This window comes from Hydrocarboniphaga sp. FW305-C-57, assembly GCF_058783045.1.
In genome coordinates this window covers 110,593-207,592 of the sequence record NZ_JBYSYG010000010.1, presented here as the reverse complement: position 1 = coordinate 207,592, position 97,000 = coordinate 110,593, and the positions used below count along the sequence as shown (strand labels likewise).

The 97,000-nt window shown below is 59.6% G+C and carries 70 protein-coding genes, 1 tRNA gene and 3 pseudogenes (1 of these 74 cut by a window edge); 28 read left to right on the top strand and 46 right to left on the bottom strand.

Annotated features, from left to right (window positions below):
• The coding region (locus AC3WUM_RS19265) for an SPM autocatalytic domain-containing protein (RefSeq protein ID WP_492412271.1) at positions 1-5,616 on the bottom strand (5,616 nt) is incomplete at its 3' end.
• Positions 5,617-6,851: 1,235 nt separating this feature from the next.
• On the opposite strand from AC3WUM_RS19265, the gene AC3WUM_RS19260 reads away from it, so the two are divergent.
• From AC3WUM_RS19260 to AC3WUM_RS19245, 4 genes and pseudogenes are all read left to right on the top strand, one after another.
• The gene (locus AC3WUM_RS19260) at positions 6,852-9,011 is read left to right on the top strand and encodes a type I secretion system permease/ATPase (protein WP_492412269.1); all 2,160 of its coding nucleotides are present in this window, start codon (positions 6,852-6,854) and stop codon (positions 9,009-9,011) included.
• Between the two features lie 2 nt (positions 9,012-9,013).
• On the top strand, positions 9,014-10,447 hold the full coding sequence (locus tag AC3WUM_RS19255; protein WP_492412267.1) for an HlyD family type I secretion periplasmic adaptor subunit: 1,434 nt from the start codon (positions 9,014-9,016) through the stop codon (positions 10,445-10,447).
• A gap of 25 nt (positions 10,448-10,472) precedes the next feature.
• Complete coding sequence (locus AC3WUM_RS19250) at positions 10,473-10,925, top strand: hypothetical protein (protein ID WP_492412266.1); 453 nt, start codon at positions 10,473-10,475, stop codon at positions 10,923-10,925.
• A 315-nt stretch (positions 10,926-11,240) separates the two neighbouring features.
• Positions 11,241-12,325 (top strand): annotated as a pseudogene (locus tag AC3WUM_RS19245) (IS3 family transposase); the annotation flags it as partial.
• Positions 12,326-12,507: 182 nt separating this feature from the next.
• On the opposite strand, the gene AC3WUM_RS19240 reads toward AC3WUM_RS19245, so the two are convergent.
• Positions 12,508-13,539, bottom strand: coding sequence for a DNA-binding protein (locus AC3WUM_RS19240; protein WP_492412264.1), 1,032 nt, complete (start codon positions 13,537-13,539; stop codon positions 12,508-12,510).
• Positions 13,540-13,661: 122 nt separating this feature from the next.
• Between AC3WUM_RS19240 and AC3WUM_RS19235 the strand changes: the two genes are divergently transcribed.
• The 5 genes from AC3WUM_RS19235 (at position 13,662) to AC3WUM_RS19215 (ending at position 17,292) form a co-directional block, all read left to right on the top strand.
• Positions 13,662-14,768: a site-specific integrase gene (locus AC3WUM_RS19235; RefSeq protein WP_492412263.1), complete on the top strand. Its 1,107-nt coding sequence runs from the start codon at positions 13,662-13,664 to the stop codon at positions 14,766-14,768.
• Between the two features lie 265 nt (positions 14,769-15,033).
• Entirely contained in the window at positions 15,034-15,336 is a 303-nt protein-coding gene (locus AC3WUM_RS19230; RefSeq protein ID WP_492412262.1) for a type II toxin-antitoxin system HigB family toxin, read from the top strand.
• 9 nt (positions 15,337-15,345) lie between these two features.
• Positions 15,346-15,720: a helix-turn-helix domain-containing protein gene (locus AC3WUM_RS19225; protein WP_492412260.1), complete on the top strand. Its 375-nt coding sequence runs from the start codon at positions 15,346-15,348 to the stop codon at positions 15,718-15,720.
• Between the two features lie 303 nt (positions 15,721-16,023).
• The gene (locus AC3WUM_RS19220) at positions 16,024-16,653 is read left to right on the top strand and encodes a hypothetical protein (protein ID WP_492412258.1); all 630 of its coding nucleotides are present in this window, start codon (positions 16,024-16,026) and stop codon (positions 16,651-16,653) included.
• Positions 16,654-16,656: 3 nt separating this feature from the next.
• Complete coding sequence (locus AC3WUM_RS19215; RefSeq protein ID WP_492412256.1) at positions 16,657-17,292, top strand: RES family NAD+ phosphorylase; 636 nt, start codon at positions 16,657-16,659, stop codon at positions 17,290-17,292.
• A gap of 618 nt (positions 17,293-17,910) precedes the next feature.
• On the opposite strand, the gene AC3WUM_RS19210 is transcribed toward AC3WUM_RS19215, so the two are convergent.
• Positions 17,911-18,231 (bottom strand): helix-turn-helix domain-containing protein, encoded by a 321-nt coding sequence (locus AC3WUM_RS19210; RefSeq protein WP_492412254.1) that lies wholly within the window; start codon positions 18,229-18,231, stop codon positions 17,911-17,913.
• Positions 18,232-18,422: 191 nt separating this feature from the next.
• Between AC3WUM_RS19210 and AC3WUM_RS19205 the strand changes: the two genes are divergently transcribed.
• Entirely contained in the window at positions 18,423-20,486 is a 2,064-nt protein-coding gene (locus AC3WUM_RS19205) for a hypothetical protein (RefSeq protein WP_492412252.1), read from the top strand.
• A gap of 281 nt (positions 20,487-20,767) precedes the next feature.
• Here the strand turns inward: AC3WUM_RS19205 and AC3WUM_RS19200 are convergent, their stop codons facing one another.
• Entirely contained in the window at positions 20,768-21,190 is a 423-nt protein-coding gene (locus tag AC3WUM_RS19200) for a helix-turn-helix domain-containing protein (protein ID WP_492412250.1), read from the bottom strand.
• 426 nt (positions 21,191-21,616) lie between these two features.
• Here AC3WUM_RS19200 and AC3WUM_RS19195 point away from each other — a divergent pair, with 426 nt between their 5' ends.
• Together AC3WUM_RS19195 and AC3WUM_RS19190 are read left to right on the top strand one after the other, a co-directional pair.
• Positions 21,617-22,195, top strand: coding sequence for a tetratricopeptide repeat protein (locus AC3WUM_RS19195; RefSeq protein ID WP_492412248.1), 579 nt, complete (start codon positions 21,617-21,619; stop codon positions 22,193-22,195).
• Between the two features lie 11 nt (positions 22,196-22,206).
• Complete coding sequence (locus AC3WUM_RS19190) at positions 22,207-22,587, top strand: hypothetical protein (protein WP_492412246.1); 381 nt, start codon at positions 22,207-22,209, stop codon at positions 22,585-22,587.
• Between the two features lie 17 nt (positions 22,588-22,604).
• Here AC3WUM_RS19190 and AC3WUM_RS19185 read toward each other — a convergent pair whose 3' ends face one another.
• From AC3WUM_RS19185 to AC3WUM_RS19055, 27 genes are read right to left on the bottom strand one after another with little or no spacing between them, the layout of a single operon-like run.
• The gene (locus AC3WUM_RS19185) at positions 22,605-23,354 is read right to left on the bottom strand and encodes a sigma-70 family RNA polymerase sigma factor (RefSeq protein ID WP_492412244.1); all 750 of its coding nucleotides are present in this window, start codon (positions 23,352-23,354) and stop codon (positions 22,605-22,607) included.
• On the bottom strand, positions 23,351-24,133 hold the full coding sequence (fliP, locus tag AC3WUM_RS19180) for a flagellar type III secretion system pore protein FliP (protein ID WP_492412243.1): 783 nt from the start codon (positions 24,131-24,133) through the stop codon (positions 23,351-23,353). Before fliP ends, AC3WUM_RS19185 begins: the two co-directional genes overlap by 4 nt.
• On the bottom strand, positions 24,117-24,518 hold the full coding sequence (locus AC3WUM_RS19175; protein ID WP_492412241.1) for a hypothetical protein: 402 nt from the start codon (positions 24,516-24,518) through the stop codon (positions 24,117-24,119). The genes fliP and AC3WUM_RS19175 overlap by 17 nt, the downstream gene beginning before the upstream one ends.
• Entirely contained in the window at positions 24,515-24,862 is a 348-nt protein-coding gene (locus AC3WUM_RS19170; RefSeq protein ID WP_492412240.1) for a FliM/FliN family flagellar motor switch protein, read from the bottom strand. The genes AC3WUM_RS19175 and AC3WUM_RS19170 overlap by 4 nt, the downstream gene beginning before the upstream one ends.
• A 6-nt stretch (positions 24,863-24,868) precedes the next feature.
• Entirely contained in the window at positions 24,869-25,639 is a 771-nt protein-coding gene (locus AC3WUM_RS19165) for a FliM/FliN family flagellar motor C-terminal domain-containing protein (protein WP_492412239.1), read from the bottom strand.
• Entirely contained in the window at positions 25,636-26,823 is a 1,188-nt protein-coding gene (locus AC3WUM_RS19160; RefSeq protein ID WP_492412238.1) for a flagellar hook-basal body complex protein, read from the bottom strand. The genes AC3WUM_RS19165 and AC3WUM_RS19160 overlap by 4 nt, the downstream gene beginning before the upstream one ends.
• Positions 26,824-26,827: 4 nt before the next feature.
• Complete coding sequence (locus AC3WUM_RS19155) at positions 26,828-27,244, bottom strand: flagellar hook assembly protein FlgD (RefSeq protein WP_492412236.1); 417 nt, start codon at positions 27,242-27,244, stop codon at positions 26,828-26,830.
• 13 nt (positions 27,245-27,257) lie between these two features.
• On the bottom strand, positions 27,258-27,860 hold the full coding sequence (locus AC3WUM_RS19150; protein ID WP_492412235.1) for a hypothetical protein: 603 nt from the start codon (positions 27,858-27,860) through the stop codon (positions 27,258-27,260).
• A complete protein-coding gene (locus AC3WUM_RS19145; RefSeq protein ID WP_492412233.1) occupies positions 27,857-28,297 on the bottom strand; it encodes a hypothetical protein in 441 nt (146 codons plus the stop codon). The genes AC3WUM_RS19150 and AC3WUM_RS19145 overlap by 4 nt, the downstream gene beginning before the upstream one ends.
• The gene (locus AC3WUM_RS19140; RefSeq protein WP_492412231.1) at positions 28,294-29,643 is read right to left on the bottom strand and encodes a FliI/YscN family ATPase; all 1,350 of its coding nucleotides are present in this window, start codon (positions 29,641-29,643) and stop codon (positions 28,294-28,296) included. The genes AC3WUM_RS19145 and AC3WUM_RS19140 overlap by 4 nt, the downstream gene beginning before the upstream one ends.
• Positions 29,618-30,361 (bottom strand): FliH/SctL family protein, encoded by a 744-nt coding sequence (locus AC3WUM_RS19135; RefSeq protein WP_492412230.1) that lies wholly within the window; start codon positions 30,359-30,361, stop codon positions 29,618-29,620. Before AC3WUM_RS19135 ends, AC3WUM_RS19140 begins: the two co-directional genes overlap by 26 nt.
• Before the next feature lie 43 nt (positions 30,362-30,404).
• Positions 30,405-30,896: a hypothetical protein gene (locus AC3WUM_RS19130; protein WP_492412228.1), complete on the bottom strand. Its 492-nt coding sequence runs from the start codon at positions 30,894-30,896 to the stop codon at positions 30,405-30,407.
• Positions 30,893-32,290, bottom strand: coding sequence for a flagellar basal-body MS-ring/collar protein FliF (gene fliF, locus AC3WUM_RS19125; protein WP_492412226.1), 1,398 nt, complete (start codon positions 32,288-32,290; stop codon positions 30,893-30,895). Before fliF ends, AC3WUM_RS19130 begins: the two co-directional genes overlap by 4 nt.
• 15 nt (positions 32,291-32,305) lie before the next feature.
• Complete coding sequence (fliE, locus tag AC3WUM_RS19120) at positions 32,306-32,614, bottom strand: flagellar hook-basal body complex protein FliE (protein WP_492412225.1); 309 nt, start codon at positions 32,612-32,614, stop codon at positions 32,306-32,308.
• A complete protein-coding gene (flgC, locus tag AC3WUM_RS19115) occupies positions 32,611-33,039 on the bottom strand; it encodes a flagellar basal body rod protein FlgC (protein ID WP_492412223.1) in 429 nt (142 codons plus the stop codon). Before flgC ends, fliE begins: the two co-directional genes overlap by 4 nt.
• Positions 33,039-33,416 (bottom strand): flagellar basal body rod protein FlgB, encoded by a 378-nt coding sequence (locus AC3WUM_RS19110; protein ID WP_492412221.1) that lies wholly within the window; start codon positions 33,414-33,416, stop codon positions 33,039-33,041. Before AC3WUM_RS19110 ends, flgC begins: the two co-directional genes overlap by 1 nt.
• Before the next feature lie 31 nt (positions 33,417-33,447).
• Positions 33,448-34,593 carry a flagellar basal body P-ring protein FlgI gene (locus AC3WUM_RS19105; protein ID WP_492412220.1) on the bottom strand — a complete coding sequence of 382 codons (1,146 nt, stop codon included), beginning with the start codon at positions 34,591-34,593 and terminating at the stop codon, positions 33,448-33,450.
• 2 nt (positions 34,594-34,595) lie between these two features.
• Positions 34,596-35,168, bottom strand: a complete 573-nt coding sequence (locus AC3WUM_RS19100; protein ID WP_492412218.1) for a flagellar basal body L-ring protein FlgH — start codon at positions 35,166-35,168, stop codon at positions 34,596-34,598.
• Positions 35,165-35,905, bottom strand: a complete 741-nt coding sequence (gene flgA / locus AC3WUM_RS19095; RefSeq protein WP_492412216.1) for a flagellar basal body P-ring formation chaperone FlgA — start codon at positions 35,903-35,905, stop codon at positions 35,165-35,167. The genes AC3WUM_RS19100 and flgA overlap by 4 nt, the downstream gene beginning before the upstream one ends.
• A 3-nt stretch (positions 35,906-35,908) precedes the next feature.
• Positions 35,909-36,691: a flagellar basal-body rod protein FlgG gene (gene flgG, locus AC3WUM_RS19090; RefSeq protein ID WP_492412214.1), complete on the bottom strand. Its 783-nt coding sequence runs from the start codon at positions 36,689-36,691 to the stop codon at positions 35,909-35,911.
• A gap of 11 nt (positions 36,692-36,702) precedes the next feature.
• Positions 36,703-37,416: a flagellar hook-basal body protein gene (locus AC3WUM_RS19085; RefSeq protein WP_492412212.1), complete on the bottom strand. Its 714-nt coding sequence runs from the start codon at positions 37,414-37,416 to the stop codon at positions 36,703-36,705.
• Between the two features lie 18 nt (positions 37,417-37,434).
• Positions 37,435-39,486, bottom strand: coding sequence for a flagellar biosynthesis protein FlhA (locus AC3WUM_RS19080; protein WP_492412211.1), 2,052 nt, complete (start codon positions 39,484-39,486; stop codon positions 37,435-37,437).
• Entirely contained in the window at positions 39,483-40,562 is a 1,080-nt protein-coding gene (locus tag AC3WUM_RS19075) for an EscU/YscU/HrcU family type III secretion system export apparatus switch protein (protein WP_492412209.1), read from the bottom strand. The genes AC3WUM_RS19080 and AC3WUM_RS19075 overlap by 4 nt, the downstream gene beginning before the upstream one ends.
• Before the next feature lies 1 nt (position 40,563).
• Entirely contained in the window at positions 40,564-41,337 is a 774-nt protein-coding gene (locus AC3WUM_RS19070) for a flagellar biosynthetic protein FliR (RefSeq protein WP_492412208.1), read from the bottom strand.
• Positions 41,338-41,341: 4 nt separating this feature from the next.
• Positions 41,342-41,611, bottom strand: a complete 270-nt coding sequence (fliQ, locus tag AC3WUM_RS19065; RefSeq protein WP_492412206.1) for a flagellar biosynthesis protein FliQ — start codon at positions 41,609-41,611, stop codon at positions 41,342-41,344.
• Between the two features lie 20 nt (positions 41,612-41,631).
• On the bottom strand, positions 41,632-42,792 hold the full coding sequence (locus AC3WUM_RS19060; protein ID WP_492412205.1) for a tetratricopeptide repeat protein: 1,161 nt from the start codon (positions 42,790-42,792) through the stop codon (positions 41,632-41,634).
• Between the two features lie 12 nt (positions 42,793-42,804).
• A complete protein-coding gene (locus AC3WUM_RS19055; protein ID WP_492412203.1) occupies positions 42,805-43,335 on the bottom strand; it encodes a tetratricopeptide repeat protein in 531 nt (176 codons plus the stop codon).
• A 332-nt stretch (positions 43,336-43,667) separates the two neighbouring features.
• Here AC3WUM_RS19055 and AC3WUM_RS19050 point away from each other — a divergent pair, with 332 nt between their 5' ends.
• Both AC3WUM_RS19050 and AC3WUM_RS19045 read left to right on the top strand, forming a co-directional pair.
• Positions 43,668-44,441, top strand: a complete 774-nt coding sequence (locus AC3WUM_RS19050) for a hypothetical protein (RefSeq protein WP_492412201.1) — start codon at positions 43,668-43,670, stop codon at positions 44,439-44,441.
• A gap of 31 nt (positions 44,442-44,472) precedes the next feature.
• A complete protein-coding gene (locus tag AC3WUM_RS19045; protein WP_492412200.1) occupies positions 44,473-47,778 on the top strand; it encodes a hypothetical protein in 3,306 nt (1,101 codons plus the stop codon).
• 424 nt (positions 47,779-48,202) lie between these two features.
• On the opposite strand, the gene AC3WUM_RS19040 is transcribed toward AC3WUM_RS19045, so the two are convergent.
• Positions 48,203-49,045: a hypothetical protein gene (locus tag AC3WUM_RS19040; protein ID WP_492412199.1), complete on the bottom strand. Its 843-nt coding sequence runs from the start codon at positions 49,043-49,045 to the stop codon at positions 48,203-48,205.
• Between the two features lie 192 nt (positions 49,046-49,237).
• Positions 49,238-49,963, bottom strand: a complete 726-nt coding sequence (locus AC3WUM_RS19035; RefSeq protein ID WP_492412197.1) for a prepilin peptidase — start codon at positions 49,961-49,963, stop codon at positions 49,238-49,240.
• Between the two features lie 158 nt (positions 49,964-50,121).
• Here AC3WUM_RS19035 and AC3WUM_RS19030 point away from each other — a divergent pair, with 158 nt between their 5' ends.
• From AC3WUM_RS19030 to AC3WUM_RS19020, 3 genes are all read left to right on the top strand, one after another.
• Positions 50,122-50,550: a hypothetical protein gene (locus tag AC3WUM_RS19030; RefSeq protein WP_492412196.1), complete on the top strand. Its 429-nt coding sequence runs from the start codon at positions 50,122-50,124 to the stop codon at positions 50,548-50,550.
• A gap of 113 nt (positions 50,551-50,663) precedes the next feature.
• Positions 50,664-52,367 carry an Hsp70 family protein gene (locus AC3WUM_RS19025; protein WP_492412194.1) on the top strand — a complete coding sequence of 568 codons (1,704 nt, stop codon included), beginning with the start codon at positions 50,664-50,666 and terminating at the stop codon, positions 52,365-52,367.
• Entirely contained in the window at positions 52,364-53,530 is a 1,167-nt protein-coding gene (locus AC3WUM_RS19020; protein WP_492412192.1) for a hypothetical protein, read from the top strand. The genes AC3WUM_RS19025 and AC3WUM_RS19020 overlap by 4 nt, the downstream gene beginning before the upstream one ends.
• A 66-nt stretch (positions 53,531-53,596) precedes the next feature.
• On the opposite strand, the gene AC3WUM_RS19015 is transcribed toward AC3WUM_RS19020, so the two are convergent.
• From AC3WUM_RS19015 to AC3WUM_RS19005, 3 genes are all read right to left on the bottom strand, one after another.
• A complete protein-coding gene (locus tag AC3WUM_RS19015) occupies positions 53,597-55,489 on the bottom strand; it encodes a tetratricopeptide repeat protein (protein ID WP_492412191.1) in 1,893 nt (630 codons plus the stop codon).
• A gap of 386 nt (positions 55,490-55,875) precedes the next feature.
• Positions 55,876-56,565 carry a hypothetical protein gene (locus AC3WUM_RS19010; RefSeq protein ID WP_492412189.1) on the bottom strand — a complete coding sequence of 230 codons (690 nt, stop codon included), beginning with the start codon at positions 56,563-56,565 and terminating at the stop codon, positions 55,876-55,878.
• Between the two features lie 9 nt (positions 56,566-56,574).
• Positions 56,575-70,908, bottom strand: a complete 14,334-nt coding sequence (locus AC3WUM_RS19005; RefSeq protein WP_492412188.1) for a LysM peptidoglycan-binding domain-containing protein — start codon at positions 70,906-70,908, stop codon at positions 56,575-56,577.
• 249 nt (positions 70,909-71,157) lie between these two features.
• On the opposite strand from AC3WUM_RS19005, the gene AC3WUM_RS19000 reads away from it, so the two are divergent.
• On the top strand, positions 71,158-71,643 hold the full coding sequence (locus tag AC3WUM_RS19000) for a hypothetical protein (protein WP_492412186.1): 486 nt from the start codon (positions 71,158-71,160) through the stop codon (positions 71,641-71,643).
• Between the two features lie 671 nt (positions 71,644-72,314).
• Here AC3WUM_RS19000 and AC3WUM_RS18995 read toward each other — a convergent pair.
• The 4 genes and pseudogenes from AC3WUM_RS18995 to AC3WUM_RS18980 all read right to left on the bottom strand — a co-directional run.
• Positions 72,315-72,491 (bottom strand): annotated as a pseudogene (locus AC3WUM_RS18995) (IS3 family transposase); the annotation flags it as partial.
• Between the two features lie 357 nt (positions 72,492-72,848).
• Positions 72,849-74,075: a hypothetical protein gene (locus tag AC3WUM_RS18990; RefSeq protein WP_492412184.1), complete on the bottom strand. Its 1,227-nt coding sequence runs from the start codon at positions 74,073-74,075 to the stop codon at positions 72,849-72,851.
• Between the two features lie 596 nt (positions 74,076-74,671).
• Positions 74,672-75,103, bottom strand: coding sequence for a hypothetical protein (locus AC3WUM_RS18985; RefSeq protein WP_492412183.1), 432 nt, complete (start codon positions 75,101-75,103; stop codon positions 74,672-74,674).
• A 332-nt stretch (positions 75,104-75,435) separates the two neighbouring features.
• Positions 75,436-75,684, bottom strand: coding sequence for a helix-turn-helix domain-containing protein (locus tag AC3WUM_RS18980; RefSeq protein WP_492412181.1), 249 nt, complete (start codon positions 75,682-75,684; stop codon positions 75,436-75,438).
• Between the two features lie 188 nt (positions 75,685-75,872).
• Here AC3WUM_RS18980 and AC3WUM_RS18975 point away from each other — a divergent pair, with 188 nt between their 5' ends.
• The 7 genes from AC3WUM_RS18975 (at position 75,873) to AC3WUM_RS18945 (ending at position 79,868) form a co-directional block, all read left to right on the top strand.
• Positions 75,873-76,220, top strand: coding sequence for a hypothetical protein (locus AC3WUM_RS18975; RefSeq protein WP_492412180.1), 348 nt, complete (start codon positions 75,873-75,875; stop codon positions 76,218-76,220).
• Positions 76,217-76,576, top strand: a complete 360-nt coding sequence (locus AC3WUM_RS18970; RefSeq protein ID WP_492412178.1) for a hypothetical protein — start codon at positions 76,217-76,219, stop codon at positions 76,574-76,576. The genes AC3WUM_RS18975 and AC3WUM_RS18970 overlap by 4 nt, the downstream gene beginning before the upstream one ends.
• A 223-nt stretch (positions 76,577-76,799) precedes the next feature.
• Positions 76,800-76,911: transfer RNA gene (locus AC3WUM_RS18965), tRNA-Ile, on the top strand.
• A 21-nt stretch (positions 76,912-76,932) separates the two neighbouring features.
• The gene (locus tag AC3WUM_RS18960) at positions 76,933-77,601 is read left to right on the top strand and encodes an HAD family hydrolase (RefSeq protein ID WP_492412176.1); all 669 of its coding nucleotides are present in this window, start codon (positions 76,933-76,935) and stop codon (positions 77,599-77,601) included.
• Positions 77,598-78,467 (top strand): metallophosphoesterase, encoded by an 870-nt coding sequence (locus AC3WUM_RS18955; protein WP_492412174.1) that lies wholly within the window; start codon positions 77,598-77,600, stop codon positions 78,465-78,467. Before AC3WUM_RS18960 ends, AC3WUM_RS18955 begins: the two co-directional genes overlap by 4 nt.
• 38 nt (positions 78,468-78,505) lie before the next feature.
• Complete coding sequence (locus AC3WUM_RS18950; RefSeq protein ID WP_492412172.1) at positions 78,506-79,042, top strand: hypothetical protein; 537 nt, start codon at positions 78,506-78,508, stop codon at positions 79,040-79,042.
• 43 nt (positions 79,043-79,085) lie between these two features.
• Entirely contained in the window at positions 79,086-79,868 is a 783-nt protein-coding gene (locus AC3WUM_RS18945) for a metallophosphoesterase (RefSeq protein ID WP_492412170.1), read from the top strand.
• Between the two features lie 1,447 nt (positions 79,869-81,315).
• Here the strand turns inward: AC3WUM_RS18945 and AC3WUM_RS18940 are convergent.
• Both AC3WUM_RS18940 and AC3WUM_RS18935 read right to left on the bottom strand, forming a co-directional pair.
• Positions 81,316-82,218: a TniB family NTP-binding protein gene (locus tag AC3WUM_RS18940; RefSeq protein ID WP_492412168.1), complete on the bottom strand. Its 903-nt coding sequence runs from the start codon at positions 82,216-82,218 to the stop codon at positions 81,316-81,318.
• Positions 82,219-82,358: 140 nt separating this feature from the next.
• A complete protein-coding gene (locus AC3WUM_RS18935) occupies positions 82,359-84,212 on the bottom strand; it encodes a TnsB C-terminal domain-containing protein (RefSeq protein ID WP_492412166.1) in 1,854 nt (617 codons plus the stop codon).
• A 2,767-nt stretch (positions 84,213-86,979) separates the two neighbouring features.
• On the opposite strand from AC3WUM_RS18935, the gene AC3WUM_RS18930 reads away from it, so the two are divergent.
• Complete coding sequence (locus tag AC3WUM_RS18930) at positions 86,980-87,993, top strand: NAD-dependent epimerase/dehydratase family protein (protein ID WP_492412164.1); 1,014 nt, start codon at positions 86,980-86,982, stop codon at positions 87,991-87,993.
• Positions 87,994-88,075: 82 nt separating this feature from the next.
• Here the strand turns inward: AC3WUM_RS18930 and AC3WUM_RS18925 are convergent, their stop codons facing one another.
• Positions 88,076-90,283, bottom strand: a complete 2,208-nt coding sequence (locus AC3WUM_RS18925) for an acyl-CoA dehydrogenase family protein (protein WP_492412163.1) — start codon at positions 90,281-90,283, stop codon at positions 88,076-88,078.
• A 381-nt stretch (positions 90,284-90,664) separates the two neighbouring features.
• On the opposite strand from AC3WUM_RS18925, the pseudogene AC3WUM_RS18920 reads away from it, so the two are divergent.
• Together AC3WUM_RS18920 and AC3WUM_RS18915 are read left to right on the top strand one after the other, a co-directional pair.
• Positions 90,665-91,864 (top strand): annotated as a pseudogene (locus tag AC3WUM_RS18920) (cytochrome P450); the annotation flags it as partial.
• 379 nt (positions 91,865-92,243) lie between these two features.
• A complete protein-coding gene (locus tag AC3WUM_RS18915) occupies positions 92,244-92,567 on the top strand; it encodes a 2Fe-2S iron-sulfur cluster-binding protein (protein WP_492412161.1) in 324 nt (107 codons plus the stop codon).
• A gap of 66 nt (positions 92,568-92,633) precedes the next feature.
• Here AC3WUM_RS18915 and AC3WUM_RS18910 read toward each other — a convergent pair whose 3' ends face one another.
• The 3 genes from AC3WUM_RS18910 to AC3WUM_RS18900 form a co-directional block, all read right to left on the bottom strand.
• A complete protein-coding gene (locus AC3WUM_RS18910) occupies positions 92,634-95,351 on the bottom strand; it encodes a winged helix-turn-helix domain-containing protein (protein ID WP_492412159.1) in 2,718 nt (905 codons plus the stop codon).
• Between the two features lie 25 nt (positions 95,352-95,376).
• A complete protein-coding gene (locus AC3WUM_RS18905; protein WP_492412157.1) occupies positions 95,377-96,393 on the bottom strand; it encodes an NADP-dependent oxidoreductase in 1,017 nt (338 codons plus the stop codon).
• 121 nt (positions 96,394-96,514) lie between these two features.
• Positions 96,515-97,000, bottom strand: partial view of a TonB-dependent siderophore receptor gene (locus tag AC3WUM_RS18900; RefSeq protein WP_492412155.1) — the 3' portion only. The gene runs 1,980 nt beyond the window's last position; 486 of the gene's 2,466 nt are visible here — the last part of the coding sequence; the start codon falls outside the window, past its right edge; it ends in the stop codon at positions 96,515-96,517.

Sequence of the window (97,000 nt, the reverse complement as noted above, 5' to 3'; positions counted from 1 at the left end):
GCCGAACTCATCAGGCGCTACAACCAAACAGCGATTGGCTGCATGACTGAGGCGACAACTATCTTGACGCGCGCCGTTACCCACGTCCCTGACGCGATCAGTCCCATAGCCCCGTCCATAAACGTAGCGATCGCCGCCGTAACCACCCTCGAGTAGATCGTCGCCAGCACCACCGTCGAGCACATCGTCGCCTGTGAAGCCCACGATGACATCGGCACCGGCGGTACCCTCTGCCTCCAGAATGCGACTCCGCAGCGCACTGGCTGTCCAAATGGTTCCGTCAGCGAATCTCAGCTCTTCGATTTGACTGGTCCCACCGAGCGCAGGGTTCTGGCCGAGGATGGTCAAGACCTCACCAGTCGCGAATTCAAGCTGGACATCAATCGATGAGGGGCCACGACTCACGGTGACCTGGTCCGGGGAAAATCCCACACCCAGTGAGACAACATCACGTGCACCACTCGAGTCTGAGATAGTGTCATTCCCTTGGCCCGGACGGAAAATGTAGATGTCACTCCCCGCGCCGCCTTGCAGCAGATCGTTTCCGGCCCCGCCATCCAGCGAATCTGCCGTGTAAAATCCTCTTATGTGATCGTTTCCTGTCGTGCGAGCCTCCGCGAGCAGCCGCTGCTGAATTTGATCCAGACGCAGCGAGACATTCGGCCCCTCGAAGTAGATTTCCTCGACCTGGGTCAAGTCGAACGAGATTGACTCAACGAATGCATCTCGCACCAGGAGAGTCGAGCCGTCCGCCAGCGTCAGAAGCAGATCTTTGCCATCCTCCGATCTCGAAAAATCGACATCGTCCGGCGCCAAACTCCCCTTGATACGAATCGTGTCGTAGTTCTTTGCAATCGGATGCGTGCCACGCTCCTCGATAACGTCGTGGCCGTAACCCAGACCAAAAACATAGACGTCATCACCGTCACCGCCGCTCAAGAAGTCATCTCCGGCGCCACCGTCCAACACGTCGTTGCGCCCGGAAATTCCGTAGATCAAATCGTTCCCAGAGGTCCCCGCACCCTCAACAACCTGCTCGGAGATCTGCTGATAGGTAATGACTGTTCCATTGGCAAACTCGAATCGTTCGATTCGATCGACGAAGTAGACTCCGAAGACTCCCGTCTGCAGCGGTTTGAAGTGGTCATCGACCGTGATAACCGTGCCATCCGAAAGAGTGATCAGCAGGTCATCAGACCCACCTTCCCTGGAGAAGGTCACATCTTCTGGCCTCACCGCTGAGGTGAAGCGAACCGTATCAGTCATCCCGGACAAAAGCCGGTCCGTGTTGTCCTTGATAACGTCGTTACCAAGCCCGAAGCCGACGATATAGGTATCGTTGTCATTGCCACCTGACAAGAAATCGTCGCCCTTTCCGCCATCGATGATGTCGTCGCGATCGAATCCGATAACACTGTCCGCGCTATCTGTACGGGCTGCAGAAAGCACTCGCTCGGCCACCTCATCGGCTGAAAGGTAGGTTCCGTCCTGAAAGACGAAAGCCTCGACCTGATCGAATCGTTGAGTGCCGAACACCCCCGTGTAGGAGGCTGCGAACTGCCCCTGAACCGTTAACAGATCATCGGTTCCGTTGATCCTGATCCTGATGTCCCCGTTGCCGACGCCTCTCTCGAACGACAAGTCATCCAGCTCAACTCCGTCTCCGAACTGGACAATGTCAAAGCTCGGAATCATCAAGTTGTTCTGCGCTTCCTTGATGGTATCGCTGCCGTAACCTCGACCGAACAGGTAGATGTCCGAACCATCTTTGCCGCTGAGAAAATCGGTCCCCGCCCCTCCGTCCAGAACATCCATCACCCCAGTTCCGATGACGGAGTCATCCGTGCCAAGCGGATGCGATACCGCATAGGCTATCTCGTGCATTCCCCAGACAACGCCATCGGCAAAGATGATTTCGCTTATCCCGGTCTCATCGGAGACGTCGTTGCCAAGTAACGAGGGAATGATGCCCTCGAACTGGCGAGTAATTCGGAGCTCGTTGGTGGTTCCGTTTACGGTGATAATGAGATCATTGCCGTCGCGGGTTGCGGTTACGTCAGTGGATGCCACCGAGGCGAAACGAACGTAGTCTGGGCGGTGTCCAGCGGTCATCGCGGGTTCCACGTCGTCGATGACATCATGACCAAAGTTGGCGCCGATCACATAGGTGTCACCGCCGCGACCACCACGCGCGACTTGATCACCGACGCCCAAGTAGATGATGTCATCTTCATTGGAGCCCGTGATCGTCGCGCCGCCCATCACGATGAGCTCATCCGGAACGCCCAATGCATCAGCCGCTTGGGCTAGGTCAATGGGCAGTCCCGTGCTTTCGTACGCAGCGACGATGTTCGCGAAAATGAATCCGTAGGTGGGCTTCAGAAAGTCGCCGCCTCGGTCATAGTCGCCCAGCACTACTTTGAGAAACGGGGTCCATTCTTGGAGACGTTCGTATACGTTCCCCCCGCTAGCTCCGATGTCCTCAAAAATCGCTTCGTATACGGGGACCAATCCACGATCTGTATTGGGAACGAACTTATCCGACTCAGCATCGTAGTCCACGCCCTGAAAGAACTCGGATAGCGGACCCTGAACCGCTAGTCGAACCGTCAGCAGATTTGTGGTCGCCCAAATCGTATCGAGCAATTCCGTCATCGACGAAATCGCTCCTGTTGCGTTGCTCGGGGCGAGATCAAGCGGCAGCGACTCACCCAAGTAACGTTCCATGAAGGAGAGCAGCCCTCCAGGAAGTGCCGTCCAAGACTCTCCACTCGCCGATAGCTGGTTCATCACATCGCTGTAGCTGGGATGTGCGATGACATTCCCGGCTGCGTCCTTCACGGGACTGCTGCTGGCGAGCACCCAATCCCCGCCAGCATCGCGATAAGCGTAGTCAACAACACGCGTCTCGCCATTCAGTTCTCGAAGCAATAGCGGGACATCATTGTGCGGGTTCAGCGCGAGCTGCCCGGATGCTGTTGGAGAGGCCGAAGCCCATGCCTCCAACAGCGGGAGCGCGTGCGCTCGTAGCTGCTCAAGATCCAGCGTGTCGAGCGATTGAATGCCCGCTGTGATGACTGGATGCAGGCTGTTTTCGAGGGCCATCGCTACGTGGAGATCAACTAACGTGCCATAGCCCTTCAAGTTAGGGGCAGCTTGCAGCGCGGTTGGAATATCGACCGAGCCCACCCACTCCGTTCGAATGTTGTCGATCGCAAAAGTGACATCGGCCATCGAGCCCGTCGATCCATCGAGGCGCGTGAATGTGCCCGTCGCAGTGATCTGATTTCCATGATTACTAGAAGTCGGGTTCGTCTGATTCGCTATCGCGATTGACGCGATATTCGCCTGTTCAAGCGTCAGCAACTCACCCGCATCGGTGACGGCGTCACCATCAACATCGCGCCAAACACGCAGCAACGCAAAGTTCTGATCATCAGCACTGATGATCCCGTCGCCGTTTGTATCCCATTGCGCCAACTCCGCGAAACCGGATGCACCAGGGCCACCAAACATCTCTGCGACTCCATCGACAGAACCGTTGCCGTTCACATCGTGGATAAGGAAACCGTCCCCTCCGTAAACCCAGCCCGTACGTTCCAGGTAACCGTCGCCATCCATGTCAAACATTGGCGATGTCGATGACTGGTCTTGGAGCTCGATTCCATCACCATCTAGATCGAGCACAAGCGGATCAACACTGTTCCAGTACGACACCCCGAAGTTGGCTTTCATGAGATCCCCTAGCGCCAGGCGCCAGGTATTCATGTAGCTATATCCACTCCGAATCGAGGTATCGAGAATGCGATGCGCATCTATGTCGTATTCGAAAACATAAATCCCTGCCGCGTTGTGGGCAGCGCCTGGACCGCCCACATAGTCGTCGATGAATAGTGAGTGTCCGAGCGCACTCTCGATCACCAGGTCGTTCTCGACGTTGAGCCCATAGCGAATGAGCCCGTTCGCGGAGTATGCGTATGGATTTTCCGAGTACATCCACTTGCTGCCGCCAGTTAGGACGGAACCGAAGAAGCTGATTCGATCGTTCTCGTCCGCATCAGCGAACATCACGTTGTCGCCGGTCAGCATGACAGTATCTCTGCCTTGGCCGCCGTAGATGACTGAGCCGCTACCTGCATGCAGGACCAGGTCATCGCCCTCACCGAGATAGATGTCCGAGGCGCCGAAATTCAGAACCGTATCGTTCCCGGCTCCTCCGTCGATGTAGCCTCTATGATCGGGTGAGCCATCTTGTGTATTGAGATGGAGCAACCAATCGTTGCCTTCGCCGCCTTCCAGTCTGGCGGCCCCGTAGCCGAGCAGAACGTCATCCCCCGCACCGCCACGAACCGTGGCGTGATCGAATGCAAATCCGTAGTCGCGATCGGCTCCCCCGTCCGCGATCGCCTGTTGGGTAACCAGCATGACATCTGATCCGCCGCCGCCGTAGAGACGAGCGTCACCCGCGCCGGCGAGCAGCTCGCCAGCGGAACCCCCATTCAAAGTCGCGTTATCGGTCCCAAATAAAAAGTTGTAACCGTTCCCGGCCGTCAACTGAGAGGAGCCGAACCCTATTAGAACGTCGTCGCCATCAACGCCTTGAATCGTCGCGTCGTTGTAACCAACGAGGAAGTTGGAAGCGCCTTGCGCATCCGAGAACGAGCCCGACTGACGCAATACGATGGGAAGCTGATCCCATTCGAGATTCTGGGGAAATGAAACAGTCGGATCGATCGAGGCACCATCCGCACCGAGATATCGGCGAAATTTATCCGCCAGATCGAACTCCGGCCCCGCATCGCCGAATACCGAGTTCCAGAGCAGCTTGAACGTACCTTGCGCCATCGACGCCATCGCGTCGTTCGAAAGCAGAGCTCCAGCCATCAGGCCGCTGATAGAAGGGGCTGCGGCCATGATACCTAGCCCCAGCAATGCTTCGTCGGCCAAGCCCGCTACCGGATTCTCATGCGCTCCCAAGGTCAGTCGATCGACCAGTCCGATCTTTTCTTCGACATAACGGACTATTTCATAGGATTGACCCGTAGATGAGTCGACTACAGTTTCGTAAATGGCGAAGTAGGAGGCGTTGCTGTCATCCCATCGATACTGTGGTCCCTGAAATTGCTCTCGATCGTTTCCAACCCTCTCGCCAAACACGACCTGTAGTCCGGCGAGAGCAGCGGAAAAAGTACCCGCAGATATCAGTGCTTCCGCACCTTCATGCGCGATCTGAATATTCCCTGGAAAGTACTCCGCCATCCCGAAGCTTCCCCAGACACCTCGGTCCAATGATTGGATATCGTCATCCAGTAGAACGCCTGAACCGGTTGCATTCCAGTCTTGGACAATCCCTTCATATAACCCGGCTGCAATTGCGGTGGAGAAAACATCCAAGGACATCGTGTAGAGGGTCGGATTGCTCAACTTGGCAATTCCGTTCCCGACCAGCGCAGCACCTCCCAGGAAGCCGCTATAAATCGTGATATGCGCTTGCATGAGCGCTTGTTCGGAACCCGTCAGATCGTAGTACTTCAGGTAGAAGCCGGCTCGATCCCCTTTATTGAAGAGAAGGTCATAGAGATCCGCCAGGTCCGACTGTGTAAGTGCACCGGTCACTGCTTATCTCCCTCGCCACAGGATTGAACCCATTGACGAATCGTCGATTGAAGAACTGAGATTCGCTCGCGAGCGAAGGCCTCCCCACCGTTAAACCGAAAGTCAACAAATCTCGCGACCGCTCTAAGGGTCGGGCAGACTTTGAACTCGTACTGGCAATAGTTCAGAGGTTGCGTCACCTCATAGCAGGTGATTCGGCCGAATGTCTCTGGCTGAGGTGAGTAGTAGTAGGTAGACAAAGCATCACCGTCGTACGCATAAGCATCGAATCCCTCCACCGAAGGACGAGGGACCCTGTGCCCGCTAGGGAGAGACTCAACTCCCGTCCAAGTGAAGGTTGGAAACGACGGGTAGAGAAACACCTCAGCAGTGTCCTCACGGACTTGATCTTTCTCTGGTGTTGTCAGCGGTGGGGCTTCACGCCAAGCAGCAACGTGCGCCGCCTTTGAACTCACCCGCAAAATTGCAATGGCGCTACTCGTCGTCACCTGTGCAGGGATAATTTTCGCTTGCGGTTGACGATATCCAGAAGCGAACACCACGTAAGACCGAGGAATACTCAGGGTCGCCGAAGGTGACGGTTCTATTTTCCCCCGAAGTTCCAGCCGAACTTCAGACATATCGCTGCTTGCGAAGTATCCCGGTCCAGAGTACGCGGTTGCGGGAACGCTATCTGCCGAGACCTCCAAACACACCGCCATCAGCCCGCAAACGATGAAAGCGGATATTCCCCGCCTTGGGAAGATCACACTGGGAATCTGACGCCTCGATCGAGTTCCGTTCATGTTACGCACTACGCAATCCATTTATTAACGCGTTGTAACGCTACGGTTCCTCGCCGCAGTACTTCCTGATGTGAAGACAAGCGCCGCACATCAGGCGACGGACGGCTAGGCCTATGGCGACGATAATGTTCGCGGTTTGAGTGCCGCGCGAACTGCACAATCTGATTTGTAGATATCTAAAGAAAAATCGGCGTCGCCTACACGTCAGCGGACTAACGCCTCCTGCGCGAGAGCATCAACATCTCTCTGACTATCGATTCACTAAGCTGTTTGTGGCGCCGAATGGCCGACCAATCAGAAGTGAGGTGAGCGTCATAAGTTGTCCGTCTGACTTTGCAGCCCAGCGACCGCGACTAGCGCAAGTATTTCCCGGATGGACGGGCAGTCCATTTTGGATGTCTTGCTCTACGCTAGGAGGCGAATTCGGACCATCAATCTTCAACTCTTTGCATGAACAGTGGAAGTTCTTCGTCTCAGGGACATGCGCAACAGAAAGCGCTAGACGGCGGCATTGCCTGCCTCACATTGCTTGCGCGATATCATGGGATTGCGGCAGATCCTGATCAGCTGGCGCATGAGTACGTGGCGGATGGACAAGCGCTGTCGTCCATGCAGATGCTGCTCGCGGCCAAGAAGCTTGGACTAACCGTCAAGCTTCAAAGTCCTCGAATCGAGCGATTGGCGAACACCCCTTCTCCACTGGTTTCGATCGCAAAAGACGGCAGCTTCTTTGTCTTAGGGCGTGTCAGTGAGAAGGACGGAGTTCGCAGCTTTCTCATACAGGATCCCACTGTTGGTCGACCTCAAATACTCTCGGAAAACGAGTTCGTCGGCCGCTGGAGCGGCGTAGTAATTGTCGCGGCCTCGCGCGGATCCACACTAGCCGAACTCAAGCGATTCGACTTCACATGGTTCATTCCCGCCATCGTCAAGTACCGAAAGCTGCTCGGGGAAGTTGTTCTAGTTTCTCTGGTGATCCAAGTTCTTGCGCTGGTGAGCCCACTGTTCTTTCAAGTCGTTATGGACAAAGTCTTGGTCCATAAAGGACTCATGACCTTAGACGTCATTGTAGTCGGCTTGATCGTTGTCACCGCATTCGAAGTCTTGCTTGGAGGACTTCGCACTTTCGTGTTCTCTCACACGAGCAGCAGGATCGATGTTGAGCTCGGTGCTCGGCTGTTTCGTCATGTTCTTGCGCTCCCTTCCGCATACTTTCATGCTCGCAAAGTCGGAGATTCAGTTGCACGCATTCGAGAGCTCGAAAGCATCCGAAGCTTTCTAACAGGGAATGCGGTTACTGTCGGACTCGACCTTGCGTTCTCGTTTGTCTTTATAGCCGTAATGTTCCTGTACAGCACGAAGCTCACCCTGCTCGTACTGCTCTCGTTGCCCTGCTATTTCATTCTATCCGCCGTTCTAACCCCGCTATTGCGTGGGCGGTTGAATGAGAAGTTCGCTCGCGGAGCGGAAAATCAAGCTTTTCTGATGGAGACTATCAGCGGCATCGACACGGTCAAGGCAATGGCGGTGGAACCTCAATGGACCCGAACCTGGGATAACCAGCTTGCCTCGTATGTCTCTGCTGGCTTTCGAGCTTCAAATGTCAGTGCTGTTGCACAGAGTGGCGTTACTTTGGTGAGCAAGCTCGTCACCGCAGCAACCTTATGGTTCGGAGCTCGTTTTGTCATCGATGGCTCGCTATCTGTCGGACAGTTGATCGCCTTCAATATGTTCGCAGGGCACGTCTCGACTCCGATTATTCGACTTGCTCAACTCTGGACTGACTTTCAGCAGGTCGGAATTTCGATGCAGCGACTCGGAGACATTCTGAATACTCGCCCCGAGATAGCGCACGCTAAGACCTCGCTGCCACGAGTCAAGGGCGACATCACATTCGAAAACGTGCATTTCAGATACCGACCCGATGGACAGCTCGTAGTACGCGGACTCTCAGTACAAGTAGCGCAAGGAGAGATCGTTGGGGTGGTCGGCCGCTCCGGCTCGGGGAAAAGCACTCTAGCTCGTCTGCTGCTCAGACTTCACGTCCCCGAAGAAGGCAGAGTGTTGGTTGACGGCGTGGACATATCGGTCGTTGATCCGTCTTCCCTCAGACGACAGATTGGTGTCGTGATGCAGGAAGCCACGCTTTTTGGCCGGTCGATTCGAGACAACATTGCCCTGGCAGACCCCGGAGCTCCACTGGACTCTGTAGTGCGAGCGTCCAAGCTAGCTGGCGCCCATGAGTTCATTACTCAACTCCCCGAAGGGTATGACACCGTCCTCGGCGAGCGCGGGACGGGTCTATCCGGTGGTCAACGTCAACGCATCGCTATTGCTCGGGCGCTGATTACCGACCCGCGCGTACTCATCTTTGACGAAGCAACGAGTGCTCTGGACTACGAATCAGAGCGGTCGATCCAAGAAAATATGGCGCAGATCTGTAACGGACGGACCGTGATCATCATTGCTCATCGGCTTACTGCAGTTCAGGGTGCACACCGAATTTTGTTTGTAGAGAACGGCCAGATCGCAGAGAGCGGATCTCATGTAGAGCTTCTGGCAGATAGCCAAAGCCGTTATGCACGCCTTCACCGTATGCAAGGCGGTTGACAGTGAACAGCTTCATCAAGCTTAAACTTGACGCCATCTCTGATCTTCTTGATCGATATTCTTCCGCTTGGAAATCAGCTTGGGCGGAAGAAAGCTTGGCGCCGCATAATCGCTTCTTGCGATCCGAGGCAGAGTTCTTACCCTCCGCACTGGCCCTTCAAGAGACACCTGTCTCCCCAGCTCCGCGCGTCGCCATTTGGATATTGATCTTGCTAGTTGCTGGCGCGCTAGCCTGGTCGTACATAGGAAAGGTTGAGGTGGTTGCCACTGCATCCGGCAAGGTGATCGCGGTTGGCAGAACCAAAACCATTCAGTCCGCTGACACGGCAACGGTTAGACGAGTCCTCGTGGGCGAAGGAGATGAAGTCAATCAAGGTGATGTTCTTGTCGAGCTAGACTCGACGATTTCGGACGCAGAAGCCGACAGGGCAGAGGATGCGATTGCTTACGCCGAACTCCGACTGGCGAAGGCAAAAGCTCTGTTGATTTCCATAGACACTCGCAATCTCTCTCCTTTAGGGGTCATCAACACATCGTCTGAGGACGAAATCAAAGAAGCCTCAGATTGGCTAGCCAGCGAGTACCAGGAGTTCTCAGCAAACGCAGCTCATGCCGAATCAGAGCTTGTCCAACGTCAGGCGGAACTGAACTCGATACTCGAAGCAGTACGATCACTTGAAGCCACGCTTCCCATTGTTCAACGCCGCACCGAAGCATTGAAGTCGCTCTCAGAATCGAAGCTGATTCCGACGCAGACCTACCTCGAGCAGGAGGAGGCGCGGCTATCGAAGGAGGGCGATCTAGCCCTTCAACGGAGCAGACAGAAGGAAGCAGTTGCTGCAATACACGAAGCCCAGCGTTCCATTGAGGCCATGGTGGCGCAGCGCCGAAGGGAAGCACTTGATGAACAGAACGCTGCTAGTGCTGATCTGTCGCAGCTTCGACAGCAGTTGATTCAAGCGAAAGCTCGCACGGGACTCATGACGCTGACTGCCCCCGTCAGTGGAACCGTTCAGCAGCTGGTGGTCCATACCGTTGGTGGCGTCGTCACGCCAGCACAGCCGATTATGTCAATTGTCCCAAGCAAGCAGCCAGTTGAGGTAGAGGCATTCATTGAGAATCGCGATGCCGGTTTCGTTAAAGTCGGGATGAACGCCGAGGTCAAAGTCGAAACTTATCGGTTCACGAAGTACGGAACGCTCAAAGCGCGCGTCACGCATGTCTCGCATGATTCCATAGAAGACGAAAAGCGCGGGCTCCTCTACACGATGCGTGTTGCGGTTGATTCTGATGAGCTCGCTAGCGGTGATGAACGCGTACGCGTCTTTCCGGGCATGGCCGTAGCCGTTGAAGTTAAAACTGGGGAGCGACGCCTGATCGAGTTCCTGCTTAGTCCAATACAAAAGTATCAGTCTGAGAGCTTCAAAGAACGCTGATTGATAGCACCTCGAAGAGATTTCTATGCCCAATTTTTCCCTTCGCAGTATTTTCAGCCTGAATCCTCGTCGTTCTGGTGCCGGCGACAGCTCCAAGCCTTTCGTGAAGCCGATCATTTCATGCCCTAAGCCACTGCCGATATTCCTGACAGAGCTAAGCGGACACGTGGGAATGGATCAAGGTGATGCGTTAGCCTACTCTTCGCAAGAGCAGCAGTTGCTCGAGCACAAGGCGTCTACTGTCGTAGAAAAACCAGTGTCCGTGTACAACCAGCCGCTCATGTCAAGACACGGATTGGGAATCGCTGAAGAAGCCTCTGGCTTGGATGGTGAAGATGTACTTCAGATCGCTCGCCAGTCTGATTTGCTTATAGCTGCGCTCTCGTCATTTAAGTCGACCGAAGAAGTGACTCTTCCGTTCGACTTGTTTAAATCAGGTTTTTACGGACTCGACCAGGCAATGGCGCTACCGCTTTAGGTTGTCATAGAGACTATTGACGCGCTCTCGCCTGGCAAAGATTCGGAAAGCGATTGCGATCAGATTTCTATCAAATCGCTCAGCCCAATCCTCGCTGCTTCGCTCGTTCAGGCGAATTTCTTAGGTGATCTCGACGTGTTCTTATAGGCTAAATTGAGCATCCGAAAGGCAGTGCATTTGTCCGGCAATACAGCAGGATGATGCATTAGGCGATGCATCGGGTCTGGCTTACAGCCAAGCGCGACTGCGACGTCCCCCCGTAGTTGAGTAGCGGCCCGGTTTGGAATCCAATCCCTGTTACCAAGGAGATTGGACGTGAAGAAGCGGTTCAGCGAAGAGCAGATCATCGGATTTCTGAAGGAAGCGGATGCTGGCGTGCCGATCAAGGAGCTGTGCCGGCGGCACGGGTTCTCGGACGCCAGCTACTACCTGTGGCGGAGCAAGTTCGGCGGCATGGACGTGTCGGACGCCAAGCGGTTGAAGGCGCTGGAAGTCGAGAACGCGCGGCTGAAGAAGATGCTGGCGGAGAGTCTTCTGGAAACGGAGGTGATCCGTGAGGTTTTGCGAAAAAAGTAGCGTCCGCACCGGCTCGACGCGAGGTGGTGCGGGAGATGAAATCGCTGGGACTGGCAGAGCGACGTGCGCTGACGGCGGTTGGCATGAGCGCCAGTTCGCTGCGCTACGTGCCAGCGCCGGACCGCAACGTCGATCTTAGGCGGAAGATCGTGGCGCTGGCGCAGAAACATCGGCGTTACGGCGCGGAGATGATCTACCTGAAGCTGCGGCAGGACGGCCTGCAGGTGAACCACAAGCGCGTGGATCGGCTGTACGCACAGGAGAAACTGCATGTACGCCGGCGTCGCCGAAAGAGGGTCCCGCCGGTCGACCGCCAGCCGCTGATCCGGCCCAGCGTAGCCAACGAGGTCTGGTCGATCGATTTCATCTTCGACCGGATCGCATCGGGCCGCACGCTCAAGTGTCTGGTCATCGTCGACGACGCGACGCACGAAGCGGTGGCCGTGATGGCTCAGCACAGCATTGGCGGCAACCAGCTCGCGCGGATGCTCGACGAGGTCTGCGCACGTCGCGGCAAGCCGTCGGTGATCCGCTCGGACAACGGCCGCGAACTGACCGGCAAGGCCATGCTGACCTGGGCGCATCGCAACGGCGTCACGCTGCGACAGATCGAACCGGGCAAGCCCAACCAGAACGCCTATGTCGAATCGTTCAACGGGCGCTTGCGCGATGAATGCCTCAACGAGCACTGGTTCGTCAGCCTCGCGCACGCGCAGGCGGTGATCAATGCCTGGGTCCGTGAATACAACGAGGAGCGACCGAAGAAAGCGCTCGGCGGACTGACGCCCGCCAGCTATGCAAAGCAGCTGGCCGCAAAGGCCATTACATTAACCCCGGATTCCAAAGCCGCCTGCTACTGAACAAGGGGGGACGTCGACTGCTTGCCAGCGCTATGTGCGGGTCTAGGCGGCTGTTCGCTAACAGGTTGCGTTCGTTCACAGTACTTTGAATGGCTATTCATGCACAATTCGTTAGCTGATCGGAATCATGACCGCTGCATGCGTAGCTAGTTGACGTGTGGCACCAATGCACCGACGCGATGCAGTCGCGCGATTTCGGCTCTCGCCTCTTCCAGTTGGCTGTTGATCGCCCCCACCTTTCCCTCGGAACGTGCGAGCTCACGTAAAGCATCGTCGCGCTCACGCCGGTAGCCTTCGCTGGCCAATCGACTTTGCTCGCTTTCAGTTAGGGCTTTTTCGATTGCTTGCCGCGACTGCGACTCGGCCCTCAGAAGCTCTGACTGGGCCCGTTCGAGGCCCTGCTCGCTGGCCTGTTTTGCATCGTGCGCCTTGGCGAGGTCGCGTTGCGTCGCAGTAACCTCTCCACGAAGCGATGCTTGCAACTTCAGGGCCTCCGACAACGACAACTCAAGGCCGGCGATTCTCTTCGTGGCGGCAGCCGCCTCCCGCTCTCTGTCCGCTTGGAATCGCTGCTGCTGCGTCTTGTGTTCCTCAATTCGCGCAAGAAAATGGCGCTCATTCCCTTCGGCCTGCTCTCGAAGTCGCTGCAACTCGGCAGAATGACGACTGGAAGCGCGATCGCGCTCTTCTTCACTTGCCTTGACCAATGCCTCCGCGCCGGCCGCTCGCTGGCTTTGTGCGGCTAGATCCTTCTCGAGCGCTGCGATTCTGTTCGCTTGCTGGCGCGCTACCTCCTGCTGACGCTGCACGTCGTTCGTCAGGCTCGCGACCTGGCTGCGCAGAGTGGTCTTTTCGCTATCGAACGCCCTTCTTTCTTGCGCAAGCTGCTCTCGATCCAGGGTGGCCTGGCGCTCGAGTTCGACACGTTGCCCCTCCACCTCCTCCATGGCAGTAGAGCGGACCTTCTCGTAGAGCTCCGCCGCAGCGGTGGCAATCGGAGCCGGAAGGTTCAGGCGAGCCGGGAGTGCCTGGTAGTACTCCTTCAGCAGCGAGTTCACATTTGCCGGTGAACCCGTGCCCAGGAAATTGCGAATGCCCTCGACGGTGGGCCGCTCCCCATTGGCCAGTAGCTGATCCGCCGCGCGGGTGATGTCGCTGAGGGTGACTCCGGTACGCATGCTTTCCCGCCTCGAAAATGTGTGCCCGCTTTCAGTTCCGGGAATTCCGATCTGTACCTACGTTAAGTGTACATTTACGTAGGTACGCCATTCGTATCGGTATAAATATTACGGAATACGTTATGAATAGTCATCTTGAGGATTGCAGCGATACCCCAGCGTTTGCAGTCATCAAAAGCCCTGAGTTCGACGGCGCCTCACTCGCACTGCATCAGCAAGTCGAGGCCGCGGTCCTCAACATCCGCGTTGTCGCCACGCCCTCATCAACGATTGAGGCCTACATGAAGGCGCTGCGTTACTGGAGCGCCTGGTCGCAAGTCCGCTTCGGCGAGCCGCTGACGCTGCCGGTGTCGGTCCACCGGGTGCAGTTGTTCGTCATCGATCATTTCGGCCAGCCCGAGCGATCGGATGCCGGCAATCACGAGCTGACCATCAAGGCCGCCATGCCCGATGACGTGGATCGTGCGTTGGTTGCCGCTGGTTACAAGCGCGAGCTTGGCCGCCATCGGATGACGACGATCGACCAGCGCTTGGCGGTCCTATCCTGGGCTCACCGCGAAAACAGCTTGGAGAGTCCGTGCCACGATGCGGTCGTTCGTCGGCTCCTGTCGGACTGCCGCAAGCTGGCACTGGAAAACGGCGAAGGTCCGCAGTCGAAGACCGCCGCGACCCTGGATCCACTGGACCTGATGCTGGCGACTTGCGACGACTCCCTTGAGGGGCTGCGTGATCGCGCCCTCCTCTACTTCGGATTCTCGAGTGGCGGCCGTCGACGATCGGAAATAGCAGCGGCTGAATGCCGAGACTTGGAGTGGCTGGGATTGGATAAGGCAATCTTCCGGATGCGTCGTTCGAAGACTCAAGACGGTGGGCCAAAGCCGATCAAGGATGATGCGGCCATGGCGCTGCAGGCATGGCTGCAGGCGGCACGGATAACGGACGGCGCCATTTTCCGACGCCTTTGGGGCGATAAGGTTGGCCCTCGTCTATCCGGACATGCCGTCGCCGCGATCGTGCAGCGACGAGCCTCCCGCGCGGGCCTGCCCGGCGAATACGCCGGGCATAGCTTGCGTCGAGGTTTCGTCACACAGGCGGGGATGAGCGATGTACCACTGGCCGAAACAATGGCCATGACCGGACATCGATTAGTGAGGAGCGTGGTGAGATATTCAGAGGTCGGCGAGGTATTGAACAGCCGTGCGGCGAATCTCAGGAAAGCTCAGACTTGAATTGAATTTTTCTGCGCGGTCCTTCGGCCGCGCTGTGTTTCCGTTTGCGAGCACATTGGACTAGCAATGCGGATTAGTTTTATGGGGATTCGCGAGCCCAGAAGCTGATCCTTGTGGTAAAGACGGTCAGCTTTTGGGGTGTAGTTCACCTGCATTAAAGGGCTATGTGCAAAAGGTGGTTGGCTGAATCGGCCTTTCAACCAGCTCGGGCGATGAAAGCCGCCTATCTCTTGATGAAGTCCCATTTTGGGACCAACATAGGGGTATGCGAATTATCGCCGTATCGACACTGAAGGCGTTTTGGGCCGACCAACCGCAATTCCATGATGCCGAAGAGCCGACGATGGCGTGGTATCGCGAAGCGGTGAAGGCCAATTGGTCCACGCCCAATGAGGTGAAGCAGCAGTTCCGTAGTGCCAGCAACCTGAAAGACGGGCGCGTCGTCTTCAATATCGCCGGGAACAAGTATCGCTTGGTGGCATGGATCAACTACCCGTACCGAGTGCTCTACATCCGCTTCATCGGCACCCAGCAACAGTACGATCAGATCGACGTACAGACCATTTGAGAGCGCGCCATGAATATCCGCCCCATCAAGACTGATGCCGACTATCGGCAGACCCTGCGAGAAATCGAGACGCTCATGTCGGCCGAGCTTGACACCGAGGCAGGCGATCGCCTCGATGTCCTGGTGACGCTGGTCGAAGCCTATGAACGCACGCACTTCCCCATGGATCTTCCGGATGCCGTGGAGGCCATCAAGTTCCGGATGGAGCAGCAAGGCCTCACGGTCGATGACCTGGTTCCGGTGATCGGCCGCAAGAATCGCGTTTATGAAGTGCTGGCTCGCCGTCGACCGCTGACGGTGCGGATGATCCAGGCGCTGAACAAGACGTTCAACATCCCCGCCGAAAGTCTGCTCAATCAGCGAGTCTCGCAAAAAGCCGCATAGCCGTCCTGTGCAAAAAGTGGTTGGCGTGGATCGCCTCTCAACCATTTTTTGCACATAGCCCATTAAAGTCCGTCAGAACGGCCGGAAACCTCGGCTCCAAATTGCATTTTTAGAAAAGTCGGTAAGGCCGTCCTTGGAAGTTCAAGAACTTGCCGACGCCGTCAGACGGTAGCCCACCCGCCCTTGAGGCAAGGGCTGGCACTCAGCCCCTCCCGATCGTCACCTTCCGACACCCGCAGGCGATTCAGCGCAGGGTCGGCGATTTGCGTAAACTAACGCGATGCGTTTGCGTTAGGAGATGTCATGCAGCGAGAATTGCTGGAAGCCTTGGTTCCCGATCTGGTCGAGTCGCCCAAACCGACGAGCGATCTGGAATACGTTCAAGCGGCCGCGCGCGAATTCCTGCATCGCGAAGGCGAATTCACGCCACCGGCGACGCTGACCCCCGAAACCACGCTGACGGCGGGCGAGCTGGAGGCCCTGCGCGACGTCGGGCTGGCCACCGAGCCCGATACCGAGCGTCTGGCCGCCCAAGCGCGCCAGGAAACGCTCTATGCCTTCTTCCACGTCTTCAAGTCCGCGCTGCCGACCCAAGAGGTGGCTGCACTATTGGGCGTGAACCCGTCCCGCATCCGGCAGCGGGTCAAGGAGCGCAGCCTGCTGGCCCTCACGGACGGAAACGAGCATCGCTTCCCGAGCATCCAGTTCCACCGGCAGACCGAACTGCCTGGCCTGCGCCTAGTGCTGCCGGCGCTGCGGGAGACGATGAACACGCTGGCGGCCGTGTCCTGGCTGTCCACGCCGACGCCGGACCTGGCCACGATCGGCGCGAACGACGAGCTGGGCGAGCCGCTGTCGCCGCGCGAATACCTGCTGCGTACCGGTGACGCCAAACGCGTTGCCGAGATCGCCGCCTGGCCGCGCCAGGCCTGACGCGTGGCCAAGCTTCCGCTCCCCGACCTTCGGCGCCTGCGCTCGCTCGAGCCGGAGGTCGCGGACTTCGCCGAGGGCATGCGCTTCGCGCGCGTCTACTTAGCCGCGGGCGATCATCCGGTCGCGTGGAATTCGTTCCGGCACTGGGGGCCGAACGAAGGCTCCCGGTTCGATCACCACCTGCCCAATGACGAAGGGCAGCCGCAGATTGGCGAGCGCGGCGTGCTCTACCTGGCAAAGGAAGCCATCACCTGCCTGGCCGAGGTCTTTCAGCATGATCGCATCATCGACCGCAACTCCGACGACCCCTACCTCGTCATTTTCACGCTGGAGCGGCCAATCCGACTGCTTGATCTGACCGGCGAGTTCGCCACCCGCATGGGCGCCTCCGGCGCGATCAGCACAGGGCCGCGCGATCGCTCGCGAAACTGGGCCCGAGCGCTGTACGACGCGTTCCCAGGCTTCGATGGGCTTCTGTACCAGTCGTCGATGCGATCGAAGCATGAGGCCGTTGTGTTGTTCGAAACGGCTGAATCGGCCATCCCGGAAATGCCCGACTTCAACCGCGCGCTGTCGGATCACTCGCTCACGAACACCATCGACGCCTGCTGCGCCAAGCTCGGCTACTTGAAGGGTTAGCTGGCGCCCGCGCGCCCGAGATTTCATTCGATCCGACTGGGGGCTTCAGGGTGTCCTGTTGGTGCGGTATCTCCGCTGGCACCACCTGCAAATAGGTGCCGGCGGCATGAATATCGATGCAACGCTCCTGAATACCGTCAGCGTCGAACGCTCCCGGCCACCTGGGCCTGCACCGAGCGCTCTCGCGGTTCCAGAGAGTGTGCGCGCTGGCGTAGTGCAGCGGGGCTCCGGCGTCAGCCCGCAAACTTATCCAGTCAGCCTTACCGTCTTTATCAAAAGGGTTGATGGCTTTGAAGCTGCCATTACCCCCCAGGCGCGCGCTAGCGCCGATCAGCATGCGACCGCTGAGCGTGCTCATCAGCTGCGCCCCTTGATCAGCGCTGCCAGGGATTCGACTTCCTGTGCGGCCAGGTTCTTGCCGCTCGGTCTGGATTAACTAGCTTGATCTCCGAGTGGGCGACCGGCCATGACCGCCGATTGTCGTTCTCAATCAACATGCCTAAGACATGAAGCATGCTCAGTTGACACTGCGCACGATGCTTCGGAATGGTTAATCCAGACCGAGCGGCAACACCTACACATCCAGCAGTCCGGCTCGGCGCCCCGCTACGGCCACGATTACGAAGTGCGGCGCCCCTTGATGAGCTTCTGCAGTTCTTCAAGAGACGGCATTAGGTCTCCGACCGGGGTCTGAAGCGCGAGTGCGATTCGAGCCAGTGTCGCGGCGGTCACGTTCGATTTTCCGCGCTCGATCAGCCCGAAATGCGATCGCGAAATCGGAACTTCGGCAGCGCAGGTTTCCTGCGCGACGTCCGCCCGTTCCCTGGCTGCGCGAATTCGCGAACCAATAGCGGACAGCAACGGATCTGGCCCGTTGGAATCGTCAAGCGCTGCCCGTCTTCCACGACGCCGACTCGCGGTCTCTGTTTTGGTTCGCATTCAGCAACATTCGCGCGCCGCACGGCATCGCGCCACGCGGTTTAAAAACCCTTGTTATAGAGCGGGTTTCTATATCAACCATTTCAGTTTAGTATTCTGAAACGGCGGATCTCCGAGAGGTACATAGGGCCTCCCGTCTTGCGGACTTTGCTCCGCCGTCACTGCAACCGATTCCTGTTGGGGGGGCAACGATGCAGACTCGATTCTGGGCGCGAACGGCGCCGATTGTGCTGTGTCTGATGCTTTTGTCCGGAGCAAACGCCTCGGCAGCGCCCTCGTCTCCAACCGCCCTACGCACGCTTCCTCGCAGCGAGGTGAACGTCGCGATAGACCGTGTTCGCCATGACCAGCAAGTCTATGCCGGCATCGTGCAACGGCAGTACACGTTGGCCGACGGACATTGGGAACATGAGGGGCCGTTCGCCGTTTGGCGGCTGGCAATTCGCCTTCCGGGCACTGCATCGATCGCTATGCATGCAGACGAAGTAGAGCTGCCGTCCAGCGCGGTTGTCACACTCAAGAGTGACACGCAGGAACGTTCCCTAACATCGAATGCTTGGTCGAAAGGGCGACTCTGGTCACTGCCAGTGAACGGCGACACCGCCATGATAGAGATTCGCCTGCCGAAGAATGAGCAGGCGAATGCACATATACGCATTCGCGGCTTCGACGTCACCCCCAACGACTTGCCGACAAAGGCTCACCGAATCGAATTGGACGGCGTAGTCAATTACAGCTGCGTCTCGACGCCTGAGCGCGACCTCGCGTCACGTGCGACCGTTGTTTTGAACATCGCAAAACTGCAGGAAGGTGCTGTGCTCATCTGCACAGGAACTCTCATTGGAAACACGCGCGGCGACGATCAGCCGCTGATTGTTACCGCCTCACACTGTGAGCGTCATGCAGGATCTCCTAGTGAGCCTGACAACCGGCGCGCCTATTTTGGGGCGATCGTGCCTTGCGGTTCTGATACGGTGATTGCGGCATCTAACGTTGCTACCTCTGCCTCGGATGGAATAAGCGTCCTCGCCTCTTTCGGCGATACGCTTCTATATCGCCTTGATCATCCTGTACCGGCGGGTTCGAACGCATACTGGATGGGCTGGGACTTTCGAAGCTACTTCGAGCCCGTTCAACCTGTTCCCGGCAGTTCCGTAGAAACGCCAGGGCGCCGCGGGCAGTTTTTTGCAATCAATCACGGGGGGAATCGGCCGCAGCTTTTTCTTAAAGATAGCGATGGCGTTCTCGGTATTGGGGGTGGCAGCGTCTCAGGCGTCCCAAACCCCTGTAACGGCCCGAACGGAACGTGTAGTTCATGGACCATGTTTTCGGAGACGTCTCTGGGTGACGGGATTTCGTTCGGCGGAGCTTCGGGGAGCGGTCTAGTCGACCAGGCGGGACACCTGATCGGTATCGCGTCCATGGCTGAGACGAAGATGTGCTACGACAACGGGGCATGCGGATCGGTGACCTTTTCGCAGCAGTTATCTGACAGTTGGTTGGGTGGCGGTACCAGCACGAATTCGTTTGCGCCCTGGCTCGACCCTGGTAGCACGGGTGAAATGGTGCTTGAAGGGGCTGAGCATCCGACGAGCTATATGCCGACCCTAAGTCTCAGCGTTGCACCCGCTAGCGTGACCGTTGGCCAGAACGTCACGATAATTTGGGACACCACTGGCTCAATTCAGCCTTGCTCATTGAGTTACTCGCGCCCAAGCGGATCTCCGATGCGTAACAGTGTCGGTGAAACTGGAACGCTCACGCTTACAGCCGATGCAGCAGGAATCTACAGAGTCAATCTGTACTGCCAGCAGCCAGGCGGATCGGATAGACCGACCGACGTCAACACGGAATTCACAGCTGTCCAAGTAGTGCCCCCGACGCTTTCGCTGCAGCTTGCACCTATAACCATCCCACAGGGGGGCGTCACCACCGTCACCTGGTCTGCGATCAACGCGAACGCGTGCGAAGCTTATGGTGCTTGGTCTGGGGTGAAATCAACATCTGGGACGGCGAGCACCGGCGCTATTGATACCGTCGGCATCTCCACTTTCGGAATGCGCTGCAACGGTCCCGGTGGGACTATCGACGAAGCGAGGAACCTGCTGGTGCAATCGCTAAGCAATCCGGGAGAGTCGGAAAGCCCTGGAAAGAAAGGTGGTGGCTCGTTGGGGCTGCTGATGTTGGGCCTGTTCGGATGCGGAGCGGTTTATCGGCTTCGTGCGATCCGCTGCATAGACGTCAATTGCCAGTAGGCTCCGAATCCGTTTCTGTGATATCCGGGGCAGATCGCCCCTCCACTGCGCCTGATCGCAGGCAACGGTTGCGCAGGCCTGTGTTCTCCTCGCACCTTGTTTCCCTCGATGCGGCAGTTCTCTCGTCGCGGTAGCCCGAACACGTTAAATAAAATGCGAGCGGACTGGCGAATTTTGATCCGACTTCTGTGCGCGGAACGATTATCCATCGTTGCCTGCGTCACTTGATGCTCTTCGAGATTTTCTGCTTGATCGCACCAAGGCCAAGCGTCGATGCCGGTTTAGCTATTCAATCGCTTCCGGACTTCACGCCTGCCAAGCTTACTAATCTTACCGAGCGCATCCAGCGAGGCTTCACGAGGCTGTGAGCCTCCCGTTTCCCAGTTGTAGATGGAGTTATGGCTCACCCCGATCAGTGATGCCAACTCTACCTGGGATACGTCAAGACGTTCGCGCAAGGCACGGAGCTGAACTCCATCGAATCGCGGTTTGATCACCGCCGCCGACGCATTGTTGAGTTCTGTCTTGCCAGTCACTTTCTGCACGCGATTCACTCGCTTTTCGAGTGCATCCAACCGCGTCTTCAACAGTTGTGATTGTTTGCGCTGCGATGCCAGTAACGCCTTCAGCGACGCCATTTCATCGCGGACAATCTTTTTCGACAGCCGAATGAACTCGCTCTTCAATACGATGGCTACGTCCATTTTTCTCCCCCGTTAGAGAAATCCGGCGAAGAATACCGAAAAAATAAACGAGGGGCGTGCTGTTGTAATGCCCCCGGCCATCGTGTGTTCTAGATGATCCAACTACCCTCATCCTCCGCGCGCGGCCTAACCGTTGAAGCGTTCTCGCGCTATCGGGCACCGACGCCGACTAATACCGCGAGCATCTTCGTTCATCGGTAGATTCACTTACGGCTTACCAATCCCTCTCATACGCCGGTTCCTTTTGCATCACACGAAACCCAAGCCAACAAAGGCTTTGAAAGATCGGCCCTCTCCTCCATGTGCTTGGCCACCCTGGTCAAGTGCTGCGAATCAGAAGAACCGTTGAAGGCGAATTACAAAAGCGCTGACAGGAGGGACAGTGTCTGTAGAATCAGCTGACGTGCTAATCAACTGGCGACCTCCGTGGACGAACTTCTCGATTCCGATGAGCTGCTCAACCTCGCTGTCATCGACAGCCAAGGCGGCAACCACGACGCAGCGATCGCCAAGCTCAAACGCGGTATCGCGGTGGCACCGCAGGATGGGCGCTTGCACTTCATGCTCGCGGCGGAGCACGCTCAAATCGGTCTGATGGATCGTGCAATCGAAGGCATGGGCAAAGCCGTACAGCTGGCCCCAACTTTCTGGACCGCTCATCTGCAACTCGGGCTCATGCATTACAGCCGAGGCAACGTCGAAGCTGCCCGCCTTGCCTGGGAACCGCTGGACATCGAAGCCCCTGACACCAGCCAGCAGTTGTTCAAGGCCGGCTTGTTGAAGCTGGCTGAGTCAGACACGGTCAGCGCGTTACCGCTATTACGTCGTGCTCGGCAGCAGGAGACCGAGAACGCGGCGTTGGCTCAGGACATTGAGCGAATATTGGTCAACGTCGAGCAGAAGCTGAAGGAGGCGGGCGTGCCGACCGACTCAGGCACTTCCGAGCATCTGTTCGCCAGCACCTACTCCGACGTCGTCCGCAGTGGCGGTCGTAACGACAGCTGAGCGCCCCCATCATGACGTCGGTCGACCGGCTGCAGGGCCTGGTGTCCCAGATCCGCACGACGCTTGCGCGCCGCTCGGATAAAACGACCTCGGGCGCTGGGACTCGATCGACAGGGCGTGGAGGTCAAGCTCAGGCGCAACTCACCCTGGATGAGCTACGAGCCGGCTTGCGCAGCGGCCTTGTGGGGCTGGCTCTTGATCAGTCCGACGATCGTAAACGGGCTCGACGGCTGTTTATCGAGTCGGTGCTGCTCTCGGAATTTGGCATTCAACTGGCCAACGACGCGCGTTTCGCGACCGTCGTCGCCCGCGTGGAATCGGTGTTCTCAGACGACGCGCGGGTGCTCGATGAACTCGATGCCGTGCTTGGCGAGGTACAACAAGGCCGCTGAGCCGAGCTCCATTGCCATCAGGCAATCTCGTCGTAGCGACCCAAGTCGGCATATCGCGTACGGACCTCGACCAGGGCTTTTGCGTGAATCTGCGAAACGCGCGCCCGCGTGACGCCGAGCAGGTCAGCGATATGAGCGAAGGACAGGTCGTGGAAGTAGTGGTAGTTCAAGACAGATCGCTCTTGCGTCGGTAACCGTTCGATCAGCGCCAGCAGGTTGAGACGCAAGATCTGCAGTTCGCCCGACGTATAGGGCGCTGATGGGGTCGTCTCGTCGACAAACATCGCGCTGTCCTCCAGCAGGATGCCGACCGCAACGCCCACCGCGATCTCCACGACTCGCTTGAGCCGGTTGGCAACCTCCGCCGAGCCTGATAGGGACTCGATCCGCTCGCGCTTCAAGTCTCGCGCCAATGCGATTTGCGATCGCAGATCCGAAGAGCCGTCGATTTCGTCAAAGATCGCCCCTCTAAGCCGTTTACTTGCGAAGGCGACAAACGAACGATCAATCCCCGGGTCGAATCGATCCATCGCTTGAATCATGGCCAGCGTTGCGGCCTGCACCAGATCACGACGATCCAGATCGCTCGCATACCCCCCATCGCGAAGCGCCTGGGCGGCGATCTTTCGGGGCAGCCAACGATATCGCTCGATCAGTGCCTCTCGTGCTGCGATCACCCGCTGCCCACGCCATCGCGCCCACAGCGCCTGCTCGTCATGTGTCGTGACGGCGGCGGCGACATCGGAATCCGCATCTTCGCGGGTCATCCGATCGGGGCAAAGCTCTTGACCAGGGTGCTGGAGAGCAAAGCCCACCCATCGATCAGCACGAACAACAAAATCTTCAGCGGCAACGAGAAAGCCAGCGGCGGCACCATGATCATGCCCAGCGACATCAGGACGCTGGCCACGATCAGGTCGATCAGGACGAAGGGCAAAAACAGCACAAAGCCGATCTCGAAGGCTTTCCGAAGCTCACTGAGCATGAAAGCCGGAATCAGATGGGTGGTTTTAACGTCTTCGAGCTTTTGTGGGGGCTCGACTTTCGCGAGTTCGAAGATCAGCGAAAGATCCTTTTCTCGCACCTGGGCTGCCATGAACTTGCGCAGCGGGTCGAGCGCTCGCTCGACGACCTGGACATCGGAGATGGTGCCGGCTGCATAAGGTTGCAGGGCCTGGTCGGAGATGGTCGTCCAGACGGGACTCATCGTGAAGATCGTCAGGAACAACGCCAAGCTCACGAGCACGACATTGGGTGGTGTTTCGGGCATGCCGAGTCCCTGCCGCAGCATCGCCAGCACGATGACGATGCGGGTGAAGGAGGTCAGCACGATCAGAATCGCTGGCGCCAGGCTCAGGACCGTCAGCACCATCAGCAATCGCAACGGCGTACTCAAACTGCCGTCTGCACCACTGATCGTGAGCTGTCCGCCGGGAAACGCGATATCGGCACCCCAGGCGCAACACCAAGGCAGGCTACCGAGGATCAGGACCGTCAGCGCGGACATCAGCCGCCGAGTGGCGCGACGATCAACCATGGCGAGCATTGAGTTGCAGCAGATGAACCTGGGTGCCGTTGGTCGCCATCACCACCGTCTCACCCCTAATCTCCAACAAGTGCACGGCGCACGTCAGATTGATGCGCTGGGTGCTCACCACGCGAATCTGCCCTGCCTTGCTGGCGGCAGCGCCGAGGAGCGATCGCCGCCGCCGCACGATGTGAACGCCCGCATACGCCGCGGCAGCGAGAATCGCGACATAGGCAAAGGCGCCGAGAAACTGCCAGGTGTTTGCCCCATCGTTCGATGCGTCCGTCGACAAAACGGCTGGGGTGCCCTCGGCTTCTCCGGTCGAGGCAATCGATGGCGATGACATCATCACCAGTAGCGCGCAGGCGAGCACGCCAGAGCGAATCCCATTCATTGCGATCACAGTCGATCCGGCGCAATGATTTCGCGCAGACGAACACCGAAATGCTCGCCGACGACGACAATCTCCCCTCGCGCAATAACCTTCCCCTCAAGCAGGATGTCGACCGGCTCATCGACCCGCGTGTCGAGCGTCAAGGCATCGCCGTCCCGCAACGCAAACAGTCGCGCAACCGAGAGTTGCGCAACACCCAGCTTGGCTTCCACTTCGACGGGAACATCGCGGATCAGATCCAGCCGCTGATCGGTCCATGCCGGAGCACCAGGTCGCGAGGGACTGTTCGATAGATTTTCCAGGTCGACGTTTGACACGGTCGGCGTGCTCGATTGTTTGTCGGATGTGCTCATGGGCCATTACTCCTCAGAGGTCAGTCGGATTGCACGAAACTCACCGGTGCGGCCTAAATAGCAATGGCCCCTAACGGCGCCGCCAATCCAGACTTCCAGTGCTTCGTCGATTCGTTTGTTGAACGTCAAAACATGTCCGACCTGCAGATCTCGGACATCACCCAGCGACATGGACTCGCGAGCCAGCACCACGCTCAGCTGCGTTTCGATCGGTTGGACCGCCACGCCCCGACGAACCAGATCGGTCTGGTCGTGGCGACGGCCTTCGCGAGGAGGGATCAGAAATCGCTCCAGCGCCGCACGCGTGATCAGCAACCGCGCGCACACCACGTCGGCGTAGCGAATCGTCAGTGCCACATTGGTGGAACCGCGGTGACGCAAGGTTTCCGGGAATGGTTCGACCGCGCCGATCACGAGCGCGCCAGACTGAGCTGCAATACGAAGTACCAGATCACCGAGCGCGTCATGCACCAAGCGCATCGCGATACGGTCATGATCTGCATCAGGCCAGGTCGCCGCCGCCGGCTGTCCTGCCAGCGCGGCCACGAATACCGCCGCGGTCGCGGCATTCGACTCGATCGACGCCAGATGACGGTTGCCGAGTTGAACTCCAGCCCATGCGCTCTTTGAGTCGAACAGCTCCTTCGAAGCCGTCAGTGTGATCTGAGCCGGTGTCGCCTCTGCGAACCAATCGGTGGTCCAGGCATCGCTCACGGCTTCCAACACCGCTTCGATTTGCTGAAACTCAACCTCCAACAGCGGACGGTACGGGGTCATCCGCGTCCGGACAGGCTGTTGTAGACGTCTTCGATCATCTGGCTCGAGACATTCAGGATTTGCGAGCTCGCCTGAAAGCCGCGCTGCAGCACGATGATGTCGCCGAACTCCCGCGCCAGATCGACGTTCGCCAGTTCCACGTTCGCTGGTGAGAGCGCACCGAGTCCACCTTCATTCGGCTTTCCGAAACGCACGTCGGCGCCGTCCGGAATCTTGAAGAGCACGCCATCTTCCGACACGAGGCGCTGCGGGTCCGGCACGATGGCCAGCGCGACCTGCGGCCCTTGCTGTGTCTGTCCATTGGAAAAGCTCAGCGTGACAACGCCTTTGGTATCGAACGAGAAGTTGGAGAGTTGCCCAGAGGTGTAACCGTCCGTCTGGCCAACGGCGACCGTGGAAGTTGTCCCGGACAAGAGCGTGGTGGCGCTCAAGTCCAGGGCAACCGTGGTCTGACGCCCGCTCGATGAGCTGATGGGAAGATCGAAGCTCGTATAACCCGTAGCCGGAATGCCAGCGACGTCATACAACAGCGTCTCGGAGAGCACCTCGGTGCCATCCGCCTTCTTCACCGACAACGTCCATTGCTGCGTTGTTTCGTTCTTCGTGAAATCGACGGTGAACGTTTGCTGTGTGCCGTCGGCATCGAACACATTGATCGTGTTCTGATGGCTGTTGTCGCCAGTCGACAACGTCCCCGTGAACGTCACCTTGGTCGTCGGATTCGCCGGACTCAGCTGCGACAAGTCGATCCGGAGATCCGCCAGTCCGTCAGCCCCATAGCCCTGAACCTTGGCCTTGGAGACCGGGTCGATCAGCGTTCCACTCTCGTCGAGTTCAAACTGTCCGGAACGGGTCAGGTACTGAACACCATTCTGCGTCAGAACAAAAAATCCCTGGCCGGAGATCGCCAGGTGCGTCGAGGTGCCGGTTTCCCGCAATTCTCCGGAACCGAATCGACGCCCACCGCCACTGACTTCCGTGCCGGACCCGATGACGCCGCCACCGCTGCCTTCTCGAAAGTCCTGCACGCTCGGTTGTGCGGCGGCCAAGCTGGCGAAGTACAGATCGGAACCGCGAAACCCCACTGTGTTGAGGTTCGCGACGTTGTTGCTGATCGAGTCCAGGGCTTTCGAGAACGCCAGCAGACTCGTTTGGCTGATGAAGATGCCGGTCAGTGCAGTCATGGATTTACTCCCTCACGAGTGCAACACGAGACAGCGACACGCTTTCGAGGACCGCCCCATCGCTGCCCACCACAGTGAGCAAGGGACTTCCCGTTCGGTAGTCCAAGGTCGTCACCTTGCCAATGACGTTGCTCGGCGACGAACTGACTTCCACCGTCCTGCCAAGCAAGCCAACGGCCTGATTCGATGCCTGGACGCCAAGCAAGGCCTCGAGGTTGGCATTGACGCTCTGCAACTGGCTGACACTGGTGAATTGCGCCAACTGAGCGAGAAACTCCGCGTTGTCTACCGGCTCCAACGGATCCTGGAAACTCAGCTGCGTCAGAAACAGGCGAATGAAGTCGTCTTCGCTGACCCCGGATCGCTGCACTGCATCGCCCGCCCCTGCACCCACTGTCCCGCCGATCGCATCGACCGCCATGATCGTCTCCGCCCTATGTCAAACCGTTGCCATTGACCTTCAACCGCGCGAGCTTCAAACCGAAGCGCGCCAGCACTCTCTTGATCGCTTGCGCCAACCCCGTCTCCTCATCACGGCTTGCAAGGTTTTGCCGCACGACCAGATGTGCTCCTTGCTCGTCGAGATAAACCGACATGTTCACGGTGGAATGAGCGAGCGAGCGCGCCTGAACCTCGCCGCTCGATCGCGCTGACTCGATGTGCGGCTCGACGCTTCCGTCCTTCCCTTCGATCTGTCCAGGCAGCGCGGCGACTCTCGCAGCACCCGTTGGCGCATCCGGCAGAGCCGTCTGCTCAACCGCAGTCGACGATGACTCCGGCTGCCCGACACGATGCGGCGCAAAGCTCGGCGAAGCGGCGATGTCGACCTGAGGTTGCGCACCACTACCCGTCGGGGTCTCGCCGTTCGACGGTGATGCCGGCGGCTGTGTTGCAGCACTGAATGATTTGTAGTGGACGTCGGACTCGAACAGATGCTCGAACGCCGAGCGCTCCAACTGCTGCCGGGAAGCCGAGTTCGCCACTCGCGCCGCCGCAATCGGCGCATCCACTGAAAAATGAGAAATCGCGTTCGTCATGCCGTGGGGCTCCGGCGGCTCAACCACAACTCGTTGGTCTCGGTCTCCGCTCGTTTTTGCTCGGCTCGGTGAGTCTCAGCGGCGCGTCGATCCTGAACTTTCCGCAGCACCTCCAGGCGGTGCTGCGCTTGTATCGCCGCTTCGCGCGATTGCTCGGTGCGCTGCGTCACGTCATCCACGACGGCCTGGCGCTGCCACAGCGTCGAAAGACCGCCAGCGAGTTGCTGCTCGTGCAGTCGGTACTCATCAACCGACAGCTGTGAGTGATTCAGAACGCTCTCGATGCGACGTTGGATAAAACCGAGACGCCCTTCGCTGATGTCGCGTGCTTCGATGGCATGCGCCTGCTCATCGAGCCGAAGACGATACGTTTGATCCGCCGTAATCGACTCCCATTCCATAAGACGCACCAGTGGGGCGATGGATCGGCGGGTCATACCGAGCCTCCGGATTCGGCCATCAGCGCGGCCAGCTTCTGCAAGGTCTCGGCCTGCGGGCACACGTCCTTGATGCCTTGCTTGAACAGACTCCGCAGCTTCGGAACAACCCGGACTGCCTTGTCGAGTTGTTTGTTGGTTCCCGGCTTGTAGGCGCCGAAGCTGAGCATGTCTTTCGACTGCTCATAGAGCGCCAACAGCGCAACGCATTCTTCCGCGATGCTCATCGCCGCGGGTGCCGCCACCTGTCGCGCAAGACGACTGATGCTTTGCAGGGGATCAATGGCCGGAAACTGGCCCTGCTGTGCGATTTCGCGCGTCAACACGATGTGGCCATCGAGGATGGCGCGAGCGTGATCCGAGATCGGCTCGGAGAAATCGTCTCCCTCCACCAGTACGGTGAACAATCCCGTGATGCTGCCGCAGCCGTTGCGTCCGGGCCCCGCCCGCTCCAGGAAGCGCGGAAGCAGAGCGAAGACCGAAGGGGTGTACCCGCGAACCGTGGGCGGCTCGCCAGCGGCCAGGCCGATCTCGCGTTGGGCCATGGCCAGACGGGTCAGCGAATCCAGGGTCAGCACCACGTCGCGGCCTTGATCGCGGAAATACTCGGCGATGGCCATGGCGCTCCAAGCCGCATGCACGCGGTTCAACGCAGGCTGATCCGCCGTTGCCACCACCACCACCGAGCGCGCCAGGGATTGGCCGAGATGCTCGTCGACGAAATCCCGAACCTCGCGTCCCCGTTCACCGATCAACGCGATCACATTGATCTCGCCGACGCTGGTGGCGGCCATCATGCCCAGGAGCGTGCTTTTGCCAACGCCGCTGCCGGCAAACAAGCCGACACGCTGCCCAATCCCCAGCGGCGTGAGCGCATCGATGATGCGCACGCCGGTTTCAAAGCCTCGTTCGATGCGATGTCGCTCGATCGCGTTGGGAGCGGATGCCTGGAGAGGCACCTGGCGCTCAAAGGCGATGGGACCCCGATGATCAAGGGGGTGTCCGAACGCATCCACGATGCGCCCGAGCAAAGCCGGACCGACGGCGAGTTGAGGAACCCGCCCGGTCGCCATGACCTGGCTTCCAGGCCGAATGCCGTGCACCTCGCCGAATGGCATCAGCAGAACCGCATTACGTTTGAATCCCACCACTTCCGCACGGATCGGACGTTGGTCGGCCGCGCCGTAGATCTCGCATAACTCGCCCACGAAACAATCCGGCCCTTCGCACTCCACGATGGAGCCCTGATAGCCCAGCACACGCCCAAGCCGCGGGAACAACTCCGCTGCCTGCAGAGCCCCGACGTAGCGCTCGATGGCCTCAGCTTGCGCTGTTCTTGCGAGCATCGAGCACCGCCTCCTTGAGTCGGGCCAGCTGGATCTCGATGCGACCGTCGAGCGTGCCGTGCGCCGTCTCCAGCAAGCACCCGCCCACCTTGACTCGCGCATCGGCGACGCATTCCAGGTTGGGGCGATCGACCGTCAACAGTGCTCGCCCTTCATCGCCCAGAAAGTCGAAGTCGTGCGGCGACAGGTGCACGCTCAATCGCGTCCGATCGGCCTGCGCTTCGAGCAGCGTGCGCTTGACCATCGCGATGACCGTGTCGCGCTGGGCCAACTCGGTTCCGAGCAAGCGGCTGAGAGCCGCGAAGGCGATTTCGATGGCCAGTTCCTCGGCATCCTCGATGCGCGAGCGCCATTGCGCGTCGATCTCGGTAATGAGCGAGGCCAGACGCTGGTTATCCGCAGACCACACGGATCGCCCCTCGGCTTCGCCTTTGGAGTAACCCTCGTCATAGGCCTGCTGTCTTGCCGCCTCGAGAGCTTGCGGGTCAGCTGTCGGCACAGCGGAAGGCCCCGCCGTCATCGGCAAGGCGATAGGCTCCCTGAGCGCAGCCGCAGCCGGGGTCTCGCCCTGCAGCACGCTGAGCACCCCATCGATCAGGGGCGATGGCAACGACGTACCCAGAGTCGTGCGACGTGCCTCATTCGCTCTGGCGCCGCCATGAGCGGTAGGCAACGTCACGCGGCCGCCCTCCGCCGTGGACGAGACAATCACGCCCATGAGCAGCCCCGGTGTTGCATCCACACTGGCCAAACATGAGGCGTCACGACGCCTCCAGTTCGCTGACCAGCGCACGCACCATCGCCCGGCGAGTCGTCACTGTCGTCGCCGAGATGATGGTGGTCGATTGCAGCGCCGGCATCGCGGCGACAAGTGCGGAACGCCAAGGCCAATCCTGAATCGTCAAAACGGCGGCACAGAACCAGGCCGGCTTTGCCGCCAGGAGCGGCACCACGATCGCGGCGTCCGCTTCCGCCAGGCTCAACTGTTCGGCGTCATCAAGAAAGGCCTCGAAATTCTGGGGCGGTGCGGGCTGCGGAGTGGTGGTAACCGCAGGGTCCGGTCGTGCGATGTCCCAAATCAGATCGCGTATCCGCGTCCGTCGTAGCGACACCGGCAGTTGCGCACGCTCGGCTTCCAGATGCTGGGCCGTCTGCGGCGGCAACTGCGCCAACAGCCACTTGCGATCGGCGGCTGCCACCGACTCGAGATAAGCCGCTGCCAAGCGCACGCCACGCGCTGCAGGAGCGGTCATGTGCCCTCCGCGCGCTGCGACGTGTCAATCCACTGCCGGAGCTCTGTCAGCGCCTGATGGCGCTCCTGGGGCGTCATGGGACGAACCGCCAGGCGGCGCCCGATCCCGAAGCCGATCAAGGCGAACAGCGCCAGCACACCGAGCCCCACCACTGCCCAGCCCGTGAGCGTCTTCGACGAGATCGCCGATCCATTGACGACGAGGCCGTCGTCCAGCGTCGAACCGCCGACCGCCGAAATGCCGTCCGGCGCTTCGGGCAGCCATGCATTGCGATCGGTCTCCATGATCGAGATCCGGTCACCACGCGCAGCATCCGCGCCGATGGCATTGCGAACCAGCTCGATGAGGGCCTCGCGTGTCGCCCCTGCCGAGCTCGAAGGCACCAGGATCGCAACGGTCAGACGGCGAATCGCCCCGGACGCGACGTCGATCGACTCCGTCACATGCTCATTCACAGACCGCGTAGGCTCCGCAGGCGCGGCCCTTGTCGCGGTACTGGTCTCGTCGGCACTCCCCGACTTCGAGAGTGACGTCGACATCGAGAAAAGGCCTGCGGATCGCAGCGCGGAACTCGTCTCGTCGCGTTCAACGTGACGCCGATCGAGATCCAGATCGGCGTCCACGATCACGGCGACATGATCGTTCGGAAAGGCATTGCGCAAAGCCTCTTCCGCCTTGGCCGCCAGATACAGTTCCATGCTGCGCTTGGCGTCGAGTCGACCGTCGATTCCTTGTGCTGGGCCACTACCCTCTGCCCCGGGGCTCAAACTCACGCCCCGATGGTCATGAATCGTCACGTTTTCGGCGCGCATGCCGGGAACCGATGAGGCGACCAGATCCTGGATGCCCCGCACACGCGCTGGCGTCAGGCTGACGCGATCCTTGAGCACGAGCATGAGCGAGGCTTTCGGCGTTTCGTCATTGCGCTTGAACAGTCCTTGTTCGGGCAGGACCAGGTGCAAACGAGCCCGGCTGACTTCATCCAGCGCAACGATCGTGCGCGTCAGTTCGCCTTCGAGCGCCCGCTGGAAATTGATGCGCTGCGCGAACTCGGTCATCCCGAACTCGGCGTTATCAAACAGCTCGAACCCCTGCGGGCCCTTCAGCGGAAGCCCTTCTTCGGCCAAGCGATTGCGTGCACCGAGAATGTCGTCCCGACGTACGAGGACGTTGCCCTCCTTGGCCTCAAGACGATACTCGATCGAAGCTTTCGAGAGCTGCGTGGTCACGGTCGCGACCTCTTCGGCTCCCAAGCCTCCGACCAGCACCTCGTAAGACGGCCGAAACGCGAAGACCGCTGCAGCAACGATCGCAGCCAGGAACAAAACGCTCCCTGCACCGATTGCCAACTGCTGATCGCCGGACCGCTGATTCCACCACTGCAGAAAAGACATCACGGAGTTCCTGGATCAAACCTGCATGCGAACGATGTCTTGGTAGGCCTCAACCAGACGGTTGCGGACCTGCACCATCAGATCGAACGAGACGCGCGCCTGTTCGATGTCGAGCATCACGCGGTGCAACTCCACGTCACGCCCTGCGGCGAGTTGTTGGACGGCCACGTCGGCCGATTTGATCTTCGCGTCGGTCTGCTGAAGCTGCTGTGCAAGCCAATCCGATGCGCCGGTCGACGCCGCTGGCGTGGTGATCGCAGCAGGCTCGAGCGCTTCCGCGCGCAGACGGGAAACAGCCGCAATGGCGGTAACGGCGTCGCTCACGAATTCGCTCCGATTTCCAGGGCCCGCATCGCCATCGCGCGCGCTGCGTTCATTGCCCGAACATCGGCTTCATATCCGCGAACCGCCGTCATGATCTGCGTCATTTCGATCACGGGATCCACGGAAGGCTGCTCGACGAAGCCGGCGCTGTCTGCCAGCGGATTGCCAGGGTCGTGAATACGACGAGGCGGGTCGGCCGTCGGCAAGCTTTCCGCCGTCACCAACGGCACCTTGGCGCCGCCATAGATCGAGTCGAAAGACGGCGCCTGGACACGAGCAAATACCCGCAAGGGCTGATACAGCGATCCGGCAGCATCGCGAATACTGTTGGCATTGGCGATGTTGAGGGCCGCGGTGTCCAGTCGAAGGCGCTCGACCGTCATGCCGGCCGAACTGATTTCCATCGCCGTCAAATAGCCACTCATCAGCGGCCTCCGGAAATGGCGTTATGCGTCATCGAGCCCACGCGCTGGAGTGCCGTCAGCAAGGCTTGATACTGCAAGGTGTTCCGGGTCAGATCGCCCATCTCGGTATCGAGGCGGACTTCGGACTCAGCGGCTGGCGACAGGTGCAAACCACCGGCTGCCTGATTCAAATTCGACCGCGTAGCGGCATCCGACGCCCCTGCGTCGTGTGCGCTCAAGATCGAGGCCAGTTGCGCCTCAAATTCAACGGTCAATCGCGAATAGCCCGGCGTGTCGCGGTTCGCGATGTTCGAGGCAATGGCTTGGTGTCGCAGGGACAGGCCGTCCAGCGCCACCATGGCGAGTTCTCGGGTGATACCGCTGATGGCGGAAATCATGTGCAAAACGCTCCCTTGTTGTTCTTCGGATTCACTGCACCACGAGATCGGCGTGCAGAGCACCGGCACGCTGGATCGACTGCAAGATGGAAATGATGTCGCGCGGCGTCATCTTCACTTTGTTCAAGGCCACGGCGAGTTCCGAGACAGTGGCGCCCGCCGGCATCGAGACCGTGGGCGCACTCACCTCCTGCACTTTGATCGTCGTGTCCGGCACCACCGCCGTACGCACACCGTTACCCGCCCTCGAAACGAGCAGCGGCTGTGAAACGAGGTAGTCGGTATCGATCTCGACGCGAAGCTCGCCGTGTGTGACCGAAACCTTCTCAAGTCGAACGTCGCCACCGCTGACCACCGTTCCGGTGCGCTCGTTGACGATGACGCGTGCCACAACGTCGGGAACCACCGTAAGGCCTTCAATGCGCCGCACCATTTCGACGTAGCGCGATCGCTCCGCACTATTCAGGCGGAACACGATGCGATCGGGGCCTTCAGGCGTGATGTCGCGTCCGACACGGTCCGCGCCGAACGCTTGCCCCAAGGCATCAACGACTCGCCCTGCAGTCGTGTAATCCGGCGAATGCAGAACCAGATAGACCGAGCCGTTTGGGCTCACCACATCATTGACCGGCGCCTGCTCGACCATCGCCCCGCCCGAAACCATTCCGACCGTCGGGTGATTCTTCTGCGAGAGATTGCCAAACGCGTCGTAGCGAAAGCCGCCCACTGAAATCGGACCTTGCGCAATCGCATAAACCGTATCGTTCGCGCCCGCCAGCGGCGTCATGAACAAGGTCCCGCCGGCGAGACTGCGTGCATCGCCGATGGAGGCCACATTGATATCGAACTTGTCGCCCACATTGGCAAATGACGGCAGCGACGCGGTTACCAGCACAGCCGCCGAGTTGCGGGAGGCGAGTCGATCCGCATCGATGCGCAGCCCGAATCGCAGCAAGGTGTTGGCGACCGATTGGGTGGTGGCACGACTGCGCGTGCTATCTCCAGTACCGGCCAGCCCCACCACCAGGCCGTAGCCGACAAGCGGGTTTTCCCGCGCACCATCGATGCGCGCCAGTTCCTTGATCCGAACTCCGGTCTGCGCCCAACTCGATGGAGCGGCAACCAGCGCGGCCATCGCGGTGAAAACGACCCAGTGTCGGCGAACGCGCAGGTGCATGATCAGAAGCCGACGAACTGCAGGAGTCGACCGAAGAAACCGGTCTTCTGATTTCGCGCCACCCACCCTTCGCCTACGAAATCGATTTTGGATTCGGACAGACGCGTCGATAGCACCGTGTTGTCCGACGCGATATCGACCGGACGGACTGTGCCTTGAACGCTGATGCGCTGTTGCTCGCCGTTGACGGTGATCACCTGGCTGCCATGCAGCACCAGATCACCTGACGGCAACTGCTGATCGATGCGAGCCGAGATCATCGCCCGCAGTTGTCCGGATCGTGAGGTGCGCCCGGCACCGGCGCTATCGGTGCCCACCGACAACCCAACGCCATGATTGTCCTGATCGTCGGAGACTCCTGCACTGATACCGAAATCGGCTTTCTCCGAAGAGTCCGCGCGTGTCTCGGCGGTAGCCGCTTCGACGATCAGGACCGTCACCGCATCACCCACGCGATACGCTTTCTGATCGGCCACCATCGAGCGGAACGTCGATTCGTCGTAGAGGTTCTCGGCGTGCACGGGGACGACCGCCCAAAGAGACAATGCAATGGCAGCCTGATGCAGTCGATTCATGGGCTTACGACCTCGCCTCGGTTCGTATCTCGGACCACCACGGCGAACGCATCGCCACTTGATCGATTGCGCACGCGGATCGTGTCGCCCACCGCACCGTCCTGATCCGCCGTGGCGACCAACACCAGCCGAACGGATCCTTCAATCACGTCGATGGCCACTGGCGCGCCGGCTTGAACCGCCGGAACCCGCTCCAGATCAGCGGCACCGACGATTTCGCCTAGTGCCATGTCATGTCGGGCGCGAAACGAAGAAAGCTCATGATCGCTTCCCGAAAACGGCGCCCGGTGCAGTTCGGCGGCCGGAACCAGAACACGCTCCATCACGCCTGCTGTCAGCACCTCGCCACGCGTCAGCGGCCGCGCTGTGGTCCACAGCGGAACCGCGCCACTGGGCCTGAACCAAACCGGGATCGACCGCGCGACCGCTCCTTCACACGCCAAGGTCACCCGTGCCAGCAATCGAGGCTGCAATTGCAGCGACGAATCGAGTTGCGCCGATCCGATGTGGCGCTGACCGCTACGGCAGGCCGGCAAGCGGACCTCGCCGACCGGCTCGAGCTGCAATCCCGGATATAAATCAGCGAAAGCTTGCTGCAGCGCGGCTCCTGCAGAGTGACGCAGCTGCTCGATGAACGCTGAGTCGTCCGCCTTCGTCGCTGCAATCGCCAGCAATGGCATCCAAGCCCCGAGCAACAAGGCGATCCATCGATGCATGTGGGCCGGGACGGGCTTCATGAGTTATCCGCGCCGCAGCCCGTTGATTTCGCCAAGCACCTCGTCGGCGGCTTGCAGCACCCGCGCATTCATTTGATACGCACGCTGCGCCATCTCGAGCTCGACCAGCTCTTCGACGAAATCGACATTCGATGCTTCAAGAAAGCCCTGTTTCACAGTGCCAAGGCCCAAATCACCGGTGGTCCCGGCATACGGCTCGCCGGAGGTCTCGGTGCGCACATACAGGCCGCTGCCAATAGGACGCAGGCCGGAAGGATTGGCGAAGTTAACGAGATCGATCTGTCCCAATTCCACCGCATCGTTGTTGTCGGACACCACCGCCGTGACTTCACCCACCGCTGAGATGCGAACTTCCGAAGCATCTGTCGGCACGCGCACCGAGCTGTTGAGACGAAAGCCGTCCGCCGTCACCAGTTCGCCTGCATCGTTGAGTGCGAACTGACCCAGGCGGGTGTAAGCGGTGGTGCCATCGGGCAACTCGATTTCAAAGAAGCCCTGCCCCTGGATGGCGAGATCCAGCGGACGCTGGGTTTGGCGCAGATCACCCTGGCTGAAGATCTGCTCGGTGCGGGCGATCGTCGTGCCGGTGCCAATGAGGTTCTCCGGTACCACCGGATCAAGCGAGGCACGACTGGCATCGATCGGCCGATACATCAGGTCTGCGAACGACACACGCGCTTTCTTGAACGCCGCCGTGTTCACATTGGCCAGATTGTTCGACACCGCGGTCAGGCGCGTCTGCTGTGCCTGCAAGGCGCCCATGCTCAGATAGATCGAATCGATCACGTCAGCTCCCTCTAGTTTTGCGCCACGTCGTTGATGGCCGCGTCGAGAATTTGGTCGTAAGCGCGTAAGGCCTGCGCCGAGAAGCCGAGGTGGCGAACCGTCTGCATGAGATCGGTCATTTGCTGCATCGGCTGAACGTTCGACGCTTCGAGCGCACCTTGCTGAACGCGGGTCCGACTCCAATCCAGCGCCGTCGATGGAACGGCTTGCGCCCGATAAAGCCCCTCCCCTTCGTAGACCAGATCCTGATCATTGGCGAAGGTGACGATCGAGACAGTCCCCACGTCGTTGCCCGCGTGTCGAACGACACCCTGGGTATCGATCGACACCTCTGGGCTCGGCAACCGCAGCGAGCCGGTCGCCGCCACGACACGATCACCGGCCGGCGTCACCAGTTGCGAATCTTCGTCGAGACGAAAGTCGCCGCGGCGCGTGTAGCGGATGCCATGATCCGTCTCGATCTCAAAGTAACCGTCGCCCTGAATCGCCAGGTCGAGACTGTGCTGAGTGGACTGGATCGTGCCCTGGAGTTGCAAGCGTGTGACCGCAGTCGATGGGATCCGCTCGGCAGCCAGCCAGTCATCGAAACGCGTCGGCATCCGGCCATTGGCGAGCTCGGCCCGATAACCCGGGGTCGAACCATTGGAAAGGTTCTGGCTGATCAGACGCATCCGCTCCATGTCGCTGAGCAGCGAAGACGTCGAGATTTGAATGGCATCGACCATGTGGTATCTCCGTTTCGATCAGGCGGCCACAGTACCGAACGCGCGAACGACCGTTGACGGCGGAATCTCGCTCGACGACACGATGTTGAGATGCGGCAAGACGCCTTCGGTGATGCGCCGTAGCGCACGCCGTAATGCTGGCGGACTCAGCAGAACCGGGGTCAAGTTGCTGCTGAGCATCGCTTCGGTATTTTTCATCAGCGATCGTGTCAGCCGATCCAGCAGCACGGGATCCAGAACTGAGCCTGCCGGCAACGCCTCGGTCGCTCGCGTGGCCTCGCGCAACTGCCGATCAAGCGCGGGTTCGAGCGTGAGCACATGCAGTGCTCCATCGCGACTCGAGAATCGCTGACAGATGGCGAGCGATAGCTTCTCGCGCACGCGCTCGGTCAGGGCTTCGGATTCCTTCGTGCTGCGCGATGCCTCTGCCAGGGCTTCGAGAATGAACTCCAGATTGCGAATCGGCACGCGCTCTCTCAGCAGAGACTGCAGGATCTTTTGCACATCACTCAACGTCAGCACAGCGGGGATCATCTCCTCGACCAGACTGGGCTGCGCCTCTCGCACTTTGCCCACGAGCTGCTCAGTCTCTCGACGCGTCAGCAATTGATACCCCTGACTGCGAATGATTTCCGTGAAGTGCGTCACCAGCACGAGCATCGGATCGACGACGGTATAGCCCGCCGCACGCGCTTCATCTTCGCGCTGCGGATCGATCCAGACGGCGGGCAAGCCGAAAGTCGGATCCTTGGTCTCGAGCCCTTCGATCTTGCGGGAGACCTTGCCGGGATTGATCGCCAAGCTAGCATTCGCCGCCAGCGTGCTTTCCGCCACGGTCGCATCAAAGAACTTGATGGCGTAGCTCGCGGGTGCGCGTCGCGGGTCTTCCTTAAGCCGAACCGCCGGAATCACCATCCCCTGCTCCAAAGCGTGCTGCCGACGAAACGCCTTGAGCCGCCGCATGAACTGCCCCTCGGCATCTCCGATAAGGGGCTTGAGCGCCGCGCCGAATTCCAGTTCGATCGGCTCGACCTTCAACGACGAATACAGATCGACCTCGTCGCTCTGGGCCTGCGCCGTGGGGGCTTCGTCTGCCAAAGCGCCAGCGCGGCGACGGCGGTAGGTCAGGAAGGCAAGTGAGCCGGCCAGCACCAGGAGCACCGCCACGGGCACCGCGGGTATCCCGGGCAGCAGCAGCGCGATGGTCAGCGCCCCACAGAGCATCAGCAAGGATTTCGGAAAGCGCGTGACCTGATCGATCAGCTCTTGTCCCAACTGGGCATCGGTCGCCGCGCGCGTGACGATGATGCCGGTGGCGGTCGCGATGACCAGCGCCGGAATTTGTGTGACGATGCCATCGCCCACCGTCAGCAATGTGAAAGTCCGGAGGGCCGTTGCCCAGTCCATGCCTTTCTGGGCCAAGCCGATGATCAAACCGCCGATGATGTTGATCAGGATGATGATGATGCCGGCGATGGCATCGCCCTTGACGAACTTGCTGGCACCATCCATCGCGCCATAGAAATTGGCTTCGCGCTCGATGTCACGCCGGCGCGTCCGGGCCTCGGCTTCATTGATGAGCCCCATGTTCAGATCGGCGTCGATGCTCATTTGCTTGCCCGGCATCGCATCCAGCGTGAATCGGGCTGCGACTTCGGCAACGCGCTGCGCACCGTTGGTGACAACCACGAACTGCACGACGATCAGGATGAAGAAGACCACCAAACCGATCACGTAATTGCCTGAAACGACATAGGTGCCGACGGCATGGATGACACGGCCGGCATTGGCATCGGTCAGGATCAAGCGCGTCGCAGCGACATTCAACGACAAGCGAAACAAGGTCGCGATCAGCAGAATCGAGGGGAACGTCGAGAACGCCAGCGGTCGGTCGGTATAAAACGTGAGCAGCAGCACCAACAGCGCGAAACTCAGATTCGTAATCAGCAGGAAATCGAGCAGCGAGGTCGGGATCGGCGAGAACAGCACCACCAGAATGGCGAGCACGCCGAGAACGACGACACCTTCGCCGACGGCTCCGCTTCGCGTCTGGGTCGTCGCTGCTGTCATGCCGCAGACACCCCGCCTCGTTTGCGAGCGAGCACCCGCCGCAGAATGACGGCGACTGCGGCATAGGTGTCTTCTGGAATGAGCCGATCGACCTCAACGGCGCGATACAGCCGGCGCGCCAGTGGTGGGTCGGTGACAACCGGCACCCCGTGCTCGAAGGCCAGGCGCCGCATCCGCGCCGCCAGATCACCCGCCCCTTTGGCCAGTACACGAGGCGCTGAAGTGTCGCCCCGGCGGTACTGCAGCGCGATGGCCAGATGGGTCGGATTGGTGATCAGGACATCGGCATCCTTGACCTGGGTCAACGATGCCACCTTCTTTCTCATGGACCGCTGTAATTCGCGCCGTTTTGCACGGACCTGCGGATCACCGTCCTGGCGTTTGTGCTCGTCCTTGAGCTCACGCCGGCTCATGCGCATCTTGCGCCGGAACTCCCATCGCGAGTACGTGAAGTCGATGATGGACAGCGCGATGAATGCGATCAGCAGTGCAAACGTCGTCACGAGCAGCAGGTGCTTGAAGGCTTCCGGATGAGAATTGATCGGTTGCCGTAACAGCTCGAATAGCCGCGGTTGTTGATAGCGCAAGATCAAGTGAATGACCGCAGCGAGAATCGCGAGCTTGATCCCGGTTTTGAGCCCGTCATAGAGCGAGCGGATCGCAAACACGCGCTTGAATCCGGCAACAGGATTCAGTCGATTGAAATCGGGCTTGAGCGGAAAGAAGGAGAAGACCGGACCGGCCTGCAGCAGATTGGTGAGAATGCCGACGATAGCGACCAGACACAGCAGCGGGCTGATGATCGTCAAACCCTGACGCCCCAGATGCGATGACAGGCTCATGGCCTGATCGATATCGATCTCGCGCTGTCCTGCCTGGCTGATCACGGATGCCATCAAACTCATCAACCGGTGAGCTGCCCAATCCGCGAACGCGAGCATGCAGACGAGCGCGGTGGCGAAAGCGGCGATTGAATTGATCTCCGCGCTACGAAAGACCTGTCCGCGCTTGCGCGCTTCCTTGAGCTTGTAGGGCGATGCGGGTTCGGTCCGGTCTTGCTCGACGCTCTCGGCCATGTCAGCGCACCTCCACCAACAGCGGCCAGCGCGAGAGCACGCCTTCGAACAGCGCACTCACTCGCGGCTCGAAGTAGCGCAGCGACAACGCAAACAGCAGCAGCCCCACCAAGACCTTGACGGGAATCGCGACAAAGTAGGCATTGGCCTGCGGCATCAGGCGCGACGCCAGCGCCGTCGCCACGTCGACAAGCAGCAGCCCGGCCACCGCCGGTGCCACCAGCGTGAAGCCGTAGGTCAGCATGAGTCCGAACTGCGTCACCAACTCGGTCGGGCGGTACTCGACCGACCGTCCTATCGGGATCCATTCGAACATGCGGAACATCGCGCGCAGCAGGTTGTGATGTGCGTCCAGCGTCAGCATCAGGAGCGCACCGAGCATCGACATCAGCGTGCCCATCAGCGAGTTGAAAGCTTTTGTGCTCGGATCGAACAGGGTCGCGATGCTCAGGCCCATCTGATAATCGAGCAGGCGCCCGCCGACGGCAAACGCGCCGAAAGCACACTGCACCCCAAATCCGAGCGCGCCGCCGAGCAAGAGTTCGCGAGCAAAGCTCACGATCAGATCACCCACGCCGAGAATGTCCTGCGCCGCCTGCACGGCGTAACCGGACACGGTCACCGTCATGACGGACAGCATCACGATCAGCAGAACGCGAATGTTGCCGGGCACACTGGACCAACCCAACACCGGGGTCAGCATCAAAACACCGGCCCATCGCGTCGCTGCCAGCAACCCCGCAAGTACCCAGCCGATATCGATCGTGAGTGCCATCGACTCAATCCAGGAAGCCGGGAATCCCGGCGATCAGGGTTCGACTGAAATCGACCAACCGCGACAACATCCAAGGCCCTAGAACCAGCAGCACGAAGAAGATTGCGGCGAGCTTCGGGATGAACGTCAGCGTCATCTCCTGAATCTGCGTGACGACCTGGAAGATGCTCACCAGCAAGCCGACCAGCATGCTCACGCCAATGACCGGTCCGGCGACCCACAATGCCGTCCACAACATTTGTTGGGTCAGTCCGAGTGCGAGATCGCTGGTCATGGAGTGCGATGCTCGCCGGGTCAGTGTTGTGTGCGCTTGCGAGCGGTCAGGTCGCCCACGAGATCCGCAACCAACGATTCGGTCGAGAAGTTGCCTTCCGCCGGGGCCCGCTGCATGAGGTCCTGCAGCAAGGCTTCTGCCTGCGCGACCTCCCCTTTTCGTGCGAGCAGCAGACTCTTAGCGTACTGAGCAGGAAACGAGCGGCGATTCAGCCCTGAGGCACGACGAGCCGAGAGTTCGCTGTCGCGTTCGCGTCCTTCCAGGGCCGCTACGACCGCCAAGGCACCGTGCGTGTCGGCGAAATTTCGATCCAGATCGAGCGCCTTCTCGAAACTGCGGCGCGCAGCCGCAAGATCCCCCAACATCAACTGCACCCACCCCAAGCCGTGCCAAGTGCCGAGGTGGTCTGGCATGAACTCAACGGCTTTATTGAATGAATCAGCCGCGCCGTCGGCGTTGAGCGCAAGCAACTGTCCAAACGCCAGTCCTGACCAGGCGCGCCCATTTCGGGGATTCGACTCGACAGCACGGCCGAAATACTCGAGGGTTCGCTTCATATCGCGCGATTCCAATGCGATTCCACCCAGCGCGCTGAGTGCCGTCGATTGATTCGGCGTGATGGCGAGCGCTTTATCGGCCGCTCGTTGTGCACGGGCGATGTCATCGGCATCGAAGGCCATCAGTGCGAGCTGGCCCCAGGCCTCGGCGTCACCCGGGTGCAGCGCCACCAGTTCTTCGAGGGTCGCCGTCCCGGTTTCCCAGTCTTCGGTGTGATGGCAAGCCAGCGCCAAGAGGCGACCTGCTTCTGGCATCGCGTTGCGATCAGCTGCGGGCACATCCAGTAAAACCGCGCGGCATTCGACCATATCGCCCAGCCGGGACCAGGCGTACGCCAGGTTGTACAAAATGGCGGGATGCCGATTTCCGAGTTCGATCAAAGTCTCGAATTGCTGAATCGCGCTTTCGTACTGCGCCAATGCCAACTGCGCCGTCCCCAGACGAAATCGCAAGCCTTGATGCTCGGGACGAAGCGCAAGCGTGGTCGATAACAGTTCGCTGGTCTCAGCGTATCGTCCGAGCTGTAATCCGATCTCCGACGTCTCTTCGCAAAGTGTCGTATTGCCCGGGTCCTGCGTCAGATAACGACGCAGTTTCTCGAAGCGATCTGGTGAGACGTCCATGTCCGCGATCGATCAATGCTGATTTCGGTAGGCTTGTTCTGGGGCCACAACGATGCCCGTGCCTTGACCGGATTCGATTGCCGCCAACAGGTCTTTGGATCGCTTGAAGTAAAGATTGTCCGCTTCGATCACGTCCATCGCCGAGCGAAGCAGGCGGCGCCCTTCCGTGGCATCGCCTTGACGCACCAATGCCGCCGCTCGATAGAACAGCGCCGGCGGATAAACAGGCGTGCTTTGCAGCACCTGCTCCCAGACGCTCAGGGCCGCCCCAATTTCGCCGTCTTCAAATGCGACCATGCCCAGTTGAAATCGAGCATCGACATCATTCGGTGATTGCTCGAGGTACTGGCCAAATAGCGGTTGAGCCTTCTTTCGCAGGCCCAGCTGAGCATAAACACGGGCGGCCTCAACGAGTGCAGCCGTTGGGCAGTCGGGCTTCTGCAACGCTTGCTTCAGTCGTCCCAATCCAGCGGCAACATCGCCTTTTTGAAGGTCGAGCCGAGCTAGAGACAACAGCTCTTCGGCATCAAACAGACTGTCCATGTATTCCCCAAAGGTGCACCCCAGCACCGCAGCAAACTCGGCGCGGCCGAGCTTGTGACGGCCGGATCATGACCCAATACTTTCGGTTCGCACAATAGCGAATTGTGATCCGAGACGAATTTGTCCCTCGATCATCTAGGTTTTGGTTGCGCGCACATGTCAGGTTATATGCTCATCACAACATGAACTTTTGTCAGCGCGTCATTTAGCACTCGTTGAGAGGCACGTCACAAAATCGACTCGCAATATTGTTGTGATAGCAGTAGTCATCGCGGCGTGGAGTGATCCATACTGCGGATGAAGCTCGACGTGGATGAGAGGGAGACTCAACCATGACCTGGACGTCGATGGTGCCACTGGGGACGCGTGCGCCGCTGGTCTCGCTGATGGTGACCGTCAGCTTGCTGTACTGCGACGTCTTGCACGCACAGGGGTACATCGCTCCGCACCTTACTTACACCTATCCTGATGCTGATGACTTTCGTGGCGACGAGCAGTCGCTGGGCGTCGGCCTGGGGCTCGCGCTCACGCCCAGTTGGGACATCAGCGCTCAGTACGACCACGAAAAATTACTGCTCGAGTCTGGCGGATTGCTTCGTCGCCGCGACTTGAGCCTGCACTCGCAGCATGCGTTCGGATCAACCGGCAGCCGCCCCTACTTCACCATCGGCGCCGGCGTCGCCCACGTTTCGACCGACACCGCCACCGATGACTGGCCTACAGCCTTTCTCGGTGCGGGTTATACGTTGCGGCCACCGCAGGCACGGACTTGGGATTTGCAGACGGAGCTGCGCGGACGCTATTCACGCGATGGCGCTTCGCTATCGGGCTCCACAGATGTCGTCGATGCCCAGGCGATCGTTCGACTGCGATATGGCGCTCCTTCTCAACCGCTGCTTCGAACCGGCCCAAGCCCACCCGTGCCTGCGGCCAATGCCCCGCAGTGGATACCGGTTTCGAGCCCCGTGAAGGGCGAGAGCGGGGTGCGCCTGTCTGTCCGGGATGACCGCGACCAGGATGGTGTCCCCAATCGTCGCGATCGCTGTCCGAGCACCATCAAAGGCGTCTCGGTCGACACCGATGGCTGCATGTTGAGCAAGCCCTAACGCGCAAGCGCGCCCTCCGAACCGCCTATCCATGATGACCTGTCCCCGCCTGCTCGCCGCTGTAGTGACCCTGGGATTGAGCGCATCGGGCTTGTCGGCCTGCAGTGTCGGCGGCAATGAGGACGATGGGGGACGGCAGCCCGACGAGGTTGACGCCGCGGCGACCTACGTTGTGCTGGGACCGGTTGCCGGCGCGTCGGTGCAGGTGAAGACACTCGCGGGCGAAGTGGTCGGCGAAGGGGCCACGGAAGCCTACGATGAAGCACGCGATACCGAATTGGTGGGCAGTCAGCGTCGGCTGAAAAATATCGATCAGGGCCGACGCGTCGGCCGGGTTCGATACACCCGACTGACCCTGACCGCACTGGCGGACCCGGACCTGGTCATTGTCTCGGCGAGTGGTGGGCGTGATACCGACGCCAATGATGATGGCCTGATTGCGTCCGATGAAGGTGGCAATGGTCCGACATTGACCGGCACCGTTGAAGCATTGGTGCGTGTTGCTGATCTGAGGGGTGACGGACCGTTGTTCGTCACGCCCCTCACCTCCATCGCCAGGGCAGCGGCGGCCGACGCAGCGGGCTCGCTCGTTATCGAAACACGCGCGAACCGGTTGGCGACCTTCCTGCTGAAAAGCACAACCGACGGCGGCGACCTGGATACGGATCGGAGCATCACTTGGCGGGATCTAGGCCGATACGACCCGAGTCGCCACAACTTCGAAGGCTCCGCGACAACCCGTAGCCTCGATACGGCCTTCAAGTCAGCAAGCCTGCTGAACCTGTTTCTATCGATTTCCGACACCCGGTCCGTCGCCCGTCAGTTGCTCGAAGGCGGAGCCGAGAACACACCGGTGAAGATCGCCGCACGACTCTTCGGCGATACCAACGCGAACGGTTTGGCCAACGTGTTCGAGGACCCTGCGACTCACGATGTTGATCAGGACAGCCTCACCGATGCCCGGGACTCCGATACCGATGGCGACGGGCTGCCGAATGACATTGAGGCCGGGCTTGGCCTGCTGCCTTGGAATGCCGACACGGATGGCAACGGGGTCAAGGACGGTCAAGAGGACTTCGATGGGGATGGTCTCGATAATGCGACCGAGCTCGCGAAATCGACGGACCCCAAGAAAGCGGACACAGACGACGATGGCCTGACCGACAAGCAGGAAATCGATAACGGCCTCAACCCCAACGACTCAACGGATGGAGCGGCCGCCGACTCCGATGCTGACGGCATCAGCAACGCGGCGGAGATCGCGCATGGGCTCAACCCGAAAGATGCCGGGGATGCAGCACTCGATCCTGACTACGATGGGCTCAGCAATTTCGACGAGATCGTCACGCACAAGACGGATCCGAAGAAGGCCGATACGGATGACGACGGGATTCCAGACAAAGCCGAGATCGACAACGGGCTCAATCCGCTTGATTTGAGCGATGGCGGCACTGCGGACAGCGACGGCGATGGACTGACGAACGCACAGGAGGTCAATTACGGGCTCAATCCGCGCGATGCCACGGACGCCGATCAAGATGCCGACCACGATGGCTTGCTCAGTCGCGCCGAGGTTCTGACCTACGGCACCAAGCCCAAGGTTGCCGACACCGATGGCGACGGCCTTTCCGATGGGCAGGAGGTGATGATCTACCACACCAACCCCACTGTGGCCGATTCCGATGGCGACGGGCTGAGCGATGGACGCGAGGTTATCTTGATCGGGAGTGATCCATTGAATCCCGACACCGACGGCGACTCCATTTCGGACGGCGCCGAGGTCAACGGCTTTCTGCTTTACGACAAAGTCACCCGCGTCAGCACCGATCCAACGATGACCGACACCGACGGCGACGGCATTCACGACGGGATCGAGAAGGCGGTGCAGGATCGGTGCGCAACCTATGTATCACCGGTTTCCGCGAAGAACTTTCTCACCGGCCCCCTTCATCCCAACAACCCCGCCACCAAGCCGGCATTGGGCGGGCTGACCTTCGTCGATACAGCACTAACCGCGAGCGCGCTGGAAGGTGACCCCGACGCAGATGGCAAACCGACCATCGAAGAGCTCTTCCACGGCACCAATCCGAACAGTGCCGCCAGTTCATTCGCGTATGCCTATGAATCGACGAGTGGCGGCGCGCGGAAAGTTAAATTCACTGCGCTCGAGGATGCCGGCTTGGTCTACGTTCCCGGGGGCTGGGATGTCGATGGAGATGGAGTTTCCGAGCCGGGATTTTTCATCGCGAAGTACGAGGCCAAGGAAGGCGCGACGAACATTGTGGCGCCCGTGCCCATCAGCCCGTTGCTCGCGGCGCAGCGCGTCTATGACGCCGACACCCAACGTTTCACTGATCGGCTCTGCGATAACGGCACGGCAGGCAAGGACGAGGACACTCAAGATGCCGCTGGCGAGTGCCGCGGTAACCGTTATCAAGCGAGTTTGATACAGCAAGCCGCCCCGCGCCTCAAAACATTGAAATTCACGCCAACGGGATTGCCATTGGTAGGCCTCACGTGGGTTGAGGCCGCGCACGTGCTCGCGGAATCCCCGGTAGACACCGCCGGCACCAGTGGCGGCCCCTACTCACTTCAGCTGCCAACGGAGGTTCAGTGGATACAGGTCGCGCGAACCGCGCTATTGAACCCAACAAACTGGTCAGGCGGCGCGGTAGATCAGGGGCAGCTGTATCAAGGCCATTCGGACAACAGCCCTGCCGCTTTGCTGCCAGTGAATGATGCGAACAACCCTTACGATCGAACCGGCAACTCAGCTTCCAGCGGTCCATCACAGCGCCGCACGCTGACCGTGGCAAATGGGATTGTCGCTCGCGATTTCGACCTGCCGTTGAACTATGCGGTCGATGTTTGGGATTTGTCTGGCAATGCGGCCGAGTGGACCGCTGGCTTTATTGCAGCACAGGTCGTCACTGCGACAACGCCGGGCCGCCCCGGCGGTGATCGCTTCGCCGGCGGTCTCGCGGAGTTCGAGGACTATGCGTCCACCAACCTGACGGGACCGGAAGGCGACATCAGCTCGATGCCCGCATGGTGGAAGCCGTCGAAGATCGACAACACGGTTTTCAGTTCGAGCAAAGGAATCGGGGCTTACTTCGACGGCGCGAGCCCGAGTGATACCGACGGAGATGGTCAGAGCAATGGCAGCTCCGCCAGCAGCCAATACGGTTATGGAACCGGCTACGCAGAAGCGTACTCGGCGCCACTTCGTGGGGGCTACTTCGCGTCGGGTAGCTATGCGGGCGTGTTTGCGGCCAGCTTGGACAATGGGGCCGGAAAGCGAGCCTCATTTATTGGCTTTCGTGCCACTTCGCCTTGAACAGGTAATCGTAGGAAGTTCGAAGCCCCCTTCCCGAACGGCATGACGGAACAACTCGCCTAAGCGGTGTTTTCGAGCAACTGCATCGTGCTCATTCGGCAAAACATTGCAGCACGCACCTACACGAGCCATATGCGACCGGTCGCGTCGTTAAGGGGCCGGGCGGAAGGGAGATCTAGAACTGGCCATGCTGATCTGCACCCGTTCGATTCCCGATCCTGACCATGGATGACGTCAAGTCTTCATTGGCAAAAAAAGAGCCGATGCCAGGGAAACAGGCGCAACTGAACGCTTACCTGGCCTCGCGAAGTGCGGAGATAACATCGAAACTAGAAGAATCGGCGGACGCTCCATTCTCAGAACCTCAGTTCTGCAATCTCGTAGTGGCCGATCCCAGATGCCGTATCGACGTTGAGTCAAACATCTAGCGGTTCTTGATCTCGGCAGAGGTTCGAACCACCTTGTGGTAGCCAGCTGCCAGCGAGCCATATTCACCGTTGGCCGCCGGGCATTGAACGGTCACATACTGCCCACGGTCATCAGCAACCTTGCACTGTAACGGCATCTTGATGCGCGGTGAGGTCGCCTCCGTGTAGAAGTTCACGTCACGGCCGGAACGCAATTGCCCTCGGGTATCGGCAATGAACATCTGGAGTGCTTCCGAGAATCCACTGATGATCTCAGGATGGTTCGGGGAGCCGTCGAAGAATTTGGAAACGTATTGCACTCCATCCAAGTGATAAACGTAGCGCCCTCTCCAGCTACCTTGGCTGGCATCAATCCCTGTCGCGATGAGAAGGTCGCCTTGTTCTCGTTTCACCAGCAGGACGTATGGCTTCAAAGTGTAGACATCCGCTCCGGCGCGCTCTTCGAGCAGGGGGATTGACTCCGCTGCCGTCTCCACAGCAGCGCTCACGTTGATCTTGTTCTTGCCATTCAAGTTGGCAACTTCCTGGTCTGTTTTGCTTGCGATCATTTTGGCATTCGCCGCGACGCCGATTGGACCGAGCAAAATGCCAAGCCCAGCTCCGCCACCACCGTAGTTCTGAAAGTAGTAAACGGGCTGCTTGGGATCCAGTTGGCGGCTCCCGGCCACAACCTCGTCTCCAGCGCGCACCGAACTCGCCAGGATGTAGGCCACCCGCGATGGGGTTGCGGCGGGCGTTGCAGCTTGAGCGGGGCGGCGCGGCGGCTCGGAATATTTCGGCGCTGGGGCACACCCGGCGATCACAACGCCAAGTACTACGATCCAAGACAAGCGCTTCATTTTCGGAATCTCCCGGGTCTTCCGTTAACAACGAGGTGAAGCTAATAAACATTCGGAGTGCTACCCGCGTCGAGCTTGCGCTGCTCCACCCCTTGGAGTTTGGAAACCGGATACACGTGGGTATCCGACTTCTGGGCAAGCGCATTGCCCAATACATCGCCCAATGTGTCCATTCGCGCGGCACAAGAACACCTACCATCTCGGCGGATCAAAAAAGCTGCTTGATGTCATCGCTATCAAACAGGTGATCGAGGCAAGGACGTGAGCGAGCCCCGTGCCGATGTTGGGTTTGGTCTTGCTCGCAGATGCTGCAAGCCCAGTGAAGATGGCGATCAAGAAAAAAACTGGGAACAGCACGAAAAACCACTGCATCCCGAACCAAGCTCCAGCCATTGCAAAGGCTTTGACATCACCGCCACCCAGCATTTCCTTTCCGGTACTCGCTTTCACTGCCGCCATGATCAGGGCAGGCCCAAGATAGCCAACCATCGCGCCGTAAATCGCGTCGTTGGAGTTCCCCCATGACGCGTGGATGAAGAGTCCCGCCCACAAGGTTGGAATGACCACGATATCCGGCAGAAGCCGGTGATCTAGGTTGATTAGTAAAAGCAGGACCATCGCCAAGAAATAGCCCGCCCAAGGCAAAGCCTGACTCGAATCCGGGATCAAGGCCGCAACGGTGGCGAGCAGTCCTGCGCCTAGCGATCCCACAACCAGGCGGCGCCAACGGGGTACTGGGGTCGTCGGGGCGAGATCCGCTACCGCCGGATGGTGTTCTCCATAGTCGCGGCGCCATGTGGCGCCTAGCTTGGTCATCAGCCATGTTGAGGCGGATGGCAGGATGAGTCCCGATGCGATGGCCCCGGCTACACCATAGAACACGATCGCACTCCATCCGCCACCCCAGCCGACAATCATTGCGCGCACCCGAAATTTTGATGAGACAAGCTGACATCCTTATCCTGCCATTCATCCATCGCGTTGTGGCATCCCGATTTGCAAACGGATGTGGATGCCACCGGGGAACATGAGATGCGGTCGCACTCTGCAGAGTCAGACAATACCGAGGATTTATCTTGATTCCCGACATTTTCCGTCGTATCTGGTCCATGCCTACACCGGTGTTTCTCGTATTCGCCGGTGTATGCGGTGGGGCTGCCCTCTCCGCTGTCGCGGTGATGTCCTTTTTCTGGCCACACCTTCGCGAAGGGCGCGAGGCGCTGGTACCGCTCCCGATGGCCGGGCTGATTGTCTGCGCAACTTGTTTAATGCTGATGTATGGCCTCTATCGGGGGAACCTGTGGTATCGGCTTCCAGCAATCTTTCTTAGCCCCTTTTCTTACTTTATTGAGTACGGTTTGAGTCAGGGGACCTCTGAATCCATTCGCGGTCTTGAGCTAGTGGTTTCGCTCGCCGTCTGGCCAGCATTGATCGGCTACTGCTTGTACGCATCATCTGGGGGAAGAAAATGGTTCTATCCCTCGAATGATCGCAGCACGGGGTGAGTTCCATCGATGGTTAAGTTTGCTTCGATGCAGGCGCCCAGGGCGGTTTCGCTCCGTGCGACACTTCAGTTCGCGCTCACGGCACACTCACAATGTTTGAACTGGGGACGTGAATGATCGTTGGGATCGACTTGGGGACTACCAATAGCCTTGTCGCGGTCTGGCGCGATGGGGTTGCCCGACTCATTCCGAACGCATTAGGAGAGTTCCTGACGCCCTCATGTGTCAGCATAGGGGACGACGGCCAAGTACTTGTCGGTCGGGCTGCGCGAGAGCGTCTACTAAGCAGGCCGGAACATAGCGCCGCTTCCTTCAAACGCTACATGGGCACTGCTCGAACGCTTCGTCTGGCGACGAAACAGTACCGAGCCGAGGATCTTTCGGCGATGGTCCTCAAGGCATTGAAGGCCGATGCAGAAGCCTTCCTGGGAGAACCCATCAGCGAGGCGGTGATAACGGTCCCCGCATACTTCAACGACACCCAACGAAAAGCGACCAAAGTCGCGGGCGAACTCGCCGGTTTAAAGGTTGAGCGATTGCTCAACGAACCTACCGCAGCTGCTCTGGCTTATGGCCTGCATCAAGCAGAGCCGGAAACCCAGTTTCTGGTGTTCGATCTCGGTGGGGGAACCTTTGACGTATCTGTCATGGAACTGTATTCCGGAATCATGGAGGTGCGCGCGTCGGCCGGCGACAACTTTCTTGGTGGGGACGATTTCGTCGAGATGCTGATCGATGGCTTCATGAGCGAAATCGGCCGTCGCGCAGGTTTGAGCGACCGCGATCCCCTCGTCCTCGCTCGACTTTGGAGCGAAGCCGAGCGCGTCAAACGAGACCTGTCTTCGCTGGAGAAAACTACTTTCCGTTACACCGACAGTCTCCATTCCCTCGAGTGGACAGTTACGCAAGATCTTTTTGAGCGACTCTGCAGCAGCCTTCTGGAGCGACTGCGTCGTCCGGTGGAACGCGCCCTGCGCGACGCTAAGATCTCGGCATCTTCCCTTCAGCAGGTTGTCCTGGCCGGTGGTGCCACCCGCATGCCAATCGTGCACCGACTCGTTGCGCGCATGTTCGGTCGCTTTCCGAGCCGGGACATCGATCCAGATCAGGCGATCGCGCTAGGTGCGGCGATCCAGGCAGGCCTCAAAGCCCGCGACGCGGCGCTCGAGGAGATTGTGATGACGGATGTCTGTCCCTACACACTGGGGGTGGAAGTCAGTGAGCGAATCACCACCGATTACTCTCAGCCAGGTCTGTTCATGCCGATTATCGAACGCAACACCGTGGTACCGGCAAGCCGGGTGAAATCGGTCACACCGGTGCACGCAAGCCAGTCACAAATCGACGTTCGGATATTCCAGGGCGAGAGCCGCGAAGTGAAGGACAACATTCTGCTCGGCAGCCTGAAGGTCGAGCTCCCTCGACGACCTCAGCATGAGCAAGGTGTGGACATCCGCTTCACCTACGACATTAATGGTCTGCTTGAAGTCGAGGCCACGGTCCAGGCCTCTGGCGATAAGAGAACGCTGCTCATCGAGCATACGCCGGGGGCGATGACGCCATCCGATATCCAACAAAGCGTTCAACAGCTTGCTGAACTAAAGATCGCCCCGCGCGAGCAAGCCGAGAATCGCGTGTTAGTTGAGAGGCTCAAACGCCTGTATGAGGAATGTCTAGGCGAGTCTCGTGACTGGATCGCCCGGAGACTGCTCGGGTTCGAGCAGGTGCTTCAACGGCAAGATCCACGCGAGATCACACACGCGCGAGTTGAGTTGCAGCAGCAGTTGGATCATTTCGAACAAAGGTCATCACCATGACGATTTGGGAGACTTTGGGCATCGAGCCAGCAGCCGATCGGACTGTGATTCGGCGCGCGTACGCCTTACGCCTCAAGAAGGTCAATCCCGAGGTAGACGCCGCTGGCTTCCAGGCGCTGCGCATGGCGTACGAAGAGGCGCTACGCCAGGCCGGAGCTCCGGGAGAGGTCGCTCCCTCTGTCCCGCCGCTGCCTTTGGAGGATAGCGATCGGCCGTTGCCAATGACGACTCCCGATGCACCGCCTCCCTCGCCTCCCATTTTTCAGACGGCAGTCGAGCTCATCGAGCGACTCGCTGTCGAGCCCGCGACTCAACGGCCTAGCATCCTCGTCGCCGAATTGACGAAGGAGGGACGAGAGGGACTCGACTTTCAGTCCGCCCTTCAGCGGGCGCTGGCCCGGCTGCTGTACTCACATTTTGAGCGCCATTGGCGTTTGATTACCTCAATCAGCGCGCACTTTTCTTGGAATGAGGCCGGGCAACAAGGGGATCCGGTCGTGACCGAATTGCTCGGGTGGCATGAGGCACGCGGCTGGCGACTCGACCTGGAGGCGAACGGTCCCAAGGATCCTTGGAGCCAAGCCATCAAGCTGTTGCGCGCACCGCCCGACTCTGCAGTAAACCAGCAATTCGCCAAGAAGAAGAAACAACTCGGGGCGATGCACGATGTGATGAAGGAATTACACGAGGATCATCCTGCCGCACTTCGTTACGAGACTAACGCTCAAGCGGTTGATTGGTGGCGACAGGATCTGCGTCGCCGCGCGGTCGGGACCTCAGCAACGGGACGTGGATCGAAGCCCTCACCAGTTGGCGGCCTCGCCATTCTTGCGTTCATGCTGATCGGGGTACTCGCCAAGGTGCTCGAGCCATCGCACTCGAGTGCAGACTCGTCTTCCCGTGCGCCATCTTCCTATCAGTCGACGTCTAGCTCCCCGCCGCCAGTACTGACGGATTCGGCCGAATTCACGTCCAAATCGACCTATAACCTCAACGCCAAAAATGGAGTATTCGGAAACTCTGAATCAGCTGCGGCGTGGAGCGCTTCAGTCCAGTACGAATACGGGGATATCGTGACTTATCAGCGTCACCGTTGGCGAGCGCAGGCTCCATCCTTAGCAGAGATACCGACAGCTGGATCAAAATGGGCGCGAATAGATTGATGTTAAGGCGCGTGGTGACTGCGAGCTGAAGGAACCACATCCACCGTTGGCGTTTGGGCTTAGCAATCAGCCTTGCGCGGAACGCAAGATGTTCGCGGCGAGATTGTCGCACCACGTGGCGTAGTGTGGCTCAAATGCGTGGTCACCCGTGGCCGCCCACTCGAATTCGTTACGCTGATCGAACACGGCGTGGACAACCGGCGCAAGGCGCGCCGAATAGCAGTTATCGCTTCGCAGGTCGCGCAGACGCGAAAGCGCAAATCGCTCGAACTCTGCAACGACCGGCGATTCAATGCGCTTGAGTTTGAGCAGGCCAATAAAAAACATGAACTGAGCAGCGTCATTGTGCGGCATCGCCAGCGCTAGGCCCTGCAGCCAGAACAATACATCGCGCGCATTGGGCATGAATTCGCGGTCTTTCTTCTCCCACAGAAGCGTAAGTGCCAGCGTTTGGGTCATTGCCGTGCAGTAAGGCGGCAAATACTCGCCACTCGGCACCACATAGTAAGCCGGAGTGCGTCGCTGCTTATCGGTTTGACTCGACAGGGAGGCGACGACGCTTTCCGCCAAACTGAAAGGATCAGTTTGGCCGATGGCGATCACTGCATCCCAGTGCTCGATTTCTTGAGCATCGGCACCGCGCAGAAGATGGAGCGTCACTCGAGCGTCGCCCCCGGACGGTGCAATCGTTCCTCGCACGATGTAGTCGAACTGCTGGCCGATTCCAAGCAGCTGCTCGGTTGTCTCTTCTCCTGCAAAGTGGATGAGGTGTTTTCGGTCCGCGATGGGAATCAAGGCTTGTGCTGCGAATGCGCTCGTGAAGTAGAAGAGCTCAAGCATTGCCAAAGTAACGGCGCGACCAACCGATCCCAGATCGGCATCTATCCGTTCTGGCTGATTTCCCCACTGCTCCTGGTTAGCCGTACTCGGCACCAGCAGTGCAACTTTCAGCGTTCGCGGCGCAGGATCGGCCGCCCAGGCGAGATCGGCCCCCCCGAGCAGCCATGGGGGGCGATCAAATGGCATTACGCCGATCTCCAGCGGCTCGCGTGCTGTTGGCGTCGTGCCCTGCGGAAAAGTGTTTGCCCGCTGCCTATCGAGGTCGGCGGAATGAGAGCGGAGCGCTTGGCTCAGCACCGGCTCGCCGCGACGATATAGGGACTCGATTAGTTGATTAGCTTCATCGAGCCGCCCCAACGCAAGATATGCCTGAATCAGATAGAGGCCAACCTGCGCGTCACCGCAGCCTGCATCATGCCGCGGGGCGATCCATCGCACTAGCGCGGCCGGTTGTCCGTGGAGGCTCAGATCGGCCGCGATCTTGGCCACAGCTTCAGGCGAGGCGGTGCCGATTTGGGTAAGCACTGACTCATGTAATCGCAATGCATCGGCGATGTCGCCGCGCTGTAGCTTTTCGGCAGCACTCCGCAGCGGCGCGAGCCAGCTTCCGGCCAGTTCGCCTACCTCGCGTAGGACTTCTTGGCGGACGCTCTCTCCTTTTTCTTCGATCCTCAACCGCGTCCACCAGTCGAGAGCCGCAGCGTCATTAGGGTCGCCCTGCAACGAGCGCCAGAGCGTTTCCCGAGCTTTCTTGATATCGCGGCCCTCTTGAAGCCGGGCCAGTTCCAGAAGCAGCTTCGGGGTCTCACCCACGTCCTTCAGTGCTTTTTCAAGAATTTGACTCGTGGCAGGCCGGTTCCCCAGCTGCCGCAAAACCTGAGCACGGATCAGATGACTGCGCTCAACATCACGATCGATTGACAGCAGATGGGCTGATGCCTCTCGGACTTCTTCGCCTAAGTCGTCAGCAAGAGCGCCAAGGATGACCCGCGACAGCTGATCCGGGTTCGACCAATGCTGCTGCAGTTGGCCCGGAAGGATCACAGTGCGCCAGTGCTCGCGCGGGACGGGCACCTGACGGCCATAAGAGTCCGTCGCCAAGATCGGTTCGTCTGCCATCACCTTCCTCCGCTGTACTGAACGCGACTGGACGAGTTCGAAATCCCTCCTCGCTGCGCACTATCTGTAAAGTACCATTCTCCGGCGATCGCCCAGCCAAGCTATAGCGCCAGCATGAGTCAGGTCGCTACTTGCCGAATCATCGCCTGGGCTCGCTCAGATACGCGATTAAGCCCCGATAGCCGGCTCCCGCTGATGAGCGAGAGAACATGAAGAGGGCCTGATTCACCGATGAGCAGGTGTTCCGGAGTTGCGAACGGGGCACCGCTGAGATCTCGAATCTGTTTGTTGAAGTCGATCTGCTGACGAGCACCTGCGATGCTGTTGCCCAGCGCATTGCCAAAGGCATCGGCCGCTGCGATTACAAGCCGAGAGCCGAAGATAGGTCATTCCGATTTAATGAAGAGCAATACATCAAAGCCGCGTTCATCAGAAGGTGCTTGGCTCTGGCTAAATGGCTGCGAAATCTGGAAAACTATCATTAATTTTCCGCATCGATAGGCATCACGATAGAGAAATTCCAAATCCGACTGAGCTAAAGCAGAACTCAGACGTTCTACAGTCATGATTTCGCCGGGGGAAAATGAATCCCCTACGGGCTCGCAGTCCAAGCGACTTTCGATGACCCTTCGAAAGTTCTGTGCAATTTCCAGAGTCAGAGCTGGACTGTTAGCACTACTGCCTGGTCGAAATGCCACCGTCTTAATTCGCTCGTCATTGGCTCCGCGCCGCTGAGGATCGTAAGTATCGAGAGTAACGACCACGCTCCCGTACGGCGCTAAACTGGGGAACACAAGGGGAGCATTCTCTCCTTGAGCGGCAACCACGAGCTCGGAGACGTTGTGGAATATGAACTGCCCATCCGAAACCGGATGGATGGGAGATTTAAACGCGGGTAGTTCACTGTTCGATTCAATGAATGCGCTTGTGGGCTGGTTCACTGCTACACGCAGCGAACCCCTTTCTGGGTTGCTGTCGGAATTATCTTTCTTCATCAACATTTGAAGGGTCAAGAGGACTGATGCCGCGACGAGGGCTCCAACAATCACATAAGTTTGCTTTTTTGATGGCATCACGAAGAGTCCCTAACGTGGCCCTGTGTTTCGGTAAGCATTATTCAATGCCGAAGGCGAAAATACCTGATTTCGGAGCAGGCCGTACTCGCGAGGGCTCGTATAGGCGCTGACGAACGCGCTAGTAAGATTCCCCGCGAACCTAAGGCGATCAGTTAGATTGCTTAAATTTCCGGAGAACGAGACGCTCTGTGAGGCAAGTTGGACATCTCCGAAAGCCCACGCCCCGATCTGCATTAGACGACTGTTGTCGAAATCGCGCTCAACAATTTGTGCCCCAGTCATTCCGCCTAGCTCGGGACGAGGCCTCTGATAGATTGATTCCGCTACAACCCCTTGCTCATGCTGAAAGAAACTTCCGACGGCGGACCTCAGAAGTGGCAGTCCCTCTACAGAGCTCGCTGCCTCTCTGAACGTCGCGCCAGTAGCGGCGGCAATTTTCTTTATCGAATCTATCTGCGAGTAAGCATTGATGAGAGAATCGGCTTGCCCGGGATAAACAAGCTCCCCAACCTGCCGCACGCCCTCGATTCCAAAGTCGTTGTAGATGTCACGGAATCCCATTGCATCGACATATATCTCTTTGTTGATGTCTTGAAAAACCTGCCCCAAAGGTCCGTCATCATTGATCCCCCAGAATGACGTGGTCACCGATTGGGAGACTTGTTCGCCGGTAAAGAACCAAGGCGCAGAATCGTCAGACAGGGCTACAGTCGAGTACTGAGAATTTGTAAATGCAGCTTGCTGCATCGGCTTCCCACGAAACTCGGCCAACTCTGCGCGACGTAGATTCAAGTAGCGTCCCGCGATGTCGCGCACACTGTCGTTATCGAATGCGGCATCGAAGGTCGGCTGCGCGGTCGCGGGAGCCTGCATCGCGTTAAGAGCAGCGACGTCCCTATTCGCTACCACCGTCGCTGGCGCGATGTTAAGCGACATCGATGCAGCGTTATCCACGATGCCATTCAGATCAACCGCCAAGTCATTGGCCGTCAGCGCCGACATGCGTGGAGCTCCGGCATCCATCCGCGAGATCGGCGACTCAATGCCCTGATAGTCCTGCGCATAGACCAGTGCCTGCTGCGGCGTGTAACCCCGCTCCAGCACGTTGTCGTAAGCCTGCTTGGCGCCGCCACTCAGGTTGCCGAGTCGCTTGTCGAAATCAGCTTGCTGCAAAGCCCCGACGATGGAGTTCCCCAGTGCATTGCCAAAGCTGTCAGCCGCGATACTGACTACGTCAATCTTTCCGTGCCCCTGCAACGCGATGGTGATGGCTTGACGAGCGGTGTTTGCGAGGAAACCCGCCGTAGTCTGAAAGGCAAGTGATTGCAGGTTGAAGCTCTGCGACTCAATATTCTCGAACGGATTGGCAGCATTAAAGCCTCCGCCTGCAGCGATTCCGCTGGTGACTGCACCCGCCGCAATCGAACTCCACTTGAAATGCGACTGCGTCCCTACGAATGTGCCGATGCCGTTCTGAGCTACTCCATTTAGCACGCCTTGCAGAGCCCCACGCTTGGCGAGTTCGCCGAAAGCGGCGTTCTCGCCCAGTTGTGCGACCCCCAGCTGAGCGCTGTTGAGCCCGGCACCAATCCCAGCGGTTGCAGCGGCGCCCAGCGCTCCAATGGCGACCTGGCTGAAAGAGAAGTTGTCTTGTAGACCGAGTCCAATTGCCACCCCTTGACTAGCAATGCTGCCGAATGCGCCACCTACTAGCGCGCCAGCCACAGCTTGCCCTGTTGTTACCGCAACGCCCGACGTAAGAGCTCCGGCAGTTCCGCCGCTTAGCGCAGCAGTCCCAACCCCGAAGGTGCTCCCGGTGGCGCCAAACGCTGATGCCGCCACACCAGCGGAATACACGGTTGCCACTACGGCGACGACCGCGACAAGAATTGTGGTGAAGGTTTTCGAGTGCTTCTTGCGCGGCTTCGGCAGTGACGGGGTCAGATCGCCGATCACATCCCCTGGGCTATAAGGCCGGAAGGTTTCACTGGTGTTGCTGGCGTTGGTGACGGTGTTCGGAATCTTCAGCGACAGGTTTTCCGGCAACGCGCTCGTCGACGACAGGTTGTTGGCATCGGCGATCACATACCAGCGGCTTGCATCACCGTAGACCGCTTGGGAGATGGATTGCAGGGTGTCGCCAGCGCGCACCACGTACTGACCCGGAGTGATATTGGGGTAAGCCTTGCTGATCGGCGTGTAGTCGAAGCCGAAGTTCATCGTGATGGCGCCGTTGGGATCGGTGCGCTTGCTGCCGATCAGGGTGCCGCCGACGAAAACTTGCTGCTCACGCTCGTTGATATTGTTGATCGCGCTCTTGTTGATGATCTGACCGTTCAGATCGTAGGTGTATGCGTAGGAGCCGTCCGGGCTGCTGGTGTAATTGATCTCGTCCCGATAGTTGTAGTACGTGTTGGTGTTGGTCGTTCCGCCATTGGCGTTGGCCGTGATCAGGCGCTGTAGGTAGCCGCTCTCACCCAAGGCATAGGTGTAGGTGTAACTCGAAATGAAGTTGTTGTTGCTGGTGCGGCGCGTTTCCTGATTCGTCACGTTACCGGCGGCGTCATAGGTGTAGGTCGCCCGGTTGTCGGTATAGCCGCTGCCACCGTACTGGTAGATGCTGCTGATCGAACCATCGCCGTTATAGGTGTACTCAGCGGTGATCGATCCGTTGTTGTACTGCTGCTTTGCGACTTGATCCGCGTCGTTGTACGTCCAATTGACATAGCTGTAGTCGTGCACACCGCCGGTGCTGGACCAGGTAGTCGTCGCACGCCGGTTAGCGTCGTAGTAGTTGCGGTTTTCGCTCTTGCGCAGGCTGGCCAACGTGGCATCGTCGAGCGCCTCGTAGACGTTGGTGGCGGCCTTGTTGGCAACATCCTTCAACGTAGTGATCGAAGCCCCAAAAAGATCGATAGCGTAAGTGTCTTCCTGAATGCGGTTGCCGGCCGCGTCGTAGCGCAACCAGATCGCCTGCAAGTCGTGGCCGATGACGCTACCACCGCTGCTGGCTTCGTACTCAAGCTGGGTTTCGTTGATGACGCGGTTGTTCGCGTCGTAGTCGTAGCGGTAGAGCGTGGTGCTCAGGGGATAGGTCGAAAAGTTCGAACCCGGGTTCAGGTAACTGCCGGTGGTGTATTTGCGGTTGCCTTGCGCGTCGAAGGCGTACTGTGCCGCTGCGACGTTGTCGTTGACCAAGAACAGCTTGCCGGTAGGGCTGTAGCGATAGATTGAGTTGTGCAGCGTATTCCAGGTATAGCCCGAGCTGGTCGAAGAGGAAATATTGCGACGTCGAGCTGTTAGGCTTTCGGCCGTGGTGCGGCCAGCTTCGTCATAGCGGTACTCGGCCAGCTTCTCGAGGTAGTAAATGCCGCCAGGGTTCGGTGTGGGCCCTGGGTCGTAGACGCTCTTGAGTTGGCCGTTCGCGTAGTAGCTGTAGCGCCGGACATAGTTCTTGCCTGAAACCGTCAGAACCTCTTCGGTCTTCTGACCTGCGTAGTCGTAGCCATAGGTCGTGGGATCACCAATGACCGTGACCGTATCGGATGCATTCGCCTTGCCGGAGAGCGACGTGTGCGAACGCAAGCGATAGCTGTCGTACGTCCAGGTCTCGTAGTTGCCGAGTGCATCGGTGAGCCTCGTCTGGCGGCCGAGGTTGTCGTATTGGTAGGTCGTGGTGCGAGGCGTACTGCCCGAAGTGGCTGGCTGGAGTTGCTTAATGATGCGGCCCCACGCGTCGTAAACGTATGAAGCCTGCCCCCGGTTACTGCCAGTGCGATTGCCCAGGCTATCGTACAAGTAGATATCCGCCGTGACTTTGGCGGCTGATTTCTCGATGGTCAGGCGACTGGCGCGGTCGTAGCCGTAGCTGGTGATCGCCCCGAGGGCATCGGTCTGTTGCACACGACGATTCAGCGCATCGTAGGCATAGCGCGTAATAGCCCCCATGCCATCGGCCTGACTGATCAGATTGCCAGCAGCGTCATAGCGCTGCGTGGTGAGATTGCCATTGCCGTCGACGCCTGCGATGGCTCGGCCTGCTGAATCGTAGGCGGTTTCGAACGTCGCAGCCTTCAGGTAGGTGGTGCCGCGGTCGGTGACTACCGCTGCGATGGAGTTTAGCGTTTCGATCAGTCGGTTCGACTCATCGTAGCGATAATTCACCACCACGCCCGTGGGGTCCGTCGTACGCGTGACGTTACCCCAGCGATCGTACTGCGTCGATTGCACCGGAGTCAGTATCTGAGTGATCTGATTGGTCGGCGTATCGTCGATCGTTTGATAGACCGAGTAGTCATTGCGGTACGAGCCGCTGACGTAACCATCGCTGCCGACCAAGGCTTGACCATTGACGGTGACGCCGGACAGATCCGCAAGCGTTCCTGTTGGCGTGTTAACGCGCACTCGAAAATCGAAACTGTCGAGGTTCAAATTCTGTGTGAATAGCGAGCCGGTCGCCGCAAGGGTGATCGGCGTCCAGGCCACGTTGGGACCGCTGCCGATCGGCTTCACTTCAAGCGAGCCGATACGCAGGTCGCGCGTCGCAATCGCCGCTTCTGCCAGTGCCCCTTGGAACAGGCTCGTGAGAATTCCGTGCGCTACGCTGTTAGCGGTGGGCGTCAGGGTCGGAGAGGGCGAGACGGGATACAGAATCGCTTGCAGCGATGTGATCGCGGGTCCCATCAACCGAAAACCCGTGATCGTCCCCCCGTTCGGTACGGGGGTGCCTAGCTTGCCCGCACCGATATCGGTACCCGTGCGCACGGACAGGCGTATCGTGCCGCTGGCGGTCGACAGATCGACAGTGGTCGCATTGAGTAAATTGCTGCCGGCCGGCGGCGTAAAGATCAGATAGGGCACGCCTCCGATGGTGCTCGTCGTCAGCGTCACGCCGGTCGGCGTTGCGGTGTAACCGAACATGCCCGGGGCTTGCAGCAGCATGGTTCCCGACTGCGTGCTCACCACGGTACCGTCGCCGGGCATTGAGACCGTGAGCTCGTACTTATAGGTTCCCGAACTCAGGACGGCCGGAATATCCACTGTCCAAGCCGTCGCCGACGACAGCGTCGGTGTCAAAGTAATCCAGGTATTGGTGGTCAACGTGCCGAGACGCAAGCTCATAACGGCGCCAACCGGGGTATTGTTGTTTAGCGTGATCTTCGCCGGAGTCGAACTGCTGCCGTCGACAACATTCAGCTTATAACGCGTGGCTAATGAGGTCGCCTGCGTAAGACTCGGCAGCCGTTGCGTTACGGCGCGACCCAAGGCGTCGTAGACGGTTTCGGTGCGCCGGCTATTAGCCAGACCAACCGCGGTTGAAGGCGTGTTTCCAGCGACCTTTGTACTCAGGTCATCAACGGGACTGACGATCTGCGCCGTGTTGCGGCCCTGCAGGTCGTAAAGGTAAACCGTGTCGATGCCATCCGGATTAGCCAGGATCAGACGCCCCGCATTGTCATAACGGAAAATTTGCAGAGAGGCGTCAGTGACACCGAAGGAATCGGTGCTGCCGACCTCTTCGTTGACGACTTCTCCGAACGCGTTGTAAGTGTAGTTGCGATATGCCGTGCCGCCGGAGGTTTGTCGCTCCGATCGGAAAAGCACCTGTCCGCGAGCTGTGTAAGTGTAGGTCTCGAGTTGCTGGCCGGTGGTGCCGTCGACGTTGCTCCAGCTCTGACTGAACTGCAGCACATTGCCGTACTGATCGTAGGTGTAGTTGCTCTTCTGCCCTTCCTCGTCGATCGCCTCGATCACGCGGCCGAGAATGTCGACACGGCTGATGCTGGTCGTATCACGCAAGTAATTCACGCGACGCGGCGTCGCTTGTGTCGCATTCAGCGCGCCATTGACATAGTTCGTCTGCGTAATCTGATTGCCGAGGGCGTCGTAGGTGTAGGTCTCCAGGCTGTTGATGGCAACGGTAGTCCCGTCCGGTATCAACGTATCCTTCTGTGGCCCGATCTTGGCGATTTGACGCCCGAGCGCGTCGTACAGCCACCGTGTTGTGCCCGCAGCGTCGGTCTTGGCGATGACGTTGCCCAAGCCGTCGTACTGCGTCGACGTGGCGATCGTGCCGATGCTGCTTTGGATCCGGCCATCGGCTGCGATGGTGCTTGAGATGACCCCAAGCTGCGACACTGAAGTCTGGCGATCCAATCGGTTATAGCCATACTGGGTTTCGCGAACGTTAGCCGTCCTACGGGCTGTCAGGCTCGCCGCCGACACCGTCGCATAGTCACCGAAGTTTTCTGTGATCTTTGTGATATTCAGCGAGCTTTCGTTGCTATTACTCCCCGCTCGATTCGCAAAGATCTGCGTCCGGAAGCTGGGGACGTTTGTCGAGTCGAATCGGTAGGTGTATGCGGAAGCTCGACTGCCACTTTGCCGATAGAAGTAGGCGGTCACGCCTCGCGCGTCGGTGACAAATTCGATTCGATACGGTTCGTTCTGGTCGGGTTGGAATCGGGCGGTTTGCACCGTTCGGCCGGCGTCCAACATTACAAACGTCACATAACCATCGGTGGTGAACGAGGCATAAAAACCGAAGGTCGGCGGCACAGAGCCACTGCCGGCCGTGTTGGTCACGCCATCCCAATTACCGATGCCGATCCGCTTTTCGCCGCGAGTATTGGAGAGGATTCCGGTGACGAAATCGAACGCGACGCTGACTCGGTTGGTGTCCGACCCGGCGTACGGCTGTGCCGCTGCGCCTTGCACATACACCCAGCCGCTCCCGCCGGTCGCGTTCTTGACCTGCAACAGTCCATTACTGGCAACGAAGTTGCTGCCGAAAGTGCCCGACAAACCCGAGGTGGAACCGCCAGCGAAGGTCGTTTGCCACTGCGATGTGACTTGCTGCTCGCCCAACTGAGCCGCTATGGCGGTCGGTGCGGTGTACCCGGTTTCTGTCCAGGTGCCAGCAGCCAGAGCATCAGTCCATTCCTTCTGCCCAATCTGGGTATCGGTCGCCGAGTACTGCCATTCCGTCAGATACCCCATCGCGTCAACTTGCGCTGACTTTCGACCCGCCTGGTCGTAATACGAATAAGTTGTCACCGTCACGCCCGGCCGCGAAAGCGCGGTCTGACGGATCACATCGCCGAAGGCGTTGTAGACGAAGCCGGTTGTGGGGCTGGCGGTGGCAGCCGTCTGACTCGTCGCGTCGTAGGCGTAGACCGTCGGTTCGACCACCAACGCCTTGCGTCCCACCGTGTCGTAGGTCGTGGTGATGGCGCGATCGCGGCCGCCGGTTCCGTTGTCCGGCAGCAGGCGCAAGACCACTTCTTCCGCCGTATAAGCCACACCCCCGACATGCGCCGGAGTGGATCCGAAGGCGCCCGTTCTCAGCGCGTTGGCAAATCGTGTCACCGAGGTCTGGTCACCGAACGCGTTGTACCCGTAGTTCGTGACGAATCCATCGGCATCAATTTCGTACGAAACTCGTCCCGCGGCGTCGTAGACTTTGTAGCCACTCCGGTTGCCCACATCCAGCGACACAACCGCGTCGCCCAATGCGTTGTAGGTGACATAGGAGGACAAACCGGCGCTGAAACCCGCCGCGAAGCTGCCGTAAATGCCGTCCTGACTCTTCGTCGCTGTCGTCGTGACGATCTGACGTCCGGCCGCATCGTAGTCGTAGGTGGTGACACGAGCCTTCGTCGGATCGGTCGTCTGATAGTTCTCGATTCGGCTCTTGAGGTTGCCGAGCCCGTCGTAGGTGAAGCGCGTCGCGGTCGCGGTGCTGCTCGTTTGTACTTGCTGGAGAACATCGCCCTGGGCGATGCGCTGCATTGCCCCCAACCCCGTACCGTTACGCGTGTAGGTGACCAGCGAATTGTCGCTCAGCTGAACATAGGCGTAGGCGCCATCGGCGCTGAGGCTCATGCCGCGTGCTGAGGCCGCGTTCACGGTCAAGGTTCGGGCCGCGCCGCTGAGCGCTCCGACACTGTCGCGCGCATAGGTCGTGACGACTTCGGTGGTACCGTCAAGCATCGAGAGCGTGCTGCCATTGGCGCTGATCGCCATCCCGCGAAGCACCGTACCGGTCGGACCGGCGACGCGTGTTGATCGCAGGGTCAGCGCGCCGGTGGTCGCCCTGTCATACACCGTCGGTTGCAGATCCTGTTGGCCTGCGACATAGACGCTCTTGCCGTCCGGTGAGACCAGCACCGCCGTTGGCGTCCCTCCGATCAAGCCGGGCAGAAAGGCCACGGTCACGGTCGTCGAGTACGTCATCACACCCGTGCTGGCGTTACGCGTCATTACAACCAGTCCGCTGGTGGTCAGCGCGTACACCGACACGCCGTCCGCGCTGGCTGCCACCGCCGCAGCGCCAGCGAAGTTCGAGTTGTTGGTCGTGGTCAGCCGCTGGGTCAGCGTCAGCTGGCCGTTGGTGCCGCGCGTAAACAGCGTCACGCTGTTATCGGCAGCCGAGGCGACGTAGATGCTGTTGCCAATGACGGACAGGTTTTGCGGATTTGCCAGGCCGTCGATCCCGCCAGCGTTGTCCTGCAGCCGTTGTACGAACGTCAACAGACCGGTGGTGGCATTTCGACTGAAGACCGTCAATGTGCCGTCACCTTGCGCGCCGTTACCTGTGGCGAGCATGTAGAGATAAGCTCCGTCTCCGCTCAGTGCCGCCGTCGCTCCATTGCTGAATGCTCCAACGCCACCGCTGCCTGCGGTCAGCACTTGCACCGATCGCAGCGAACCGTCGGTTTGGCGCTGAAAGACGCCGATGGTGCTCGTCCCGGTCACGTAGACGAACTGGCTATCCGAGCTCACCACGCTGCCCGTCGCCCCGACCAAGCCGGTGACGGGCGTTTGGGCCGTGACGTTCGTCACGCCGGCATTGGGCGTGGTTTCGTCGGTCAGCCGTCCTGCAGCGTCGTAGGCGTAAGTCCACGTCGCGTTGTTCTGATTGATGTAGGTCTTTTTGTTGCCGACTCGATCGTAGGTGTACTTCTGCGTGTAGCCTTCCGCATCGATGACCAAGGTCAGGCGCCCAGCACCGTCGTAGGTGTTGTAGTCGTGCTGATCGAGGCCAGGATTGGTGACGCCAATTACAGCGGTCGATACCGCGCTGAGCGTCGGCGTAAAACTACTCAGCGACGCCGCGGTCTGATAGCGGATATTCTCAGCCACGCGCCCAACCGCGTCGTAGAGGGTCTCGGTGACGTAACCGGTCAGCGATGTGCCTGAAAGGCTCGTCGCCCGAATGGAAAAGCGTTGCCGCCCCGCTGCGTCATAAACATAGGCCGTGACGCGATCACGCGTGTCGCTTCGCAACGAAGCCAACGCACCATCGATGGCCGACTTGGTCAGAGCGACGCTGCCACCGAGTGGCGTGGCGTAGGCTCTCGTATAGAGCACGTTGCCAGCCCCGTCATAGACCGTCTGTGTCAGGTCTCGCAGCGAGTCCAGGGTATACGCGGCCCGACCTGCCGAGTCGTACACGGTGTAGCTGCGCCGATTTGCGGTGTTGGATTCATTGACCAAACCATCGAGCGTGGTCTTGGTTGGCGTATTACCCAGCGAAGTCGTGACGATCCGAGCAGCATACTGCGTGGCCACGGTGACCCGGTTCGCGCCATCGTAGGTGTTCTTGATCACCCCGCCGGTGGCATCGATGCGATAGCTCACGCGGCCATCGCGATCGAAGACCTGCCAGGTGCTGCGATCGGCGGCATTGACCACCGGCGCTACGTTCGACGGCTTACTGCTGTCGGTCAGCGTCGCGGCATTGATCGGCGTCGCATAGCGCAGTGTGCGCGTGATTCGACCTTCGGCGTCGTAGCGGTTCTCGCTCAGTGCACCGGTGGGATCGACCGTGTAAACCAGTCGATCGTTGGCGTCATACAGTGAACGCCAGGCTTGGTTGTTCGCATCGAGCTTACGAACAACATTCCCGTTGCCGTCGTAGAAATAGCGGGTCGTCAGATTGAGCTTGCCGCTGCCCGGGTCCACGATCTCGCTGGTACGTCGATTCGCATTGTCGAAGGTGACCTGCGTGGTCTGGGTCTCCGGCATCACCGCCAGGGTCCAGCTGCCGCTCGAGCCACTAGCTTGCAGGCCTTCTTCGATCAGCACCGCGTCGCCGCTGGCATCACGCGTATAGCGCGTGGCGATCTTCAGCGTGGCGGTATCGACGATGACGGTTGTTGTACGACCGTTGCGATCGAACACCGTCTCGGTGACGACGTTCTTCGCGTCGGTGGTGCGGTAGGCCTGACCTAAGGCGTCGTACGCGTACTGCGTTTTCAGCGCCAGACCGTTTGGATCCACCGTGCGCGTGAGTACCCGGTTAGCGGCGTCGTACTGGTAGCGCGTGATCGTTCCGCGCGCATCCGTGACCTCTTGCAGCAGGCCTGCGTAGTCGTAGGTCGAGGTCTGCGTGAGCTGCAGGCCATTGGTGTCGGTGACCTCAGTGGTCCGATTGCCGTCCGCATCGTACCCATAGACGGTCGCCATCCCCACGCCATCGACGATTCGAATCGTCTGGCCATGTCGGTTGGTCGTCGTCGTTTGAACAATGCCCTCTGGCGTCGTCAGCGTGACGGTCTGCGTGGCGTCGTTGTACTGATAGGTCGTCGTCGCGCCGGTCCGATCCTGCTGCGAGATCACCCGATCAAACGCATCGTAGGTGGTGATGCTGTTCTGATTGAGCGCATCGCGAACGGTGACGACACGGCCTGATGGATCGGCGTAAATCGTGCGCGTGATATTGCCGTTGGCATCGACGCGCTGGGTTACGCGACCGAAGGCATCCACGACAACGGACTGGGCGAGGTTCAGACCTCCAACATCCTGCGTCGTCGATGTGCGATTGCCGCGTTTGTCGTAGGCGAAGTGATCGATGCGATAGAGACTGCCGGCTGGTGCCGGCAGCGCCCCATTGGCAGCGGTCACGGCGCTGGCCGCCGCGCCACGCGTCACGCCGCTGTCGGCGACCACGTCGACCACTTCACCGAAAGCGCCGTACAACTGCACCTGCGTGAACTGCTCGGCATCCGTGGTCGTGCTGAGGAGGCCGCGGGTGTTGTAAGTGAAATTTGAAACGCGATCGGCCGCGCTGGACAAGGTGCCGACACGGGTCGTGAAGACTGAATCTTGCGTCAGCAGACCGCCGAGCAAATTCGTTGTGTCGATGCGCTGGGCGTACTGCCGCGTGGTCGTGACTTCCCCGAAGGCGTCGTAGCGGTTTTCGGCGACCTCGCCGAGCGCATTGACGGTGTAGCGCAGGCGCGAATCCGTGTCGTAGTAGTACAGCGTCGAAAATCCGTTCGGATCGGTGGTTTTGACGAGCCGCCCAGCCAGATCGTAGACGCTGCGCGTGCCGAAGTTCTCCGGTGAGGCCTGTGTAGCCCCCTTGCCCGTGACGACATTGGTCTGGCGGCCCAGATCGTCGTAATAGCGCAAAGTGGTCCGCGCGTCCGCACGACCGAGATTGTCGTTCTGCCCGGCAGCCTCGGTCGAAGACACCAAAAAGCCACGGGCATCGTAGCTGTTGGTGGTGACCGTGCCCTGATAGTCCGTGCTTTGGGTTACGCGGTCGAGCGCATCGTATTGGTAGCTCGTCGTGCGCTGCGAGCCGCTGCCCGGCAGCGTTACGGCGCCACTGCCCGAGTAGGTCAGGGCAGTGCCGTAACGCGTCAGCGCGGTGACATTGCCCGCTACGTCATACCCGCGAGTGGTGGCGTAGCCGCCCGCATCGAGTTCGGTGACGACTCGACCCTGACCGTCGTAGAACGTCCAGGTCACCTGATCCAGCGCGCTGTTGGGCGCGACCCAGCCTTGCAGCACGCTCAGCGAGGCCGTGACCAGGCTCTGCCCCACGGGCGCTTGAGCCGCATTGGCATAGGCGGTGGTCTTGCGCACCTCACCCGCCGCATCGTACTCAACCTGCGCCAGGTAGCCGTCCGCATCAAGCGTGGCGACGGTGCGTCCGTCGTTGTCGTAGAAGAACCGGGTGATTCGATCCTGGGCGTCGTTGGCCGTCACCGCGACGTCGCCAGCGAGCCCGCTGGTTGGGATCGTGGTCAAGCGCGTGGCGTAACGCCGAGCACTCAGTTGCCGGCCGGCGCCATCGTAGGTGTAGCCGGTGGCATAGCCCGCCGCGTCGATTTCGTAAATCAGCTCACCGGCATTGTCGTAGTACCGCCGGCTCGTCCGATCCAAGTCGCTGGCCAAGGGGCGGAGCGGCAGGATCGCCAAGGCAAGCACCGCACCGGTCCCATCGGTCAACGAAGCCGTGACCGCATTGGCGTATGCGATGGTGGCGATGACCTGGTTATCGGCGTTGTAGACGGTTTCGACGAGCTCGCGCTCAGGACTGATCACCCCGACCTGTCGTCCCCGCGCATCGTAGATGTAGTACGTGTTTGCGCCGGTCGTGTCGCTTGCGTTCGCATAAACCGTGCTGCGCACAAGGCGATCCGCAGCGTCATAGTCATAGGTCGTGCGCTGCAACACCGTGCCGCTCGAACTCGCCTGCGTGACGCTAGTGGTGTCACCCGCTCGATTCTTGACCGTGGTGGACACCACCCCGCCAGTCAGACTGGTGATGATGCGGTTGTTGGCGTCGTCATATTGCGTGGTCGTAATGCGACCGGTACCGTCTTGCAGTTGAACGAGCCGATCAAGCCCGTCATAGACGTAGCTGGTGACATAGGCGTTGCCGGCTGTGGTCGAGTTACCACGAGGATCGACGCTGATCAGCAGTCTGCCCATTCGGTCGTAGACGTAACGCGACACGCTCTGCTTGCCGTCGTTGAGGCCCAGCCCCGCAGCATCCGTCGCATTCCACGCGGTCACGCTTCGAATTTGCCCGGTGCCGTCGTACGTCGAGTCCGTGCGCTGAACCTTGGTCTGATCCTGCGCGGCAGCCCACGTGGTCAGAGCGGCGGTCGAAAAGTCAGTGCCGGTGTACAGCGCAGCCGGATAGCGGATGACCGTGACCCGCTCGTTACGCACGATCGGGTCATATCGGTACTCGGTGACTTGACCTTGTGGGCTTACCGAGAAGCGCACATTCTTGTTGGCATCGTAGGCGAAGCGCGAGGTCATCCCCGGCGTTGTACCCACCACCGGATTGGTGGTTGTGTACAGCGTTTCGCTGGTCAGCCGACTGTCAGCATCGTAAGTTCGCGAAACCGTATTGCCGAGCAAATCGCGAATCAGCGTGACGTTGCCGTTGGCATCATAGGCATACGTGACGATGCGCCCCGCCGCGTCGGTGACCTGACTGACATTGCCGTTGGCGTCGTACTGATACTGGATCAGCGAAGACGCGCCATTGGTTGCGGGCAATTCCACGCTGACCAGCCGACCATTGCCGTCGTAGGTATAGATCGTGGTGTTGGTCAGCGGATCAATGACGATCGTGCGGTTGTTGCCGGTGTCGTAGGTGAACTGCGTGGTGTGCCCCAGCGCATCGGTCAATGTCTTGACGCGATACTGGCCACCAACCATCTGATACGTCACCGTCAACGAACTGCCATCACTCTGCGTGATCGTGCTGATGCGATCCGAGCCCGCCTCATAGGTATAGCTCGTGGTGTACACCTGGCCATCGCCGAAGCCGGCGGCACCCGGCGTCAGCTCAACCGAAACCGCAAGCAGATTGGCATTGAGCAGCCCACCGTACTGGAACTGCACCCGCATGATCTCTTGGGTCTGTCCGGTAGTCGTGCCCGGGACCAAGCCCACCACGCGAATGCCGGTCAGGCTGCCAGCGACGAGGCCGCCGTAATCAAGGAAGGTGGTCTGTCCCGATGAGTCGACGATCGACGTCACCTTCATCAGCAGCAGATCGTAATTGTAGGTCTGCGTGTTGCCGTTCTGGTCGCGGATGCTCAGCAAGCGACCGGTGCTGGTGTACGTCTCGACAACCCCGGTGCCGCCTTCACGGAATTCGAAGGTGCTGCCCAACCCCACCAGCGTGTCGTAAGCACCCGGCCCGACCTGACTTCTCCAGGTGTCGCCACTGACCCAGGTAAAGCGTTGCTCGTAGCCGTCCGGCGTCTTGCGGACGATGTCGCCATGCAGCATCTGCGGCAGCAAGCCGACGTTGAGACTGCGATCGAAGGAGAACCGCCAGTTGTTGTCGTTGTAGCCTTCGAGCTCGCCTTGGCTGTTGTAGGTGCGGACCAGAAAGTCATCAAGGCCATAGGCGTGGATGACTTCGTCTTGTGCGTCGACGACCAAGTTGCCGTTGACGACGTTGACCCGGACCTGATCGCGGCCATTGCCGATTCTGGCGTTGCCATCGGCCCCGTACCCGTTGGCTTGCGTCAGCGAGCTACCGAAGACACCCAGACCACTTCCAGCGAAGATCGACGACATTGGCGTTGCCCTTCTCGAATTCCCTATATCGAGGTGATCCGGACAAATCGACAGTCTGTTAAATACAAAGGGCTCGAAAGAGCATATCTGGCTGATTAAACGAGTAATTCTCCGAAGCGATAGCGAGCCTGATGTGCAGCCAATCGAGTCGGATACTCGGTGAACCGGGCCTCAGCGAGTTCACTGCTTGATTTCGATCGGGCACCGGCAGGAGTGATGTAGGCTCTGAGGCCGCGACCGGAGACTTCGATGCCCACCCCGTTGTTGGCAATTCTCATCTTGTTCGGCATGTATGCCATCTTCGGACTTGGTGCGATGGCAGCATGCTATCGAGATGCCAATCGATTCAATCGATTGCTCTGTGGGTTCGGGCTGATCTATTTGGCAGCCTTCGTTTTCACGACGGTAACGATGATAACGGGACTCATCGAAAACGAAACCCTACGCGTTCGATGGACCCCAGACGAACACGCGCAGTTCGATACCTTCAAGCTGTATGTCGTCTTCGCGGGGGCGATCTTCACGCTCTTTTACGGTTCGATCGGGGCAAATTTATTCACCTCGGGATTGATCGAATCGTCGAGCGCCGAAGTCTTGGCTCAGCTACAGCAAATCGAAAAGAAGCTGGATGTGGTTTCAGCAGAAGTGAAACGCACATATCGCAATACCTGGACTCTGATCTGGCTCTTTATTCTCTTAGCCGTAACCATTGCGAGTTTGATATGGGCGACTTAGGTCGCCATGCTGCTAGGCAAACTCTGCCTTTAAGAATCAGGCGACAGCGAGCAGTTCACGCTACTGACTCACTGGTATACCGCCGCGTGTGTTTCGAGGGCTCCAGAGTACGCGTCTGGTTGAAAGATTTCCCAGACAGGTCTTCCGGTAACGCAGCTCTTCTGGCTGTGGGAGTTCGATCTGGATTAACGCACATCCGCCAAGCACGACCGCATGTAGCCCTAGTTCGCGCGCCGTAGATCGCCCGATCACAGAGCTGCGAATAGCTGCTCACACGCAATTCGATTCGCCGCTCAAAAACAGAAGAATCCGCAAGCGGATCATCAGAGCTTCAAATGGCTATTCATGCGAAATGCGTTAGTTGATCGGAACCAGAAGAAGCGGCAGTTTCCACGCAAGCATTGGAATCCTTCAGGTGTGGCCTCGAGTTGTTTGCACCCTCATTTGTATCGAGAGCCACTAGCAACTGGGAGAGGAGAATCATGGCCGCTGCACGCGTAGCTAGTTGGCGCGTGACGCCGATGTACCGACGCGATGCAGTCGCGCGATTTCGGCTTTCGCCTCTTCCAGTTGGCTGTTGATCGCCCCCACCTTTCCCTCGGAACGTGCGAGCTCACGTAAAGCATCGTCGCGCTCACGCCGATAGCCTTCGCTCGCTTTCCGTTAGGGCTCTTGATCGTACGGCCCGACGCGACACGATCGAAGACGAAGTCCATCGACCAAACTTCGTTGGCAGCGCCAGGCCGGATCAGCGGCTGTCGATCGCCGGGCGGGATCTTCTTCCGGCGCCGACGGCGCACCTGCAGCTTCTCCAGGCCATACAGCCGCTCGACGCGCTTGTGATTGACCCGTTGAGAGCCGTTGGAACTTGTTGTTCGATGAGGTCCGGGAGGATGGTGAAATCCCGGCCTCAGGCATTCTTCAGATGGCTTTACCAGGACAGCTCTGGGCTACCCAGACCAAGGGGCTAGAGGAACGATCAGCCACTACTAGAATTGGCAGCTACGCTTTCAAATAATGGCGATCTTCCTCGGCCGAGGCGTCGGTGGCGGCGCCAAAAACCGCCACGCTCGATCAGGTGCGCGACGAGGTGGTCATGTCCCGCGTCGAGGCGTCCGAACAGATGGCGCTGTTCTAAGCGGGTGTGCGCCGCAGTCGATCTCGGCTGCGGCGCAGTTCTTCATGGATTCGCTGGAGTGGGGACTTCAGTTCGTCTTCTTTGACGCCAAGTCCCAGCCGATCATGAAGCTGAGCCAGGCTTCCCCTTCATGGGAATAGTCCCGATCGCCGCTCCAATCGACGCCGGCGACCAGGCCGATGTTCAAGTCCCCCCAACTGGTGATCATCATGCCGCCGGCGATGGCGATCGCCGACTTGGTGTCTTTCGTGCCATCGTCTTTATCGACCGACACCTGTGACAGTCCCGCCGAAATCAACGGGATGAAGGTCGGACAAACGGTGGGTTTGCAGAGCCATTTAGGGCCGGGGTAGGCATACCCCGCGTAAGCGCCGACCGTGGCACTGCCGCCGAGGTCATTGCCGTCAAAATGCCATTTGAACGGCACCACCAACGGGCCGCTGACCAGTCCGGTTTTGGTCTCGGCGACCAAATCCTGGGTCTTAGAGGACCCGAGTTCCTGGGGCAGCAGATAGGTATCCTGAACGGCGACCCAATGGGTTCCGATCGGAAGCGTCAACGAAGGCCATTCGTAAACGGATTCCATCCGAACCGCATAACTTCCGTCGGGCCGTAGCGCTTCGACGACGAATCGCGTGCCGCTGGCGGCGGCATAGGCCGGTGCGAATACCGACAGCGCCTCATAGGCGGCTTTCGCCTCCGACAGCTTTTGCTTGGCCGAGGCCACATCCTGTGCTGCTTTGGCGGCGTCCTGTTGGGCTTTTGTGAGGTCGGCGGGCTGCGCTTTGGACAATGCGACCGTCGCCGTGGATAGCGCCGCTTCGGCGGCCTTCGTCTCAGTCTCGGCCGTCACGATGTTCTGTCGGCGTTCGTAGACTTGGCCTTGCGCTTTGGTCGCGGCGAGTAATCGTGCTCGCGCACCGGTTTCGACCTTTTGCGCGTCTTCGAGAACGGTTTTCGATGCCCCCACGTCGTTTTCGAGGCATTCCGCCTGCTCAGTCGATGGGGCTTGGGCGCATCGGCGTTCTGCGGCGCCAAGGGCACTTTCGGCGGCCTCACGAGCGGTCTGTGCTCGGCCCACATCGTCTTGCAACCGGTTGATGCCCCATAGCAAACGCTGCTCGTCGATGGTCGATCCCTTCGGCACTTCTTCATCTGATTGAAGCCCGTAGACGCTTCGCATCAGTCGGTATGATTTCCCCTTCTCCAACTCGGCCGATGTCGCGGACGGCGACAGCGAAAACAGCAGAACGCATAGTGCAGCCGAAGTGCACCCCTTGGTCGTGCGCATCATGTTGATCCCCTTATAGGCCGCCCCCGCGGCCCTCAACGCATCCTGCGCAAAAACCATGACAGCGGGATCACAGGTATCGACGATCGTGCTACCGCACTGTGAAGTCGGTGCCGTTTTGCGAACTTCCGCTGCCTTAATTATTGTCACGATGTGACGGTAATTAAGGATCGTGTCATCGTTCAGATCGCGACTGCGCTTGCGATCGGATGTGCCCACAGCCGATTGATTGCGGAATTCGATCCGAGTATCCGATCGAACTCCGTCAACGCGCTGGTTTTGGGCCAAAGCGGGCGGTCGAGGAGTCTGCTGTGGCTGCGCGGTGCGGATTGATCAAAAACGGGGTTGGGGATGAGGCTGTGGGACGATTTATGGGACTGGCCGACACTGTCGGCAATCTCGAAATGCACATCCACGAGTTGCATCTCGCGCTGACGCCCCCCGACTCATTGGCACGGCCAACGGCAGCCCATCGACTCGATTCGCGGCCCACTTTGGCGGCTGGCGGCTGGCGGCTGGCGGCTGGCGGTGTGCCGGAGACGGATTGTTTCGTGTTGCCGGAGCGCGAGGGGGCTTCGGCGTCGGCCAGCGACTCCGGCTCATGCCAGCGTTTCCGACAGGCGAGCGTCGCTGCTCCAGATGGCGTCGGCGATCTGAAAGGCCTCTGCGGCACGGCCGGAGATCATCGCCTGCTCGCGCGTGAGCATCGGGCCCAGAAACTCGGGATTGGGGCGAAAATGGGCCTCTTCGGGCTCGATCACTTGACAGCCTGGCCCAGTAGGCGTGTTGTGCCAGTGCAGATTCACAGCTTCTTTCTCGGTGCGATCGGCCCCATCTCCCCAGCCCCTGATACTCAAGGTCATCGACGTGCCGACTTCAGGATGCCCGTCTGTGTAGGCGGCGAGGTAAATCGCAAACGCATTCCGGTCGCGAAAGACAAAACCGCGAAACACGTGAGTATCGCGGCCGCAGCAGGCGCACTGGCCGGTAACGGCCTCGGTGCCGGTTTCGACGGTGTAGCTGAGATTCATCGGGATGAGTTCGTACGTTTTGCTGGTATCAGGTGCGTCGTGCCCATCATTTTACGATCAAGAGGGGGGATGAATCGGCCCCTCTATCGCATGTTGCGCCGGCCCCACATCATTGGGGTGCTCATCGTCCTCGCAAAACTCTAGAGCGGCCTGGGTGGCACAGCTATAGGCGTTGATTGGCGAGGCTCGGGCGCTTCTGGCCCAGCTATCGCCCCGCCCCCTCGATTCGCCTTTTGCGAGGCAGCTACTGGCCGGACTCCAAGGACTCCATGATCGCCGGTGCGCACAAAGCACCCGACTCACAATGCAAAGACTTGCGTCGGCTAGCTGCGTCAACTGGCCCGATCTGGAATCGGCTGCAATAGCTCCACGCCATCAACTGAGAGCGCATCCGCCAGCCGCTCCAGCACCTCCAGGGAGATATTCAGCCTTCTGGTTTCAATCTGGGCAACGTAGCTTCGCTCAATGCCAGCAGCTTCAGCCAGCTGCTCCTGCGTCAGCCCCCTCTCCTTTCGTGCCCGCCGGATGTGATGCCCGGCGCGGTCGCGAAGTTTGGTGAAGCCCGGGAGGTTTGACGGCATACCGGCATTTTTCGGGCACGCCAGTTGACTGTCTGTATAAAATAATTAACATTTACAGGATGCCACGCCCAGCGGCACGCTTTGGCGTGGCTTGTCTCTCGATGTATCAGCGGGCAGCCCGAATTCGCGAGAGAAGTACGACGAGGCATTGCAACCTCGCGCAACTTCGACTGGGAAAAAGGTGTCACGTGTGCTTTCAACTGGTTTATGGCGACTTCGAACATTCCTTGCGACTCCCCCTGGACGCAGGGACAGAGGCGAAATTGCTCAGTTTGGTCACCGACCACGGAAACAACGACAAGGGCGGGGTCAACGGCCTTAACTTGAGCCGCCAAATCGCCGACTTAGTCACCGCTCTCGTTGAAATCGAAGGCCAAGCGCCGACTTCTCGTCAGAAGAAGTACGCCGAAGCGATCGCAAAAGAACTGTCTGTCGAGATTCCGCTTCAAGCCCTCCGATACCGCTCCGCGATGGCCGTCTTTTTGAGCCACCACGCGGAGCCCTATCGTCGAAGCAAGGGAGCTTTGAGTCGATGAGTGAACTCGAAGATGCGACTAATACCTTTCATCGAATCACGAACTCACTATGGGTCATCGAATACATGGCCAACGTGCCCGACCTCCAATTTCCGGAGGCGACGTGGTCGGCATACGGGCTACCAAATAGCAACGAGATTGCGGTGGTTGTCAGAGTCGGCTCTGTCAGGCTTGCGCTCGCATCCAAGTCTCAGCGCACACATTCAATCATGCTTAGCCCAATGAGGCAGATGGATGAGCAGGACATAAATCTGACCCTTGATCTACAACAGCGACTTTGGCGCGAAAACTTCGAGAGAATCGCGCTGGAGGTCGCCAAGCTTCGCTCGCAAGAGAAAAACCGCAATCTTCACTGAACTTTTTGTGCCGCGTCCAAGAAAAGCGCGGTGCTTCAGTTGCGCGAATGTAGCTGCTTTCGCGTCACGCGCTATCCGGTTTGCGTTTCTGCGCCGCGTTGGTCACAAGCATTCAAATGCCGTGCTTGCAATAACGATTTTCTTCATGTCAGGATCACCGTATGCATCAGCTCTACCTAATCTTCCTCATACGACGGGCACGCGAAATGTCTTATCGCGTCACGCCCGGGTAGCTCAGAACGGTAGAGCAGCGGATTTATAATCCGACCCATCCTCACGGATGGCTCCGCTAGATAAGCGGCAGGTCGTTGGTTCGATTCCGACCCCGGGCACCACACACTTTTCCGTGTACGGTCATGCCCACTCAACACAACACACAAGCAGCGCATCCGCTCAACGGAGTTCGCGCAGTAGCATTCGATTGCTACGGGACATTGCTCCGCCTCACGAACCGCAGTTCCCCTCATCGCTTGTTGCTTGACAGGCTGAATTTGTCGGCACAACAGCGCGCACAAGCAGCTCGTCTCATCATGACGCAGCGCATCCATTTTCATGCTGTCCCAGCATTGTTCGGCTGCTCGCTCCCATCGGACGAAATCAATGCACTCATCGCCCAGTTGAAGCTCGATACGGCCACAACCGAGCATTACGAGGAAGTGCCAGAAGTCATTGCGACACTGAAGTGGCACGGCCTCAAGCTTGCCCTGGTTTCGAACTCGGCAGCGGAGTACGGCGTCGCGCCTCGTCTTCTGCTCAACGACCCATTCGACGTGGAGCTTTGGTCGTTCGAGATCGGAGCCATGAAGCCTGATCCCAGCGTGTACTCGCTTCTTTGTGACCATCTATCGCTTCAGCCCCACCAAATTCTGATGATTGGCGATCGCCTGGAGGAAGACGTTCTCGGCCCGCGTCGAGCGGGATTGAAAGCCCTGCTGCTGGATCGAACTGCGATTCACAGCAGCGCGGGCGCGTTGAAGGACCTGCGTGAACTGATCAATTACGAACAACCGCGAGTGCCGCAGTGAGCGACACACCCAACCCTGACGTACTTGTCTTCAAGCAGTCCGATCTGCCGGAAGGCGGCAGGTTCCTTGTCGTCGGAGACATTCACGGCGAGCTCGAGATGCTCCTCCGCGTGCTGGCACTTGCCCAGTACGATGATAGTCGAGACATTCTGATCAGCGTCGGCGACTTGATCGATCGTGGCCCGAACTGCCCTGATGTCGTGAAGTTCTTTATCGATCATCCGCGGCGCTTTTGCATCCTCGGGAACCACGAGGGCTATTTGCTCGAAACGTTCGGACGGTCAGTGCTTCCGAACTTCTGGTTTTCGCAGGGTGGTGACTGGGTCCAGCAAGCAAGTCGAGAGGATCTGCTACGGTTCAATGCGGCCATGACACAGTTTCCTTTGGTTGCCGAGCTAATCCTAGAAAGACCCATCGCTCGAATTGGCATTGTGCACGGCGAGGTACCACTCAACTCAACTTGGAACGATGTGCATCATCTGCACATTCCGCGTGACGATATTGGAAGTATTTTTGATACGCCGGCCGGTCGGTGGTTGCGGGGCCGTAATCGAATCAAAATCGCCGCCATGGCTCAGGATTGGATGGACAGCCCAGAGGGCAGTTTCCCGTTCGACTTCCGGGAGCTCACCACTTTGGGCATCGATCTTGTGATCAGCGGACACTCGATCATGCCGCATCGACTTCCATATCGCTCACGCAATCAGCTGTGGATCGACACCGGCGCCTTCGAACGCGAATCAGGTGGGCGCCTGACGCTCGTTGATCCAATCGCTAAAACCTACTGGCAGGTATCTAGCTGCGACTCATTCGGCCCGAGTAGCTTGAGCGATTCTCGAGTTACAAGACTGGGCCCCTTGCCATGACACAGGGGCCAATCCAGGAGGGAACGGAAACACACCCTGTGCTTGGAATTGATATCGGCCGCGTATTGATCATGGCCGGAGATCAAGGCGGTCCAGACACTTCGTTTCTGGGGGGCAGCACTGAGGCTGCGATTCATACGCCACCCTACCCTGGCATGTTCGAAGTCGTGCCCGATCTGGTCAGTGCGTTTGCCGGACGCGTTTGGCTCGTGTCAAAAGCATTCCCGAAGACGCAGGAGAAGACACGCCGCTGGCTTGCTCACCATCGGTTCTTCGAACGCACTGGAATTCCCCACTGCCACTTGGTCTTTTGCCTGCGGCGAGAGCAGAAAGCGCAGCTTTGCCGGGACAAAGGCATTACGCACTTCATCGACGACCGAATGGATGTGTTGGGCCACATGAGCGCTGTGGTTCCGCACCGCTTCTTGTTCGGGCCGCAGGCCACCATGATCTTGCCTGAGATGGGTCTAGTACATACACCGACTTGGCGCGCTGTCCATCTTGCACTGAGTGCGAACAGCATGCGCACTCTAGGAATCGCCGTAGCCGATGGCGACCAACCCAGCGGACGATGAGTAATCGCAAGGTGTTATTCCCGTGCCGATGACTGTCCGCTACATGTCCGACATTCACCTCGAGTGCGAAGCCGCTCCTGCTTTTCTGCCGTCGATCGGAGAGGATGTCGTGATCTTGGCGGGCGATATCGGCCCGGTGGGCCAAAGCGTGTCCTGGGCTAAGACGGCCTTCGAAGGTCGTCCTGTCCTCTATGTGCTCGGCAATCACGAACACGACGGTGGCGTGTACGAGGAGACGTTCACTCGGGCTCGGCTAGCTGCAGCTGGAAGCAACGTCACCATCCTTGAGAAGGCGTGCATCGATCTCAACGGCTTTCGCATCATCGGCTGCACGCTATGGACCGACTTCGATTGCTTCGGCTCACATCTTCGTTCGGCCGCGATGTCAGAGGCACGCCAATTCATGCCCGATTACAGCGAGATCAAGCTCGGGCGTCGTCGCCTTCGCCCGTACATGACGCGGCGGATGTCACTGGAAAGCCAAGCTTGGTTGCGCGATGCAATCAATAAGAGCGTCCTCCCCATCATCGTCATAACGCATCACGCGCCGACCATGCACTCGTACAACCCGCGATTCGAGCCCGACCTGATGCTCGCGTCTTTTCACAACGATCATCCTGATCTTGTGCGCGGACCGGTTCGCCTATGGGTGCATGGACATACGCATTGGAGCACGGTCGTCGAGGTTAACGATCGGAAGATTGCAAGCAATCAACGAGGGTATCCGGGCGAGAGTTCCGGAGGGTTTGATTGGAACAAGTGCATCACCGTCAACGATCGCGCTGGAGAAAGCGCAGGGCACTGGAGGGGGCGCGAAGAATGGTAATGACTGTTCCCTACGCCTAGCGAAACATTTAAATGGCTACGGGTTGTCGACCTTTTACAGGAAGATCTTTCAGCGAGTTCTGAATCAGTTGTATCAAGCGCACTCATAAATCGACGCAAGTGATGGCTGGATCAGCGTTTTAGAGTCTTTTCTGGAGTGTGAAAGCGACAACACATGTTCCAAACCCAGCGACCAAGGCTATGACTGGGAGCATATTCGAGAGTGGTTTTTCCAATTCGCATACCCTCACCCTGAGTTTCTGGTCGAGCAAGATCGTCGAGCGCCTCTGCAGTGAGCTCTTTCACTTGGAAAAGTGACAGGTTTTCAGTGAAAATCGTTCAACATGAAAGTTTCCTGGAATGCCATTCTTATTTCGATCAGACATTGAACGATGGCCAGCGGCTAGACTCGATGTCGAGCGAATCTCGGAAGCCTAGTGATGCCACTCTTGGCCAGTACTTCGCCCGCTCTGCCGCCCACCTAGAGGCAATTCGTGGCGATCTGTTTAGCGAGCGTGTAAGCCCAGTCTCGCCAGTTCGTTTCACCACCGCATTTTCGTCGAAGTCAGCATCAGCAGAAAACGAAGCAAACAGCCTGATAGCGAGAGATATCAGGGAACGGCGTTCAGCCGGGTCAGAGTACAGCCGAACACTTCGGGTTAAGCCCGGGACAGCTATTCGGCTTGCGCTTGCAAACGACCTGGAAAATAGCCATGACGGCCCCAGGAAGCTAGCGAGGTAATTTGCTGGGCAAGCCCCCCTCCCTTCAAAGGAGGATCCCAGGAAGGTTGCGGCGTCGCCGACTATTCGTCTCAATTCTCTAGGGGCTACCCCGGCCAATGCATATGAGCTCTGATTTCCTGCAAGCAGGATGCGTTCGAACTCAAGCTGTTGTAGCCATGGAAGGGCTGAGGACGTGCGGTGGGAAACCCACGACCGAACCTTCCGGGCCAATTGAAGTTGAGTAACGAAGGGGCGCGTTTCGTCAGTAAGGCGCACCAGTCTCTTTTCAAGGTGCAATTTTCCTAGCCAAGATGGCATTAAGATATCTCCACCACTAGTGAAGAAGCGCCATCGGAAAAGAGGCGTTTGGTCAGTTGCGCAGTGCGTACTCCATGACTGGTGCCATGACTTCCGAAACCACGGCATGACACCGCTGCGAAGATCGCGAGCAAAGCAAATTGGGCAGTAGGTTCCTAGATCGCAATAAACCTTGTCGCAAACCGTCCGGGGTGCACAGCTTTCTTGGCTTTCTTCCCCGTTCTTTGTCCGCGGAGAGCTCTGAGAGAATGCAGATTTTTCGAGTAAAAGATGAGTTTGCATTTCTAGTGGTGTAACACCATAAACACTGGCGGTTCGAACAAGCCAAGATCCCAGCATTTCTTCGGAATACTGCTGTGGTGCATACCAAAGCCGATTGCTGTGTATCCGCGGATCGACTTGGTAGTTCACGGTGAGGGCTCCGAAACGATATTTTCGAAAAGTAGCTTCCTATCGATACATTCTGCTCCGCTCTTCAATGCAGCACGAGCAGCGCCTTTAATTGTGTGAACAATCCTTTCAGTATTACCTCCCACGCGTTCGAGCAGCTTCGCAATCGTGTCGTCGTCGGTGATGGGCGAAGGCTTCGGAAGGGGAATCTGAGTCAGAAGGGCATAGATGAATGCCCTCGCCCGTTCGGGATCTCGCCAAGGTTGCAAGGTAATCACGTCAAATCGCGTACGAAGGTGTTCATCTGTTGCGATCAACAAGTGTGCTTCCGACGAGCCCATGAGTACCAGCGGGCGACCTCCCTCGTTTGTAATGTGACGTAGATAGGACGCCACAGCCGGAATTTCTGTTGGCTTGAGGTGCCCAAGATCCTGACACTCATCCATGATGAGAAGTCGAATCCCAGATGCCCTGAGCAGTTGAATCGCTCTAACCTTCATCTCTCGCGTCTTCTGTCGGTGCGTGGGAACCGGAGCACCGAGCGTCGAGATGAGACGGACAAGAAAGTCCTCTTCTGAGGAAACGGAGGCGAGTGAGAGAAGCAACACAGGCCTCGATCCATCCTTGGCGAGCAGTGTCTCTTGATCGATTTGATGCCGCCTCAGGAACTCCCGATGTACCCAGGTCTTTCCTTGCCCGGGCATTGCGATCAGTAGCAGGCAGCGCCTCCGCGGGCCGGAAGGCATGCTATAGCGATGCTCGAGCGCGTCCAGCACGTTTTCAGCTCCATCCCAGGCAATAAAAATATCCTCGTCGATGGCTGCAAGTCTTGTCGCGAGTGGCGCATTCAACAGCAAAGCCGTTTGTGGAGTGAGATGCTCGAAACGTTCTGGCTCGAACTCGGCGGTGAAGTCATTCATTTTGACTACCTCGTTATTGAGTACTCTCAGCGGAGCTCTTATCTCGGCGATTTCCTCATACGATTGACCTTCAAGCGGGTTAATTTCCCCGAATGAAGTACTAGATAGACTCGCTGAACTAAGATGTCCTACAGGGATCATCAAAGCTTAGTTGTCGTCAGAATCCTTGTGGGTTTGCAAAATGCGCCCTCACCTTTCAATGAGATCGCCGAAGGCGACGACTTATCTGGGAGGTTGAAGTCCAGCGTCGTCGGTTCGACCGGCGTAGTTTGCGGAGAGGGAAGCATCTTATTGAATGCTCGGGCCGCTTCAGTTTCTGTCTTCGCACGCGTCTTGATTTCACTTCCGAGATTCGTCGAAGCATCGCGACGACCAACGATCACCGGACTGAAGCAGTGAGCTGAGCGAGAACTACGCAACTGCCGTTCTAGCGAGTGCTCTTTGTAAGTCACTGCGGTGATACGGGGGACCTCGATATAGAGGCTGTCGGGCATTCGGACAAATGCTCTTGATGTATCGAGATGGTCGATCCTATAAGTAACCTGCTGTCGTACGGGTATTGGCGCAAGCACTCTGGAGTTGTATACGTAGCCACCCCAATGCAAGCCATCTCGATTCCGTGTCGATTTGTACTCAGGGAGAAAGTCGTAAAAAAAAGCAGGCATCGGCGGTGCGCGGAGCACGCCTTTTGGCACCAGGTGTTGATTATTCTCCCACTGCATCCGGGGAGTTATTCCCAGCGAGCTGTGCTTGGTATCGTGGTACTCGCATATCTGAGTAACGATGTAACGCACTGTGTCCGATGCGGTCATCGTCGCCTTCGCCTCAGGTTGATAGCCGATTCTCTTTGGCGTGTTGGAAAAGGTTGTTCCAGGCAGAAGATGCAGGCGCCCCATGAGCCGACCGATCAGCCGTTCGATATGCCCGCCCCAAGATTTGACCAGCCTCCAAATAGGGGTGATGCCGTGCTGATCGCATCCGGCGAGGTACGGCGCGCTGTGAAACTCGCGAGCGTGATCGGTGAGGATTGTGGATGGAATACCTGCCATCGGCCACTCAAGAGAATCTAGCCCCCAAATCGTCAGGGCACGCCTCTTGTCCATGACCGCCATAGCCAAAGCACGTTGAACCGATGCGATCTGTGGCGGGAGGAACGATAGAAAAAATCCCATAATGCAGCGCGAAAAAACGTCCATTACAAGGGTTAGCCACATGCGACCAAGGGCGAAGCGGCGGGAGTCATCCAGAGTCATCAGATCGATCTGCGTATGGTCGATTTGATACTCTGCTCCTGGGAATCCCACTTCATGCTTACCGCGCAACTGCGTCATCGACTCGCGGAACTTTGCGGGTCCCGCGTGACGACGGCGGCGTAAACTAAATCCGCGACTCTGGAGGCGTCGCCATACTGTGTCTTTCGCAGGTATACGTAATTTCTCATTTTCGCAACGGTCCCTTACTTCAGTCCAAATTTTGTCGAGGGACGTGCCTTCTTCCGATTTGAGTGCCTTGTCAGCGCTCGCGCCAATGATCTCCTCCACCCGCGGATGGAGATTCTTTGATTTCGGCTTGCGCCCTCCTTTTTCTGCGATACAGGAGGTCACGCACGGGTTAGCTAGGTATCGAGCTCGATATGTCTGCATTTGCCGCAAGCCCAATTTCCCTTTGAGCCTTTCCCCCTCGGCTTTCAGCAAGTCTTCTGTGATCGGCTTGCCGCTATTTTCTAGCCGTTGCAATACCTCGTATATCTCTCGGCCGCGCGCCCATGCATCTTTGGTGAACTTGCTGAGGTCAATGCCGACTTTCGGTAGATATGCTCCCGCTTGAAGTTCGCTCCTACTGATCGACCATCGATCCCGCGTTCCATATCGCTGCACGATGCAATCATCGTCCTCAACCGCAATTACTTGGATGCGTTCGCTGCCAAACTCGTAAATGGCCCCGATGCTGATCTCGGGTAACCGCCCAGATGTGAGCACCAAATTTCTTTCCATGTTGCACCCTTCCTTAACTGCACATGATTGGTCGTCGGCTGCGAGCCGAACACGACCCTCCGCTACTCATCTGCGGGTTGACTTTTCAGGCAGGGGTGACAAACTGCTGTTCAGGTGGGGTTCCTAATCCGCCTAATGCAGCACTCCAGAGGGCCGTCTAGTCACGGCCCTTTGTTTTGCCCAATGCCCGGCAAAGCGTTATGAATAATTCATTCGGTAATTGGATTTATTCGTGAGGCACCTCCGTTTGTTTGTCGGGAAATGAAGCTTTCATATGCTCATCAAGATGCGTAGCGACCTCTTGGGTTAGTGCGAAGTGTCCTCGCCGCCCTGGAATCGTGAAGGTTCGTAGTCCGACTTTGCCGCGTGCGATAGCAACCCGTAGCGCATCGGTCGAGGGGTAACACAACGCCTCGCGCAATTGCGCAGTCCCCATAACTAGCCCGTATCGGGCTAGTAGCAGAGCTCCGAGGTTCGACTTGGATGGCGCGCTCTCGCTCATTGGTCAGTCCGCAATTGTTCGGGCTGTTGACTTTAGTCCGAGTTTTTCCGGTTGGGCATGGCGCCCAAAAATCGTATCTTGTATCTCTGCCTCTCTCGGATTAAGAAGGGGAGATCGCCAAATGTCCTCTACGATATTTGCCAGGATTGCGTCGCATGACTGGCGCCCAAAATCACGATCGTTGCTTTCGCTCGCCAGTCGCTTGGCTATGCGCCACCTTCTACGGGCCCAGAAATGCGAGTCGATTCTCGAGATGCAACGCCGACTCTGTCCCGTGTCGAAGAAGGCAGGGACGCGCAGGATAAGGAGAAGGAGTTGGACTCTCTATGTACGTGGCCGAGCACCGCAACGGCATACACTTGAGTTTTGGGATCGCTGCGCTCCGGGAGCTTCCAATATCTTTGGAACCCCGCTTTGGCGCGTCGTGGGGGGCGAGCGACCGTATCTAAATTGGACTCGCCATGTGCTCCCAAATCTTCGACCCGACCTACGTAAGATTTGGCAGTCGCTTGAAAAGCATCCAAAGAGGAGTTCAAGCGAGCTTCGGCGTTGGGTTCGGGAGGCTGGCCGCCAGTCGTTTCTCGACTGCCTCTGCATGCTGTCTGGTGCCGTGCTTATGTATATCGGATTGGGCAGGATTCGAACCGCGAAATCCATGACAAATGCCATGATCCGAGCTTTGATCACCGAGCATTCAACTTACCCAATCACCCCATTCATATGGCAACTTTTTGACGCATTTCGAGCTTCAGTATGGAAAGGATTACCGGAGGAGTATTTTCTCGGCTATGACTTTCCGGTTGCATGCGCGGCAGCCGAGCCACTTCGTTCGTTGAAAGTGAGCCATCCTAAGATTTTTGAGATCGCATCCATTGAGTCAGTGCTACTGCCTGGGAAAGCCTGGCAACTCCTGCCACCGCCACCAGCGGCCGAACACCAGATTTTTCGGTTGAGGTTTTGCACCCCTCCTAATCAGTCAATCACTGACGAGATGTTGAGCAACCTTCGACTTTCCGAGAGTGGAGCGCAGCATGGACCTGCACGTTTCACTGAGGCCTTGCGCCGTGTGATGGCACGCGAGCAGACAGAATCCTATGGAGTATTCCTCGAACGAGCGGAGATTGCCTCAGAGAATGTCGAGGCTAGAACCCCATGCGCACGACGCCGTGGCGAGATCCGATTTATAGGCAGGCTCGCTACCGATGACCAATGGGTCGAGTGCTATAGAAAGCGGTTCCCGTGGAAGTACAGCGTTCAACCTACAAGGTACTCGGAGATCATCGAGACCACACAGGCGCGGCTCGAGAGGCTCAGCTTCTGGCGCTTCCCCTCGAAAGGGCGTCTTCAATTGATTGGACCGAATTTCGAGCAGGTATAAGTGATCATGGCGGTTCGAGCGCGGCCGGTGGCTTCGTTGGTTCTAGGACTGCGGCTCGTGGCAAGAAATCTCTGCGCCCGGTGGTTTTTCCGGTCAGAGCTCCGCGTCGAGGGACTTCAATGAGAGGGTTAAGCTCTGCATTTGCAACCTAAGTGACTGTTTTTTCGACTTCGACGCATGGCTGCAGTCCTAAAGCCGGAGCGGACAGTTCATCAGCGTTCGACCAAAAGTCAATATTGATCTTATTTTTTATACTGCAATAAAGTCCAATATTGACTTAATCATCAATATTGCAGAGAATGGCAATCGTTGACTCACCTTGGAGCTTCGCCATGACCATTCTCTACTCCCTCCTGATCACCGCGACCGGTGCTGCCCTGTTTGCCGATATCGCCGACTCGATCAGCTCGATGACTCGCAAGCCTGGGCAGTCCTGAAGTCTCATCGGCCGAGCGACTCCGCTCTCGCGATAGGGAGTCGCTGCGGTCGGGCGGTAAACGAATTGATGAACGATCGGCTGCGCGCGACTTCGACGAGTTCGACGAGGCAGTCGTAGAACGCCGGAGTCTTGCCTTCGGCGAACGGCGCCTCGCGCAAAGGCAGCTTGATCCACCCTTCCCTGCCGAGCTGCTCGAAATCGATCTGCTCGGAATCGAAAGCCTGACGTTCGATGTCTTCATCGGTCTCGAAGCGTTGCTGCCTTTCGGACCGTTGCGTCGCAAGGGCGCGGCAAGCGTTCGCACGAGGGCCGGCTTCGATAAGTGAAGCTGCGTCGTCGAGCTAGAAAAGCGTTTCGATTCGAAATGGGCTGCCGCAGAATGGAAAGCCGGGCCGCGACAGCTTTGGCGCTTCGAATAGAACTCACAAAAGCATCCGAGGAGAAACGCATGCAGGTCGATACGACCAAGCCGGTGCTGGTGGCGGGTGCGAGCGGCTTCGTCGGCAGCCATGTGGCGCGCCTGCTCGTGAAGCAAGGCCGCAGAGTGCGCTTGCTGCTGCGCAAGAGCAGCAATACCGAGGCTGTGAAGGATCTCGATGCCGAGATCCACTACGGCGACGTGCTAGACACCGCGTCGCTGCGGGCCGCGATGGACGGCGTCGGCAGCGTCTTCTACAGCGTGCTCGATCCGCGCTTCTGGCTCACCGATACCACGCCGCTCTATCGCAACAACGTCGAAGGCCTCGTCAACGCGATGAACGTGGCGCTCGAATGTGGTGTGCAGCGTTTCGTCTTCACGAGCACGATGGGCACCTTGGGCCTCAATCCGAACGGCCCTGTCACCGAAGACATCGCCTTCAACTGGCGTGATCGCGCCTCGGCCTACATTCTCGCGCGGCTCGAGGCGGAGAATCGTTTCCTGGCCTGCTGTCGTGAGCGCGGCCTGCCGGGCGTGGCGCTGTGCATCGCCAACACCTACGGCCCCGAGGACTATCAGCCGACGCCGCATGGCAACATGCTCTGGCAGGTCGCCAAGGGAAAAGCTAGGTACGTGCTCGACGCGGGCGCTCCGACGATCGATATTCGCGATGCGGCCGAAGCCGCGGTACTCGCGGAGCGATACGGCCGCGTCGGCGAGCGCTACATCATCGCCAACGAGTTCATCAGCAATCGCGACTTCTACGCGCTCGCCGCCAGGGAAGGCGGCAATCCGCCGCCGAAGCTGATCCCGCTGCGCACCGCCTACGCCGTCGCCTGGATCGCCGAACGCATCTTCAAGCTGATCGGCCGCAAGGACTATCTGCTGAGCACCGACGCGGTGTTTCTGTCGAACGCGTTTCAGCGCATGGACAACGGCAAGGCGCGCCGCGAACTGCACTGGACTCCGCGACCGATCGCCGAAACCGTGCGCGACGCCGTGGCCTGGTACGCGTATCGCGAGCGCGGCCAGGCCGGCGCATGACATGAAAAAGCCTGCGTAGCCCTTGCACGGGCGACGCAGGCTTCGGGCTGCGATCAGCGCGTGGTTCGCGCTGCCGCGCTCATCAGGCCCGGCTGCGCGGCAAGCCCAGGCGACGTTCGGCGACCATGCTGCGCAGCACTTCGCTGGTGCCGCCGTAGATCGTCGTCGCGGTCGAATGGCGATAGCCCTTCTCGACCAGGCCCAGGCCTTCCTTGCCACGCAGCATCGAGCGCGGTGCGGCGAGGTCGATCAGGTCGGCCGCATTGGTGATGAAGGCTTCGGTGCCGAACACCTTGGCGGCCGGGCCGAAGGCCGCGTCCGGAATGCCGGCCAGCTTGGCGCCGAGCACACGCGCCGACAGCACCTCCGACACGCGTGCTTCCACATACGTGCGCGCCAGGCGTGCGAGCACGTCGGAATCCTCGATCAGCGGGCGGCCGTCGCGCTGCTCGTTGCGAGCCCACTCGGCGACGTTGCGCGCCATATCGTCGATGTACACGTGCGTGGCGCCGCCGGACTGCTCCATGGAGAGCGCCGCGGCAAGCACCTTGGCACCGCCGTTGACTTCACCCATGCGGTACTTATCGGGAACGCGCACGTCCTGGTAGAACGTGGCGTTGGTGCGCTCGTCCATGAAAGTGTGCACGGGCTGGATCTCGATGCCCGGCAGGTTCAGCGGCACCAGGAACACGGTGATGCCCTTGTGCTTGGGCGCGTCGGGATCGGTGCGCGTGATCAGGATCACGTAGCTCGCGAGCTCGGCACCCGAGGTGAACATCTTGGCGCCGTTGATGATCCAATCGTCGCCGTCGCGCACGGCGCGCGTCTTGGCGGCGAACACGTCGGAGCCGCCGGAGGGCTCGGTGTAGCCGAGCGCGGCAGTGATCTCGCCGCGGCCCATGCGCAGCAGCACTTCCTCCTGCAGCTCGGGCTTGGCGGTCTTCTGTATGACGTGGCCGATCATCGAGGTGGTGCTGCGCGCCAGGCCGGCGTAGCCCACTTCCTTCCACACCGCGAGGCTGGCGCGCGCGGACTCGGCGTCGGCATCGCGCCCTCCCCATTTCGCCGGCCAGTCCGGATACAGCAGGCCGGCTTCGCCGAGCGCACGATGCACGTCCCAGGCGTGGCTTTCGAAATTGCTCTCGAACAGACTGTGCCTGTTCGGATCGATGATGCGCTTGAACAGCGCGCGCGTTTCGTCGGCCAGCGCCTTGCCGCCGGTGGGTGGTTCGAAGTCGATGTCGACGGCGCCGACGTCGGGCAGCGCGGCCGTCTCGCCGAGCAGCAGGCGACGGCCGCCGCGCACGAGTTCGGCACGCGGATCACCCGCAACGAGCGCCCAGTTCTTGGCGCGACGGTGGTAGAGCTGGATGTCGTATTCGTTCGACAGGCCGTAACCGCCGAAGGTGTGCAGCGCGTGCGCGACGCAGTTCGTAGCGGTGCGCGAAGCCCACCAGAACAGCGTCGATACGGCCGCGCCGGCTTTGGGCTTGCCGTCGGCGATCTCGCGCAGCGTCCACCAGAGCAGCAGGCCGGCACCGTCGGCGTCCATGGCGTCGTTGGCCAGCGGATGCGCGATGCCCTGGTTGGCGCCGATCGGCACGCCGAAGGCGATGCGCTCGCAGGCGTAGGAGGCTGCCATCTGCAGCGCTTCCTTGGACAGGCCGATCAGCGCGGCCGAAGTCAGCAGCTTCCATTCCTCGACGCCACCGGCCCAGAGCTGGGCGGCGGCATCACCGCTGGCGACGACCTGACGCGCGCCCTTGCCGACCTGGAACACGCCGACGGCGTGCCCGCCGAGCGTCGGCGGACTCTCCAGCGGCTGCGCCGGCGCTTCGATGAAGAGATCCTTGCCGTCGAACGCCAGAATGCCCGCGGCTACCGCGCCACCGTTCACGAGCTGCGTGGTGCCGGCCTTCACCTCGTGCAGGGCGAAGCTCAGCACGGACTGGCCGTCGCGCACTTTTTCGATCCACTGCGTCGCCACGTCGCCGCCGGCTTCGCCGAGGATGCGCAGGGCGACGAGCGCTTCGGCCAGCGGAGCCGAAGCGAGGCGCTTGCCGGCCTCTTCGAGCACCAGGCAGGCGTCGAACAAACCCATGCCGCCACCACCCGCGTCGGCCGAGAGGCGCATGAACGGGGCTTCGATCGACACCAGTTCGTTCCAAAGCGCGGCGTCGAAGCCCAGCGGCTCGGCGGCGCGCACGCGCGCGGGGGACGATTCGGTGGCGAAGAACCCTTCGAACATCTCCAGTACGGCCCGGCTGTCATCCGGCAAACCCAGCTTCATGCGTCAGCTCCTCGAATATTCCGCTTATCGGTTTGTAGTCTTGCGATGCGCTCGCCAGCGCAGGCGCCGAGCTTGTAGTCTAAGTCAACACTACTGTTCAAATCACGTCGATTCCAGGGCGCCCGCCGCGCTCTCGGAATGCGTCACGACAGCGAACGTCCGCAGGCAAATTCCGGCCGGCGAACGCGGCAACGGCCTGCCGGCGACGGATAGGCAGCACTGTTCACTAAAGCAGCGGAAAATCGGCCTACCCCCTGTTCAGGGCGGCGCAGGTGAATTAAAGTCAGTTCGCTGACTCCAATTTGCGGGCGGTGACTTCGAGTCGCCCCCAAAACCCTCCCGCATCCTGAAATCAACGACATAGACACGAGGAGAGTGGTAATGAGCACGACGATCAAGTGGGATCCGTACACCCCCGAGCTGTCCCGCGATCCCTACCCCACGTACAAGCGCATGCGCGAGGAAACGCCGCTCTATTACAACGAGGAGCACGATTTCTACGCGCTGACCCGCTACGCGGACGTCGAGCATGGCCTGCGCGACAAGGACAACATGAGCTCCGCGTATGGCGACATCCTCGAGTTCATCAAGGCCAAGTCGCGCATGCCCGATGCGGTGTTCATCCACCAGGATCCGCCCGTGCATTCGGCATACCGCCAGCTCATGCAGCGCATCATCACGCCCAAGCGCATGCTCGGCATCGAGGAGGAGATCCGCAAGCTCTGCGCGCGTAGCCTCGATCCGCTGATCGGCACCGATCGCTTCGATTTCATCGGCAATCTCGGCGCCGAAATGCCGATGCGCGCGATCAGCATGCTGCTCGGCATTCCGGAATCCGATCAGGTTGCGATTCGCGAATCGGTCGACGCGCGCATGCGCACTGAAGCCGGCAAGCCGATCGACCTCACCAAGCAGAAAGACCTGCAGATGGAGGCGCTCGCCAACTTCGAGGAATACATCAAGTGGCGTGAGAAGAACCCGTCGGACGACATGATGACGGAGCTGCTCAACGCCGATTTCGCCGATCCCGCCAACGGCGGCACCAAGCGCAAGCTCACGCGCGACGAGGTCGTGGCGATCTGCAACGTCGTCGCCGGCGCTGGCAACGAGACCACCAATCGCCTGATCGGCTGGATGGGCAAGACGCTCTCCGAGCATCCCGATCAGCGCCGCCAGATCGCGCAGGATTCCAAGCTGATTCCGCAGGCCATCGAGGAACTGCTGCGCTTCGAGCCGCCGGGGCCGTTCATGGCGCGCTACGTCACCAACGACATCGAGTACTACGGCCAGAAGATTCCGAAAGGCAGCGCGCTGCTGCTGATGGTGGCCTGCGCCAATCGCGACGAGCGTCGCTTCGTCAACGGCGACAGCTTCGACATCCATCGCGAACAGCGTCCGCACATGACCTTTGGCAACGGCATCCACGTCTGCATCGGTGCCCCGCTCGCCCGCATGGAAGGCCGTGTGGCGATGGAAGAAGTGCTCAAACGCTTCCCCGAGTGGGAAGTCGACTACGACAACGCCGTGCTGTCCTCGACCTCGACCGTGCGCGGATGGGATTCGCTGCCGGTCTGGGTCGGCAAGAAGCCGAAGAACGTCACCGTCTCCGCTCCTGCCGCCGCGAAGGCTGCCGAACCGGCGAAGCCGGCCGGCCCGGTACCGCTCGAAGGCACCTGGAACGTCGTCGTTAAGGGCCCCACCGGCCCGCAGCCGGCGACGCTCGTGCTCGAAAAGAAGGGCGACACCTACGTCGGCACCCAGAGCGGCCAGGGCTCGACGTCCGAACTGCTCGACTTCAAGTACGACGGCAAGCAGATTTCCTGGGTCAACCAGGTCACCAAGCCGATGAAGATCAAGGTCGAGTTCAAGGGCGAAGTGAACGGCGCCGAAATGTCCGGCAAGGCCAAGGCCGGCTTCATGGGCTCCTACCCGTTCACCGCGACCAAGGCTTGAGGGCCGCATGCCCAAGATCCTCTTCATCGAGCACAACGGCAAGGAGCACGTCGTCGACGCCGAGGTGGGCAAGAGCCTGATGCAGACGGCGCTCGACCACGCGGTGCCCGGCATTCTCGGGGACTGCGGGGGCGCCTGCTCCTGCGGCACCTGCCATTGCTACGTCGATACCGCCTGGGAAAAGCGCTTGCCGCCGATCGGCGAGAACGAAGAAGTGATGCTCGAAGGCACGCTGCACACCGAGCCCAACAGCCGGCTGAGCTGCCAGATCGAAGTCACCGACGCGCTCGACGGTCTGGTGTTGCGTCTGCCGATCAGCCAGGTGCTTTGAGCGCTAGCTTCGCGTTGTCTGCAAGGGCGCAGCCGCGATGGCTGCGCCTTTTTCATGCGCGGGGCTCTAGTCGATCAACCCGAGATGTCGCGCGATCGCGATCGCCTGCACGCGGTTGTTGATCTGCAGCTTCTCGAAGATGTTGCGCAGATGCCATTTGACCGTGTTGATCGACACGGACAGCCGATCGGCCAGATCCTTGTTCGAAAGCCCGTTGGCGACATGGCGCAGCAGCTTCTTTTCGCGCTCGGTCAGAGTGTCGACGAGCGCAGGATCGAATTCGCGCACGAGGCCGCCGGCGGAGTTGCCGACCACCGCAATCGCGCCGGCCTGCCTGAGCAGGTGATCGAGGTAGGCGATCAGGCGATCGCGCTGCGGCAGGTCGGGCAGCTGCGTCATCGACGAGCGTACGTCGCGCATGAGCCGTAGCGCCGGCTGGCGCTCGTCGATGAAGGCGCGGACGAACTCGCGCGGCGAACCGAGTTCCAGCGCTTCGAGCAGGCTGCGCCGTGCCGCGTTGACCTTGTTCTCGGCGTTCAGCGAGATCGCGAGCAGCAGCGTGAGCTTGAGCTCGCGCCGGCGCCGCCGGCTCAGCTTGGCCTCGCGGATCTGCGACTGCAGCAGCACGCGCGCACTCGTGTGCCGTCCGGTGTAGATCAGGTAGCGCGCCTGCGTGATCGTGCGCGCCTCGGTTTCGCCGGCGTGGAAGATCAGTTCGTCGCGGTTGACGCGATCGTGCTCGGGATCGAATTCGCGCAGCCGGCGTTCGGCCTTGTCGAGGTCCGCGCCCAGCGTCGCCTGGCGCACGTATTCGGCGCGCGCGTAGCTCACGAGCCGCTCGAACGAATGCCGATAGCCAAGATAGAGCATGCGTTCGAGCACCTCTTCGGCCTCGGCCTCGTCGCCGCGCAGATGCGCGATGCGTGCCTGCGTGAGCAGGATCACCGCGAGCGGATCGACGATGGCCTGCTGCTCGGCAAGCGGGGCATAGTCGTGGATCAGCGTCTGAGCCTCTTCGAGGCGGTTCTGCTCGTAATAGCCTTCGGCCAGATAGGCCGCGATCACCGAGCCCGCGCTGCCGGTTCCGGCCATGCCCTCCTCGGTGTGGCGCAGCGCGGCGGTGAGCCCGCGCACCGCGTCGCCGACGCGGCCCTGCTGGCTCAGGGTCATGCTGTAGATGGCTTCTTCGTAGGCCCGGCCGAACAGATGCCCGTCGCGATCGTGCAAGGGCCGCGCGCGCTGCATGAGCGTGCGCGCCTCTTCGTGTTCGCCGCGTCCGATCAGATACATCGAGCGCGCATTGAGCGCGACCGCGTAGAGCGAGCCGTGCTGCTCGTCGAGCTGCTGCATGGCTTCGAGCGCGACTTCGCCCATGGTTTCGATGCGATCCTGCGCCGCGAGCACGAACAGCCTCGCGTGGTCATGCAGGCCCGGCGGCGGCCGCTGCCCGGCCGCTGCGTTCTGCCAGAGCCGCTGGCGCGCGTCGATGAGCCGGTTGGCCTTGTCGAACGAACGACGGAAGCCGTAGGCGATGATCGCATCGCTCGCGAGCTGCTCGTGGCGCAGCAGGATCTCGGCTGGAAACTGATCGGCATAGCGCTCGATCAGGCCGAGCCGCTCTTCGGCGACGAGCCGGTCGATGATGCCGTCGAGCAGCTGTGCCGCAGCGTCGAGCTCGCCGGCATTCAGATGATGCTGGATCGCGAGTTCGCGCAGCCCGTGCTCGGCGTACCAGTGCGCGACCCGGCTGTAGCGCTGGCGCAGCTCCTGATCGGAGCTTTCGGTGCGCAGGCGAGCGAGCAGGAAATGCCGGAACAGGTTGTGGAAGCGGAACCAGTGCCGTTCGAGATCGGTGTGCATCAGGAACAGGCCGGCACGCTCGATCTCGGCGAGCTGCGCCCGGCCCTCCCGCGAGCCGGTGATGTGCTCGACGAGCGCCGGGCTGATCTTCTCGGGCACGCTGAGTTCGAGCAGCAGGGACTGCAGCCGCGGGCTCAGGTCTTCGAAGACTTCCGAGGCAAGGAAATCGATCAGCTCGGGCGTCACGCCCTTGCCCGAGAACGCGACGCTGCGCGGGTTGCGCCCGCGGCTCACGCAGAGCCGGAAACATTGCAGGGCCGCGGGCCAGCCATCGGTGCGGGCGTGAATCTCCTGCACGTCCGCCGGATCCAGCGCCCCGAGCTCGCGGAAGAATTCCGAGGTCTCGGCCGGCCCGAAGCGCAGGTCGTCATGCCCGATCAGCAGCGTATGGCCGTCGAGCAGGCGGCGCGAGAGCTGCGCGCCCGGCAGGACGCGCGTACCGATGCAGATCTGCACGCCATCCGGCAGCAGACGCGTGAGCTGCATGAGCACCGCATCGAGCCCGGCACCGGCTCCGTGCTCGTAGTTGTCGACCACGATCACGCCGCGCCCCTTCAGCTGGCGCAGCGCGTGGGCGATGTCGTCGACCGAATAGGCGCGCGGCACCGTCGCGGCGCGTTCGCCCGCGAGCTGTCGAACCGCGATGCAGAGTTGGCGCAGGAACAGCGCGGGTTCGGCGCTATGCGATTCCATGCGCACCCAGGCCACCGCATCGCCGAGCTCGCTGCGGTGCTCGCAATACTGGCGCAGCAGCATCGTCTTGCCGAAGCCCGCCGGGCCTTGCACGACGACGAGCCTGGCCTGCGGATGCTGCTTGAGCCGGGCCAGCGGCTTGCGTCGCAGCACTTGCCAGTCGGTGGCCGGGCGAGCGCTTTCGACCGGCTCGTCCGGCATCAGGCTCGTCGTGTCGCGCGGCGCTTCCACGGGCCTTTCGCTTCTGTGCGTCCGCTCAGGACTCGGAGCCGACGCGGACCATGAGCTTGCCGGTGTTGCCGCTCGTATAGAGCAGCTTGAGCGCCTCCTGCGCGTTTTCGAGCCCGTCGACGATGTGCAGCCGCGACTTGAGCTTGCCTTCGAGCATCCAGCCCGCGAGCTTCTGCTGATACTCCGGGTAGCGATCGACGTAGTCGAGGATCACGTAGCCCTCGATGCGCAGCCTGCGCATGATGACGTTGCGGAACATGTACGGCCCCGGCGTGCGTTCGGCACCGTCGTTGTAGCTCGAGATCAGCCCGCAGATCACCACGGTGCCGAAGTTCTTCATGCAGGTGAGCCCGGCATCCAGGATCTCGCCGCCGACGTTCTCGAACAGCACGTCGATGCCGTCCGGAGCTACAGCCTGGATCTGCTCGACGAGATTGCCGCGCTTGTAGTCGATGACGGCGTCGTAGCCGACTTCTTCCTTGAGCCAACGGCACTTCTCGGCCCCGCCGGCGACGCCGATCACGCGGCAGCCGTGAATCTTCGCGAGCTGTCCGGTGATCACGCCGACCGCGCCGGCGGCGGCCGTGACGAGCACGGTGTCGCCCGGCTTGATGCGCCCGATCTCATGCAGGCCGACATAGGCGGTGGGCCCGGCGATCGCGAGCGTGCCGAAGGCATCGCCGATCGGAAGGCCCGGCAGACGCGGCATCGGCGAGTAGCCGCTGCCATCGGTGACGATGTATTCGGACCACAGGCCGAGCCCGGCCGCGAGGCTGCCGACCGGGAAGGCCGGATTGCGCGACTGCACCACCTCGGCGACGACGAAGCCCTTCATCGGATCGCCGAGCTTGACCGGATCGATGTACAGATCCCATTCGCTGAGCCAGAGGCGCAGCGTGGCATCGAGCGACAGATACAGCGTGCGCAGCAGCAGTTCGCCTTCCGCGAGTTCGGGCAGCGTCTCGGTTCGCAGCTCGAGCGTGTTGGGCTCGATCTCGTGCTTCGGTCGATTGGCGAAATACCAGCGGCGCGTCTGGGTCATGCTCTCTCCTCCTGGGTGTTCTTATGCGCCGGAGTGTCGTGCCATCTCCGCCCTCCTGCCCCACCCTTCGGGGTGGGCGACGAGGGACGGGCTTCCACTGCCCAGCCCTCGTCGTCTCGTCTCACCAGCGCCCGCTCAGGCTCAGGATCCAGTTGCGCGGCTCGCCGTAGTAATTGCCCGTCGTCGACGTCGAGACCGTCTGGTAATAGGTTTCGTCGAGCAGGTTGTTGACGTTGAGCGCCAGCAGCCAGTTCGGGTCGAGCTGATATTCGCCGCGCAGCGCCACCACCGCGTAGGCCTTTTGCGAATACTGGAACGGAACCGACGGCCCGTCGTATTCGTCGGTTTGCGGGTTGTAGGTCGCCGCGGTGCCCGTCACGTAGTTGATCGACTGCCAGTTCACGCCACCGCCGAGGCGCGCGGCCGACCAGTCGCCCGGCAGCTTCACCATCGACCAGAACTTGAGCAGATGCTTGGGCGTACGCGGGCTGTAGCTGGTTCCGTTGTTGCTTCCGTAGCCCGATTTGTATTCGTTGATGTTGAAGGTGTAGCCGAGCTGCAGATCCCAGCCCGGCAGCGGCTGCCCGACCAGTTCGGCGTCGAAGCC

What these genes read in the sequence shown, in the direction of transcription:
- AC3WUM_RS19260 (WP_492412269.1), top strand. Translation starts at nt 6,852, where the DNA reads ATGAACAGTGGAAGTTCTTCGTCTCAGGGACATGCGCAACAGAAAGCG.
- AC3WUM_RS19250 (WP_492412266.1), top strand. Translation starts at nt 10,473, where the DNA reads ATGCCCAATTTTTCCCTTCGCAGTATTTTCAGCCTGAATCCTCGTCGT.
- AC3WUM_RS19240 (WP_492412264.1), bottom strand. Translation starts at nt 13,539, where the DNA reads ATGCGTACCGGAGTCACCCTCAGCGACATCACCCGCGCGGCGGATCAG.
- AC3WUM_RS19235 (WP_492412263.1), top strand. Translation starts at nt 13,662, where the DNA reads ATGAATAGTCATCTTGAGGATTGCAGCGATACCCCAGCGTTTGCAGTC.
- AC3WUM_RS19230 (WP_492412262.1), top strand. Translation starts at nt 15,034, where the DNA reads ATGCGAATTATCGCCGTATCGACACTGAAGGCGTTTTGGGCCGACCAA.
- AC3WUM_RS19225 (WP_492412260.1), top strand. Translation starts at nt 15,346, where the DNA reads ATGAATATCCGCCCCATCAAGACTGATGCCGACTATCGGCAGACCCTG.
- AC3WUM_RS19220 (WP_492412258.1), top strand. Translation starts at nt 16,024, where the DNA reads ATGCAGCGAGAATTGCTGGAAGCCTTGGTTCCCGATCTGGTCGAGTCG.
- AC3WUM_RS19210 (WP_492412254.1), bottom strand. Translation starts at nt 18,231, where the DNA reads ATGCGAACCAAAACAGAGACCGCGAGTCGGCGTCGTGGAAGACGGGCA.
- AC3WUM_RS19205 (WP_492412252.1), top strand. Translation starts at nt 18,423, where the DNA reads ATGCAGACTCGATTCTGGGCGCGAACGGCGCCGATTGTGCTGTGTCTG.
- AC3WUM_RS19200 (WP_492412250.1), bottom strand. Translation starts at nt 21,190, where the DNA reads ATGGACGTAGCCATCGTATTGAAGAGCGAGTTCATTCGGCTGTCGAAA.
- AC3WUM_RS19190 (WP_492412246.1), top strand. Translation starts at nt 22,207, where the DNA reads ATGACGTCGGTCGACCGGCTGCAGGGCCTGGTGTCCCAGATCCGCACG.
- AC3WUM_RS19185 (WP_492412244.1), bottom strand. Translation starts at nt 23,354, where the DNA reads ATGACCCGCGAAGATGCGGATTCCGATGTCGCCGCCGCCGTCACGACA.
- fliP (WP_492412243.1), bottom strand. Translation starts at nt 24,133, where the DNA reads ATGCTCGCCATGGTTGATCGTCGCGCCACTCGGCGGCTGATGTCCGCG.
- AC3WUM_RS19170 (WP_492412240.1), bottom strand. Translation starts at nt 24,862, where the DNA reads ATGAGCACATCCGACAAACAATCGAGCACGCCGACCGTGTCAAACGTC.
- AC3WUM_RS19165 (WP_492412239.1), bottom strand. Translation starts at nt 25,639, where the DNA reads ATGACCCCGTACCGTCCGCTGTTGGAGGTTGAGTTTCAGCAAATCGAA.
- AC3WUM_RS19160 (WP_492412238.1), bottom strand. Translation starts at nt 26,823, where the DNA reads ATGACTGCACTGACCGGCATCTTCATCAGCCAAACGAGTCTGCTGGCG.
- AC3WUM_RS19155 (WP_492412236.1), bottom strand. Translation starts at nt 27,244, where the DNA reads ATGGCGGTCGATGCGATCGGCGGGACAGTGGGTGCAGGGGCGGGCGAT.
- AC3WUM_RS19150 (WP_492412235.1), bottom strand. Translation starts at nt 27,860, where the DNA reads ATGACGAACGCGATTTCTCATTTTTCAGTGGATGCGCCGATTGCGGCG.
- AC3WUM_RS19145 (WP_492412233.1), bottom strand. Translation starts at nt 28,297, where the DNA reads ATGACCCGCCGATCCATCGCCCCACTGGTGCGTCTTATGGAATGGGAG.
- AC3WUM_RS19140 (WP_492412231.1), bottom strand. Translation starts at nt 29,643, where the DNA reads ATGCTCGCAAGAACAGCGCAAGCTGAGGCCATCGAGCGCTACGTCGGG.
- AC3WUM_RS19135 (WP_492412230.1), bottom strand. Translation starts at nt 30,361, where the DNA reads ATGGGCGTGATTGTCTCGTCCACGGCGGAGGGCGGCCGCGTGACGTTG.
- AC3WUM_RS19130 (WP_492412228.1), bottom strand. Translation starts at nt 30,896, where the DNA reads ATGACCGCTCCTGCAGCGCGTGGCGTGCGCTTGGCAGCGGCTTATCTC.
- fliF (WP_492412226.1), bottom strand. Translation starts at nt 32,290, where the DNA reads ATGTCTTTTCTGCAGTGGTGGAATCAGCGGTCCGGCGATCAGCAGTTG.
- flgC (WP_492412223.1), bottom strand. Translation starts at nt 33,039, where the DNA reads ATGAGTGGCTATTTGACGGCGATGGAAATCAGTTCGGCCGGCATGACG.
- AC3WUM_RS19110 (WP_492412221.1), bottom strand. Translation starts at nt 33,416, where the DNA reads ATGATTTCCGCCATCAGCGGTATCACCCGAGAACTCGCCATGGTGGCG.
- AC3WUM_RS19105 (WP_492412220.1), bottom strand. Translation starts at nt 34,593, where the DNA reads ATGCACCTGCGCGTTCGCCGACACTGGGTCGTTTTCACCGCGATGGCC.
- AC3WUM_RS19100 (WP_492412218.1), bottom strand. Translation starts at nt 35,168, where the DNA reads ATGAATCGACTGCATCAGGCTGCCATTGCATTGTCTCTTTGGGCGGTC.
- flgA (WP_492412216.1), bottom strand. Translation starts at nt 35,905, where the DNA reads ATGAAGCCCGTCCCGGCCCACATGCATCGATGGATCGCCTTGTTGCTC.
- AC3WUM_RS19085 (WP_492412212.1), bottom strand. Translation starts at nt 37,416, where the DNA reads ATGGTCGATGCCATTCAAATCTCGACGTCTTCGCTGCTCAGCGACATG.
- AC3WUM_RS19080 (WP_492412211.1), bottom strand. Translation starts at nt 39,486, where the DNA reads ATGACAGCAGCGACGACCCAGACGCGAAGCGGAGCCGTCGGCGAAGGT.
- AC3WUM_RS19075 (WP_492412209.1), bottom strand. Translation starts at nt 40,562, where the DNA reads ATGGCCGAGAGCGTCGAGCAAGACCGGACCGAACCCGCATCGCCCTAC.
- AC3WUM_RS19070 (WP_492412208.1), bottom strand. Translation starts at nt 41,337, where the DNA reads ATGGCACTCACGATCGATATCGGCTGGGTACTTGCGGGGTTGCTGGCA.
- fliQ (WP_492412206.1), bottom strand. Translation starts at nt 41,611, where the DNA reads ATGACCAGCGATCTCGCACTCGGACTGACCCAACAAATGTTGTGGACG.
- AC3WUM_RS19060 (WP_492412205.1), bottom strand. Translation starts at nt 42,792, where the DNA reads ATGGACGTCTCACCAGATCGCTTCGAGAAACTGCGTCGTTATCTGACG.
- AC3WUM_RS19055 (WP_492412203.1), bottom strand. Translation starts at nt 43,335, where the DNA reads ATGGACAGTCTGTTTGATGCCGAAGAGCTGTTGTCTCTAGCTCGGCTC.
- AC3WUM_RS19050 (WP_492412201.1), top strand. Translation starts at nt 43,668, where the DNA reads ATGACCTGGACGTCGATGGTGCCACTGGGGACGCGTGCGCCGCTGGTC.
- AC3WUM_RS19045 (WP_492412200.1), top strand. Translation starts at nt 44,473, where the DNA reads ATGATGACCTGTCCCCGCCTGCTCGCCGCTGTAGTGACCCTGGGATTG.
- AC3WUM_RS19040 (WP_492412199.1), bottom strand. Translation starts at nt 49,045, where the DNA reads ATGAAGCGCTTGTCTTGGATCGTAGTACTTGGCGTTGTGATCGCCGGG.
- AC3WUM_RS19035 (WP_492412197.1), bottom strand. Translation starts at nt 49,963, where the DNA reads ATGATTGTCGGCTGGGGTGGCGGATGGAGTGCGATCGTGTTCTATGGT.
- AC3WUM_RS19025 (WP_492412194.1), top strand. Translation starts at nt 50,664, where the DNA reads ATGATCGTTGGGATCGACTTGGGGACTACCAATAGCCTTGTCGCGGTC.
- AC3WUM_RS19020 (WP_492412192.1), top strand. Translation starts at nt 52,364, where the DNA reads ATGACGATTTGGGAGACTTTGGGCATCGAGCCAGCAGCCGATCGGACT.
- AC3WUM_RS19015 (WP_492412191.1), bottom strand. Translation starts at nt 55,489, where the DNA reads ATGGCAGACGAACCGATCTTGGCGACGGACTCTTATGGCCGTCAGGTG.
- AC3WUM_RS19005 (WP_492412188.1), bottom strand. Translation starts at nt 70,908, where the DNA reads ATGTCGTCGATCTTCGCTGGAAGTGGTCTGGGTGTCTTCGGTAGCTCG.
- AC3WUM_RS19000 (WP_492412186.1), top strand. Translation starts at nt 71,158, where the DNA reads ATGCCCACCCCGTTGTTGGCAATTCTCATCTTGTTCGGCATGTATGCC.
- AC3WUM_RS18990 (WP_492412184.1), bottom strand. Translation starts at nt 74,075, where the DNA reads ATGATGCGCACGACCAAGGGGTGCACTTCGGCTGCACTATGCGTTCTG.
- AC3WUM_RS18985 (WP_492412183.1), bottom strand. Translation starts at nt 75,103, where the DNA reads ATGAATCTCAGCTACACCGTCGAAACCGGCACCGAGGCCGTTACCGGC.
- AC3WUM_RS18980 (WP_492412181.1), bottom strand. Translation starts at nt 75,684, where the DNA reads ATGCCGTCAAACCTCCCGGGCTTCACCAAACTTCGCGACCGCGCCGGG.
- AC3WUM_RS18970 (WP_492412178.1), top strand. Translation starts at nt 76,217, where the DNA reads ATGAGTGAACTCGAAGATGCGACTAATACCTTTCATCGAATCACGAAC.
- AC3WUM_RS18960 (WP_492412176.1), top strand. Translation starts at nt 76,933, where the DNA reads ATGCCCACTCAACACAACACACAAGCAGCGCATCCGCTCAACGGAGTT.
- AC3WUM_RS18945 (WP_492412170.1), top strand. Translation starts at nt 79,086, where the DNA reads ATGTCCGACATTCACCTCGAGTGCGAAGCCGCTCCTGCTTTTCTGCCG.
- AC3WUM_RS18940 (WP_492412168.1), bottom strand. Translation starts at nt 82,218, where the DNA reads ATGAATGACTTCACCGCCGAGTTCGAGCCAGAACGTTTCGAGCATCTC.
- AC3WUM_RS18935 (WP_492412166.1), bottom strand. Translation starts at nt 84,212, where the DNA reads ATGGAAAGAAATTTGGTGCTCACATCTGGGCGGTTACCCGAGATCAGC.
- AC3WUM_RS18930 (WP_492412164.1), top strand. Translation starts at nt 86,980, where the DNA reads ATGCAGGTCGATACGACCAAGCCGGTGCTGGTGGCGGGTGCGAGCGGC.
- AC3WUM_RS18925 (WP_492412163.1), bottom strand. Translation starts at nt 90,283, where the DNA reads ATGAAGCTGGGTTTGCCGGATGACAGCCGGGCCGTACTGGAGATGTTC.
- AC3WUM_RS18915 (WP_492412161.1), top strand. Translation starts at nt 92,244, where the DNA reads ATGCCCAAGATCCTCTTCATCGAGCACAACGGCAAGGAGCACGTCGTC.
- AC3WUM_RS18905 (WP_492412157.1), bottom strand. Translation starts at nt 96,393, where the DNA reads ATGACCCAGACGCGCCGCTGGTATTTCGCCAATCGACCGAAGCACGAG.